This is a genomic window from Fundidesulfovibrio soli (genome assembly GCF_022808695.1).
Taxonomy (GTDB): Bacteria; Desulfobacterota; Desulfovibrionia; order Desulfovibrionales; family Desulfovibrionaceae; genus Fundidesulfovibrio; species Fundidesulfovibrio soli.
In genome coordinates this window covers 18,849-131,683 of record NZ_JAKZKW010000007.1, presented here as the reverse complement: position 1 = coordinate 131,683, position 112,835 = coordinate 18,849, and the positions used below count along the sequence as shown (strand labels likewise).

The following is a 112,835-nucleotide window of genomic DNA, read 5'->3' as shown; positions in this document are numbered from 1 at the left end:
TTGAACATCTCGATGGTGGGGGTCAGCCCGGTGAGCCACATGGCCACAGACCCGAAAGCCAGCCCGCCCAGCGCCGAGAGCGGGATCAGCCAGAGCCCGTCCGGCAGCGAGATCAGCCCGAAGCAGGCGATGACCGTGCCCATGAGCACCGTGCTGGCAACCGACTTGGTCGCCCCCCAGACGATCTCCGCCGTGATCACGTCCTCCAGGGAGAGGGGTGTGGCCAGCATGGCGTCGAAGGTCTTCTGGTAGAACATGCGCACGAAGGACGAGTAGGTGTTCTCGTAGAAGGACTGCCACATCACCGAGGCCGCGATGAGGCCCGGGGCGATGTAGGCGGTGTACGGCACGGACGCGCCGTCCACGCGCACGCTGCCCACAAGCCCGCCGATGCCCGCGCCGAAGGCCAGGATGTAGAGCACCGGCTCGGCCATGGGCGGTATGAAGTTGACCTTCCAGGTGCGCAGGTAGACCATCAGGTTGCGCGCCCAGACCCGCCACAGGCGCGACGAGATTCTCGAGAGCATCTTCATTCGCGCAGCTCCCTGCCGGTGAGGCGCAGGAAGACGTCCTCCAGGGTGGAGGGGCGCAGCACGTGCTGCCCGGGAGGCAGGGCGGCCCGCAGCGCCTCCAGTTCGGAGAAGTCCTCGGCGAAGACCAGCACGCGTCGCCCGAAGTCCTCCGTATCGAGGGAGGACGCCTCGGCGGCGGCCCGGGTGGACTCGTCGGGGTTGGTGATCTCCAGCACGGCCTTGCCCGAATGGGAGGCGATCAGCGCGGCAGGGGTACCGCGCACCAGCGCTTTCCCGTTGTCCATGATCAGCAGTTCGTCGCAGAGGATGGCGGCCTCGTCCATGTAGTGGGTGGTGATGAAGATGGTCAGGCCCTGTGCGCGCAGGTCCAGCAGCCTGTCCCAGAGCTGGTGGCGCGACTGCGGGTCCAGCCCGGTGGTGGGCTCGTCCAGGATGACCAGTTCCGGGGCGTTGACCAGGGCGCGGGCCAGCATGAGCCTGCGGGCCATGCCGCCGGAGAGGTCGCGCACGTCGTCCTTGCGGCGGGTATCCAGAGAGAAGAACTCCAGCAGTTCGGCGGAGCGCGCCCGGGCCGTGGCGGAGTCCATGGCGAAATAGCCTGCGAAGGCCAGCATGTTCTGCTCCACGGTGAGGTCGGGGTCCAGGGTGTTCTCCTGCTGGCAGACCCCGATGCGCGCCCTGATGGAGCGCCAGTGGACGTCGATGTCCTGCCCGAACACGCGCAGTTCGCCACCGGTTTTGGGGCTGAACCCGTAGACCATGCGGATGGTGGAGGTCTTGCCGGCCCCGTTGGGCCCCAGCAGGCCGTAGACGCTGCCGCGCGGCACCCGCATGTCCAGCCCGTCCACGGCGGCGAAAGTTCCGAAATGTTTGCGCAGGCCCACGGCCTCGATCACGGCGTCCATCAGTACTCCATAGCAGAGGCGGCCAGCCTGCGCCAGTGGCCGGGCTGGAACCGCCCAGGTAGGTTGTCAGTCAGGGAGGAAGGTGCTAGATTCCTAATAGGAATAATCCCGACCAGGTTGCGTTTCCGCCTGAGGGATTTTCGGCTGCGGAGGTGCGCCCTGATCTGCCCGCGAACGAATCCCCCCATGGTGCTGAGGGAGATGCAGACCCGCCATCCAGGCGCGGCCACCGAATACCTCAAGGTGGCCGAGGGCGGGCTGTACATGTCCCCGACCATCGTCCAGACCGTGCTGGGCTCCTGCCTGGCGGGGGTGTTTTATTCTCCGGCGCGCCGAGCGGGAGCCATCTTCCACGCCTTCCTTCCCTGCCGCGCAGACTACAACGAGTGGGGGCGGCACACCGTGTTCAAGTACGTGGATACGGCCATTCTCCATACGGTGGAGCAGTTCCGCCTCATGGGCGTGCGTCCGGCCGGATTGCGCGTGGCTCTGGTGGGCGGCGCCAACGGGCTGGTGTCGGACGATACCTGCGGCGTGGGACGCAAGAACGCCGATTGCGCTCTGGAGGTCTGCCGCTCCCTCGGGATCAGGCCCGAATCGATGGATCTGGGCGGCGCCAAGGGCCGCAAGGTCTTCTTCGAGACGCACACCGGTGAGCTGCATGTCCACCCCCTCAACTCGATGCCTCCGGCCTAGAGGCCTGCTCCCGCCTCCCGCCTGCGACAACCCGACAGGCTTCGACATGCACGGCGTGCGGCAGCATTTGCCGACATGCAACCGGCAACCGCGCGCGGCGGGCCCCACCGGCGAGGCCGCCGGAGCTTCACCGTCCGGGGAGTGTCAGATCTCGCCTGCGTCCATGGCCCGGGCGTCCTGCACCACGGCCGTGGCGAAGGCGCGCTTGTTGACGTAGGTCATGGCGCCGATGAAGCGCTCCGCCCCGTCCAGGTCGGACGTGGCGTGCAGGTGCACGTGTCTGCCGGTAAGGTGCTCGTTGTTCTGGTAGAGCAGGACGTAATAGATCAGGTACTGGCTCTGGGTGCGGAAGAGGGCGATGGTCTCCAGGTGGGTCTGGTTCTGGGCCGCGGGCTCCAGGCAGTCGTCAGCGGCGTGGTAGAAGGAGAGGAGCTTGCCCGTGAAGCGTATGTGCGTGTCGCCCCGTTTGAGGCAGAAAGTGCGCTGCTTGCCAAGGCTGGTGGAATTGATGTCTCGTTCCCGATGCGTAAGAAAACGTGCGAACATGGATTCTCCAACTTGGCCTGAATGAGGCCGTCGGCCTTTGTAGCCTGGGTCAGCCCGGGAGGCAAGCCCGCTTCAGGTCTTCGTCGGATGCGGATGCGGCTTGCCAATCCGGGGCCGCGTGGGCCATCATGGGGCATGAGGCCCGTCGATCCAGCAGGCGCGTCGCCGCCCCAGGGCGGCCACGAGCGCACCCACCAGCTCCGTCTTGCATCCCCGCCCTCCGGGGCGGAGGCCGCCGGGGCGCCTTCCTTGCAGCTTCCACGCTATTCTGATTTTCCCCCGCCTGCCGAACAGTCCTTCAAGGGGCGCATCATCAACGCGCAGGCCTGACCCTCCATGCGGTTCACATCACAGGCCGCGAAGCGGCTCCTTCCGCCCAACCCCCTTTTGGCCCTGGTGTTGGCCCTGGCCCTGCTGGCGGGGGCTTGCGACGGGCCGGGCGGCTCCTCCCCGGCAGTGCTGGAGTGGGGCGAGGCCGCCGTGGGCGACGTGCTGCGCGTCGTCGAGGCCCCCGGCGTGATCAAGGCCAGGCCGGAAGGCCTGGTGCGCGTGGGCAGCCGGCTCAAGGGCCAGGTGATGCAACTCACGGTGCGCACCGGGGACATCGTACGCAAGGGCCAACTGCTGGCGCAGCTCGACGATCGCGAGCTCAAGGCCCAGCGCGCCCAGGCCCAAGCCCGCCTGGACACGGCGGCCAGCGAATTCGAGCGCACCGAGGCCCTCTTTGCCGGACGGCTGGAGGAGGCCCGGGCCGCCATCGCCGCGGGGCGCGGCAGGCTGGATTACGCCGCGCGCGGCAGGGAGCGGCGCGATGCGCTGCGCAATCAGGGACACATATCACAAGACGCGATGGACGCCTCGCGGCGCGACGAGACCGTGGCCGCGCAGGGCGTGCGGGCCGGGCAGGCCGTGCTGGAGCGCATCGCGAGGGAGCGGGACGGCGAATTGGCTCGGACCCGCCGCCAGCTGGAGGCCGCCAGGGCGGCGGTGGAGTTGTGCGATGTGTACCTCTCCATGACCCGCATCGAGAGCCCCATAGACGGCATCGTGGGCCAGGTGCACACCCAGGAGGGGGAGCAGGTGGTGGCGGAGCTGGAGACGGTGAACATCGTCACCATCATCGACCCGCGCTACCTGGAGCTCTGGGTCTACATCAACGAGGCCGAAGCCGCTGGGGTCCGCAAGGGCACGCCCGTGCGCTTCTTCAGGCCCGCGCGCAAGGAGCAGGTTTTCGAAGCAAGGGTGGAGCGCGTCTCCCCCGCGCCGGAGGCCATCGCCAAGGTGCTCTATTATCCGGCCATCGTTCCGCTGGCCCCCCTGTCGTCGATGGAGCTGCGCCCGGACATGAACGTGCAGTGCCTCGTCAAGGTGGAGGAGGCCCCCGGCGTTCTGGGAGTGCCCAACGAGGCCGTGATGACGCGGGGCGGGAAGCGCCTGGTCTACATGCAGGACGGGCGCGGCGGCGTCAGGCCTGTGGAGCCAGTGTTCGGCCTCAAGGGCAATCAGCGCACCCAGGTGCTCTCCGGCCTGGAGCAGGGGCAGCGAGTGGCCCTGAAGCTGGCTCCCTGAGGCCTGTGCTGGTGTCAGGTCGGCAGCAAGCCTGCCTCGCTGGACGCGTTCGCCGTCCTGTGGCAGTATGAAGTGTCTTCCGCATGCGGTGGCAGCTTGCCGCGCAATACCGAAACAGGGGTGAACATGTTCAACGACATCGAGCAGGAAGAGAAACTGGCCAAACGCAAATTCGCCGCCATGCGCGGCAAGGAGCACATCCCGGCCCAACTGCTCGGGCTGGTGGAGGCGGTGTACCGTATCCAGAACGAAGCCCGGGCCGCCTGCGCCGCGCAGGAGATGCCCGCTGTGGAGCTCTCCAGCGTGGACCAGGTGATCCAGGGCAAGCCCCTGCTGGCCCGCGACAATTTCCCTTACGATGCGGCCCAGGCCGAGGACCTGTTCAAGCGCTTCACGGACCTCCTGGCGGAGATGGGCGGCCCCATGGCCCAGGCGGCCGACGTGATCCGCGCCGAAGGTGACGAGCTGATGCGCGCGGCCCACGCCGCCTTCCTCGCCGGCGACCTGGACTTCTTCAAGGATTTCGCCGCGCGCACGCCCCAGGCCCCGCGCGCCCTGGCCTTCCTGGCCCAGTCCAGCATGACGCCCTCCCTGATGGCGCGGGCCGCGGTGCTCGCCCTGGCCCTGCCCCAGGACAGAAACTGGGACCAGGCCACCTGCCCCGTCTGCGGCAGCCTGGCGTTCCACTCCTCGCTGCGCGGCAAGGAGGGCGTGCGCGTGCACTGCTGCTCCTTCTGCCGGGCCGAATACCGCACCTTCAGGCTGCAGTGCGCCTACTGCCAGGAGCGCGACGCGGCCAAGCTGCCCTTCTTCACCGCCGACGAGGAGCCCGGTTACCGGGTGGACGTTTGCGAGAGCTGCAAGGGCTACATCAAGACCACGGACTTCCGCGAGATGGACCGCCCCAGCCTGCCCGCCTTGGACGACCTGGAATCCCTGACCCTGGACATCCTGGCCATGCGCAAGGGCTACACCCGGCCCACGGCCTCGGCCTGGGGGTTCTAGGAGGCCGGGCCCTGGCCCGGGCGGTCATGGACAGCCTTCCGCAGCCCGTCCTTCCGGACGATCAGGCGGCCAGGGAGCATATAGTCTCCCTGTGCCGCCAGGCGGGCGTATGGGGCTGCCCCCGCTGCCGTAGCGGGAAGACATACCGGCTGGGCTCCGGGCGGCTGCGCTGCCCCGGCTGCGGCTACACCTTCCACGAGCTGACCGGTCGCTTCATGGGCGCCGGGGGGCTCAGGCCCGCGCAGTGGCTGCGCATGGCCGAGCTCTTCGCCGGGGAGACCCCGGTGAAGCAGAGCGCCGCCCTGCTCGATATCTCCTACAACACCGCCTACAAGGCCATGGACGCCCTGCGCCAGGCCATCCTCTCCCAGGCTACGGACGCGCGCCAGATCAGGCGGAGCCTGGCCGAGCGCGACGCCGAGGAAACACCGCCCGTGTTCGGAGTGATGGAGCACGGGCGATGGGTCTTCGTGGACCTTCTGCCCGACGTTGAGGCCGCGGACCTGACCCTCTACAAGAGCAACTTCCGGCTCAGGACCGCCCGGGTGGGCTCAGTGGTCTACACCGGCCCCGTGCGCGGCTACCTGGGGCTGGTGTGCTGCGGGGGGCCGCAGTGGGTCTCCACCGCGCTGCGGGGGCGCGGCGGCGGGCTGGACCTGCGGGACGCCAACCCCTTCTGGGGCTTCCTCATGGAGCGCCTGGCCCGGTTGCAGGGCGTTTCGCCTGAAAAGTTCCCGTATTATCTCAAGGAATTGGAGTTCCGCTGGAACCATCGCGGGCAGGACCTGGCCGACCTGGTGACACGCCTCGCCCTGGCCTTCATGCCCGGGCCGGAGGAGTGAACCGCGCCAGCGGTGATGGCACCAATAAAAAACGGCCCGACTCCGTGAGGAGGCGGGCCGCAAGTTGATGCTCGGTGGAGCTTTTACCAGCGTCCGGCCGGACGGCGCTCGCGGGGGCGGGCTTCGTTGACCTTCATGGTGCGGCCGCCGTAGTCGGAGCCATTGAGGGCCTCGATGGCCTGCTTGGCGCCGTCGCCATCCATTTCCACGAAGCCGAAACCGCGGGGGCGGCCTGTTTCGCGGTCGTTGATGAGTTTCACGGACGTGACCTGTCCGTAAGTCTCAAACAGCTGGCGAACCTGATCTTCGGTGGCGCTGAAAGGCAGATTCCCGACGTAGATGTTCGTCTCCATACTCGCAAATGCTCCTGCAAGAGGTTACCACAATCGGCGGGCGCCGTTGCCCGGCCGTTTCATCCCGCAAGGCACCGCATCGGATAACCTCAAACGCGCCCCGCAAGTAGGTTCGATATACCGGGCCTTACCCCCGCATGAACGAGGCCCGATATATGTGATGGCATTTAGGCGGCCGTATATGGGAATTCAGGGTGTGTCAACAGGAAAAAAGTAAGTGGTTTGGAGTCGTTCTGAAAAAAGAAAGGGTGGCATGTCATTTTTGCCCACCCTGGTTGCGGGCGCGGGGGCGGACTGGCGGGAGAAGGGGGTGCACGGCGCGGCCGGGCGGAGCCTGGCTCTCGGGCCAGAGGCGGATGCAAACCTATGGAGTAATCGGCATTTCAGGAGTTACACGAGCACGGGGCGGGTATGGCGAACAGCCCTGTGCTTCTACAGCGCCATCGCCTGCCGGGCCTGCTCGGTGGTCTCGTAGATCTGCACCAGGGCTGAGATGCCCGCGGCCTCGAACACACGGCGGAAATTCAGCGGCTTGCAGGCGATGGCCGCGCTGCAGTGGCGCAGCTTGAACGATTCCAGGATGGAGGTCAGCCCGGATATGGCCGCCCCGTTGAGCGATGCGTACTCCCCCACCGTCACCAGCAGTTTGCACAGCTGGGGGGCGTCGGCCAGTCGGGCGGCGATGTCGTCCATATCGCCTGATATGGCCCCGCTTATTTCCAGCAGGGCAAGCTCCCCCTCGATACGCAGGAAGGCCGGGGCCGCGGCGCTGGCGGTGCGGCTCAGGCGTTCGCTGGCGCGGCGCAGGGCCGTGGTCAGCGCCGATTGGGAGATGGGTTTGTCTATGAAGTCGGTGGCCCGCAGGTTGAGCGCGGCCAGTGCCAGCTCAACGTCGCCGTGGCCGGTGATGACGATGATCTCCGTCTCGGGGCGCATGGCCTTGATGCGCGAGAGCACCTCCAGCCCGTCGATGCCCGGCATCTTGATGTCCGTGAGCACGATGGGGAAGTCGCCCCGGGCGAAGATTTCCAGGCCCTGCTCGCCCGACTCGGCCACGGAGGGTTCGTAGCCCATGGCCTGGAGCAGCAGCTCGAACATGGCCAGGGTGGGTTTTTCGTCGTCGATCACCAGAACGCGCGTCATAAAACCTCACCGTTGAGCGGGGGGGCCGCCGGAGGGAAAAGCAGCCTGAACGTGGTGCCCCTGCCCACTTCGCTCTCCACCTGGATATCCCCGCCGTAGTCCTTGATGATGCCGTAGGATATCGCCAAGCCCAGGCCCATGCCCTCGCCTGCCCGCTTGGAAGTGAAGAAAGGCTCGAAAATCTTGGGGACGTCCTTGGGGGGAATGCCGCAGCCGGTGTCCGTGACGGAAACGACCAACTGGCCGTTTTCCATGAAGGATCGTATCAGGATCGTCCCGCCCCCCTGTTTCAGCGCTTGTATCGCATCGCGGGCATTGGCCACAAGGTTGAAAAACACCTGTTCCAGCCGGTTGATGTGGGCCCTCACCAGCGGAAGACCCTCCGCCAGCTCAAGCTGCACGCCGATATTCTGCAGTGCCAGCTGCTGGCCGATGATGGCGAACACGCCCTTGATGGGCTGGCGGATGTCCACTTTGTCCGGCATCAGGTCGGACTGGCGTCCGAACTCCCGCAGGTGGGAGATGATGGCAGCGGCGCGGTCCACCTGGGCGCTGATCTCGTCTGAGACCTGCTGGAATTTGGCCTTGGGCAGGTCCATGTCCATGCCCGCGGCCAGCTTGAGGAAGTCGCTGCCGAGCTTGATGGCGTTGAGCGGCTGGTTGAGCTCGTGAGCCATGCCCGCGCTCATTTCGCCCAGGGTCTTCATCTTGCTGGCCTGGATGAGCTGGGCGTCCTTTTCCACCAGGTCGGTGACGTCGGTGGCCGAGAAGATCACCACCACGCGCTCGCGGTAGGGGGCCATGGTGGCGTGGATGTTCACGTAGATGGTCTTGCCCGAGCGGGTGATGTGGCCCACCTTGGTGTAGAGCACGTGGTCGCCGGAGGTGCCCTCCGTGATGAAGCGCTGCACGCCCTGCGGGGTGCCCAGGGGCTCGATGGAGCCTATGGTCATGTCCTGGAGCTGGGCCAGGGAGTAGCCGTAGAGCTCCTGGGCGCGGGGGTTGGCGTCAAGGAAGTAGCGGGTGGCCACGTCCAACACCAGGAAGGGGTCCGGGTTGGCCTGGAACAGGGGGCGGTAGCGCTCCTCGGATTCGCGCAGCCTGTGCCGGTAAAGCCGGATGGACCAGACCATGTTGGCGAAGGCGTCTGCCAGCTGCACCACCTCGTCGCCCTTGCGCTTGCGGTAGAACTTGCAGGGGTTGCAGGTGCGGGGGGGCATGTCCTCGCCGGGGGCCATCTCGTCCAGGTGCCAGCAGGGCAGGTCCGTGTCGGCGTAGGCCGGGCAGTCGCCGGGCTGCAGGGGGGCGCCGCCGAGATCCAGGGGCTGGTCCAGCCTGCCCCGGCTGATGATCTCCGCCGCGCTGGTCAGCTTGCGCAGGGGCTCCACCACGTAGCCCGAGAGCACCAGCGCGATCAGGAAGATAATGACAACCACCAGGGAGATGAAGCCCAAAAAAGTCAGGCGCAGCTTGGCCACCAGGGCGTCGATGTGGCTCTGGCGCAGGCCCACGTGGGCCCGGCCCAGGGTGTAGATGCCCTCCTGGATGGGCACGGAGATGTCCACCGCGTCCGAGTTCTCGAAGCGAACGGGGCGCACCAGGGTCTCCTGGCTGTCGGCCGGGGCCACCACCTCCAGCAGCTCGGTGGGGAAGGGGCGCACGAAGGTGTGGGCCAGGAGCTTGCCGTCTATGTCCATGACGAAGCTGTAGGCCACCAGGGCCTTGCGGTCGCCCAGCTGGGAGACGTCGAACAGCAGCGCCACCAACTCCTCGGGGCGTTTGTCCAGGATGTAGCCGCCGCCGCGCTCCGCGATGGACTGCGCGATGGCCACGCCGCGCAGCTCCAGCTCGCGGTCCAGGGTGCCCACCAGGATGCCGCGCGCCAGCAGGGCGATGGCCCCGCTGATGAGCAGCACCACGCCCACCGTGGCCAGGAAGATCTTGTTGCGCAGGCTGAGCGTGCGCACCCTGTTGAGCATGGCCTGCGCCCGGCCGGAAGTCTGCGTGGAGGCGCTCACTTGCAGGCGCTTGGGGCGAAGGGTTTGCTCCAGTCGTTGACCAGGACGAAGCGGCCTTCTTCCAGTTTGGTGAAGTAGACGCGCTGCAGGCCCCGGTGGTCGCCAGGGCCGTAGGTCAAGGTGTTGGCCAGCCCCAGGGAGAAGTCGCGGATGTCCTCGATGGCGTCGATGAAGCGCTCGCGGGTCAGGTCCGGCCCGGCGCGGCGCAGCCCCTCCACCAGCACCTTGGCGTTGATGAAGCCCTCCAGGCCCACGGAGGTGGGGCTGTGCCCGGGATAGGAGGCGCGCAGCAGTTCGTCGTACTCCTTCACGCCGCTCAGCAGGCCGCGCGTCTCCGGCAGGTCGGGCGGCGGCATCACCTGGGAGACGAGCACCTTGGCCCGCTCGTCCGGGCCGAGCATGCGGGCGATCTCCTCCGCGCCCACGAAGGACACGGCGTAGAACACCAGGTCGGGGTTCTTCTCCCTGGCCAGCTTGATGAACTTGGCCGAGGGCGCTGCCGAGCCGATGATCACCACAGCCTGCGCGTCGCTCTCGGTGATTCTGGTCAGGCCCTCCTCCACGTCCAGGGTGCCGCGCGCGTAGGAACCCCGGGCCACCGGGGCCATGCCGTAGCTGCGCAGGGCGAACTCGGTGCCCTTGAGTCCGTCGAAACCGTAGGCGTCGAACTGGTAGAACACGCCGATGCGCTTGAGGCCCAGGTCTCCGACGATATGCTCCACGGCGGCGGCGGTCTCCTGGTAGTAGGAGGGCCGCACGTTGACCACATAGCGCTGGAAGGGGTTGCGCAGGTCGTTGGCTCCGGTGAAGGCCCCCACCAAGGGGATGCGCGCACCCACCAGCATGGGCAGGATTTTGGTCGTGGTGGGAGTGCCCACGTAGCAGCTCAGGGCGAAGACCTGGTCCTCCACGATGAGCATCTGGGTGTTGGCCACGCAGCGGGGTGGGTCGTAGCCGTCGTCGCGGGTGATGAGCGTGATCCTGCGGCCGTGCACGCCGCCCTGGGTGTTCACGTGGTTGATGTAGGCCGTGGCCCCGCGCAGGGTCTCCTGACCGAGGTGCGAGGCGTGGCCGGAGAGGGGCAGGCTGGAGCCGATGCGGATCTCGCCCGCGGTGACGCCGATGCGCCCGGTGTCGGCCTCCTTGGGAGGGGGCGGCTCGCAGGCGGCAAGCAGTGCCAGCGTGATGAGAGACGCCGCCAGGGCGGCCAGCCGGGCTTTGAGCGGACGGCTGTTCATTGCAGCTTGACCAGCTCCTCGGCCAGGGTGCCGAGATCCGGGCGGGTGTTGATGTCGTGCACGTCGATGAAGCGGATGACGCCCTTCTTGTCGATGAGGAACAGCGCCCGCTCGGACACGCCCTCGGGGCGCAGCACACCGTAAGCCGCCGACACGGCACCGTGCGGCCAGAAGTCGGAGGCCACGGGGAACCACAGCCCCCCCATCTCCTTGACCCAGGCGTGCAGGGTGGGGACGTTGTCGCAGGTGATGCCGATGAGCACCGTGTCGTGCTTTTCGAAGATCTCCCGGGCCAGGTTGTAGCCGGGCCACTGCCCCGAGCAGATGGGCGTCCAGGCCGCCGGAACGAAGGTGAGCAGCACGTTCTTCTTGCCCGCGTATTGGGACAGGCTCACACGGGAACCTGCAATGGTGGGCAGGGAGAAGTCCGGAGCCTTGTCCCCCACGGCCACGCGCAGCGTGCTGTCCACGGGTTTGAGCGTACCGGGGTTGTAGATCAGCTCGGGCGGCACCGGAGACTGGCAAAACCCAGGGGCGGGCGCAAGCAAAGCGGCCAGGAGGATGGCCAAGAGCAGGCCAGCGCGGCACATCTTTGAGGGATTCAGGGCGTTCGGGATCATTTCTTCTTCCCCTTGGCCTTGGCGTCGGGCTTGGCCTCCTGCACGGGTGAGGGCTTGGCCCCGGTCTTGGCTTGGACGGAATCCAGGAAGGCCTGGGGAGAGGTCATGCAGCCCAGCGACTCGTCCACGATGGTGAACCCGTTGGGCCCGCGCGAGAGGATGTAATAGAAGGGGGTGCCCACCTGGCCCATGGCCTTGTAGGCGGCGAAGTCCTTGTCATGGAAGAGGGGGAAGTCCACCTTGAATTTGTCCCGGTAGATGGCGACCTCGAATTCGGAATTGCCGGCCCCCAGGCCAACCATCGCCACGCTGCCCGCCAGGCCGCGCTCACGGATGAGGGTGTTTGTCTCCACCAGGGCCGGGCCCTCCTTCTGGCAGAAGGGGCAGTACATGGAGAAAACCACCAGGATCACTGTGTCGGCCTTGATGTCGGCCAGGCGGAAGCTCTTGGCGCCGGGCTTGATGCCCAGTTGTGTCGCCTCCTGGGGCGTGAACGGCCCCTGGAGCACCAGGTCGGGGAAGGCCTGGCCCACGGGCAGGGGGCGCATCTCGGGGGATTGCGAGGCGTTGGCGGCCCAGGCCGCGTCGTGGCCGGCCAGAGACGAAATAAGGGCCAGGGCCGCGAAAAGGGTCAGGGCGGCCATGGCGAGTGTGCTGCGGAAAAATTTCATGGAGTCACCGTCCCGGTGGTTTTGTTGACAATAGCGGATTGGCCTTGAAGCATCCACTGGGATTTCTCCGTGTTTTGATACAGCGGCACAGAGAAAGCGAGGCGGCGTGACCGCCTGCTGGCGCAAACCGGTTGGGAGGTCCAATCCTGCCGGAAGCCGCCGCAGGGCGGGCACGCCGCCTTCTGTAAAACAACGCCGGCATCGCCCCTGTGGGAGGGGTGAAGCCCCGGCCGCGCCCCGTCGGGCGCGGCCGGGGAAACCGGCGTTTTGTTTGCATCGCCGGGAACGAGTGGGGTGTCCCCGGCGGTCATGCCGTCATCGGCTTCCGGGCATCAGCCCTGAGCCTGGTTGCGCAGGCCCAGCACGGCGTCCAGGGCCGCGAAGCGGGTGACGGGTCCGGCGCCGTCCGCGTCGGCCATGAGCGTGGCGTGGTAGAGCCGGGGTTCGTGTTCGGTCAGGAACACAACGCGGACCTGCTCCCAATCCACAAGGACGGCCTTGGGGTTGGTCTGCTTCAGGGCCTCGAAGCGCTTCTTGCCCATGGCTAGCATCTCGTCGCGCTCACCGAAGTTCATGGCTCCGGTGGGACAGGTCTTGACGCAGGCGGGCAGCATCCCGGCCTTCACGCGGTCGTTGCACATGTCGCACTTGGACATCACCTTGCTGGCAGGGTCCTGCCGGGGGATGTCGTAGGGGCAGGCGCCGCGCACCACGTCGAAGGGCAGGCCCTTGGTCTTCTCGGTGAAGATCACGGCCCCGGTTTCCTTGTCGTGGGTGATGGCGTCCTTGATGACGGAGTCGGCGGCGTCCTTGCAGGGCGGCTCGACGCAGTGCCGGCACTGGTCCGGCAGGAAGAGCCACTTGAAGTCGTCGCGCGAGCCCACTTCCTTCATGCGCACCACTTTGAGCGTCACGAAGGACATGTCGGGCGGGTTCTGGTGGGAACCCGTGTTCTTGGTCTGCTCCGCGGGGAGCTGTTTCCACTGTTTGCAGGCGATCTGGCATCCGCGGCAGGCGGTGCAGCGGGAGAGATCGACGAAGAAGGTCTTGCCTGACATGGTCGATTACCTCCCTAAGCCTTTTTCACGTTGACCATGAAAGCCTTGGTCTCGGGTATGCCGGTGTTCGGGTCGCCCACCGAGGGGGTGAGCAGGTTGGCGGAGTCGCCGCCGTCCTTGGGGTAGACCCAACCGAAGTGCCAGGGGATGCCGACCATATGTACGGTTTGACCCATGACCTGCATGGGGCGCATGCGCTCCGTGACGATGGCGATGGCCCAGAGGCTGCCGCGCGCCGATTCCACGGTGCACTTGTCGCCGCCCTTGATGCCGCGCAGGGTGGCCAACTCGGGGCTCATCTCCACGAACATCTGGGGTTCGGCTTCCAGCAGCCAGGGGGTCCAACGGGTCATGACGCCCGTCTGCCAGTGCTCCGTGACCCGGTAGGTGGAGCAGATGAACGGGAAGCGCGGGTCGCAGGAAGCGTGGACGTCCTTGTCGCCCTTGAAGGTCAGGGCGGTGGGGTTGGTGCGCACTTTTGAGAACGGATGCTCCGCGATGGGGCACTCCATGGGCTCGTAGTGCTCGGGGAAGGGGCCGTCGTTGCGGCCGGGGCCGTAGAGCTGGGCATGGCCTTCGGTGGTCATGATGAAGGCGTACTTGCCCTTCTCGTCGGCCATCGGCGGCCAGGGGCCGTCGGGCACGTCGCCCACCCACTTGCCGTCCTTCCATTCGATGACGGGCTTGGTGGGCTGGTAGGGCTTGCCCTGCGGGTCCACGGAGGCGCGGTTGTAGATGATGCGGCGGTTCACCGGCCAGCACCAGGTCCATCCCGGATACAGGCCGATCTTCTCCTGCATGGGGGTCTGGGTCTTGTCGCGGCGGGCGGCCATGTTCTTGTCGGTGTAGGAACCGGCGTAGATCCAGTTGCCGGAGCAGGTGGAGCCGTCGTCCTGGAGCAGGGCGAAGCTGGGCACCGGGTCGCCGGCCTTGTAGGTCTTGTCGCCGATGGTCTTCTCGGACAGGAAGTAGCCGTTGATCAGCTTGGCCACCTTGTGGGGGTCGAAGACGTGATTGGTGGCGACGTCCCAGTTCAGGTTGGTGATGGGATCGGGGAAGACGGCCTTCTTGTCCTTGGCGTAGAGGCCCCTGATCTTCTCGAAGAGTTCGTAGATCAGGTCGCCGTCGGGCTTGGTGCCGCCCAGCGGAGCGGGGCCGGGGTAGCGCCACTGCATCCAGCGGCCGGAGTTGGAGATGGAGCCTTCCTTCTCGATGGAGACGCAGCAGGGCAGGAAGAAGACCTCGGTCTTGATCTTCTTGGGGTTCATGCCCGGGCCCTTCCAGAAGGAGGCGGTCTCGGTGTCGAACATGTTCACCGTGACCATCCAGTCCAGCTTGGTCATGGCCTCTCGCACCTTGCCGCAGTTGGCGGTGGAGGCGGCGGGGTTCTGGCCCCAGGCGAAGAAGCCCTTGAAGGCGCCTTTGTACATCTCGTCGAACAGGGTCAGCCAGGAGTAGTCCTTGCCGTCCTCGAGCTTGGGCAGCCACTTGTAGGCATCCTCAGGCTTCTGCTTGGGGTAGATCGCCTTGAGGTAGCTGGCCAGGTACTTGGGCCTGTTGCCCCACCAGTTGATGGACTTGGGGTCCTTGCTGACGGGGGTGTTCTTCTCGTTGTAGGTCTTGAGCTCCTGCATGGAGGCCGCGGGCGTGGGCACGTAGCCGGGCAGGATGTGGAAGAGCAGGCCCTGGTCCGTGGAGCCCTGGACGTTGGCTTCGCCGCGCAGGGCGTTGATGCCGCCGCCCGCCACGCCGATGTTGCCAAGCAGCAGCTGGACCATGGACATGGCCCGGATGTTCTGCACGCCCACGGTGTGCTGGGTCTGGCCCATGGCGTAGAGCATGGTGCCGGTCTTCTCGGGCTTGCCGGTCTCGCCGTAGAGCTTGTAGCACTGCTCCAGCTTGTCCAGGGGGCAGCCGGTGATGTCGGAGACGGTCTTGAGCGTGTAGCGCTCGTAGTGCTTCTTCATCAGCTGGAAGACGCAGCGGGGGTTCTGCAGCGAGGGGTCCTTCTTGACGATCCCCGCCTCGTCCTTGGCGAAGGCCCACTTGGACTTGTCGTAGGCCTTCTTCTCGGCGTTGTAGCCCGAGAACATGCCGTCCTTGAAGTCGTAGGCGTCGCCTACGATGAAGGAGGCGTTGGTGTAGTTGACCACATAGTCCTTGAACATGAGGTCGTTGGCCAGGATGTAGCTGATGAGGCCGCCGAAGAAGGCGATGTCCGACCCGGAACGGATCGGGGCGTAGAAGTCCGCCTTGCTGGCCGTCTTGGTGAAGCGGGGGTCGACGCAGATGAGCTTGCCGCCCGCGTCCTTGGCCCGCATGATCCACTTGAAGGAAATGGGGTGGTTTTCGGCAGGATTGGAGCCGATTACAAAAATACAATCACTGTTCTTGAGGTCGATCCAGTGGTTGGTCATCGCACCGCGTCCGAACGACTCTGCCAGAGCCGCTACAGTTGCGCTGTGTCAGATACGGGCCTGATGTTCGATGTATGTAAGGCCCAAGGCACGGAGCATCTGCTGGTAGATCCAGCACTCCTCGTTGTCCATGGCGGCCGAGCCTACGGAGGCGATGGCTTCCAGGCGGTTGACGGTCTGCCCTTTGGCATCCTTGGCGATGAAGGACGCATCGCGCACCTTCTTCACGCGCTTGGCGATCTCGCTCAGAGCCCAGTCGTAGCTCTTCACCTGCCACTTGTCCGAGTTGGGGGCGCGGTAGAGCACCTTGGTGATGCGCTTGTCGTTCTCGGTGAGCTGCCAGATGGAGGCGCCCTTGGGACACAGGGAACCTTCGTTGATGGGATGGTCCGGATCGCCTTCCACGTTCACGGAGCGGCCTTTGCCTTCCAAACCGGTGGCAACGATCAGGCCGCAGCCCACGGAGCAGTAGCAGCACACCGAGGTGGTCTGCTTGCTGCCCTTGAGCTTGGACAGATCGGCCGCCGCCTGGACCGTGGTCAGGTCCAGGCCCAGACCGCCGAAGGCGGTGAAGGCCACGGTGGCGGCGCTCAGTTTGAGAAATTCTCGCCTTTCAAGAGACATACTCTCCCTCCTGCCAAGAGGTTGCATCAGCCTGCACGGGTCTGACGGTTGAGGGTCAGCTGAAGCTCGATTCCCCAGGGACGCACGGGATCACAGACCGCAGGCGGCTTGTCCGTTGCCCGCCGCGCCCGGGAGGGCGCGAGAGCGATGCGGGCGGCACGGAACAGCGCCGCATCCACGCCGAGGCCCAGGCCGCAGAAGGCCGGAAGCGCACGGGTGGACTTGGCAGCGGTGTGCCTGTCTGAATCTGGTTTCCTCATAGTCCGGGGTGCTAGGCATAGATGGAAGAAAGAACAACCTTCCACGGGCTTGCTTACGATCTGACACCAAACGGTCACGAAGGGGGGGACGGGGCCGGAGGGACGCCTCCGGCAGGACGGATCAGGCCGTGCCGGCCTCGGCTGACTCAACGTGGTCCCTGCCGCTTGACTTGGCCTTGTAGAGCTGGCTGTCGGCCAGGGCCACGAGTTCGCGCGGGGAGCCGTCCTTCGTGCAGACGGCGGTGGCCAGCCCGATGCTGGCGGTGACGCGGTCGGCGCTGAGGGACATGCCGTGGGGGATGGCCAGGTCCCTGATGGCCTGCAGGATCTCCTCGGCGATGGCGCGGGCTCCCTGCGCTCCTGTGGCCGGCAGGATGCAGGCGAACTCCTCCCCGCCGTAGCGCGCGGCGAGGTCCCCCGCGCGGGAGGCGCAGGCCGTGAGGACCTCGCCGATGCGGCGCAGACACTCGTCCCCCTTGGGATGGCCGTATCGGTCGTTGAATTCCTTGAAGTGGTCGATGTCCAGGATGAGCAGGGAGAGAGGCGCCCCGGAGCGGATATGGCGCGCATATTCCTTGACCAGGGTCTCCTCGAAGTAGCCCCTGTTGGCGATGCCTGTGAGCCAGTCGGTCTTGTTCAAGGCCGCGAGTTTGAGGTTGGATTCCTGAAGGCGCAGCTGGGCGAGCATGAGCTCGCGGTCGCCCCTCTCGCGAGAGAGCAGCACCAGGCTGAACCCGCTGGCCAGCATCATGCAGTAGACCGCGGGTTCCACAAACATGCCCATGAAGGTTTGAAAAGTGGGATTGCCTTGTTCGTCAGGCATGGCGGCAAGCGCCGTCAGCCGGAGGAAAAGGGCCGCCAGCAGGGCGAATCCCGCGCCCAGTGTGCGGCGCAGCCCGGAGCCGGCTCGCCCAGGACGAAGCAGGGCGGCCGCTGGAATGGCGTACAGGACGGCGTGCAGCAGGAACACGGAGGCGGTCCTGACTGGCGGCGTCAGGAACCAGGTGGCGGCGCAGGCGGCGAAAATGCCCGCCATGACGGGCAGGCGCAAGCGGCGGGGAGCCTCGTAGCCGACGATGTGCAGCACGGCCCAGGCCTCGTAGGCGCAGCCCACGAGCAGGAGGCTGTTGGCTGCCATCACGGTGACGTAATCGGGGCCGGGGCCCAATTCGCCAAGCAGCAGCGATCCGGTGCCCTGCAGGAACTTCGCCGTGACCAGATACGGAATGGTCTGCGCGGGAGGCTTGCCATACTGGAAAATGACGAGCAGCAGACAAAAGACGTACGATCCAATTGCCAGGTGCGATATCATTGCGTGATCCAATAAGGGTGCCGAGTGCCTCCGTCTCAATGGCGGCGGTTCTGGGGCTTCAGTTCTTGCTGTTGCCGTCCAACAGGGTCTCGATTGCCTCCAGGCGGGTCATGAACTCGGCCAGGGCGCTCTGGGTGTCCGCGTCCTCGTCGTTGAAGCGGGCGCTCACGAAGCGGCCCTGGCCCTGGTCCTGGATGTTGACCACCTCGGTGCTCAGGCGAAGGGGGGTGAGCGAATCCAGCGAAACGTTCAGGTCAGCCTTGTCGCCTGACATGAGGTTCACGATCCTCTGTTTCTGGAACATGTCCAGCAGCAGCCTGCAGCCTCCGCGGCTCACATCCACCATGAAGGCTTGGGAATTGAAGTAGTCGTTGGCCAGGACGCCCGGGATCAGGCAGCGCACGCGTTTGTGGCTGCGCAGCTGAAGCCGTTCCGTGGAGGTGGGGTAGGAGAGCACCAGCAAAGGGGAGGGCTTGAAGATGGCCGAGATGACCTCGCAGCTGAAGCCGTAGAGCTCCCCCTCCGACTCCATGCGCAGGGTGAGCACGGCCCCGGCGGTGGCCATGCGCAGGATGCCGGGCACCATGGGCAGCTTGAGGATGAAACAGTCGTAGGGGTCCGTTCCGATGATACGGCCCCAATAGCGCTGGGGATCCGTGGGGATCTGCACCATAACGGACTGTCCCGGCTTGAAGGCCAGGAACATGCCCAGCTCGCGCTTGCTGCGCCTGGGCTGCGATGCTGTGTTGTCGGTGTCGGCCATGGCGCGCAAGGTAGCCAAACCTCCGGCGGGCGCAAGTGTTTTCAGTTGAGGTCCGAGAAAAGAATAGAGACGGCTCAGAGGCTGGCTCTCGCCCATCCAATGGCAAATCCGGTTCGGCAGCAAAAAAGCCCGGGGCTTGGGCCCCGGGCTTTGGTCGTCGGTGTCGCCGGAAGGCCTACAGGGCTTCCGAAGGGGGCACGGAGGCGATGTCGAAGGCTTCGCCCACGGCCTTGTAGGTCAGCAGGCCCTTGTGGGTGTTCAGGCCGGGCAGCAGGCTGGAATCTTCGCGCAGGGCGTCCAGGCCCTTGTTGGCCAGCTTCATGGCGTAGGGCAGGGTCTGGTTGGTCAGGGCGAAGGTGGAGGTGCGGGGCACGGCGCCGGGCATGTTGGCCACGCCGTAGTGCACCACGCCGTCGACGACGTAGGTGGGGTCGGAGTGGGTGGTGGCCTTGATGGTCTCCACGCAGCCGCCCTGGTCAACGGAGACGTCCACGATCACGGAGCCTTCCTTCATCACCTTGAGCATCTCGCGGGTGACCAGGTGCGGGGCCTTGGCGCCCACGATGAGCACCGCGCCCACCACCAGGTCGGCCTGGGCCACGGCTTCCCAGATGTTGGGCTCGGTGGAGGTGATGGTGGTCAGGCGGCCGCCGAACACGTCGTCCAGGTACTGCAGGCGCTTGTGGGACACGTCCATCATGGTCACCTTGGCGCCGAAGCCCAGGGCGATCTTGGCGGCGTTGGTGCCGACCACGCCGCCGCCCAGCACCACGACGTTGCCGGGGGCCACGCCGGGCACGCCGCCCAGCAGGATGCCGCGGCCGCCCTGGTACTTCTCAAGGCAGTGGGCGCCGACCTGGGGGGCCATGCGGCCCGCCACCTCGGACATGGGGGTCAGCAGGGGCAGGCTGCCGTCGGGCAGTTGCACGGTTTCGTAGGCGATGCCGGTGCACTTGGAGTCGAGCAGGGCGCGGGTCAGGCCCTCGGCGGCGGCCAGGTGCAGGTAGGTGAACAGCAGCAGGTCGGAGCGCAGGAAGCCGTACTCGCTGGGGATGGGCTCCTTGACCTTGACGACCATCTGGGCGCCCCAGGCCTTCTCGGCGGAGACCAGGCTGGCCCCGGCCTTGACGTATTCCTCGTTGGTCAGGCCGCTGCCGATGCCGGCGCCTTCCTCGACCAGCACGGTGTGCCCGGCGCGCACCAGGGAGGCAACTCCGCCAGGCGTCATGGCCACGCGGTTTTCCTGCGGTTTGATTTCCTTGGGGATGCCGATGATCATGGGAGTGAGTCCTTGTTGTGGGTTCCTGCCTGAAAGTTGCCCGACACGCTTCGGCGGGGATGCCCCGGCCGGGGAAAATGACATGTTTGTCGAACCGAACGAGGTGATTGATGACCGGAGGAGATGGTAATGTCAACGAACAAAACACACCGTTAAACGGTTTTTCCGTTCCGCTCACAGGATTATTCGCCATTGCGAAGAGTTGCGCGCGGAGATGTCGCGAAAAAATTTCCACCGTATTCGTGAATGGTTAGCGTTCCGCAGAGCGGAACGGGGCGCAGCTTCGCCGGGCCGAGCTCCGAGCCGGCTGCCTGAGGGAGGGACAGGCAACAGGGAAGAGGCTTTAGTGACGCGAACGAAGCGCCGTGATTTCCTCACGCAGCCTGGCGCGGAGCCGTGCAGGAATGTCCGCGCCAACGCGGGCCTGAGTATGGGCGGAAGAGCGTCACGAGGGACAGGCGTCTCGAAGCGCCATCACCTGGAATCCGGAAAAAGAAGCGCCCCCGAAATGGGGGCGCGCACTTTGGCCGGGCTGGCCCGCGAGGGAAGTCTGGCCTGAGCGTCAACCGGCGGGAACCGGGACGGGGATTCGATCCCTCCGGCGGTCGGGGCGGATCAGACCCGCGAGTACTTGATCACATCCTGCTTGAACTCTTCGATGGCCTCGTGGGTGAGCGACGGCCGGAACCTGGTGATTTCGCTCACGATGAGCTCGGTGGTGACCGCGTTGTCCTTGCGGGACTCGTACTCCTGCTCGAAGGCCCGCTGGGCGATGATCTGGTAGAGCAGCTCGATGTCGGCCGGAGTGAAATTCTGGGTCATGCCGACGATCAGGTCCATGTTGATTTCCTTGGCGTGGATGCGGCTGTTGTAATGCTGCAGGATGGTTCTCCTGCCCTCGTCGTCCAGGGTCCCCACGGGGATGATGCAGTCGAAGCGGCCCGGGCGCAGCAGCGCCTGGTCCAGCTGCCTGATGTAGTTGGTGGCGCACACCAGCAGGATCCTCTTGCCCTGCTGCTTGAGCAGGGGCACCTGCTTGAGGAGCTCGTTGGTGATGGAGCGGTCGACCCGGCTGGCGTCGTCACGGCTGGCGGCGATCTCCTCGAATTCGTCGATGAAGATCACGGCCTCGTCCAGCTTCCTGACCTTCTCCATGAGCCTGCGGAGGTTCATGCCGATTTTATCCATCCCGTCGGCCATGAGCTGGCTGGGGGATATCTCGATGTACCACCAGGCGAGGGTCCCGGCCATGGCCTTCACGAAATGCGTCTTGCCCGTGCCGGGAGGGCCGAAGAAGATGAGGGTCTTCGGCGGGATGACGCCGTGCTTGTGGGAGAGCTCAAGCTCCCGCAGCGGCAGGACGATCCTCTTGCGGATGAGCTGCTTGGGGGGCTGGGTGTCGGATATGGTCTCCCATGCCTCCTTGCCGATGAACTGCGCGCCCAGCCCCTCGAGCAGGTCCGCCTGGTTGTCCGATGCGGACAGCTTATCCAACTCGAAGGAGTCGAGCAGATCCACGCAGGCGGCCCGGAAGCCGACATCCCTGCCGAGCTTTTCCGAGAGTATCCACTTGTGGTCCATCACTTTCTGCCACAACTCTGCGGCCATCTCGTCATCGAGTTTCAAGCCGCTCGCCGTGAAGATTATGCTGCTGTAATCGTCTACAGTGACAGAACTGTTGTCAAAATTATCCATGGAGAATCTCCTGATTCGTAGTCAGCTTTATTGTAGTGAGGTGTGCTGAATTGAATATGCGCGAGAAAAATGCGCGTGTGGCTGGTGAAACGTCCAAATAATCAAGTCCTATTTAGCACGTGAAGCCATGATGTCAATCAAGATGGAGAATTGTATTGAAAAAGTAATGTTCGCTGCTGTCGTCGCTGGAGTTCTGAAATACAGGAGGGATTCGCGCCCTGGCGCGAGTAGGCGGCCCCAAAAGACGGCGGGAACGTGCGGGGAGGGTGCGGCGTGCGCCGGGCCGGACCAGGCGCTCCCGGGCGATGTCAGGCCGCAAGGTCCATCAGCCGGGCGCAAATAAAAGCGCCCCCTGGGGGGCGCGTTGAACGGCGGGATAGCCGGGATGAGGCCCTGGCGGGCGCAGACCCTAGGAGTTCCTGTGCTTGCCCTTCTGCTTCTTGGGTGCCGGAGTGGGCGCGGTTGCGGTGTCGGTGGCGGCCTTTTCGAAGCCGTAGTCCAGCAGGCGGGTGGTCTCCACCTGGCGGGCGATGGGGTTGCGCGCGCCGAGCACAACGGCGATCAGGCGCGTGTTGCCGCGCTTGGCCGTGGCGGTGATGTTGTAGCCGGAGGCGCAGACGAAGCCCGTCTTCAGGCCGTCCGCCCCATCGTAGCTGCTGAGCAGGGCGTTGGCGTTGTGGTGCGTCTGGCCGTGGTAGGTGTGGGCGGTCATGGAGTGTATGCTCAAGGATTCCGGGAAGCGGCGCAGGTAGGCTGCCGAGAGCGAGGCGATGTCTCGCGCCGTGGAGAACTGGCCCGTGGCCGGAAGGCCGTTGGGGTTCTTGAACACGCTGCGGCCCATGCCCAGGTTTCTGGCCGTGGCGTTCATCTGGGCCACGAACTTCCGGGAGTCGCCCTTGCCCATGTATTCGGCCACGGCAACGCAGGCGTTGTTGGCCGAGACCACGCTGATGCCCCGGATGATCTCGGAGAGGGGCACCTTCTCCCCTTTGTAGAGCGACATGGTGGATCCGCCCGTGCGGATGGCCAGGGCGGAGACCGGTATGGGGGTGCTCTCCTTGATGCGCCCCTGGGCCAGGGCCTCGCGGATCAGGTAGAGCGTGAGGACCTTGGTGATGGAGGCGGGCGGGATGCGCTCGTCTGGGTTCTGGGTGTAGTAGACCTTCCCATTGCTCATGTTCATGAGGTAGGCGGCCTTGACGTTCAGGTGGAAGCCCTGCGGGACGGGGGCCGCGGACGCTTTCCGTGAAGACTTGGAGCGCTTGCCCTGCTTGCCGCCGGATTTGGCCTTCGTGCGCGACGCACTCTTGGTCTCATGGGCGGCTTCGGCCTGTTTGTGCTTTGATTTCGAGGCCGCGAAGCCCTCTGAAGGGTGCCAGGCGGCGAGGAGCAAGAGGGCCAGGGCCAGGCACAAGAGTCTGGCCGTAAATGCAATGAAGTCTGTGCGCTGATGCATGGCTCGAGAGTATGGTTCAGGCCCGGTTTGGTCAATTACGGAAAGGCCGGAATGCTCTAAGGCTTCGGCGGCCCGGACACGATCATTTCGGCCAGGGTCATGTCCACCTTGGGGACCTGGTTGCGCCGGCTGCCCAGGTACTCCATCTCCAGCGCGGCCAGTTCGCGGTAAAGCGGGGTGCGGTCCATGCGCTCGTGGGCCTTGTCGCCGATGGCCTCCATGCACACCGGGCAGCCGGGAAACTGCCTGATCCCGGAGCGGGAGAGGAACATGTTGGGCACGCCGTAGAGCCTGCAGATCATCAGGCGGTGCTGGTAGATGCCGCAGCGGCCTTCGTCGTTCACGGGGCACATCACGCGCGGGACCTCCCCGGCGGCCAGCGCCTGGCTGGCCTGGAGAACGTTCTCCCGGGCGCGCTCGATGTAGAGGGCGCGTTTTTCCTCCGGCAGGGCTTCAAGGCCGTCCCAGAGGTAGCGCCACTCGATGTAGGTGTGGTGCTGGAAGTGGCTCACGCAGCAGTTCTGCGTGCAGCCCTCGCAGGTGAAGCCCTCCGGGGAGGAGGCTGCGTAGGCCTTTGCCATGTTGTCGTAGAGCGCGGCGAGGCGCTTGAGCAGCACGCGCTTGCTTGTGAATTTCATAAGTTTCAAAACCTTGCGACGGGTTGTTTCGCCGAATGGGATGTTTGCGGGCGGAAGATACAGGCATGACGCCCGGAATGGAAGGGGATTTGCGATCCGCGGCGGCCGGTAAGGCCGCGTAGGACAATTGCGGACGGTTCGGCCCGACCCCGCTCGGCCCGCTCGGCCCAGCGCCGCGCTCAATCGCGGGTCAGCAGGGCGGCCAGCTTCTCGACGCACTGCTCCACGCAGGCGTTCACGTCCAGGGCGTCGGTGCAGACGTGGAAATCGCAGGCCGCCAGATACAGCGGCTCGCGCTCGGTGTAGACGTCCGCCAGGGAGAGGCCGGCCGGGCGTACGAAGGCCCGGCCCGAGGCGTCGCGCACGCGGTCGAGGAAGGTGTCCAGCTCGATGCGCAGGTGGATCACGGGGCCAAGCGACCTGAGCCGGGCCATGGCGGCCTTGCTGTAGACCACGCTGCCGCCCGTGGAGACCACCGTGCGCTTGACCCCCAGCGTGGAGACCACGGCCTCCTCGACGGCCATGAAGCCGGGGAGGCCGCGCTCGTCCAGAATGGTCTGCAGGGGCTGGCCCCAGGTGGACTCGATGAGCCGGTCGGTGTCCAGGTGGGCCCAGTCAAGGCGTGCGGCCAGGGCCTCGCCCAGGGTGGACTTGCCGGCCCCGGCGATGCCGATCAGGCTCACGCACTGCTCGTCGGTAACGCGCCCGATGGGGGCGAATTCCGCCATGGCTCACCCGCCCAGGTAGGCTTTTTTCACCTCGGGGTTGTCGCGCAGCTCGTCGCAAGGGCCTTCGGCCACGATGCGCCCGGTGTCCAGCACGTAGCCCCTGTGGGCGAAGTCCAGGGCCAGGCGGGCGTTCTGCTCCACCAGGAGGATAGTCATGCCCTGCTGGTTGAGCCGCTTCAGCGAACGGAACATGTCGTACATCAGGAGCGGTGCCAGGCCCATGCTGGGCTCGTCCAGCAGGATGAACTCCGCGCCGCTCATGAGCGCGCGGCTCACGGCCAGCATCTGCTGCTCGCCGCCGGAGAGCGACTCGGCGCGCTGCTTGCGGCGCTCGCCCAAGCGGGGGAACAGCTCGAACACGAAGTCCAGGTCGCGCGGGAGGTTCTCCTTGTCCTTGCGGGCGTAGGTGGCAAGGGTCAGGTTGTCCATGACCGAGAGGTTCCCGAAGATGTGGCGGCCTTCGGGCACCAGGACCATGTGCAGGTTGGCCACCACCAGGTGCGCGGGCATGTTGAGCAGGCTCGCGCCGTCGAAGGTGATGTCGCCATGGATCACCTTGGGGCCTTCGGGCGGCCCCAGGCGGGCGATGGAGAGCAGCGTGGTGGTCTTGCCCGCGCCGTTGGCCCCGATGAGGGTGACGATCTCGCCCTTGTTCACGGTGAAGGAGACGCCGTGCAGGGCCTCGATGTTGCCGTATTTGACCTTCAGATTCGTGACGGAAAGCATCAGATGGCCTCGTCTCCCAGGTACGCCTTGATGACCGTGGGATTGTTGCGGATGTCCTCGGGGTTGCCCTCGGCGATGGTGGCGCCGAAGTCGATGACCTTGATCCACTGGCACAGGCTCATGACCACCGTCATCTGATGCTCGATCATCCAGATGGCCAGGTCGAACTCCTTGTGGATCCATTCGATGAGCTTGATGAGCTCCACCACGTCCGTGGAGGGCAGGCCCGCGGCAGGCTCGTCCAGCAGGAGCAGCTTGGGCTTGGTGGAGAGCGCGCGGGCTATCTCGACCTTGCGCTGGATGCCGTAGGAGAGGTTGGGCGGGAACTCGTTGGCCAGCTCCTTCATGCCCATGAACTCCAGAAGCTCCATGGCCGTGCGCTCTATGGCGGCCTCGCGGTCGGCGTAGCGCCGGGTGCGCAGCAGGGCGTCCGCCAGGGAGTAGCCCAGGCGGTAGTGCTGGCTGACGCGGATGTTGTCGAGCACGGTCATGTCGTTCCAGAGCCGGATGTTCTGGAAGGTGCGGGCCACGCCCAGGGAGGTCACCTGGTGGGGCTTCATGCCCCGGGTGTCCACCCCATTGATGGTGATGGAGCCCGTGGTGGGCTGGTAGAACCCGCTGACCAGGTTGAAAACGGTGGTTTTGCCCGCCCCGTTGGGGCCGATGAGGGCGTTGAGCTCGCGGCCTTCCATGGTCACCGAGAGGTCGTTGACCGCGATGAGCCCGCCGAAACGCTGGGTGAGATCTTTGATTTCGAGCAGGGCCATGGCTATTTGAACCTATAGAAGCGCTTGAGTTTGGGGAACACGTCGGAGAGCTCGCGGTTGCCCATGATGCCCTCGGGTCGGAACTGCATGAGCAGGATCAGCAAAAGCGGGATCGCGACCCACTTGAGCTGCTCCAGCGGCTTGAGGAACTCCAGCAGGATGGCGAACACGATGGCCGAGAGCACCGAGCCGGTGAGCGAGCCCATGCCGCCCAGGTAGACCATCACCAGGCACTCCGTGGAGCGCAGGATGGTGAAGGAGCCCGGGTTCACGAAGCTGATCAGGTAGGCGTAGAGCCCGCCCGCCAGCCCCGCCAGCCCGGAGGAGAGCATGAAGGCGATGAGCTTCATCTTGTTGGTGTTCACGCTCATGATCTCGGCGGCCACCTCGTCCTGGTGGATGGCCATGACGCCCTTGCCGTAGGTGGAGTACACGAAGCGGCGCAGGATCCAGATGGTGAAGGTGACGCCCAGGAAGATCCAGACCATCATCCAGGGGATGGAGACGACTGCGTCCATGCCCTGGACGATCTTGCCCATGCCCGCGAAGCCTCTGGGGCCGCCCACGGCCTCCACGTTCTCGATGGCGCTCTTGATGATGTAGCTGGCGGCCAGGGTGATGACGGCCAGGTAGTCGCCGCGCGTCTTGAAGGAGGGAATGGCCACCACCAGCCCGGCAAGGGCCGCCGCGATGAACCCCGCGGCCAGGATGACCGGGAAGGCGAAGGGCGTGAGCGCCATGGGCAGCCAGGGCTGGCCGAATACCTGGTCGGGCACGAAGAGGAAAACCCCCACGACGGATGAAGTGTAGGCCCCCACGGCCATGAACCCCGCGTGGCCGCAGGAGAACTCGCCCATGTAGCCGTTGACCAGGTTCAGGCTGGCCGAGAGGATGATGAAGATGCCCATGGAACACAGGAATGTGATCCCGTACTGGCCGAGCAGGCCGACGTGGGGCATGGCCACCATGAGAAAGAGCAGGGCGCAAAGCGCCGCGGGTACGGTGATGCGGTTTCCCATGGCTATATCTTCGTGGTTTTGGGTTTGCCGAAGAGGCCGGTCGGTTTCCAGGTCAGGATGCCCAGCAGGATGGTGAAGCTGATCAGGTCGCGCAGCTCCGAGCTGAACACCGCCGCAACGATGACCTCCAGGAAGGCCAGCAGGAAGCCGCCGACGAATGCGCCCCGGATGTCGCCGATGCCGCCCACCACCGCCGCCACGAAGGCCTTCCAACCCACCAGCGCGCCCATGAACGGGTCGAGCACCGGGAAGTTCATGGCGTAGAGCATGCCCGCCAGGCCGGCCATGGAGGAGCCCAGGAAGAAGGTGAACACGATCACCGCGTCCAGGGGGATGCCCATGAGCGGCACCGCGAACTTGTCGTAGGAGACGGCCCGCATGGCCATGCCCAGCTTGGTGCGGGTCACGATCCACTGCAGGAGCGCAAACATCAGGAAGCTCGCGGCGATGGCCGAGAGCTTCGTGATGGAAACCTTGGCCCCGGCCACGTCGAACACGATGCGCGGCAGAAGCGTGGGGAAGGAGAGGCGGCTCGTGCCCAGCAGCGAGAGGTTGCCGTACTCCAGGATGATGCCCATCATAAGGGCGGTAATGACCACATAGAGCCGGTTGGCGCCCTTGAGCCGAAGGGGCTTGTAGGCCACACGCTCGATGAACACGCCCACCACCGAGGTGAGGATCATGGTCAGGGGCATGGTGACAGCGAAGACGAGGATCTTGTCGGCCCCGCTTTCGAGCTTCATGCCCTGGCCCCAGTAGTAGATGGCGGCGGTGATGGTGATGAAGATGCCGCCAAGAATGGCGGGGTAGCTGTAGTTCTTCTGCCCGGCGGCCACCGGCTTCTTCTTGATGGCGAAGGAGACGGCCGCTGTGATGATGAGGGCGAAGAAACCGGCGAACACCAGCTTCACCATGATGGGCGAGTTGGGCGGGATCAGCGCATGCTGCCCCATGATGTAGGTGGCGGCGAAGAAGGCGATGTAGGCCCCCACCATGAAAATGTCGCCGTGGGCGAAGTTGATGAGCAGCAGTACGCCGTAGACCAGGCAGTAGCCCAGGGCGATGAGGGAGTAGTAGCTCCCGAGCTGCAAGGCGTTGAACGCCTGTTGGATGACGGTGTCGAACATGACCTGTCCCGAGGCTGACGGATTATGGGCCGAGGATGCAATGAACAACAAAAACGGGCGCGGAGGTTGGTTCCCCCGCGCCCGTGCCGGACGGTTACGGACAGACGGACTCGTGGAAGGTGAACTCACCCTTGTCGCTGATCTTGACGATCACGGCGCACTTGATGGGGTCGCCGGTCTTGCCGTCGAAGCTCATCTTGCCGGTGATGCCGGCGTAGTCGCGCATGGTGGCCATGGCGTTGCGCAGGGCCTCGCGGTCCTTGGCCAGGTCGCCGGAGATGGCGCCCATCTTCTGGATGGAGGCCAGAACCATGCCGGTGGCGTCCCAGGTCAGGGCGCCCACGTCGTCGGGGATCTGCTTGAACTTGGCGTTGAAGGCGTCGATGAATTCCTTGGTGGCGCCCTTGGCGCCGGCGGCGGCGTAGTGGGTGACGAAGTACTGGCCTTTGCAGTCGTCGCCGCACAGGGCCATCAGCTCGGCGGAGCCCCAGGAGTCGGAACCCAGGATGGGGCCCTTGTAGCCCAGCTCGCGGGCCTGCTTAACGATCAGGGGCACTTCGTTGTAGTACTGGGGGGTGAACAGGACGTCGGGGTTGGCCTTGATGATCTTGGTCAGCTGGGCCGAGAAGTCCACGTCCTTGGTGGTGAAGGTTTCATATGCAACCACGGAGCCGGGGCCGTTCAGCTTCTCGAAGTCCTTCTTGAAGAACTCGGAGAGGCCCTTGGGGTAGTCGGAGGCCACGTCGAAGAGCACGGCGGCCTTCTTGGCCTTCAGCTGCTCGGTGGCGAACTTGGCGGCCACGGGGCCCTGGAAGTCGTCGAGGAAGCAGGCGCGGAAAACGTAGGGGCGGTCCATGGTGGTCTTGGGGTTGGTGGACCAGCCCGAGATCATCACGGTCTTGTTGTTGTTGGCCACTTCGGCGGCGGGGATGGCGCGGCCGGAACCCTGGGGGCCGACCATGGCCAGGACCTTCTCGCCCTCGATCAGCTTCAGGGCGGCGTTCACGGCAGACTCGGCCTTAGCCTCGTTGTCCACGTAGACGAAGTCGAGCATGTACTTCTTGCCGCCAACGTCAAGTCCGCCAGCGCCGTTGACCTTCTCCTTGAGCATTTCGGCAGCGCCCTTGCTCATCTCGCCGACTTTGGGGATGTCGCCGGTGAGGGGGATGTTGAAGCCGATTTTGATGGTGTCGGCGCCAAAGGCGGCAGCCGGGAAGGCGAATGCCGCGACCAGCAAGGCAACGAGGAGTTTTTTCATTGACCGCTCCGTAGTTGAGGTTTGCGGACGTCCTCGGCGGGAGGACAACACCCCGGGCATACGCCGCCCGGTTGGCCGAATCTCAATATCCGAATCGCACAAGGAAAAAAAGTACAAAAATGCAAAAAAACCCTGATTTTCGAACGGAGGACTTTCAAAAATGCGGTAACGGCCGGCGACCGGCCAGGAAGATAAGACAAAATCCAATAGCCTGGATTGCCTGTCAAAGCAACTGGCTGTAAGCTGGTTCGACGTTGTCTTCCGCGCGCCTTTTGGTTACCACGTCATCACCCGATGAACCGAACGGCCAGGAGGTGCCACCGTGACTGCAGACGCTCTGGAACTGGTTCTGGAACACGCCCGCGAGGGGGCCGAGCTGCGGGAGCGCTTCTTCCGCGACAACGCCCAAGCCGTCGTGGACGTGGGGCGCACCCTGGCCCTGTGCCTGGCGCGCGGCGGCAAGATACTCTTCTGCGGCAACGGCGGCTCCGCCTCCGACTGCCAGCACTTGGCCGCGGAGTTCGTGAACCGCTTCCAGCTGGAGAGGCCGCCACTGCCCGCCCTGGCCCTGACCACGGACACGTCCATCCTCACGGCCATCGGCAACGACTACGGGTTCGACCTGGTCTTCGCCAAGCAGGTGCAGGCCCTGGGCCGCGCCGGCGACGTGCTGGTGGGCATATCCACCTCGGGCAACAGCCCCAACGTGCTGGCGGCCATGCGCGCCGCGCGCGAAAAGGGCCTGACCACCGTGGGCATGGCCGGGCGCAACGGCTCCATCGTGGGCCTGAGCGACCACGCCCTGCTGGTGCCGCACACGGTCACGGCGCTGATCCAGGAAGTGCACATCGCCGCGGGGCACATGCTCTGCAAGCTGGCGGACCACTATCTTTTCGAAGCTGTGGCGGAGCTCAAGCCCTGGCTGGACCAGAAGGCCTGAGCGCGCCGCCAAGGAGAACACATGCCCATCTATGAATATCGCTGCGAGGACTGCGGCTGCGACTTCGAGGAGCTCATCTTCGGCGACAAGAAGCCCCCGTGCCCCAAGTGCGGCTCCGCAAAGACCGGCAAGCTCATGAGCGCCTGCCGCCACACCGCCGGGCACAACCCCGGCGGCTACCAGGGCAACACGGTGCCTTCCTCCGTGCCTTCGGGCGGGGGCTGCGCGGGATGTTCCGGCGGGAGCTGCTCGACGTGCAAATGACCATCACCATCGCCACGCGCGGCAGCAAGCTGGCCCTCTGGCAGGCCAACCACATCAAGTCCCTGCTGGAGACCCGGCATCCCGGCCTCACGGTGGAGCTGCTCATCCTCAAGACCCAGGGCGACAAGATTCTGGACGTCCCCCTGGCCAAGGTGGGCGGCAAGGGCCTGTTCGTGAAGGAGATCGAGGAGGCCCTGGCCGACGGGCGGGCCGACCTGGCCGTGCACTCCATGAAGGACGTGCCCGTGGAGCGCCACGAGGGCCTGGTGCTGGACGCCATCCCCCGGCGCGAGGACCACGCGGACATGCTGCTCTCGGTGCGCTACGCCAGCCTCGACGCCCTGCCCCAGGGCGCCAGCGTCGGCACCTCCAGCCTGCGCAGGCAAGCCCAACTGCTGGCCCTGCGCCCCGACCTGGACATCCGCATGCTGCGCGGCAACCTGGATACGCGCGTGAACAAGCTGCTCGAAGGCCAGTACGACGCCATCGTGGTGGCGGCCGCCGGGCTCAACCGCCTGGGCATCTCCGCGCCGCACATGGTGCGCCTGGGCCCGCCCGAGTTCCTGCCCGCCGTGGCCCAGGGGGCCCTGGGCCTGGAGCGCCGCGCCGACGACGAGCGCGTGGCCGCCCTGACCGCCTTCCTGGACCACCCCGACACCCGCGACGCCGTGCTGGCCGAGCGCGCCTTCCTGGAGCGGCTCCAGGGCGGCTGCCAGGTGCCCATCGCGGGTACCGCCAGGATGGAAGGGGACAAACTGGTCCTGACTGGGCTGGTGGCGGACCCCGAGGGCGCGACGCTCATCCGCGCGGAGCGTTCCGCCGGGCGCGGCGAGGCCGAGGCCCTGGGCCGGGCCGTGGCCGAAGAAGTTCTGGCGGGAGGAGCGGACGCCATCCTGGCGCGCATGTACGAGGCCGGGGCTCCGGCAGGAAACTGAGCCGCCCCGGGGCGGACGGAACCCGCTGGCACATGCGACCCAATCCCCTGACACGCCTGCTCTGGCTGGCGGCCATGTGCGCGACCATGGCCGTGGTCTGCGCCATGAGCTTCGTCAGCGCCTTCAACGCCCACCCGGACGAGAAGGACCACGTGGGCGCGGGCCGCTACTACATGGAATACTGGGACCCCCCGAAGGTGGGCGACGAGCGCGCCAGGGGGGCCTACAGCAATTACGGCGTCTCGTATCTCAACCAGCTGGACGCCGTGTATTTCTTCGCGGGCAAGTTCGCCAGCGTGGTGAAGCCGTTGGCCGGGAAGGACTACCTGGCCCTGCGCCTGTTCAACGTCTGCCTGCTGGGCTGGCTGATGCTGCTGTTCTGGCGGCTCTCCCCGCCGTACCGCGTCAGCTTCCTGCCGCTCTTCATCTCGCCCCAGATCTGGTACATCTTCAGTTATTTCAACGGGGACGCACTGCCGCTGGCCCTGAGCTTCCTGGCGGTGTTCCTGGCCTGCCGCCTGCTGGAGCAGACCGACGCCCTCTCCGGCTTGTCCTCAGGCACCTTCGAAGACGTGGTGGCCTCCCACGCCACCATGATGAACGTCACGGGCGGCAGTCCCGGCTCGGGCGTGCGTATGGGAACGCTGGTCAAGCTGGGTCTGGTGCTCGGGCTGCTGACCGTCTCCAAGCAGAACTATTACGTGTTCCTGGCCTTTTTCCTGTGCTTCTGGGCAGTGGCCGTCTCGGTGGCCCGGCGGCCCGCACTGGGGTTGCGCCAGGCCGCGCTGGTGCTGGCGCTGCTGGCGGGGGTTCTCGGCCTGCGCCTGGGCGTGGACGCCTGGGTGGTGGGGCACCAGGCTCCGGACGCCGTGTACAAGGCCGCCGAGCAGCTCGCAGCCGAGGACTTCAAGCCCTCCAAGCAGGCCGAGGGCAAGGGCTTCTGGGGCATGAACATGCGCGCCCAGGGGCTGACCTTCCAGGAAATGTTCACCAAGTGGAACTGGCACATCTGGACGCAGCGCACCAGCTTCGGGGTGTACGGCTACATGAAGATCTACGCCCCGCTGTTGTTCTACCGCTACATCACCTGGATGCTCTACGCCCTGCTGGCCGCCGCGCTGCTGCCCGTGCTCTTGGCCAGGCCCGCCGTTCCCGAGCCGGGCAGGGCTTCCCGGGAATCCGGGCTGACGGTCATCCCCACGCCGGACGCCCTCGCGGGCCCCGCTACGGGGCGGCTCTACCGATGGGCCCTGGCCGGGATGTTCCTGCTCTTCGCCGCGCTGACCGTGGCCCAGTCCTTCTGGCACTCCTGGACGGCGGACTTCCAGGCCCAGGGGCGCTACTTCTTCCCCATCCTGGGCATGTTGGGCAGCCTGCTGGCCTGTTTCGCCATTCCCTACCGCCGCTTCCAGCCGCTGGTCTGGGTCGTGGGGGCCTGCATGTGGGGCATGTCCATCTGGAGCTTCGTGAACGTGGGGCTGGAGCGCATCGGGCGCTGAGCCTGGAGGGGCTGAGAGGCTGGGTGGGTTGAGAGGCTAGACGATCTCGTTGATCACGTGGCCCACGATGTTCTCCTGCAGGACGTGGATCACCTGGTCGGCGGGCGGGGTGGGCACGAGCACGTGCCCGGCCGGGGCGGCGAAGAATTCGCCCGCCGGATGCGCCGTGACGGCGTCCGGCGAGTGCACCAGGCCGTCGTAGGTTGCGAAGTGGACCAGACCGTCGTTCATGTCCGGGCTCCGGGGCGAATTGCGAAAGAATGAAGGGACGGTCCCCCGTGGGGAGCCGTCCCTTTTCATATAGGACCTTCGCCCGGGTTTGTCACCCTTATGATTGGGCTCCCGCTCAGGCGTCTGAGGTGCTCACCCCGGCCTGGGCGAACGTGGCCATTTCGTTGTAGATTGCCGCCCCGGCCCGCAGCACGGTCAGGGCCAGGGCCGCCCCGGTGCCTTCGCCCAGGCGCAGGCCCAGGTCCAGCAGGGGGGATGCTCCCACGAGGCGCATGATCTTCTGGTGTCCCGGCTCGGCCGAGGCGTGGCTGAAGAAGCAGTAGTCCAGCACGGCGGGGCTGATCTTCCAGGCCGCCACGAAGGCCGCGGAGGAGATGAAGCCGTCCACCAGCACGGCCATGCGGTTGGCGGCCGCGCCCAGGATCAGGCCCGCCAGGCAGGCGATCTCGCAGCCGCCCAGCGCGGCCAGGATCTCCACGGGGTCGCCCGAGGCCAGGGCCTTGGCGTTGACCTGCATGCTCCTCTCGATCACCTGGGCCTTGCGGGCCACGCCGTCCGCGCTCAGGCCGGTGCCGGGGCCCGTGACCGCCACCGGGGCCATGCCCAGGTAGGCGCAATAGAGCGCGGTGGAAGGGGTGGTGTTGGCGATGCCCATGTCCCCTGTGCCCAGCACCCGGAAGCCGTCGGAGGCGGCCGTGTCCGCCAGGGAGGCGCCCAGCATGAGCGCCTGGAGGCATTGCTCCGTGGTCATGGCCGGGCCTTGGGCCATGTTGGCGGTGCCCTGCATGACCTTGGCCTGCACCAGCATGGGGTGCTTGGGGAACTCGCCGCCCGCGCACCCGGCGTCCACCACGCGCAGCTCCGCCCCGGCCTGGCGGGCCAGCACGTTGATGCCCGCTCCGCCGCCCACGAAGTTGAGCACCATCTGGCGGGTGACCTCCTGCGGGAAGAGGCTCACGCCCTCGGCGGCCACGCCGTGGTCGCCCGCGCAGGTGAAGATCATGGCCGGGTCGGCCTTGGGGGCCTGGCCGCCCTGGATCATGTACAGGCGGCGGGCCATCTCCTCCAGGCGCCCGAGGCTGCCCTGGGGCTTGGTCAGGTTGTCCAGGTGGGCCTGGGCCTTGGCGGCCAGGGAGGCGTCCACGGGGGCGATGCGGGCGAGCAGGGCGTCGAAGTCGCTGCGGGAAGTCATGGTCTATCCTTTGGGACCGGCACGCGCCGGGTTCGGGAAAACAAAAAATCCCTTGGCCCCGGGAAGGGGTCAAGGGATCGCCGTTGCCATAGGTCCAATCCGCGAAACAAGTCCGGCCGTCCGTCTTCAGGCTTGCGGGTCGTCCTCCGCCCGCCCTTCCCATCCCCGGGGGGACAGTGGATTGCGAGCATCGTCTCCGCTTACTGCGGCGGGACCGCCACGGATTCGCACCGTGTTCCGTAACGGCCGGAGATGGCAGGGCAAGGGCTATACGCCCGGGCCAGCGCTGTCAAGCGCGGCCGCCGCCTCAGATGGGGCAGCCGCAGGCCCCGGGGGTGTTCACCACGCGGTTCTGCCCCGTGGAGTCGAGCACCTGCTGCCAGAAGTTGGATGTGAGGTCCATGCGCTTGCGCTCCACCGTGACCAGGGGCAGGGGCACGTGGGCCGGGATGTCGTGGATCTCCGTGACCATGAGCCCGGTCTTGCCCGCCATGCCCGCATGCACGGCCATGGCCCCCAGCATGTTGCAGTGGGCCCGGTCCGAGGCGCCCGCGGGCACGGAGCGGATGATGTAGCTGGGGTCGATGTATTTTACGGTCATGGGCAGGCGGTCCTTGAAGTAGCGCTTCATCTCCTTGAGGAGCAGGCCGCAGATGTCGCCCAGGATGCGGTTGCCCGAGGCGTCCGTAAGACCGGACTCGGGCAGCAGGTGCTGGCCCGCCCCCTCGGCCACCACCACCACGGCGTGGCCCCGGCGCTTGAGCCTGGCCTCCAGCGTGGGCAGGAACCCGGCGGGGCCCTCCAGCGTGAAGGTCTGCTCGGGCACCAGCACGAAGTTGACCTCCTTGATGGCCAGGGCGGCGGCCGCCGCGATGAAGCCGGACTCTCGCCCCATGAGCTTGACCATGCCCACGCCGTAGGGCGAGCCCAGGGCCTCCACATGGGCGCAGCGGATGGCCTCCACGGCCTTCTCCACGGCGGTGTCGAAGCCGAAGGTGCAGTGGACGAAGTGGATGTCGTTGTCGATGGTCTTGGGCACGCAGACCACGGCGATCTTCAGCCCGCGCTTTGTGGTGACCGCGTTCACGGCCTGGGCCGCGCGCATGGTGCCCACGCCGCCCAGCATGAAGAGCACGCCCACGTTGAGCCGCTCCAGGGCGTCCACCACGTCCTCGGGGTTCTGCGGCCCGCGCGAGGAGCCGAGCACCGTGCCTCCGAACTCGTGGATATCGGCCACGTTGGCCGGGGTCAGCTCCATGACGTCGGGGCTGGATTTGGGGGTGAACCCCGACAGGCCGTAGCGCACGCCCAGGATGGCGGAGATGTCGTAGCCGTGGTGGGCCTCCATCACGATGGAGCGGATCACGTCGTTGGCGCCGGGGCAGATGCCCCCGCACGTCACCACCGCGCACTTGGTCTTGGGCGGGTCGAAGTAGATGTTGGCGCGCGGCCCGCCCTGCTGGAACACAGGGGAGGTGGGGTTCGCGACCCCCGGCCGGTAGGCGACATCCAGCAGAACCCCGTGATCGTCGCTGACGAAAAGGGAGCTCTTGCGCGGATTGGGAATCTTCGCGGTGCCGAGGGTGGGGATACGGGTGTCGTCGGCGGAGAGGCTGGGCCACGGCTGGCCGAAACGGTCGCATTCGTGCATGGTGGGCCTCGTCGTCGTGGTTTGGTTCTGGTTCGGTCAGTCAATACCCCGGGGTAACAACAAGATGCAAGCCAAACGCTCCACCACCTTCTTCTTCATCCCCCCCGTCCGCAAACCGGCAGGAGGCGTGGCGGTGATCTACCGCATGGCGTCCTTCCTGCACGAAGCCGGGCACGATGTGCGCCTCGCCCTGCGCGAAAAGGCGGTCTGGCGGCCCGACGCGCCCGAACTGCCGGAGGTGGATGCGGCCGGCAGCGGCGTTGGCCCGGGCGACGTGTGGGTGGTGCCCGAGGGCTGGGTCAACGGCCTAGCGCCCGGCCTCCAGGCCAAGGCGCGCTGCCTGGCCTACGTGCAGAACTGGGCCTACCTGTTCACGGGCCTGCCCCCGGGGGTGGACTGGCGCAGCCTGCCCGTGGGTCTGCTGGCCGTGTCGCGCCCGGTGGCCTGGTTCATGCGCGAGGCGCTCGGCGTGGATGCCCCCATCCTGCGTCCCGGCATCGACCTGGAGCTGTTCCGCGCCCCGGAAGCCAAGCCCGGCAAGCTCACCGTGGCCTGGATGCCCCGCAAGAACAAGGCCCTGGCCGAGCAGGTCCGCGCGGTGGTCCAGGCGCGCGGCCACACGGACCTGGAGTGGCTGGAGATCGGCGGCATGGATCAGGCCGGGGTGGCCGCCGCCCTGGGCCGCAGCCACGTCTTCCTGGCTTCGGGTTTCCCCGAGGGCTGCCCGCTTCCTCCGCTGGAGGCAATGGCCTGCGGGGCAATCCCCGTGGGCTTCGCCGGCCTGGGCGGCTGGGACTACATGCGCCAGGCCGGGGAGGGCGGCTGCCCGCCCCCGTGCCCCGTGGACGAGATGCCCTGGGGCGGCAACGGCTTCTTCGCCTACGACAACGACGTGATGGGCGCGGCCCTGGGCCTGGAGAAAGCCCTGAATCTCTGGCGCGCCGGCGGTCCGAAGCTGGCCTCGGTGCTCGGGAACTGCGCCCGCACGGCCCGCGCCTACGGGCTTGGGCCGCAGCGTCAGGCGGTACTCGATTTCTGGGCCGGGCTGCGGTAAAAGCCCCTGGCCCATGCGACGCAACACCTTCACCACCGGCCTGGCGGCGGCCTTCCTGGCCGCCAACGCATCGCTTTCCGGCATCCTGCTCTGGGACATGGGGCCGCGCGTGCGCCTGGCCGGGCTCCTCTGGGCCGTGGCCTGCGCGGCCTGCCTGCGCTGGCGGAGCCTGCCCGGATATCTGACGGCGGCCCTGGGTGCGGGGCTGGTCTTCTTCGGCTTCCAGTCCTACTCGGCCCACGCCCAGGTGCTGCACTTCCTGGTGAGCTGCCTCACGCTCTCCCTGCTGGCCCAGCCCGCAACCAACGGCTCCTGGGGGCCGCTGCGCGTCTGGGCTGCGGCCTTCGTCGCCGTGATGCTCTGCGGCGTCGTGACGCTGCCGCTGGGCGAGCTGGCGGGAGCCTGGCTCGATTTCGGCCCCCGGGCCTGGGCGCGCCTGGTGTTCTACAGCGTGGCGGACAGCAGCTTCTACGCCTTCGCGGCCATGGACCGCCTGGCGCTCTACGCCCTGTTCGCCTGGGCGCTCTCCCGCCTGAACGACGCCGGGCCGCAGGCGGCCCTGCTGCGCGGCGTGGCGGCGGGCATCCCGGCCGCGCTGGTCTTCGGGCTGGCCGAGTTCTTCCTGGCCAAGGGGCGGGCCTTTGCCATGAGCGACCGGCTCACCTCGTTGTTCCTCAATCCCGGCTGGTTCGCCGAGTACGTCTGCGTGGGATTCCCGTTCCTGCTGCTCCTGGGCAGGAGGCGCGGCAGGCCCGCCCTCTACGGGCTCCTGGCCCTGGCCCTGGCCGCCATGGTGCTGACCATGGCCCGCGCCGCCTGGCTGGTCTCCGGGCTGCTGGCCGTGGCGCTCATCGTGGCCGACACGGGCCGCTTCGACCTCTTCGTCCTGCACTACCGGCGCATGCTGCGCGGCGCGCTGCTGGGCGTGGCCGTGGTGGGCGTGGTGGGGGCGGGAGTCTACGGCTTCCTGGCGGCCACCAAGATCTCGCTGCTCAACTTCCCCCTGGCCACCATGATAAGCCAGCGCCTTGAGCTCTTCCTGGACACCCCGCGCCCCACGGTGTTCCGCAGCGGCCTGCTCGTTGGCCTGGAGGCTCCCCTGGCGGGCATGGGCTACGAAACCTACGCCTGGCACTACCGCAAGCTCATGAGCGTGGAACGGAGCGCCCTGGCCCAAACCATCCCGGCGGATGCCGAGGCCTTCGAGGCCACCCACAACCTGTACATCCAGATATTCGCCGGCGGCGGCGCGCTGGGGCTGGGCCTGTGGCTGCTGCTGGCGCTCAGGGCCGGACGGCTTTGCCTGATCCGCCACCGGCGGCGGGCCGACCCGGCCAGCCTGGCCGCGCTGCTGGCCCTGGGCAGTTTCCACCTGTTCGGCTTCTTCCAGGAGATGATCTACATCCCGGCCGTATGGCTATTGTGCTTCGGCATGCTGGCCCACTGCCTGCGCCTGGAGGACGAGGAGGGCGGCTGGCTGGCGGAGTTCACCGCCCGCAGGGGCCGCGACGTGGCCGCGCTGGCGGTGTGCCTGGCGCTGCTGGCGAACCTCTTCAACGCCGGTCAGGCGGCCACGGCCGCGCGCTACGGCCTGGGGAACTACGCGCAGGCCGACCCGGCCCGGGTGCAGGGGCTTTCAGGCCCCGAACTGGTGGAGGGGCGCACGGTGCGTTGGAGTTGCGGCGCTTCGACTTGGCCCCTTGCCGGACCGGGACCCTGGACTTATCTGGTCGGGACGCCGCACCCGGACCTGGCCGCAAGCCCGGTGAGCGTTGAGCTGCTCGCAGGCGGGCGCACGGTGGCCAGGGCGGTGCTGGACGCCTCGCCCGAACGCCAGGCCACTCTGACCATCCCGGCCGAAGCGGCCAAGGAGGGCGACCTTGTGGGCGTCCGGGTTTCCAGACAATATTTCCCGCTGCAATCCGGTATCAAGGACCACCGCGCCCTGGGCGTGTGGATCCTCGGGCCGGGCCTGTGAGCGCTAGTCCTTCGGGCGCACCGCGACGTTGCGGGCGAAGACTCGGAGCTCGTTGAGCAGGCGCATTCCCGTTTCCCGGATGCCGGAGTTACGCGTGCTGGCGCTCAGGTTCTCAAGCATCTTGAGGTCGGTTTCGAGGTAGGGGCTGGTGTAGGCCTGAGATTCGGCCAGCTTCTGACGGGCCAAGGCCCTGTCCTCGGGCTGGCGCAGCTGCGCGGCCAGGTCGGCGAGCTGGGCAAGCACGTGCGCCCGCACGGCGTAGGTCATGGCCACGGCGGTGAAATAGTTGCAGGCGTTGATGTCGCTGGTGCCGTCCGCCTCGCGGGCCAGACGGGACGACCTGTCGGCCAGCTCTTCGAAGTGGCGCTGTGAGACCTGGTAATGTTTTGGCTCCGCGTGGGCCTCGGCTGCCAGCCCGATGGCGGCGAGCGTCAGGGCCGCGGCCAGGTACAATCCGGGGCGGTGCATCGTTGTTCCCCTCATCAGTGGCGACCGTGACCGTCACTTCCGGGCGGCGGCGCCACGATGGCAAATAATTTTCGATAGATAGCAAGCTGTGGCCGGTCATTGCCGGCGGCGCGACACTAACAGGTTGCTGCGGGGGGTCAAGCCGCTGCGGCTCGCACCGTCCTGGACGGCGCAAAAATGTCGTAATGTAGGCTGGTTGGCGGTCCGCATTGATTTCAGGACCATTTTGGTATATCAAACGTCCGGGGAAGACACCGCGGACGTCGCCATGCGCAGGCTCATGCCCGGTTCGGTCCGGCATTTGCATGCAAAGCGGCAATCCCGGCCTCGTCCCCGAGCACTCGGGGCCGCAGCGGGTACCGCAACGGAGTATTGGACCATGCAACGACGTAAATTCCTCGGTGCTCTCGCCGGGCTGACCGCCGCGCTCGGCACCGGCCTCGCACCCGGAGCGATCCCCGTGCCCTCCGCCGAAGCGGCGGAGCCCCGCCTGCCCAAGGGCATGATGACCTTCACCTTCGATGACGGCATCATCACCAACTACACCAAGGCCTTCCCCATCCTGCGCAGGCGCAACCAGCTGGCGACGGTGGGCATTGTGGCCAGCAGGGTGACGTCGGGCAACAACGACTACATGGACATCCCCCAGGTGCGTGAGTTGGAGCAGGCCGGCTGGGAAGTGGCCTCCCACAGCCTGACCCACACCCGCCCCATCTCCATCCCCAGGACCTACGCCCAGGAGCGCATCCCGGGGTGGCGCCTGGACGCCAAGCGGATCGACCACTACCAGGCCCAGTACGAGTACGACCTCGTCTCCGGGATCTACCAGGACGAAATGCCCCTGGTGCCGGTGGAGAGCGCCGACCAGGTGGAGGCCACCAAAGGCTCCTACTGGTACGACAGGACCATAGCGGAACTTCACGTGCACCCCTATCGCGCATTGCCGCCCCAGTCGCTCGACATCCGCGTGGGCTCCTACCAGCGCGAACTGGAGCAGTCCCGGCGCATCCTGCGCGAGGCGGGCTTCAACGTGGACACATTCATCGCCCCCTACAACTACTGGACCGACGACGTGAAGGCCATGAGCGTGGACTACTACGCCAGGGCCTGCACCGGGCGCGACTCGGACAACCGCCCGGCCACCTTCGATCCTTACGCAATCAAGCGCTTCATGGTGCACGAGCACGACACCGTGCAGTCGCTCAGCCACATCATCAGGGACCACTGCCTGCATTATGGCGGGTGGGTGGTTCTTTGCTTCCACGGCGTTGGCGATTCCCTCGGCTGGGAACCTTATTCCCCCGAGAACCTCGACGCGCTCTGCCAGTGGCTGGCCTCCGAGAACATTCCCGTGGTCACAGTGCGTGAGGGCACGCGGATCATGCAGGAGCTTCAGCGCAAGAACGGGCAACGCACAAAAACGTTGAGCAAGAAGGAATCCTAAAAGGATGCGCAAACTCAAGGTCGTAGTCGGCGGGTATGCTGTCGGGTTTCCCCTCGGCGGTCAGGTCTGGATGCTCATGCACATGCTCAAGGGGCTCACCCGCCTTGGGCACGAGGTCATCTTCCTGGAAGACACGGCCGAATGGGCGCTACCCTTCGACCCCAACAAGGGCTATGCCTCGGCCGACTCCAGCCACGGGCGCAAGGTGCTCGCCGAGGCCATGGAGGCCATCGGTCTTGGCGGGCGCTGGGCCTACAACTCCATCTTCGAGAACAAACTCTGGGGCATGGAGCGCGACGCCTTGGAGAACTACTGCGTCAACGCGGACCTGTTCCTGAACGTCTCGGGCGTCATCCCCTTGCGCGAGCCCTACATGAAGGCCAAGGTGCGGGCCATCATCGACACGGACCCCATCTTCACGCAGTCCAAGATCGCGGGCGATGATTGGACCCGGGACTACTACAAGCGCCACGACGTCTTTTTCACCGTGGGCTGCAACATCCCCACCGGCTCAACGGGCATCGACCTCGCGGGCATCGAATACATTCCCACCCGCATGCCCGTGGTGCTTGACATGTGGCCCATGCGCGAAGCCCCCGGCCAGGCCTTCACCACCATCGGCAGCTGGGACGCCCAGGGCCGCGACATCGTGCACGAGGGCAAGCGGCTCTCCTGGCGCAAGTGCGAAAAGTACGAGCGCATCATCGACCTGCCTTCCACGCTCCCCGGCGTGGTGCTCGACCTGACCATGAGCGGCATGAAGGAGGACGCCAAGCGCTTCGCCGCCCACGGCTGGAACGTGCGCGACGCCCTGCTGCTCTCCAAGGACATTTGGGCCTACCACGACTACATCCTCGACTCGAAGGGCGAATTCACCGTGGCCAAGGAGCAGAACATCCAGCTCAAGTCGGGCTGGTTCTCGGACCGCTCCGCCACCTACCTGGCCTCCGGGCGCCCCGTGATCGTGGAGGACACCGGCTTCGGCACCTATCTGCCCGTGGGCGAGGGCCTGGTGACCTTCGACGGCGTGGATAACGCCAAGGCCGCCATCGAGAACGTGCTGTCCGACTACCCGCGCCACCGCGCGGGCGCGCGGCGCATCGCCGAGGAGTTCTTCGATGCGGACAAGGTGCTCGCCGAGCTGCTTGCCGCCTGCGGTTTCTGAGCCCGGGCCTCCGATTGTCCCAAGGCCGCGACGCCCCCGGGCGTCGCGGCTTTTTTTGTGGTTTTTCAGGGGGGAGGGAGGTTGCCTCCCTGGACAGCCCGGAAATCAGGCTTATATTGAACATGAGGCCGTCAGCCTCCAACGATAAACGGAGGGGTGAGCGAAATAAACCGTTCCAACCATACCCGCGCAGAGAGGCGCAGAGGAACTGGGGAGCAATAATTCGCACTATTAAGAGCCACACCTGAAGGTAGGTGAGCATGTCGGCAATCCGACTCCGGCGCTAAAGCTCCCCGGAAATTTCCATAAGGGCGACCATTTGATGGCCGCCCTCTTTTTTATTCGTCAGAGTCGGCGTTGCTGGTCTTCTAGACTTACCCCGGTGGTATTGATCGGCCATTTTGGCGTTGGGGGGGGCTCTGTCAGTTTGGCTTCCGCCCACGCCCGGAGCAGCGTTTCGGCCTCCCGGGGGGGCCTCAGCGCCAATGGCATCGGCGGCTCAGGCGAAAACCGAAGCAGGGGATGGCCTGCAGCGGTGGCCGCGACATCCGCCGGTTTCACCGGCAGCCCCGCCTTCCCCTGAGCAGCCTCCAGCCCTGGTTTACCGCCCCACGGCGGCTCATCTTGGCCGTCCGTAGCCCCCTTCCCCCTTGCCCGGCCCGGCCGTGGCCGCGCGGCCCCTGCCCTGAATGCCCACGCCTCGTCACCGTCGGTTCATGAACGCCTGGACGCAAACCCGCCAGGGATCGGCACCGGGCACCTTCCCGAGTCGAGTGTAAAAACTGTACTCGCGTACGCCGCGAAAAGTGAAAAAAACGTACTTTTGCGTGCGGAGGCGCAAAAATACGGCCAGAATGGCCAGTTGGCGGGTTGTTTAAGTTTGGCACGGTTGATGCTTTATGCTGTGCGTTCGTGATTGCGGCTCGCAGTGAGCAGCGGCGGACACAATAACAGTCTACAATCTGGAGTTTGAGTCATGAAACGCATTCTTGCTTGCAGTGTTGCCTGTGCCATGTTGCTGAGCGCCCCTGTTGTTTTCGCCGCCAACGACGCCGCTGCGCCTGCTGATGCGTCCAAAGTGGTGAAACAGGAGACCGCCGTGGAGGCCAAGAAGACCGTTGACGTCAAGCCGGCGGCCGCTGCGGAGAAGAAGACCGCGCTTCCTGCGGAGACCAAGGCCGCCACGCCCGACACAGCTCCGGCCAAGGCCGCGCCCGCAGCGAGCGCGAAGACCGAGGCGCCCAAGGCCCTCGAGACCAAGTCCGAAGTTCCGGCAGCCAAGGTTACGGAGACCAAGACCGTCAAGGCTGAGCCTGTGAAGGCCGAGACCCCCAAGGCCGCCAAGGCCGAGGAGACCAAGGCCGTGAAGGCGGAGCCGGCGAAGGCCCCTGAAGCCAAGGCTGCCAAGGTCGAGCCGGTGAAGGCCGAGACCCCCAAGGCCGCCAAGGCCGAGGAGACCAAGACCGTGAAGGCTGAGCCGGCGAAGGCCCCTGAGGCCAAGGTTGCCAAGACGGTGAGCGCCGCTCCCGCCGACAAGACCGCCAAGACCAACTAACGCCTGTACCCCCCGCCGGGCCGGGTTCCCTGGGAACCCGCCCGGCGGCGGGAAGGCATAAAGGGAATCGCCTGGGCCTCCGATAAGGCTGGCAAGAACAATGCATGGCACGGGAAGGCATCCCGCACGCATCACCGGGCGCACGCCCGGTTTCCCGATGGAGGCAGCTATGAAAGCCGTGAAGCTGCGCAATTACCTGCAACACATCCTCAACCCCGCACACATCTATTGCAGGCTCCGCGACCTGGGACTGGGCCGCGGCAACGCCAGAAGGATGACCAGGGTCTACGCCCGCATCTACTCCCTGACCTGGCTGGCCTGAGCCCTTCTCTTCCGTCCGAGCGCGGGCATCCTCCCCGCACCCTTGACCTTCCCCCGCATTGCCTCCAGAATGCGCCCGCACCTGACGCCCCTGCCCGGGGCTTCACGGTTTTCGAGCGCCTTTTGCGATCCCGGAGGATCTTCATGTTTGCCGGCCTTAAGATGCGTAAGGATTTCAAAGTAATCAGTTCACAAACCGCCCTCTCCGAGGCAGCCAGGATGCTTGAGCGCGAGCGCATATGGGTGGTGCTCGCCATCGACGAAGGCCGCCTGGTGGGGTATCTGCGCCGAGAGGACGTGAGCGCCGCGCTCCCGGCCCAGCCAGCCGGGGGCCGCATGGTCGAGGACAGCTTCCAGGCCCATCGGCTCACCGTGGCCATGGCCATGCGCAAGAACATCATGCCCGTGCCCCCCGAAACCGAGATCGAAGCCGCCGCGCGCATCATGCACGACAGCAGCCTTGCCGCGCTCGCGGTGGTGGACGGAAACGGCGAAGTGCTGGGCTACCTCAACCACGAGGTCATGCTCGAGGTGCTCGTGGACGACATGGGCGGGGCCAGGGGCGGCTGCCGCCTCGTGTTCGAGGCCGAGGACAGGCCCGGCGTGCTGCACGAGGTCACGGGAGTGGCCTGCAGGCGCAACGTGAACATCATTTCCACCAGCGTCTTCCAGCACGGGGGGCGCAGCATGGTCGTGCTGCGCCTTGACGGCGGAGACGACGACCGGCATGTCCGCCGGGAGATCGAGTCCCTGGGCTACAGGCTGGAGAACGCCAGGGACTTCACATCCGAATGGACGCAGGAGAGCATCCAATGAGACGAGCCACCGCATCGGTCCTGGCCCTGATTCTGGCGGCCGCCCTGGCCCTGCCCGCCCAGGCCGCCATGCGCGACGAACCCAAGGATTTCCGGGGGATTCCCTTCGGCAAGCGTTTCAACCCCGGCAACACCTTCGCTTGCGAGATGGATTCCGAGGAAGGCTTGCGCTGCACCCGCGCCAGCGACGACAAGCACCTGTGCGGCGTGCCGCTCAAGTCCCTGAACTACCTGTTCATGTACCACTACCTCTTCACTGTGGACATGGAGGTGGATGGGCAGGAGAACTTCGACAAGATCGTGCAGGAGTTGACCGCCCGCCACGGCAAACCCACTCCCCAGAGCGGAGGGACCAGCCTGATAACGGGCAGGAACGTGGACATCATGCTCTATTACGACGCCACCCGGCACACCGGTGAGGTCGGCTACGTGTTCAAGAACCTTCCTTGTCCGGTGGAGTAGCCGGCCATGCTCCGGCTGCTCGCGGGTGACAGGGTGCTCTGGGCGGCCGGGGCGCTGATCGCGTTGCTCGTCGCCGGGGCCGCGATGCTCAAGCCTTCCGCCCCGACGGTCCTCGAGGGCGGCGGCCCGCTGGCGGGCAGGCAGGCCCAGGCCGCGCCCGGTCAGGACCCGGCCCTGGCGGCGGTGGTCAACGGCACCTTCCCGGCGGTGGACGCCAAAGTGACGCTGGGACAGGCCTTCGCGGCCTACCGCTGGTTCTCGGGCGAGCCCAAGTGGCTGGCGCGCGGCGCAGGGAGCAGGCTGGTGGGCGTCACGGCCGTGCTGGAGGTCCCTGCCGCGGCAGCCAGGCTGGGCGTGGGCTCCAATGCGGCGGCCGTGCTCTACGTTGCCGAGTTCGAGGTTTCGCCGGACGGGGTGTCCTTCAAGCCGGTGCTCTCCGCGGTGGAGGTGCGCGACGCCACCAACAGGCTCCTGGCGCGTGTGCCGGACACGGATTTCGTCCAGTTGCGCAGGGTGATGCGCGGAGCGGAACCCACCCTGAACCTGCCCGGCCAGCCCAGGAAGGCGCAATGAATTCGATCCTCTGCCTTGATATCGGCAGCGGCACCCAGGACGCGCTGCTCTACCGGCCCGGCATCCCCCTGGAGAACTGCCCCAAGTTCGTGCTGCCCGCCCCGGCCCGCATGGTGGCCGCCCGCATAGCGGAGCTTACCAAGCGTGGAGTCCCTCTGCACCTGCACGGGCGCAACATGGGCGGCGGCTTCTTCAAGGCCGTGAAAGCCCACCTAGCCGCCGGGCTGGCCGTGAGCGCCCACCCCCGGGCGGCCCTGGCCCTCACGGACGATCCGCCCTCCCTGGAGCGCCACGGAATCTTCCTCAGCGACCGCTGCCCGGCCGGGCACGTGGCCGTGCACCAGGCCGACTACGATCCCGGCTTCTGGCAGGGCCTGCTGGCCCAGGCCGGGCTGGAGCCGCCTGACCTGGTGCTGGCCTGCGCGCAGGACCACGGGCACCACCCCGGGCAATCCAGCCGCATCGGACGCTTCAGGCTCTGGCAGGGCGCGCTGGAGCGCACCTCCGGCAGGCTGGAGGACATGCTCTACGCCGTGCCCCCAGCCGAGTTCACCCGCCTGGCCGAGCTCCACGACGCCACCGGCGGCGGCCCCGTCATGGACACGGGCCCGGCGGCCGCCCTGGGCGCGCTCTTCGACCCCGAGGTGCGCCGCAGCTCCGAGGAGGAGGGGGCCCTGATCGTGAACATGGGCAACAGCCACATCCTGGGGCTGCTGGTGCATCGCGGCCGCCTCCACGGCGTGTTCGAGCACCACACGGGCATGCTCCCGCCGGATGAGCTGGTGCGCCATCTGGAGCGCTTCCGCGCGGGCGAGCAGACCCACGAGGAGGTGTTCTCCTCGGGCGGGCACGGCAGCGCCGTGCGCGAGCTGCCCGCCTCCTTCCGGGCCACCTACGTCATCGGGCCGCGCCGCGCGGACATCCCCGGGCTGGAGGCCGTCCATCCCGCCCCCGGCGGGGACATGATGCTCACGGGATGCTTCGGGCTGCTCAGCGCCTGGGGGCATTCCCAGGGCGAGGCACAGGCGGGCTGAACCCAAGGATCGACCACGACGCGAAACGCCCCCGGCATTCCACATGCCGGGGGCGTTTGACGTTTTGGTGTACGTTGTGCGGGCTATTGGCGGCCGGGAGCACCGGGCAGGGGCATGTCCGGGAAGCCCGGATCCGAGGCCAGGAGCTGGCTTGTGCCCGGGGGCGTGCGCTCCCAGAAGGTTCTGTTCAGGGGCAGGCGCATGATCCAGGTGCGCTGCGGATCGCCCCAGCTGCGCACCATCAGCAGAGGGGAGCCCTCGGCGGGGATTTCGGTCATGAAGGCGGCCAGGGTCCTGGCGGAGGAGGGCTTGGAGCCGGTGCGGAAGACGGAATCGTCAGGGCCGCGGGATGTGTCCAGGCCCAGGCGCTCGAACTCCTCCAGGCTGTGGCCCTTGGAGCGGGCCAGCATGGCCTGGATGCCCTCCAGGCGCGCCGAACTGCTGCGGCCCACCGAGACGTTGGCAGAGGCCAGTTCCGGGGCCAGGAAGTGGTTGGTGTGGGTGAGCGTTCCGCCGCGCATCGACTCGCCCCGGCCCGTGGGGGCGATCTCCCGCACGGCCACGGCCCCTTCCGGGGCCACCTCCACCCAGGCTGATTTGGTGGAGTCCGCCAGCATGTATATGACGGGGGCGTGCTCCACGAACCAATCCCTGTTGGCCAGGGCCTCGCCCACGGACCCGCTGCCGCTCAACAGACGGGCCGCCAGGGCTTTCACCCGGGAGGGGACCTTGCGCTGCTCTTTGGGCACGCTCCCGGCCGTGGCGCTGACGATGGCCAGTCCCGCCTCGTTCACCCCGGCCACCAGGGTCTGCCTGCCGTCAACCAGGGCGTAGAGCCCCACGTAGGCCAAGCCCCGGTCGGGACGCACCAGCACCAGGCGCGACCAGGAGCCGGGCTCGAAATCCCGGTTCTTGGCCAGCAGGGACCCGCCGCCGGAGACATCGCCCACGGCGGACCACAGCGTGCATGCTTCTGCCCGCACCGGGGCCTGGAGCAGGGCCAGCGCCGTCAGCAGGAGCGCGCAGACCCGGAGGCGACGGCAGGCCGCCTGGACATGGATGGACAACATGAAGTCACACACCGGACGCCTCCGCGGGTCTCCAGGGGAATCCCGGAGAGTGTGGTTTGGGCCGCCGGGCGGCACAGGCGCTAACCGAAGATGCAGACGTACTGCGCCAGGCCTTCCTCCACCACCATCTCGAAGGAGGTGTTGGCCGGGATGGAGAAGGACTGCCCGGGGCCGTAGGTGCCCCATTCGTCCTCCCCGTCCACCTTGGCGCGGACTTTGCCGGCGATGATCTCCATGATCTCGGGGTCGCCGGTGGTGAACGTGTAGCTGCCGGACTGGCACACGCCCAGGGAGCGGCGCACGCCGTTCGCGTCGGTGATGGAGTGGCTGACGACCTTGCCCTGGAAGAAAACGTTGGCCAGGGCCTTGGCGTCGACGTTCTTGAAGATCTCGGGGGACTGCATTGGGGGGGCGCCTCCTGTTGGTTGAGCGGACGGTCACATGCCGCAGTTGTAGCTGATGGGGCCGAGGATATCCATGAGCAGCCTGCCCACCTTGAACTCGTGGCCCTGCAGCGGGAACTCCTCCACGAGGTCGGTTCCGAAGGCCACTTTGCCCGGCGGGAAGGAAATCCGCAAGGGTACGGTCTCCTGCACGCGCTCGTCGCAGAGGCTGGGGGTGCGGTCCGGCGCGAAGGTCCGGGTGGAGCCGTCGGGCAGCGTCACCTGCACGGTGTTCATGGGCGTGGCCACGGCCTCGACCGATCCATCGGGTGCGAAACACAGGGAGTTGCAGTCCCCGTGGATGCCCAGGACGTCCGGGTCGAAAGCCTCCAGCCTGCCGATGGGCGTGGGCACGCCGAGCATCTTCTCGGGCTCGATGGAGCGCAGCTGCCCGCCGGGGTGGAAGGCGATGCCCACCCGGACGCGCTGGCGGCCCAGCGGCGTGTCGATCTCCACAACCTCGCCGGGCCAGAGCGTCACGCTGCGTAGCTGCCCGCCGGGGTGGAACTGCACGCCCACCAGGCGCGCGGTGATCGCGCCCGCAGGGGTATCGATGGTCAGGGGCTCGCACAGGGCGGCCTCCTCCTTCTCGGTCCAGTAGCCGGAGAGCTTGCCGTTGAGCGGGAACACGCGGCGGAGGCTGCCGTCGGGGTAGAAGTTGAGCATCTCGGCCATGATCTCGCCCAGCGGGGTGGCCACGGGCGTGCGGGTCTCCAGGGCGACGGAGCGCAGGGTGCCGTCGGGATAGAACAGCAGCGGCTCCACCTTCGGCCGGCGCATGTCGTCAGTGGAGTGCTGGGGCGTGAGCCTGCCCCAGGGGGTTTCCAAAGTGTTGGGGCCTTCTGGCACGCAGGAGACCACAGCCCCCTGCGCATCGGTTTCGATATGAGTCACGGAGTTTAGGACCCCGTAGCGAGTCTCGATCTTCATGGGTGTCACCTCGCGGGCATGATCGTGCAGGTTGCGGAAAATGTCAAAATAAGCCCGGATAAGGGCTTGCGCAAGACGACGCCCGCCCCGCGAAGGGGGCCACAGGATGGCGGGGTGATAAATAGTGAAAAATCAAGCCAAAAGTACACGGTACGCGTTGAAATGCGTTTGACTTGCGGATAAGACGCTTTCATGCCGGGAAAGACGATACTCTTTGTGGCCCAAGCCCACACCATCACGCCGCTCTTCGGGCATTTTAAAGATGCCGGAATGGAGGCGGGCATTGCGGACACGCTTTCCGGCGCGCTGGCCTTCATCCGAAAGTCCCGCCCCTGCATTGTTTTCAGCCAGGCCAAGATCGGCGGGGCCTACAGCGCAGCGGCGCTTCTTGCCGCAGGACGCGACGCGGACGACTTCCCCCCCGTGATCGTCTTCACTGACCGGGGCACCGCCCAGGAGGCCCAGGCCTTCATGGAGCAGGGCGCGCGCGACTACTGGCTGGAGCCGCTGCTCTGGGAGAAGATCCTGGCCGTGCTCCCCGGCGTGGAGGCCTGCGTGGACGATGCCGACGACGCGGCGGCGCAGGCCCGGTCCGCCCATGTGGCTGCGCCCCTGGCAGCCGCCGCGGCCCTGTCCCAGACGCAGCAGAGCATGGCCCAGGCCGAAACCGCAGGCCCCGAGCGCACGCAGCCAGCCGAATCGAGACAGCCCGCGCCCTCGCGGCCCGCATCCCCCGGGGTGGTGGGGGAGCGCTTCGCCATCATCGGGGGCCACCCGGCGGTGCTGCGCGTGCTGGCCCTGGCCAGGCAGGTGGCGCGCTCCAAGGCCACGGTGCTCATCTCCGGCGAGTCCGGCACCGGCAAGGAGATGTTCGCCCGCTTCCTGCACGCCCACTCCGACCGGGCGGGCAAGCCCTTCGTTGCGCTCAACTGCGCGGCCCTGCCCGAGCACCTGCTTGAGAGCGAGCTTTTCGGCCATGAGAAGGGGGCCTTCACCGGGGCCATCGCCAAGAAGCTGGGCAAGTTCGAGCTGGCCGCCGGGGGCACCATCCTGCTCGACGAGATTTCCGAGATGGAGCTGGCCTTGCAGGCCAAGCTGCTTCGCGTGCTGCAGGAGGGCGAGTTCGACCGCGTGGGCGGCACCGAGACCGTGCGCGTGGACGTGCGCGTGCTGGCCACCACCAACCGCCGCCTGGAGCAATACGTTGAGGAAGGGAAGTTCCGCCAGGACCTCTACTACCGGCTCAACGTCATCCCGCTGAAGCTGCCGCCCCTGCGCGAGCGCGGGGAGGACATCCTGTCCCTGGCGGCCTTCTTCGTGGACAAGAACTGCAAGGCCTACGGCCTTACGCGCCTCGACTTCTCCCAGGAGGCCAGGAGCTGGCTGTTGACCTACGAGTGGCCCGGCAACGTGCGAGAACTGCAGAACCTGATGGAGCGCGCGGTGCTGCTGGCGGGCGCCGGACCCATCGAGAAGGTCCACTTCCTGCTCGAAGGGGACGAGTTCCCCCTGGCCGATGAGCCGCCCGTGACCATGGAGCGCGTGACCTCCCTGATGGAGCCCCCGGAGCCTGCCTCCCCCCTGCCGGACGACGGCGGCAGGGGCTTGCCCCCCGGCATCGTGCCCCTGGACGTGCTGGAGCGGGAGATGATCCTCAAGAGCCTGGACCAGACCTCCGGCAACAGGACCCAGGCGGCCCTGCTTTTGGGCATCTCCGTGCGCACCCTGCGCAACAAGCTCTCGGAATACCGCCAGCAGGGCATGGAAGTCCGCTAGGCTCAGCCGGAACGTTCTCCCCGCCTTTCGCCCCGATCCTCCGTTTGATTGCTTTACGGCGCCCTGCCGGTCGGACCCCATGCGCCTCAGGGCAAAGCCTCGCTAGAACCCGGCGTAGCCGTGGCTCCCGCGCGAGCGGACCCGACGCACCATCTCCAGCGCCTCCTGGGCGGTGAGCGGGCGCAGCGTCCCGTCCGTGGCTCCCTGGCCCAGGGGGCCATGCGGGCCGAGCACGGCCTCCCTGCTCAGGGTGTGCTCCTGCGCCTCCAGTCCCAGGGCGTCGGCCACCTTGCGCAGGCATGCGGACTTGACCTCCTGGCTGGCCTCGGGGGCTGCGGCCTCCTCAGCGCAGGGGTCGATGCGCATGCTGTCGATGAGTTCAGGGTGCTGGCCCAGGAAGCTGAAGAAGCGCTCCCCGAAGTCCCCCACGCACAGCCTGACCCCGAACCGCTTCAGGCGCTTGAGCTGCTCCGTGAGCCGCTCGGAGGAATCGAGCAGGCTGTGCTCGGGCACCTCAAGGCGCAGGGCGCTGCCGGGCAGGCCCACGTTCTGCAACGCCTCCTCCACGGTGTCGGGCATGTCGGAGCGGGGCACAAGGGAGCGGCCCAGGTGCATGGTCAAAGCCATGCCGCCGCATCCAGACTCCTCCCGCCAGGTGGCCAATTGGGACAGCCCTTCCGAGAGGGTGCGCTCCCAGAGTTCCCACTCCAGATTGGAATGCTTGGCGAGGTTCCACAGCTGCTTGCCGTAGATGAAGCCGCCCTGGCCGTCGTCCCAGGCGGGCACGGCCTCGAACCCTGTGAGGCTCGGCCCCTGCGCCGCGAATGTTGGCACGAACAGCGCGGTGGTGCGGCCCGCGTGCAGCGCGCTGCGCAGCCGGGCCACGTGGGTGTTCCTGGAGCGCTCCAGGGCGCGAAGGGCCTTGCAGTAGACGCGGATGCGGTCCCGTCCGGCCTGCTTGGCGGCCTGCATGGCCACGTCGGCCTGCTCGATGAGCTCCTCCGGGGTGCTCATCGAACTGGGGCCGAAGGCCAGCCCGAAACTGGCGCTGATGCCCAGGGAGAAGCCTTCCAGGTCCAGCGGTTCGCTCAGGTTGGCGCGCACCCTCTTGATGACGCGCACAGCCTCGCCCGGGCTTGTCAGGTCCTCAAGGAGTATGACGAACTCGTCGCCCCCGATGCGGGCCACGGTGTCCAGCTCGCGCAGGCCTTCCTGTACGCGCCTGCCGGTCTCCACCAGGAGGGCGTCGCCCGCGGCGTGGCCCAGGTGGTCGTTGACGAGCTTGAAGCGGTCCAGGTCCATGAAGGCGACGCAGAAGGCGGCATTCTCCTGGTTGCGGGTCCGGCGCATGCCCCGGCGGATGGCCTGCATGATGCGGTCGCGGATGAGCGTGCGGTTGGGCAGGCCGGTGAGGGCGTCGTGCAGGGTCTGGTGCTTGAGCTGCTCCTCCACGGCGCGGCGGCGTTCGATCTCGCGGCGGAGGCTTCGCCGCGAGCGCTCCAGGTCGCGCACGCGGTCCTTGAGCTGGACGTTGGCGGCGCGCCACAGGCTGTAGAGCTCCACGCTCTCCAGCAGGGCGGCCGTGTTGCGCAGCACGATGGTCACCAGCTTGAGCGGGGCGTCCTGGATGGCCTTGACCTCCTGGTCCAGCAGGCCGACGAAGATGCCCCGGATGCGCGAGGGCGTGCTCAGGGTGTGCACGAACAGCTCGCCCTTGCCGGAGTGGGGCGTGGTGAACACGGGCCCGTCCCGGTGCAGGGCCCAGGGGGCTGAGCCTGTCTCGGCCAGGTGGGCCATCTCCCGCTCGAAGAACCTCCTGCGCGACGGGGGCCAGCATTTGGCCAGGTTGAAGCCGCCGCCGGGCTCGCGAATGAGGTAGAAAGCCAGGGCCTTCATGGGCACCAGGCTCCTGACGCGCTGGGCGGAATCGGCCAGGACCTGGGCCGAGCCGTGCATGGAGCGGGACTTGGCCCCGACGCCCATGGCCGTGGCGAGCTCGAGGGCCTCCATGGTCAGGCAATAGGCCTGCTCCATGGCCTCCAGGCGCTGCTTGGGGCTGGCCCTTCGGGGCTTGCTCTCGGCCTGGCTAGACATGCTCGTCGAGCAGGATGTGCCCGATGTCGTCGAGTTGGCGCTCGCCCTGGGCTGCCGCCGCGCCGAGCGCCGAAAGAGGGATGTTCATCTGCTCCCAGGCTCCTGGGATCAGCGGCGGGCCGGCCGGCGCGCCGCTTGCGCCCATGCGCAGGGTGTGGGCCATCAGGTCGGCCAGGTGGACCAGGGCGGCGTCCTGGGTGCTGGTGCGCGGGTCGTAGGCGTGGTGATCCGCCACGGCGTGCTCCAGGGCCGGGGGGAAGCGCCAGGCCTGCAACAGCCTGGAGCCGAGCAGGGCGTGGTCGAACCCCCATGCCTCGCGTTCGGCCTCGGCCAGGGCGATGTCCCGCTCCTCGGCCAGGGCGATGGTCTGCGCCACGAGGGCCGGGTGGTTCTTGAGCATGATCAGGCGGCCCACGTCGTGCAGGAGCCCGGCCACGAAGCAGCGCTCCTCGTTGGGGTGGCCGGCGGTCACCGCCAGCAGGCGGGCCAGCACCCCGCAGGAGAGGCAGTGCTTCCAGAAGGAGCGCATGTCCAGGACGTCGCGGGGTATGTCCGAGAAGTAGCTTATCATGGAGACGCCCAGGGCCAGGCTGGTCAGACGGCTGGCTCCCACCACGGTCACCGCGCGGTCGATGGTCTCCACGGGCTCGGGGAAGCTGTAGAGCGCGGAGTTGACCAGCTTGAGCAGCTTGGCGGAGAGGGCCGTGTCCTTGCTGATGATGGAGGCCACGTAGCCGTAGGAGAAGTTTGGGTTCTTGAGCGCCTCCAGGGTCTGGGTGACCACCTGGGGCAGGGTCGCCAGCTTGGTTGAACCGCCCGTGAGCTTGGCGAGGCTCGGACGCTTGCGGGGGTCGGACGGGCGGGCCGCCGCCTCGGGAGGGGTGGGCCTGGGGGCGCTGAACGAGCCTTGCGGCGCATGTCCGGACTGGATCATCTGGATCACGGCCACCCGGGCCAGTTCCGCGGCGGCCGGATGGTCCGTGCCGCTCAGGCGCAGGCGCGCGGCGGCCTCCCGGGTGTAGGCCTGGGCGCGCTCGGGGCCGATCCGCTCGAGACGGCTGCGGTCCAGCTCGGCCTGGCTCTGGCCCTGGATGGCGACTTCCGTGACGCCCCAGAACTTGAGCGTCTGGATGGAAAGCTCGTCAAGCCCGATGCCTTCGGAGAACAGGAGGCGGCCCTGGCGGCTGCGCGCATCGGACGCGAGCACCATGCCGGGTTGCAAATCCTCGATGTAGACCGTGCCCATAGTGCTCCTGCCGTCTGCGTGTTGCGGTTCTCCGTTTGTTTCCGATAGCCCACATGGGCCTTTCATGCAAGGTCGCGCCCGAAAAGCCGGGAAGACTCGCCGGGGTTTGCAGCGGCCTGGTTTTGGCGTATCCTGCCCCGCATGGCGTCTTCCACGACCTTCAATATCCTGATGTACTCCCACGACACCTACGGGCTCGGGCACATCCGCAGGACCATGGCCATAGCGAGCCACCTGCGGCGCACCGGCGTCAACGTGCTCATCCTCACCGGCTCGCCGCTGGTGGGCCGCTTCGACTTCCCCGAAGGGGTGGACTTCGTGCGCATCCCCGGGATGATCAAGAAGACCAACGACGAGTACCTGCCCCTTTCCGTGCGCATGAGCGCGGCCCAGGCCCTGAACATCCGGCGCAACATCATCGTGGCCACGGCCAAGGCCTTCCAGCCGCACCTCTTCATCGTGGACAAGGCCCCCCTGGGGCTCAAGAAGGAGGTGCTGCCCACGCTCAAGTGGCTCAAACGCAGGCTGCCGCAGTGCCGCACCATCCTGGGCCTGCGCGACATCATGGACGACGCCGAATCCACCCGCAAGGACTGGCGCGACAAGGGCATCTACGAGGTGCTGGACCGCTTCTACTCCGAGATTTGGGTCTATGGGAACCGCGACTACTACGACCCCATCGAGGAATACGAGATCCCCGAGGCCGTGGGCGCGAAGATGTTCTTCACGGGCTACATCCCCCGCGCCCTGCCCAAGCGCGGCAAGATGCTGGAGATGCGGCAGGAGGAGCACCTGCACCAGAAGGAGCGCATGGTGCTGGTGACCACGGGCGGCGGAGGCGACGGCTACCCCTTGATGGACGCCTACCTGACCATGCTCGAAAACATGGAGAGCCCTCCCTTCCGCTCCATCCTGGTGTCCGGGCCGTTCATGCCCAAGCCCATGCGGGAGGAGGTGCACCGCCGGGCCAAGAAGCTCAAGGCGCACTTCTACCACTTCCACAGGCGCATGGAGGCGCTCATGGGCCTGGCCGACGTGGTGGTCTCCATGGGCGGCTACAACACCACCTGCGAGATCCTCTCCTTGCGCAAGCCCTCCCTGGTGGTCCCCCGGGAGGAGCCCCGGCTGGAGCAGCGCATCCGGGCCGAGGTGTTCAAGAGCCACGGCCTCATCGACTTCCTGCCCTGGGCCGAGCTGACCCCGGAGAGCCTGGGCGAGAAGGTTGGCGCGCTCATCGCCAACCCCCACTCGTGCTGCCGGGGCATAGAGGGATTCAAATTCACCGGGCTGGAGGCCATATCCTCCCGGCTGGCGGAGTTCAGGGGGCAGCATCCATGAAGCGCCCCGTCCTGGGGATGATCCTCAAAGGCTATCCGCGCATTTCCGAGACGTTCATATCCAACGAGATCGAGCTGCTGGAGGCCGAGGGCTTCAACATCCGCATCCTCTCCATGCGCCACCCCCGGGAGGACTTCACGCACGAGTCGGTCAAGCGCATCAAGGCCCCCAGGCACTACCTGCCCGAAACCATCCTGGGCAACGTGGGGAGGCTCCTGGCCGCCAACCTGCTGTGCGCCCTGCGCTCGCCCGCGCGCTACGCAGGAGCCTTCGTCGAGATGCTCAGGCGCATCGCCCACACCCGCAAGGCGACCACGGCCAAGCACCTGCTCCAGGCCGGATACCTGGCCGCGCGCGTGCTGCCCGGGTCAGGGGTCACGCACCTGCACGCGCACTTCGCGCATTCGCCCACATCCGTGGCGGTGTTCACGTCGCTGCTCACCGGGCTTCCTTACAGCTTCACCGCCCACGCCAAGGACATCTACACCCAGGACCCCGCCCGCCTGGCCGAGAAGATCGCCGGGGCCCGCTTCGTGGCCACCTGCACCGGCTACAACAAGGAATACTTGGAGAAGCTCAACCCAAGCGGCACGCCCATCCATCGGGTCTATCACGGCATCGATGTGCGCCTGTTCTCGCCGGTGGCGCACAGGCACGCAAACGGCGAAACGTTCGAGATCCTCACCGTGGCCCGGCTGACGCCGAAGAAGGGGCTGCCCACTGTGCTGCGCGCCGTGGCGGAACTGGTGCGGCGCGGCCACCCTGTGCGCCACGCCATCATAGGCACCGGCGAGGAGAAAGAGGCCCTCCAGGCCCTGGCCGGGGAGCTGGGCATCTCTGACGCCGTCGAGTGGCTGGGCGTCCAGGCCCACGAGGTGGTGGTGGAGCGCATGAGCCGGGCGGACCTGTTCCTGCTGGGCTGTGAGGTCAGCGGCAACGGCGACCGCGACGGCATCCCCAACGTGCTGGTCGAGGCCATGGCCATGGGCCTGCCCGTGGCGGCCACGGCCGTCTCGGCCATCCCGGAGCTCATCGTGGACGGCGAGCACGGGCTGCTCGTCCCGCCCAGGGACCACCTGGCCCTGGCCGGCGCGGCCGAGCGCCTGCTCACCGACGAGGCGCTGCGGGCCAGGGTGATCCCCGCCGCGCTGGATCAGGTGCGCTCGAACTTCGACAACCGCAGGCTCGTGGGCGAGCTGGCCGCGATCTTCCGCGCCGCCATGTCATGAAGGTCGCCTTCTATTCCCCGTTCAAGCCCCTGGACCACCCCCGGCCCTCCGGCGACCAGACCACGGCCCTGGGCCTGACCGCGCACCTGCGCGCCAAGGGCCACGCCGTGGAGGTGGCCAGCCGCTTCCGGGCCCGCCACCTGGCGGAGAAGCCCTGGCTCTGGCCCCAAGCGCTCTGGGAGGCCTGGCGCGCCGGGAGCCCTGTTGCGGGGGCCGGGCGGGCGGACGTCTGGCTGACGCACCACGCCTATTACAAATCCCCCGACGTGATCGGGCCGTGGGCCTCGCGGCGCATGGGCGCGCCCTACGCGGTGTTCCAGGGCATCTATTCCACCAAGCGGCGCAAGAGCCTCTCCACCCGGCTGGGCTTCGAGCTCAACCGCCGCTCCCTGCTGGCGGCGGACGTGGTGTTCTCCAACCGCAGCCTGGACGTGGAGAACCTGCGCCGCCTGCTGCCCGAGGACAGAATCGTCTACGTGGCCCCGGGCATCGACCCCGACGCCTTCCGGCGCGACCCGGACGCGGGCGCGGCCCTGCGTCGGGAGCTGGGCGAGGCTCAGGGCGAGGGCCGCAGGCCCGTGATCGCCTGCGTGGCCATGATGCGCGACGACGTGAAGGCCCAGGGCCTGCGCTACCTCATCACCCGCCTGGGCCGGCTGGCCCGCCAGGAACGCGACTTCCTGCTGCTGCTCGCCGGAGACGGCGAGACCCGCCCCGAAATGGAGGCCCTGGCCCGGGAGCACCTCCCCGGCCGTTCGGCCTTCGTGGGGCAGGTGCCGCGCGGGGAGCTGGCCCGGATCTACAGCGCGGCGGACCTGTTCGTCTTTCCCGGCATCCGGGAGAGCCTGGGCATGGTCTACCTTGAAGCCCAGGCCGCAGGCTTGCCCGTGGTGGCCTTCGACAACGGAGGCATCCCCGAGGTTGTCGCCCACGGGGAGACGGGCCTGCTGACCCCGCCCTTCGATGACGAGGCCTTTCTGGGCGCGGTGGCCCGCCTGCTGGACGACGCCGCTCTGCGCCGGGGCATGGGCGCCGCCGCCGCGCTGCGCGTGCGCGAGCGTCACGACGCCCGCCGCAATTTCGACGTGGTGGAGGAGCGCCTGCGCCTGCTGGTGGAGGAGCGCCGTCACCCCCGCTATCCGGGGGGCAGGGCGTGAGCGCGCTCATCGCCCTGGTGCGCCACGGCCGCACAAGCTGGAACGAGGAGCGCCGCATCCAGGGCCGGGCCGACTCCCCCCTTACGGATGAGGGTGCTCGCGAAGTGGCAGCCTGGCCCGAGATACTCCGGGTCTACGGTTTTTCCGCGCTCTATTCGAGCCCCATCGGGCGCGCCGCGCTCACCGCCGATGCCCTCGGCCGTGGGCTTGGGTTGCCCGTGCGCACGGAGTCCGGCCTCGCGGAGCAGGAATTCGGCTCCTGGACCGGGCTCACAGTGCCCGAGCTGCGCGCGGCCGGGCTGCTCGCCCCGCAGGAGGCCGTGGGCTGGGCTTTCACCCCGCCCGGCGGGGAGGCGCGCGCCGAGGTGCTGGCCCGCTCCTGGGAGGCCCTGACGCGTCTGGCCCGGGCGCACGAGGGCCAGTCCATCCTGGCCGTGACCCACGAGGGCGTGGTTCGCGCCGTGCTGTACGCCCTGCTCGGACGGGACTACCTGCCCTCGGAGCCCAAAATCCTCGCCCCGCGCGCCCTGCATCTGCTGCGCGCCGAGGGCGGCTGCCTGGCCATCGAGGCCATGAATCTGCCGCTATGACCATTGTTTTCTACTGCCAGCACGTGCTCGGCCTGGGGCACTACATGCGCAGCCTGGCCATCGTGCGCGCCCTGGCGCCGCACCGGGTGGTGTTCGTCACGGGCGGGCCGGACGTTCCGGCCGGACTCGGCCCCCACGTTGTTCACGAGCGGCTGCCCGTGCTCAGCATGGACGAGGACTTCTCCCAGATGCTGGTCCAGGGCGATATCGAGGTCACCAAGATTACGCGCCGCGAGCGCCTGCTGGCCATCCTGGAGCGTGAGCGCCCTGACGCCTTCGTGGTTGAGCTGTATCCGTTCGGCAGGCGGGCCTTCGAGTTCGAGCTGGTCCCGGCGCTCCAAGCCATCCGGGAAGGCGCCTTCGGCAGGCCCCGAGTGCTGTGCAGCCTGCGCGACATCCTGGTGGAGAAGGCCGACCCCGAGAAATACCAGGGCCGCGTGCTCAAGCGCCTCGCGGAGTTCTTCGACGGGCTGCTGGTGCACTCCGACCCGGCGCTCTTCCCCCTGGAGGAGACCTTCCCCCGCGCCCGCGAGATCGCCGTGCCAGTGGAGTACACCGGGTTCGTGGTGGAGCGGCCCGCTCCCGGAGCCAGGGAGCGCGTACGCGCGGAAATGGGCCTGAAGGATGGGGATGCGCTCATCGTAGCCAGCGCCGGGGGCGGCAAGGTCGGCTCCGAGCTGCTGTTCGCGGCCGTGGCCGCCTACCCGCTGCTGGAGATTTCGCCGGAACCGCGCCTGGAGGTTTTCAGCGGACCGTTCCTTGACGAAACGGTCTATAAGCGGTTAGGGGCCGATGCCTGCCCGCACGCTGGCATACGGGTGTCCCGGTTCGCCGGGAACTTCCCCGACCTCCTGGCCGCAGCCGACGCCTCCCTGTCGCTGGCCGGATACAACACGACGATGAACGTCCTCGCCGCGGGTGTCCCCGCGCTGGTCTGGCCCTTCGCCCAGAACCGCGAACAATCCATGCGCGCGCTGCGGCTGCAGTCCATGGGCGCGCTGGGAGTGCTCGAGCAAGCCGACCTGGAGCCCGCCCGGCTGGCCCGGCTTGTTGAGGCCCTGGCCCGCAGGGGCCGCCCCGAAGGGGGCTGCCCGGTGCGCCTGGACGGCGCGGAGCGGGCGGCGCGGCTGATCGTCCACGGACAACGGCGGCTGTAACATTCTAACCAACGGCATTTCAGGTTTCCATGATCGTCTCCAACAACGTATCCCCCCTCTGGCTGGCCTTCCCCGACAACTACCGCACCCGGCTGATCCAGGCCGCCGAGCTGGGTCTGTCCCAGGCTCCTGGCGGCCGCGCCCAGGTGTTCTTCCGCGCCGACGACGTGGCCGTGCCCGGCAACAGTTTCACCAAGATGGTGCGCATCTTCCGCGAAGGCGGCGCGCCCCTGTGCATGGCCACGGTGCCCTCCTGGCTGACGGTGAGCCGTTGGCAGGCCCTGCTCAAGGAGGCCCGCGAGGTCGAGCTGTTCTGCTGGTGCCAGCACGGCTGGAGGCACATGAATTTCGAGCCCGCCGGGCAGAAGAAGCGCGAGTTCGGCCAGGCCCGCCCGGCCAAGGACAAGCGCCTGGACCTGACCAAGGGCTTCAAGCGCCTGGGCGAGATCATGGAGCAGCGCTTCACGCCGGTGTTCAGCCCGCCCTGGAACCGCTGCGACGGCGAATCCATGGCCGCCATGCCCGCCATCGGCTTCAGGGGGCTTTCGCGCACCGTTGGGGCCGGCCCCAATCCGCCCGAGGGCCTGCCGGACTTCCCCGTGCGCATGGACCTGCACACCCGCAAGGAGCCCGATCCCGAGGCATCCCTCGACATCATGCTGGATGAAATGCGCCAGGGCCTGGCCAGCGGCCGCCTGGGCGTCATGCTGCACCACCAGCGCATGAACGACGCCGCAGGCGTCTTCCTGGCCGCCCTCATCAAGGAGCTGGGCGCGTTGCGGGTGGAGTTCACCGATTTCAGGCGGCTGCTGGCCGCCAGCTAAGACCTCGCCGCCCGGAGCTCTGAAGGCTTCCGCCAGGAGCGCGAAGCCATGAAGGATTCCAAAGGAACGAAGTTCCTTTGGCGGGAGAGTGCGGAGAGAGCGGAGCCCTCTTTGCCCGCCGGAGGCATTGTCCCCTGGCCTGTGGTTTTACGCGCTGACAGCCTCCGGCGGCCAAGGGGCGTTCCTCCCCTTGGAACCCCAAACAGGAGCCCCTCATGCGAAACGCCTTCATCCTCGTGGCCTTCGTGGCCGGGGCCCTGGTTCCCATCCAGGCCGGGCTCAACATCCAGCTTCGCAAGGTCCTGGGCGACCCTGTCCAGGCTTCCTTCATCTCCTTCCTGGTGGGCACGCTGGCGCTTGGCGTCTACAGCCTGGCGGCCAGGCACACCTGGCCCTCGCTTACGGAGATGGCTTCCACGCCGCTGTGGCTCTGGACGGGCGGGCTGATGGGCGCGGCGTTCGTCACGGCCACCATCCTGGTCGGCCCCAAGCTGGGGGCCGCCTCCATGACGGCCTTCATGCTCATGGGCCAGCTGGTGGCCTCCGTGGTGCTGGACCACTACGCCCTGGTGGGCTACCCGGAGCACCCCGTGAGCTGGGCGCGCATGGCGGGCGTGGCATTGCTGGCCCTGGGGGCCTGGATGATCAAAGCGTTCTGACCTGGAGCACTATCAGCGCCGCTCGAACAGGGCGTCTGCCGCGGTCAGGTTCTCATCCTCGTCGAACCAGGGGCGGTAGAGCCCCCGCACCCTGAACCCCCGGGATTCCATCCAGGCGAGGAGCTCGCCCCCCAGGGGCTGGCCTTTGTACATCCCCGCGAAGGACACCTCGCACAGCACCCCACGCACCCCCCCCAGCAGGCCTTCCGCGCCGCGCAGGGCCTCCAGTTCGTAACCCTGCAGGTCAAGCTTGATGAGCTGCGGCGCCTCGCGCAGGTCCTGATCCAGGCGCACCACGTCCACCTCGATCCGCCGGGCAACGTTCATGGGCTTGTCGGGATGCTTTTGCAGGATGGCGTCCGGTTCAAGCAGGGATGAACATGTGGCGCTTTCCAGCTCGTTGATGACCAGACGGGCGGGCGCGGAGCCCAATGCGGCCTCGCGCAGGCGCACGCGGCTGTCGCCCTGGAAGCGCTTGGCCAGCTTGCGCGCCAGGCGGGGCAACGGCTCGTAGGCCACCACGGTGCTTTGCGGGAGCAACTCCAGCAAGCGGGCCACGGTGCGGCCCTTGTTGGCGCCGCCGTCAACCACCAGGGGGCGGGCGGAGCCGGCCAGGGCGGCAAGGGCGGGGAAGGGGTCCTCGACGGGAAACAGGGGCCAGGTCATGCTGTTCATGGCGGAGGAGAGTAGATGCCTCGGGGCCTCTGAGCAAGTGGAGCGGGAAAATTCGATTTCGATATTGACATTGAGAATCGTTTTCAATAAATCATGGCCAACGGGGCGCGGAATGGGAGATGTTCGCAGGCGCACGCCGGGATAGCCCTCCGCCCCAGCAGTCGAGCAGGAGTACGCCATGACCACCAGATCATCCATCGGCTCTTCGGAGCGTCCTCGGGATATGTTCTCAAGCATCCTCAGGCCCCTGGCCCAGGCCCAGACAGAGGGCTGCGGCTGCGGCGGCGGGTGCCGGGCCAAGGCCATGACCCGCCTGAACCGCGAGGGCATGGAGGCCTGCCAGGCGGGAGACTTCGCCGGTGCGGACCGGATGCTCACCCAGGCGATAGGCATGGCCCGCAAGGCCGGGGTGGCCATGTACGAGGCCAAGATGCGCAATAACCTGGGCCTGGTTCATCTGCTGGCCAGCCGCCCTGACGAGGCCCGGCGAGAGTTCGGCGCGGCGCTTGATCTGGTGGCGGGCAAGCTCGGGCGCGAGAACCAGCTCTACAAGAAGATCGAAGGCAACATGAGCCGCACCCAGGCCGCCTGAGGGCCGTAGAAAGTTCCTTCCCACCGCCTTGCCGTAGGCCGGGCCTCGCGTAAGCCGTATGCGCGGGGCCCGGCCGAACTCTTTTGGAAAAAGGGCAATTCGCCCGGATCAACCCGGCGGATTGGAGCGTTCCGGGTGGCCCCTTTGGGCGCGCTGCACGCTCATGACGAAACAGGCCACGTTGTCCTTCTGTTCGAAGGTCAGCGACCCGCCCATGGTGCGCAGCAGCCTGTGGCAGAAGGGCAGCCCGATGGTTTCGCCGCCCTCGTCGAAGGGCAGGAAGACCTTGTCCACGTCGGGCACGGGGGCGGTCTGCCCGCCGCAGACCTCCAGGTGCAGGAAACGTTCGCTCTCGAAGGTGCGCAGCCACATGCCGCCCTTGGGGGGCAGGTTGGCCAGGGTTGAGCGGATCAGGTTGATGACCACCTGGGTGAGCAGCTCCGCGTCCTCCTCCACGGTGGCCGAGGCGATGTCCTTGAGGAATCTGGGCGCGACGCCGTTGGCCTCCAGCTCGGGGGAGAGCAGCTCCAGGCATTTTCCCGCGATGGCCCCCAGGTCGCAGGCTTCGCGGTGAAGCGTCACCGGGCTCAGATAGTCCCGGATGCGGTCCAGGATGCGCTCCAGGCGCTGGGCCTCGTCCAGGATCACCTGGGCCTCGGCCGAATCGGGCAGGTTCTTGACCAACCTGCGCGCATACCCGGCGATGGAGACCAGCGGGTTGCGTATCTCGTGGGCCACCTCGGCGGAGATTGCTCCCAGCGTCTTCACCTTCTCCTTCTGCACCAGGTATTTCTCCAGCATCAGCCGGTCGGTGATGTCGAGCACGACGCCCTCCACCTGTGGGCGTTCGCACGTCGTGCCGCAGGCCGGAGACGGGATGCTCTTGATGATGCCGTGCACCACCCGGCCTGACTTGCGCAGCATCCGGCAGGTCTTGGAAAAGGCGTAGGAGCTGTCCCGCAGGCGTTGCTCCAGGCTGCCCCGCACGCGCTCGCGGTCTTCAGGGTGGATGCGCTCCAGGAACCATCCCGCCTGGCTGCGGGCCTCCTCGGGGGTGAAGCCCAGCATGCCCGTGCAGGCGCTGTTCACGAACTGCACGTCGAGCCGGTCGTCCAGGCTGAAGATCATCAGCGGGATGTTGTGCACCAGGTTGGAGTAGCGGGCCTCGGCCCTGCGCACCTGCATGGTCAGGTCCCGTCGCTCCAGCACGACGGACACGGCGTGTGCCAGCAGTTCGAAACTCTCGATGGGCTTGATGATGTAGTCCCAGGCGCCGAGGCGGAAGGCGTGGATGGCGTCCTGGATGTCGGCCCGGCCGGAGATCACGATCACCGGGGTGTCGTTGCCGAGGCGGCGCTTCTCCTCAAGGAAGGCCAAGCCGTCCATCACGGGCATGCGCAGGTCGAGCAGAACGAGATCGGGCTTGGAGGAGGTGAGCGCCACCAGGCCCTCGATGCCGCTGCCCGCTTCCACGGCCGTGTATCCCGCGTCCTCTATCCAGGCCACAAGGGTGCTGCGAACGGCGATGTCGTCGTCCACGGTGAGGATGGTCTTCCCAGGAGGCGCTTGGGTGCCCGTGCCGGGCTCAGCCTGATTCATGCATCCCATTTATTATGGATGGCGGCTTTTCGGCAAGGGAAAGCCGGTCAGCGGGGTGCGATTCCCTGTTCCCGTCGGCCGATGATCCGCGGAGGCCACCAGCACATGACATTTTCTGTAAAGCGCGGATTTGGACAGAAAAGGGGAGAGCGTTGTTTTCGGACTGTTTTTCGATGCTCGCCGTTCGTCCGGATGCTTCGTTTACAGATTTGTAATGCCAGAAGGCCGAGCGCGTCGCCGATGATCAGCGTGTCGCGTTCCGAATCAGGGCCGGACGTTGTGAGGCATTTTTCAGCTGTTTGTTTCAAGTGCCTGTTATTCAATGCTAAAATTGTCTCGGTCGGTGCTTGGTTTGATGGGGCGGGCTCGTCGCGGTCAGGTGGAGCGAATTTTGTCATTCAGTCCTAGGCGGCCAGGCCCACTCTGCGGCTGTTGACTGGAAATGGTTTCCAATGTGCAAAAATGATATATTCAAGGCGGGCGTAGGGCGCCTGGCGCTCGTTTCCCTGTGGGGCGGGCACAATGAACGTATTATCTAATTACATGATATAAATATATAAAATTTTGGGCATGGCAAGGTGCTCGGGCAAGGCGGGTGTCAGGATCGTGAGTGGCGCGGCGGTGTCGACCCTGGACAAACAATTTTGAATGAATAATTTGTGCGTGCCTCGGAATGAAAAAAACTTGCAAAAGTGTAAAAACTGCTCTAGTCATGGGGCCGTGCAGCCGACCGGGCAGAACAGGCAGGAGCGCCCGGTAGGAAAACGGCCAGCGCAGGTCCCCGGCAGGACAGCCCTGCCGGGGGGCCACCCACGAAAACAGGAGGACATCTATATGAACGCGGCGGACACTGCATTTATCCTCGTATCGGCAGCCCTGGTGTTGCTCATGACCCCGGGCCTTGGTCTGTTCTACGGCGGCATGGTCCGCTCCAAAAACGTTCTGGCCACCCTGATGCACAGCTACGTGCTCATCGGCCTGATCTCCATCGAATGGGCCATCATCGGTTACTCGATGGCCTTCGGCTCCGACATCGGCGGCCTGGTGGGCGGCCTGGACTACCTCAACCTGGCGGGCATGGATAAGCCCAACGAACTCGCCAAGACCGTACCTCATCTGGCCTTCATGGCGTTCCAGATGATGTTCGCGGTCATCACCCCGGCGCTCATCTCCGGCGCGTTCGCCGAACGCATCAAGTTCAGCGCCTTCCTGATCTTCAGCATCATCTGGGCGATCTGCATCTACAACCCCCTGGCCCACTGGGTCTGGGGCGGCGGTTGGCTGGCCGGCCTGGGCGCGCTCGACTTCGCCGGCGGCGCGGTCGTGCACATGAGCTCCGGCGCTTCCGCCCTGGCCTTCGTGCTCTTCCTCGGCAAGCGTAAGAACTACGGCCGTGAGCCCTTCATCCCCCACAACCTGCCCATGACCATCCTCGGCGCCGGCATCCTGTGGTTCGGCTGGTTCGGCTTCAACGCGGGCAGCGCCCTCTCCGCCGGCGACCTGGCCTCCTCGGCCTTCGTCACCACGCACCTGGCCGCCTCCGCCGCCTCCCTCTCCTGGATCCTGGCCGAGTGGGTGCATCGCGGCAAGCCCACCACCCTGGGCCTGGCCTCCGGCGCCGTGGCCGGCCTGGTCGCCATCACCCCGGCCGCCGGCTTCGTCACCCCCATGGCTTCCATCATCATCGGCCTGGTGGGCGGCGTGGTCTGCTACCTGGGCGTGAACCTCAAGCACATGTTCAAGTACGACGACGCCCTGGACGTGGTGGGCGTGCACGGCCTGGGCGGCACCTGGGGCGCGCTGGCCACCGGCCTGTTCGCCACCAAGGCCGTGAACGACGCCGGCAACGACGGCCTGCTCTACGGCAACGCCGAGCTGCTCTGGAGCCAGTTCGTCTCCGTGGTCGCCACCTGGGGCTTCTGCTTCCTCGGCACCCTGGTCATCCTGTTCGTGGTCAACATGATCGTGAAGGTGCGCGTCGACGAGCAGGACGAGGACAAGGGCCTGGACGTGAGCCAGCACGGCGAAACCGGCTATCAGAACTAAGGAGCGACCCCCATGCGCAAGATCGAAATCATCACCCGGCCCTACAAGCTGGAAGACATCAAGAAGGCACTCACCGACGCGGGCGTGAAAGGCATGACCGTCTCCGAGGTCAAGGGCTTCGGCCGCCAGCGCGGGCACAAGGAAATCTACCGCGGCGCCGAGTACCAGGTGGACTTCGTACCCAAGATCAAGATAGAGTTGGTCATCGACCAGGCCATCGTCCCCGCGGTGCTCAAGGCCGTGGAAGGCGCCGCCCGCACGGGCGAGGTGGGAGACGGCAAGATCTTCATCAGCCCCGTTGAAGAAGTTGTGCGCATCCGCACCGGCGAAACGGGCAAAGACGCCATCTAACCGAACCAACGCAAGAAAGGGGCCGGACAACCGGCCCCTTTTTTTATTTATATGGCAATAAGCACACCCAGCGCCTTCGACACGCTCAAGCGCGACCGCCAGGACATCCTGGCCCAGCCCGACGCCACCCTCAGCCGCAGGCTCAGCGAAGCCTTCGACGCCTATTTCAGGGCCCGCGTGGGGGAGGTCCCCCCCCAGCGCACACCTTACGCGGTCATGGCCGTGGGCGGGTACGGGCGCTCGGAGCTTTGCCCCCGCTCGGACATCGACGTGCTCATCCTCTATAAGAAGTCCGTCCCCGGCGAGGCCAAGGAGCTCTCCCAGGGTGTCTTCTTTCCCCTGTGGGACCTGGGGCTGGAGCTTGGCCACGGGGTGCGCTCCATATCGGACTGCATCGACCTCTCCCGCAAGGACTGGCAGGTCTTCGCATCCCTTTTGGATGTGCGCCTCCTGGCCGGTGACGCTGGCGTGTTCGAGGAGTTCGTGGCCCGGCGCGACAAGAAGCTGCTCCCCGGTGCGGGCAGGAATTTCAAGCTGTGGCTTGAAAGGCAGAACGCAAGCCGGTCATCCACCTACGGCGACGCCTCCGGCATGCTGGAGCCGAACCTGAAGGAGGGCATGGGCGGCCTGCGCGACGTGCATCAGGTGCGCTGGCTGGACTTTCTCTCCCGGCGCGAGGGCGAAGGCCTGCCCCAGGACGACCTGGACGTGCTGAACGCCCATATGCGTTTCCTGCTCACGGTGCGCAACCACCTGCACCTGCTCGAGAGCCACAAGACCGACCGCCTGGGCCTGGACGCCCAGCGCGAGCTGGCGGGGCGTCTCGGCTTCGAGGCCTCCGGCGAGATCCTGGCCGTGGAGGCCTTCATGGCCGAGCTGCACAGGGTCATGGCCGAGATTCGCACCCTGCACCGGGCCTCCTGGCCGCTCCTGGCCATGGAGCCCGGCCGCAAACGCGCGGCCCAGGTGTCCCTGGGCGGCTGCGCCGTGCTGGGCCAGGAGGGCCTGGGCTTCGACCTCCCCCCGGGCAGACATGTGAGCCCCGAGCAGATCGTGGAGCTCTTCGGCTACGCCCTGAGGCACGGCAAGGCCATGTCCCTGGCGGCGAGGCGGGCCATCGAGGCCGGGCTGCCCGACCTCGCCAGCTTCGCGGCCACGGCCGAGGGCGCGGCCCACGCCCGCGACCTGCTGACCCGGGCCATGCTCCATCCCGGCAGCGAGGCCGCCCTGACCGACATGGTGGAGACGGGCGTGCTCGGGGCGCTGCTGCCCGAGTTCGCCCGCGTGCGCGACATGGTGCAGTACGACGTGTTCCACATCCATCCAGTGGGGCGCCACACCCTGGAGACCATCTTCGAGATCAAGCGCCTGGCCGACCCCGACAGCCCCTACCACGCCCACTACGCGGCCCTGCCGCACCCCGAGCGGCTCTACTGGGGTGCGCTCTGCCACGACATAGGCAAGGGCCTGGGCGGGGCCCACTCCGAGAAGGGCGCGGACATCGTGCGCGAGCTGCTCGACCGGCTGGGCATGGGGGACGAGGCCCTCTCGGATGTATGCTTCCTGGTGCTCAGGCACCTGATGCTCGCCGACACGGCCTTCCGGCGCGACATCTCGGACCGCGACATCCTGGCCGAGTGCGCCCAGCGCACGGGCACGGTGCAACGTCTGGACATGCTCCTGCTGCTCACCGTGGCCGACTCCCGGGCCACCGGCCCCTCGGCCTGGAACGACTGGAAGGCCAGCCTGCTGGGCGAGCTGTACGGCAAGGTGCGAGCGGTGCTCACGGGCGGGAAGCTCTTCGATCCGTCCGACGCCCAGCACATGATGGTCCTGCGCGACCACCTGCACGACAAGGCCCGGGGCCTCTTCAATTCAGAGCGCCTGGAGGCCTGCCTGGACGCCATGCCCCCGCGCTACCTGCTCAGCCGCAAGCCGGAGAACATACTGGGCGACCTGGCCCTGGTGTCCCAGCTCGAAGCCGACCTGGAGGAGGATTTCAGGCAGCGGCCCTCCAGCGTGGCCGGGCGCGGCGTGGCCGCGGTGGAGACGATACCCTATCCCGGCGGCGACGGCTGGAAAGTGACCCTGGCCGCACGGCACCAACCCTCGCTCTTCGCCACGGTGGCGGGCGTGCTGGCCCTGCACGACGTGAACATCCGCTCCGCCGAGTTCTTCCTCTGGAGCGACTCCACGGAGCTGCACGCCTACCAGACCTCCAATCCGCCGGACACGCTCTATCCCGACGAACTCTGGGCCAGGGTGCGCCGGGCGGTCCGCTACGCACTCACGGGCAAGCTCTCGCTTGATTACCGCATCCAACAGAAGCGGGCCTCGCCCCTGACCCCCCGCCAGCCGGATATGGGCATCACCCCCGGTGTGGTGGTGGACAACGAAGGCTCGGACTACTTCACCATCATCCAGGTGCGCGCGGGAGACCGCATCGGCCTGCTCTACGACATCGCCGTGGTTCTGGATTCGCTCGGCCTGGACGTGCGCATGGCCAAGATCGACACCCAGGGCCTGGACGTGTTCGACGTGTTCTTCGTGCGCGGGGAGAAGGGCCGCAAGGTCACGGAAGGGTCCCGGCTGGAGGAGATCCGGCTGGCGCTATTAGCAGCGGTCGCGTAAGGGCGGTCTCGCCGGAGCGGACGGCTCCGGGGGAAGGCGGTTCGGCCCGGGGAGGGTGCATGCCCAAAGCCCCGTTCCCAAGCGCCTGAACAAGCAGGGCCGCCCCTTGCGGAGCGGCCCTGGCAATATGACGTTGGGCCGCCCGCGGGCGGCCCATGGCAGTGGTCGCCTTACGCGGCCTGTTTCTTTTCCCAGTCGCGCAGGGCGATCTTGAGAGCGCCAACCACAAAGGTGTCGCAGTCGTACTTGGGGTTGACCTTTTCAAGGTTGCTGCAAAGTTCCTCGTTGGTGATGGGGTAGGCGTCGTAGATCGACTTGCCCTTGACCATCTTGACCAGGGTGGTCAGGCAGGCGCGGCTGTAGCGGCAGCCGTCGACCTGGCCGCCGGCGTCGACAATGATTTCATCGACGATCAGAAGCTGCATGCGGATGGACTTCTTGCAAGTCGTGCAGCCGTGTACGCCTTCGCAATTGTAGTTATCGAGCAAACGAAGTTCGCTGGAACAGGAGTTCCCGTGGACAGTGTCCATAGAAGACCTCATAGTATGTGGAAAATAGTTCTGAATATGCCGCCGTCGCGCTGATCGCATGAACAGCGGCACGACAACGCATGCCCGGAGGGGATGGGGTAAATGATCCGGTGCGGAATGCGTCGCCGTCGCCTCAACCACTGCCGAGGCCGAAATACGACCGAGCGGCGCAGATCGTCAACAAAAAAAGTGGTTACTGTGCGATTATTTTCACAAGCCACGTGCGGGCCGATATCGGCAAAAGCCGGATAACCTGCCGAAAAGGCGCAGATTCCTCCTGTCCGGGTATGGCAAGATAGCTAAGGGCGGGTTGGGTGCGCGGATGGCCGCCGCCGGGGCCGGCGGGGGCAGGGGGGCGGCAACAGGGCGTTATTCCGGGGTATTCCGGTTTCAGGGCTGGGGGGCGTCCCTCTCGCAGGCAGGCCTCCGGCAAGTTGGGGCATTGTTAAGGGTTGCCATACCGCTCCCTCGGTCATAATGGCAGTCAGACGCCAAGGCAACGAATGTGACATCCTCCCCCGATACATACGTCTGCGCGCAATGCGCCAGCCTCGGACCCACCTGCTGCAGGCTCGAACCCGGCCAGGAGGATCTGTGCTTCCCCGTCTCCGAGCTTGAGCGCCAGCGCATCGTGGACGCCGCCCCCCAGATGGGGGGGCTCACCGGAGCGCCCAACACGGCGCCCTTCCTGGCGCACATGATGCGGCTCTTTCCACGGGACAGGGCCCATATGGCCTCCCTGTTTCCATCGCACGGGGGGCACCTGCGCCTGGCCACCAGGCCCGACGGCGGCTGCTCCTTCCTTGCGGCTGAGGGCTGCATCCTGCCGCGGGAGGTGCGTCCTTATTATTGCCGTCTGTTCCCGTTTTGGGTATCGGCAGGGGCCGTCGCCGCCTTCGACGCCTCGGGCTGCCTGGCCTGCAAGCGCAGCAAGGGCGTGCGAGAGCTCCTGGCCCAACTGGGCATGAGCCATGCCATGGTCCTTGACTTGCATGGGCGGATGCGCCTGGCCTGGGGAATGACCCCCTTCGAAGACGGCGAACTGCTCGCAAGGCTGAAGGATAGAGTGGGGAAAAATGCGTAAAGCACTGTTGATATTTGCGATTCTTATCGTTCTTGGCATCCTTGGCGCTGGCCTGGGGCTTGTCGGCGTCTACTTCTGGGCCGCAAGCGACCTGCCGGGATTTAAGAACCTCACGGAATACAAACCTCCGGTGGTCTCCACCGTGTACACCCACGACGGCAAGGTCCTGGGCAACCTCTTCGCGGAGAAGCGGTTCCTTTCCTCCCTGTCGGAGATGCCCGCCTTCCTGCCCAAAGCCTTCCTGGCCGCCGAGGACGCCTCCTTCTATCAGCACGAAGGCGTGGACCCGCTGGCCATCTTCCGGGCCTTCCTCAAGAACGTGCAGCACGGCGGGATGCGTCAGGGCGGCTCCACCATCACGCAGCAGTTGGTCAAACGGCTGCTTCTCTCCCCGGAAAAGAGCCTCAAGCGCAAGATCAAGGAAGCCATCCTGGCCTACCGCCTGGAGCGCTACCTCACCAAGGACGAGATCCTCACCATCTATCTCAACCAGATCTATCTGGGCTCCCGCGCCTACGGCGTGGAGGCCGCGTCGCGCACCTACTTCGGCGTGCACGTGGGCCAGTTGACCATCGCCCAAGCGGCCATCCTGGCGGGCCTGCCCCAGGCGCCCAGCCGCTACAGCCCCCTGCGCGACTTCGAGGCCGCAAAGGGCCGCCAGCGCTATGTGCTGGGCCGCATGCTGGAGAACAACTGGATCACCCAGCAGGAGCATGACGCCGCCCTCAAGGAGCAACTGGTCTTCAAGAGCATGGACGACCAGCCCAGCTGGGGCGTGGGCGCCTACTACCTTGAAGAGGTGCGCCGCTGGCTGCTGGATAAGTTCGGCGAGGACATGGTCTACACGGGCGGGCTCAAGGTGGTCACCGGCTGCGACCTGGTCCACCAGGAGGCGGCCGAGAAGGCCCTGCGCAAGGCCCTGGTGGATTCCTCCAAGCGCCGAGGCTGGAAGGGCACCCTGGACACCCTCACCCCGGACAAGTGGGGCGAGTTCCTGGCCCAGGACGTGAACCCCGAGCTTCTCAAGACCGGGCACTGGGTCAAGGCGCTGGTCACCGAGGCCTCGGCCAAGGGGCTCACCGTCAAGTACGGCAAGAGCGTGGGGTTCGTGGACGCCAAGTTCCTGGGCTGGACCAGGGGCAAGGGCCCCAAGGCGGGCGAGGTGGTCTTCGTCTCCCTGGCCCCGCCGGAACCCAAGGCCAAAACACCCAACCCCAAGGCCCCCAAGGCCGGGGAAGACCTGATCCTGCAGCAGGAGCCGGACGTGCAGGGGGCCTTCGTCTCCCTCGACCCGCGCGACGGCGTGGTGCTGGCCTGCGTGGGCGGCTTCTCCTTCGAGAAGAGCCAGTTCAACCGCGCCACCCAGGCCCTGCGCCAGTGCGGCTCGGCCTTCAAGCCCATCGTCTACTCCGCGGCCATCGACGAGGGTATGACCCCGGCCACCGTGGTCATGGACAGCCCCTTCGTCTATGAGGACCCGGTCACCCACAAGATCTGGAAACCGGAAAACTACGAGGGCGGCTTCCAGGGGCCCATGTCCCTGCGCGCGGCCTTGGCGAAGTCACGAAATCTCGTGACCATCCGGGTTGCACAGCAGATCGGCATCCAGAAGGTCATCAAGCGCGCCAAGGAAATGGGCATCGACACCGACCTGCCGCCCTATCTGCCCATCAGCCTGGGCGCGGCCTCCGTGCACCTGATCAACCTCTGCCAGGCCTATACCTCCTTCCCCAACGGCGGGCAGCAGGTGAAGCCGCGCTTCGTGCTCTCCGTGCAGGGGCCCGACGGGCAGGAGCTGTACCGCTCCGAGCCGGAGCTGCACGAGGCCATGTCGCCCCAGACGGCCTTCATCATGACCTCCATGCTGCGCGAGGTGGTGCGCGCGGGCACGGCCGGCAAGGCCATGGCCATCGGCAAGCCCATTGCGGGTAAGACCGGCACCACCAACGACGAGCAGGACGTCTGGTTCATCGGCTTCACCCCGTATCTGCTCTCCGGCGTGTACCTGGGCTTCGACCAGCCTCAGTCCATGGGCAAGGGCGAGGCGGGCGGCTCGGCGGCCCTGCCCGCCTTCGTGGACTACCGCATGGCCGTGGAGCCGTACTACCCCACGGTGGACTTCGCGGCGCCGCCGGGAATCGTCTGGGCCAGCGTGGACGGCGTCTCCATGCCGTTCAAGGAAGGGCAGGACAAATCAGCCTTCGCGGGCATCATCGGCGGGGAGGGCAACGTGAACTTCTCCGACCCCAACGCGCCGTTGGCCACCGGCGAGCAGCTCCTCAAACAGATGTACTAGCCCGGATAGGGCCACGCAGAAGGCGACAGACATGACGCACAGCATTGGGATGACCAAGGCCCTGAAACTGCTGGGGGACGCCGCCGCCGATATCAGGCGGCTGGAGGCCGAGGCCGCCGAGGCCCTGCACGGGCGCGGCGACAAGACCGCCCACCGCGAAATGATGCTCGAAAAGTGCGAGCTGCTGGCCGACCTGCCCGAGAACGCCCTGGACGCCCTCGGCGCGGAGGCCGCCACGCCGGAGGGCCGCCGCCTGTTGACCGGTGCCGAGGGCTTTGCCCGCCGCGCCAACCAGGCCCTGGACCTGGAGAGCATCTTCTACATGTCCGCGCTGCTCTATCCCGACGACTACCAGGACGGCGACCCCAACGACCTGGAACGCTTCATCGCCAACTTCGGCGGCTAGCGCCGGACACGCGGCTGCTTCTATCGAACGCAAAACGGGCGCCCCATGGTATAATGGGGCGCCCGCTTTCAATTTCGGCGAGCGTCCTACTTCTTTCTTGCGAGCAAGAGCAGGGCCACTCCTCCAACGAGCGCAAGACCGCCCGCGATCAACGGCATGGGGACCGTGCGCGTGGTCTCCGTCGTCACCTTCAACGGGCCGAGGTCAATGACATTCTCTTTGGTCGTATAGGTGATCCCTTGATACCCCAAGACCGCCCCCCCGGCGAGCATGAGCAGAACTGCGACAATCGTGATGGTTCTCATTGTGTCCTTCCTTGAGTCGGCATGATGTGAAACAGGCGGCCTCTCCCCATTGTCTGCGATGCCTGGCCAGGATTCGGCCCATACGCCGGGGCAGCGGGGTCGCCCCCTGGATCCCGGCGACGCCAAATCAGCAGTTTGGGCCGGTGCGTGAGACGGAACTCTTTCAAGCATACCACGAACACGGGAACATGCCATGCATATTGTCCGCCGAGTCAATTTGCGGGGACATAATGAAAAAGGACTTCCGGCCCAGGCCGGGAGTCCTTGTTATGAATCGTCCTGACGGAGCGGTTCCGCACGCGGCGCGGGCGGCTGTCTTGGTGGAGCGGTCTCCGACAGCCCGATATCACAGCCGAACACGCGATCGCGATCTTTCCGGCCCAGACATTTGGGCATGCAAGGCGGGAGCCGCCGGTTCGGGGCGTCACCGGCAGGTTTAGTCTCCGCCGCCCCCGCCGTCGCATCCCCCGCCGCAGTCTCCCCCGAAGTCCCCGCCGCAGCCGGAACAATCGCCGCCGCCGGACGCCATGCGGCGGGGGCGAGGCGGGTGAACGCCCGGCGGCGAGAGGGACTGGACCGTCCGAAGCCGTGTGCCAGGACATGGGCGCTAAGCAGGGACGGCTGGGCCACGGACAGCCCGGATGCTCCATCATGCCGGGGAACGTTCCGCAGGGTTGCTTGCAGCATGCGCGCTCCATATCGCTATTACATATTGAATGCGCATGGCAAGTATGCGCTATTGTCTATGAAGACGCAACGAATCTTTCAGCCCCCGTTGCAGGGTTGTGGGACGAGCGCCAAGAGGGAGGCCCCCCTGCTGAGAACTGATAGGGGAGGGGATGTTCAATAAGCGGAAAGAGGTCGCCGCTGATGCCCAGGGCTACAAGCCGGAGTTGGCGCACCGGGGAGGGCGGCCGTACGGCGGTGAGAACCATGGGTCACCGACCGCAAAATATTTGCAATAAGAAAGCCATGGTGATAATAATTTTGTTTAGGCAATAATATGTTTTGTTGGCTTCAACATGCAAACAGGATGGCTGTGCCGGTAACAGACGTGCTCCGCTGTTGCACAAATGAAATCAGAGGTGCGGAATGGATCATGTTTGTAGTGAAATTAAAGAATCATGTGACATCAAGAAGCTGTGCGCGTCTTTGGCCAAGGCGGGGACGCCCCAGGATGTGCGCTGGAAGTCGTTGTTCCTGTTCGTGTCATTCATAAAAGAAATTCAATTCTTGTCGTCCGCACAAAAGGAAGACATCCAGCTTATCGCCCTGGAAGCACTCAAGTCTTTGAAGTTCGACAACGATTCATTCGCGGATGTCTCAAATAGGATAGGCGCGCGTGTGACTTCGGAGTCGATTGACAGCGTCAACAAGATGTTCGACGAGATCGTCCAGGCCATCAATGCCTCGAAAGAAGTCATCAAAAAACGGTGCAATAATCTCGTCGACTTCAACAATGAACTGTCGAACGACATGCGGAAGTTCAGTTCGATTGAAGAGGCCGTGCAGTTCGTCAACAGAAACGTGTCCGAGTTCGCGGACCTGCTGGCTCAGGATGCGGAAAGCCTGGACGCCATCTGCAATCTGGACCCTCTGACCGGGTTGCGGAACCGCAGGTGCTTCGAACTGACCGTCGAGCAGCTCGTCAAGAGCACGTTCGAGGGGAGCAGGCCCGCGTATGTCGCCATGCTGGACGTGGATAATTTCAAGAAATTCAACGATAGTTACGGCCACCTTGTAGGCGATCAGGTGCTGCGGGAGGTCGGCAATCTCCTGAATGAAGTGGAGAGCAAGGCCAACTCCCCCCAGAGCGGGTTCCTTGCCGGGAGGTATGGCGGCGAGGAGTTCGTGGTGTACCTGGATGGCGTCGATGACGAGAAGGCGTTCATGGTTGCCGAACACATCAGGCGCTCTCTGGAGTCTAAGGTGTTCAAGGCGCGCGACGTGGACGGGGCGCTGCTCTATGGCGGACTCAAGATAACGTGCAGCATCGGCCTGGCCAAGCTCCACAACGATGGCGGCAAGCAGTGTTATCTGTCCGCGCTCAAGCGCGCGGACGAGGCGCTGTATTTTTCCAAGAAGTCCGGCAAGAACAGGACCAGCGTGCAATAGGCGGGCACATTCCTGCGACCGTAAGGCGGCGGGACGGACGCCGTCCAGAGATAAAAAAAGGGCTCACACCGTGAGCCCTTTTCTGTATTCAATTGGCCCGGTTTCAGCAAACCAGCCCAGGCCGAGGCGCTTCTACAGCACCCCGATGTCCCAGTTGAACACGCAACCCCTTTCCTTGCGCTCCATGCCCTTGGGCAGGGGCTCGCGCATGTGGATCATCTGCATGAACCCGGCCTTGCAGAGGCTGTCCTCCTTCTCGGTCAGGTCCAGCTCCCAGTTGGGGTAGATCCAGAAGTTCTGGCCGTAGCGGGTGGAGAAGCAGACTTCGCCCTTGGGGCTGGTCAGGGGCTCGCAGGACTTGATGTCCTGGCTGAGCGTGCGGCTGATGCCCAAGGGCCACAGCCCGTAGGTGACCACGCCCAGGGGCAGGGGGCTGCGCTTGGGCAGGGACATGACCTCCTCGCCGGACAGCTCCGGGGAGATGATCGCGCCGTCGAAGCCCATGTCCTTCAGCGTGGAGAGGGCCAGGGGGTTGCTCACGTTGCAGAACGGCCCGGCCCACAGCTCCATCTCGCGGCGCTTGCGCAGGAGCCCGGTCTGCCAGGGGGCGTTGAGCACGAAGCGCTTGCCGCCGCGCTTGAGGATGACCTCGAGGATGTCCGCGAAATCCTTCTCCTCGTTGGGCCAGATGACCGGGGGCAGCCACCACCAGGTGGAGGAGGCGCGCCCCAGCGGCAGGTGCTGCGTCTTGGTGGCCGAGACCCACACGCCCGCCGCGCCCTTGGCCGGGCCTTTGGGAGGCTGGCGCCAGATGTGCACGGATTCGCAGCGCTCGCCCCGCGCGGGCTTGTAGGGCTTGGGCATCACCGGCGCGTATTTCGACTCCACGGAGTCCAGCTCGGGGATCTTGTTCAGCTGCGCCTCCAGCAATTCGATGCGGCGCATCAGCTCGGGCTCGCGGCGGTCGATCAGGAACACGCTCATGCCGGCGCGCGGGCGTCCGGCCCCGGGGGCGATGGAGAAGTCGAAACGGCCGCCCTTGGGCACGGAGCGCGTCACACGCGCCACCTGGTGGCCGAGCTCGTCCTCGTAGCCCAGGCGCAGCAGGTCGCCCGCCAACAGCGGCTGGCGCGGGTTGACGAAATACTTGCGGCCCTCGCGCAGGTTCACGCGGCCCACCAGCAGGCCGGAGCCGGTCTGGCTCATGGCGTCCACGGGGTTGCGGGCCTTCTGGGGCAGGAAGCTGTAGTGGGTGGAGGGGCGGCCCAGGGCCTGCTCGATGTAGGAGAGGGCGGCCTTCTTGGCGCTCGGGTCGTCCGGGGCGTCACGCAGCATGCGGTAGGCCGTGGTGGTGTAGAACACGTAGTGCGGGCCTTTCTTGCGGCCTTCGATCTTCCAGGCCTTCACCTGGGGGATGGTCAGCAGGGCTTTGGCCAGCACGTCCAGGGAGAGGTCCTGGCAGGAGAAGTAGCGCCCGGGATGCCCCTTGCGGTTGAACACCCGGCGGCAGGGCTGCACGCAGCGCCCGCGCAGGCCGCTCTTGCCGCCCAGGAAGCTCGACCACCAGCAGCGGCCGGAAATGTTGTGGCAGAGCGCGCCGTGCACGAAGGTCTCCAGCTCGACGCCCTCGGGGCAGGCGGCGGCCATGAGGCGCATCTCGTCCACGTTCAGCTCGCGCGGCAGCACCACGCGGCTGATGCCCAGCTGGGGCATCACGGAGAGGGCCGAGGGGGAGGAGACGTTGGCCAGGGTGGAGAGGTGCAGCTCGCCCTTGTATCCGGCCTGGCGGGCCACCACGGCCGAGCCCAGGTCCTGGATGATGAGCGCGTCGGGGTGGACCACGCGGGCCAGGCGGTCGGCCAGGCGGCCCGCCTTGCCTTCCTCGCCGGGTTTGACCAGGGTGTTCATGGCCACATAGACCTTGCGGCCCATGTCGTGGGCCAGGGTGGTCAGGCGGGCGAGCTCCTGGATGGAGAAGTTCTCGGCCTGCATGCGGGCGGAGAAATGCTTGAGCCCGCAGTATACTGCGTCGGCTCCGGCGGAGAGGGCGGCCAGGAAGGATTGGGCGTCACCGGCTGGAGCGAGGATTTCGGGGGTGTGGTTCATATTGGAACGGTACTCTGCTGCAAGAGTTGGAGAAATAATCCGCCGCTGGCGACGGAAGCCGGTGCGCATGATGTACGCCCGCCGGAAGCCCGGGGGCGGTTTTCAATGAAGGCGAAAGGCATGTAATGCTTCGGGGCGGGCTTGGCAAGCTTGAAGTATGGGCGCTTGGAGGGTAGAAGCAGGCTCCCCCGCGTTGGCGGGCAATACTCACCGGGAGCGGATCATGAGTTTGTTGTCGAGCGAGATTTCCGAGGCCTTGAGCAAAGGGTCCTGGATCAGGCGCATCTTCGAGCAGGGCGCGGAGATGAAGAAGATATACGGCGAGGACAATGTGTACGACTTCAGCCTGGGCAACCCGGACCTGCCCTCGCCCGGAGTGGTGGGCGAATGCCTGGCCGAGCTGGCCGCCCGCGCCACCGAGCCCTTCGCTTTCGGCTACATGCCCAACGCCGGGCACCCCCACGTGCGCGAGGCTCTGGCCGCACAGGTTGCGCAGGAGCAGGAAGCCCCCGTCACCGGCTCGGACCTGCTGCTCAGCTGCGGCGCGGCCGGCGGCATCAACGCCTTCTTCCGGGCCGTGCTCACCCCGGGCGACGAGGTCATCTGCCCGCGCCCCTTCTTCGTGGAGTACGGGTTCTACGTGGGCAACCATGGGGGCAGGCTGGTCACCGTGCCGACCCTGCCGGACTTCGACCTGGACGTCCCGGCCCTGCTGGCGGCGATCACTCCCAAGACCCGCGTGGTGCTGCTCAACTCGCCCAACAACCCCACGGGCGTGGTCTACTCCGAGAAGACCATCAAGGCCCTGGCCGACGGGCTCACGGCCGAGAACGCCAAGCGGGAGAAGCCCATCCTGCTGCTGGCCGACGAGCCGTACCGCTTCCTGACCTACGACGGCGCGCACGTGCCTTCGATCATGAACATCTACCCCTACACGGTGGTGGTCAGCTCCTTCTCCAAGAACCTCTCCCTGGCGGGCGAGCGCATCGGCTACGTGGCCCTGGCCCCGCAGATGCCCGGCAAGGAGGAGCTCATGGCGGGCGTGGTGTTCGCCAACCGCATCCTGGGCTACGTCAACGCTCCGGCCATCGGGCAGGCCATCCTGCTCAAGGCCCTGGGCCAGCAGGTGGACGTGTCCGTGTACGCCGAGCGCCGCGACGCCATGGCCAAGGTGCTGGGGGACGCGGGCTACGAGTTCGTGATGCCCAAGGGCGCGTTCTACTTCTTCCCCAAGGCCCCGGGCGGCGACGACGTGGCCTTCGTGGAGAAGCTCTGCAAGGAGCGGGTGCTGGCCGTGCCCGGCTCGGGCTTCGGCATGCCCGGATACTTCCGGCTGACCTTCTGCGTGGGCACCAAGGTGATTTTGGGCGCCGCGGAGGGGTTCAAGAAGGCCATCGCGGGCTGAAAGGCCCGGAAGAGCGCGCAATTCTTCCTTGACAGGCCCCCTTGCCTGCGGTAGGCGAGAGGGCTTTAATTTTACCGGCACAAGAAGGGACCATGTTCGAGAGCCTGCAAGACCGCTTAGAGTCCGTATTCAAGAAGATACGCGGCCACGCGCGTCTGGACGAGACCAACGTCCAGGACGCCCTGCGCGAGGTGCGCCTTGCGCTCCTCGAAGCCGACGTCAACTTCAAGGTGGTCAAGGCCTTCATCGAGCGCGTGCGCGAGCGCGCCCTCGGCCAGGACGTGATGAAATCCCTCACGCCCGGGCAGATGGTGGTCAAGATCGTCCACGACGAGATCCTCTCGCTGCTCGGCGGCGAGGCCCAGACCGTGGACTTCCGCGCCAAGCCGCTCATCATCATGATGACCGGCCTGCAGGGCTCGGGCAAGACCACCACCACCTCCAAGCTGGCCCTGTGGCTGCGCCGCCAGCACAAGCGCAAGCCCTACCTGGTCCCGGCGGACGTCTACCGCCCCGCGGCCATCGAGCAGCTGCACAAGCTGGCCTCCCAGCTGGATCTGCCGGCCTACCCCTCCACGCCGGGCATGAACCCCGTGGACATCTGCCGCGACGCGGTGGAAGAGGCCGTGCGCCAGGGCCACGACGTCATCATCCTGGACACCGCGGGCCGCCTGCACATCGACGAGCCCCTCATGGCGGAGCTGGCGGCCATCAAGGCGGCCGTCAACCCCAACGAGATCCTCTTCGTCGCCGACGCCATGACCGGCCAGGACGCCGTGACCGTGGCCGAGAGCTTCAACGAACGCCTGGACATCACCGGCGTCGTGCTCACCAAGATGGACGGCGACGCCCGCGGCGGCGCGGCCCTCTCCATCAAGGAAGTCACGGGCAAGCCCATCAAGTTCGTGGGCATGGGCGAGAAGGCCTCCGACCTGGAGATCTTCCACCCGGACCGCATCGCCTCGCGCATCCTGGGCATGGGCGACATCCTCTCGCTCATCGAGAAGGCCCAGGAGGAGTTCGACACCTCCGAAGCCCAGGAGATGGAGCGCAAGCTCCGCCAGGCCCAGTTCACCCTGGACGACTTCCGCACCCAGATGCGCCGGGTGAAGAAGCTCGGCTCCCTGGAGTCCATCCTCAAGATGATCCCGGGCATGGGCAAGCTCACCAAGCAGCTTGGCGACATCCAGATGCCCGAGAAGGAGATGGCCCGGCTGGAGGCCATCATCAGCTCCATGACCAAGCGCGAGCGCGTGGAGCCCAAGATCATCAACCAGAGCCGCAAGGAGCGCATCGCCAAGGGCTCCGGCGTGCAGGTGGGCGACGTCACCGCGCTCTTGAAGAATTTCGAGCAGATGCGCATGATGATGCAGCGCATGATGGGCGGCGGCAAGATGCCCGCGATGCCCGCCGGGCGTATGCCCATGGGCGGGATGCCAGGCATGGCGGGCATGGCCCAGGCCATGTCGGGCAAGGGCAGCCCCACCAAGAAGAAAAAGAACAAGGACAAGCGCAAGAAGAAAAAGCGCTAGGCGGCCTGCCCGCGCGCCGGATCGTCGCCGTGGCGGGCTTGCCAGAACCGTAAAACACGTTACATATCCTCATCGGGGGTGAATGAACCATGGCCATGAAAATCAGACTGACCAGAATGGGCAGCAAGAAACGTCCCTTCTACCGCATCGTCGCAATGGACAGCGCCACCCGCCGGGACGGTCGCGCCCTTGACTACGTGGGGCACTACAACCCCATGGTGGAGCCCGCCGAAGTGGTGGTCGACGCCGAGAAGCTGAAGTACTGGGTCGATCGCGGCGCACAGCCCACCGACACCGTCAGGGCGCTGCTGCGCAAGGCCGGCTCGAACAACTAGTCCCAGCGGGCGATGCGGCGCCGGGACGCGTGCCCAACACGCGGAGGTGCCACGATTATGCTGAAGGATCTCATAGAGTACGTCGCCAAGTCGCTGGTGGATAACCCGGAACAGGTCCAGGTGAACGAGGTCGAGGGCGAACAGACGTCCGTCATCGAGCTCAAGGTAGCCAAGGAGGACCTGGGAAAGGTCATCGGCAAGCAGGGCCGCACGGCCCGTGCCATGCGCACCATCCTCGGCGCGGCTTCCACCAAGGCGCGCAAGCGCTCAGTGCTGGAAATCCTGGAATAGGCGGAGCCCCTCCTCACGGAGGGGCTCGCTTTCCCTTTTCTTTCTGGAGGCTCCCGAATTGGCCGCGAAAGACATGGTGGTCATCGGCGAGGTCGTCAAGCCACACGGAATCCGGGGGGAGTTCAGCGTGGAGAACCACGCTGACTCCCCTTCGCTCTACGCGCCCGGCGGCAAGGTGTGGTTGCGCCCCGCCAAGGGCGCGGACCGCGTCGTGGAGATTCTCACGAGCAGGCCGCATCAGGGCAGGATGCTGCTCACGATCAAGGGCGTCGCCGACCGCGACGCCGCCGAGGCCCTGCGCGGCTGCCAGGTGCTGGTGCGCCCGGAGGACCTGCCCGAACTCGACGACGACGAGATTTATCTGCACGAGATCGTCGGCTTCGACGTGGTGCTGCCCGGCGGTGAGCCCGTGGGCGTGCTGGAGGGCTTCATGGACCTGCCCGGGCAGGACGTCTGGCTGATCCGGGGCGAGGGCGGGCGCGAGATCCTGCTGCCCGCCACCGAGGAGACCGTGCCCGAGATCGACGCCGGGGAGCGGCGGATCGTCATCGACCCGCCGCAGGGGCTCCTGGAGCTTTCGCAGCCGGGGGAGTGATTCCGCTGGGGTGTTGTATTTGTAGTAAAGTGTTTATCTGGTTTCCATAATCGATTGTGTTGTTGTCTCAACTTCTTATGGCGTGGGTAAGTCATGATAGACTTCAAGGAAATTACATCGCCTGAGATTTGGGAGCTTTTTGCTAGAGATTTCCTTGCAGATGTTGGTTTCAAAATCGTCTCATCACCAGATCGCGGGGCTGATGAAGGAAAGGATTTTATTGTTTCTGAGACAATTTCCGGCTTAGCGTCTGACCACAAATTATTGAGCATGGTCAGCTGTAAGCATAATGCTGTGTCTGACAAATCCGTAAATGAATCCGACGAGTCAAATATTCTGGAGAGAATGAAGGCTTTTGGAGCAGACTGCTTTATTGGCGTGTATTCTACGCTCCCAAGTGCTGGCTTAAATACTCGTCTTAACCGCTTGGTTGAGAGGGGTGAGATAATATCGTACAAAATATACGACAAAAAATTGATTGAAAAGCGGCTTTTGTTTGACTTCCATAGTATGCTTTTACAGAGATACTTTCCTCAGTCTTACGATAATATTAAACCAATACATTGTGTTGTTGATGAGTATGTACCCTTGCCGTGCGAAGTGTGTGGCGCGGACTTGCTCAAAAAATCTATAACGAAAGAATGTTCTGGTAATGTGGTGAGTGTAGAAGATAGAGATGGAGTTGGTATAATTAAGGTGTATTGTGCTTGTAAGGACGAGAAGTGCGATTCATTGTTGGAAGCAAGATATAATAAGGCTAAACTTCTCACTGGATGGTGTGATCTACAAGATTTGTTAATCCCCGGACGGTTTCTGCAGCATGTTCTAGGTGTTGCGAATAGTATTCGCTCGGGGCAAAGGGTCTACTCGGATGCCGCGTGGGAAGAACAGAAAAACATTCTGATATCAATTTCGCAGCGTGTCCTAAGGCTAACAACAAAAAGGGAACGTGAAAGGTTTTTAGACTTGTTGCGAAGTGATTATTAGAAAATGCGCTTCAACATCCTCACCTTGTTCCCGGAATTCTACGATTCCCCCCTCTCCTGCGCCCTGCTGGGCAAGGCGGTGGAGCAGGGCATCGTGGACTTCAACCTGGTGAACCCGCGCGACTTCGCCACAAACAAGCACCGCACCGTGGACGACCGCCCCTACGGCGGCGGCCCCGGCATGGTCATGATGCTCGACCCCCTGGCCGGCGCCCTGCGCTCCCTGGAGGCCCCGGGCCGCATCCTCATGCTCTCGCCGCGCGGCAAGCCCATGAGCCAGGCCCTGGCCCGCGAACTGGCGGCCGAACCGGCGCTGACCGTGCTCTGCGGCCGCTACGAGGGCATCGACGAGCGCCTGCTGGAGCTTTACCCCATCGAGCTGGTCTCCGTGGGGGATTTCGTGCTCTCCGGCGGGGAGTCCGCCTCCTTGTGCCTGATCGAGGCCGTCTCGCGCCTGCTGCCCGGCTTCATGGGCAAGGAGGAGTCCGGCGACGAGGAGAGCTTCTCTCACGGGGTGCTGGAATATCCGCACTACACCCGCCCCGAGGTCTACGAGGGCCTGGGCGTCCCCCCCGTGCTCCTGGGCGGCGACCACGCCAAGGTGGCCCGCTGGCGCAGGGAGCAGTCCCTGGAGCAGACCATGGCGCGGCGCCCCGAACTGCTGGCCGAGGCCCGGCTGGACCCGCGCGACAGGGCGCATCTTGCCGCCCTGCGCAGGACGCTGCCCGGGCGAAACCTTCACGTGGCCCTGGTGCATGGCCCCGTGATGAACAAAATGGGCCACACCGTCACTGTTTCCTTGACCAACCTCGACCTCCACGATATAGCCCGCATTTCCCGAACGTATGGTCTTGCGGGATTTTTTGCGGTCACTCCCCTGGAGGATCAGCAGGCTCTGGCGGCCACTCTGCTCGGTCACTGGACCGGCGGGGCGGGCGGCAAGGGCAACCCCGACAGGGCCGAGGCTTTCGGGATGGTCAGGGTGGTTTCCACCCTGGAAGACGCGGTTGCAGGCGTGACGGAGTCATGCGGCCAGGAACCGCTGGTGCTGGCCACCAGCGCCCGGCCGGACGGCGCGCTGACCCCGGGCGGCGTGCGCCAGGCCCTAGAGGAGCGCCCCGTGCTCCTGGTGCTGGGCACCGGATCGGGGCTGGCCCCCGAGGCCCTGGCCCTCACCCACGGGCTGCTGGCCCCGGTGAGGCCCTACGGCGGTTACAACCACCTGCCTGTGCGGGCCGCCTGCGCCATCCTGCTGGACCGTATTTTGGGCGACATTTTTTGAGCTTCCCCGTGAAGCCAGTCATAAGGAGACAGGCCATGAGCAACATCATCCGTCAGATCGAATCCGAGCATATCCGCCTGGATATGCCTTCGTTCAAGCCCGGCGACACGGTGAAGGTGCATTTCCGCATCCTCGAGGGCGAAAAGGAGCGCATCCAGGTGTTCCAGGGCGCCGTACTGCGCCTGCGCAAGGGCACCACCAACTGCACCTTCACGGTGCGCAAGGTGTCCGACGGCGTCGGCGTGGAGCGCGTGTTCCCCATGTACTCGCCCTTCATCGAGCGCGTCGAGGTGGTGAACGAGGGCAAGGTCCGCCGTTCCCGCCTGTACTACCTGCGCAAGCTCAAGGGCAAGGCCTCGCGCATCAAGTCCAAGAACGACTGGAACAACTAGGCCTTCGGCCCCACAGGGCACGGCCTCCTTTGACTGCACGGCGGCCCGGGCCGCCTTCCAGCTTCGAAGCCGACAGGGCAGGATCCCGCAAGGGGGTCTTGCCCTGTTTCCATTGCCTGGGAATGACTCTTTAAAAGCGATTTCCCTTGCGCCCGCGCCACGTTTTCAGGCACATTTCAGCAAGAAAACGGGGGGAGACGTGAAGAGCGGACGGATCAGAGCGGTGCTGTTCGGCGCGAGGTTCGTGCTCTTTATCGCTGCCTTCGCGCTGGCGCTAGTCGCGCCGCAGGCTGCCCCGCCGGTTCATTCCGCCCAGCCGGGGCCGCCGGCCCAGGCGCGGCCCGCCTCCATCACCGTCGTCATGGACGACAACTACCCCCCGTACATCTTCCGCACCCAGAGCGGCGATCTTCAGGGCGTCCTGGTGGATCAGTGGAAGCAGTGGTCCGCGGCCACGGGCGTGGCGGTGAACCTGGTTGCCACCGACTGGGACAAGGCCCAGCAGATCATGGCCGAGGGCAGGGCGGACGTCATCGACACCATGTTCGAGAACGAAGCCCGGTCCAGGGTCTACGACTTCACTCCGGCCTACGCCCAGTTGGACGTCCCCGTCTTCTACCACAAGAATCTGAGCGGCATCACCAACCTCGATTCCCTCCATGGGTTCACCATAGGCGTCAAGGCAGGGGACGCCTGCATCGACGTGCTTCGCGGACGCGGCATCGCCACGGTCATGGAGTTCAGCAGCTACGAGGAGGTGATCAAGGCCGCCCGGGACGGCGTGGTCAAGGTCTTCTGCGTGGATAAGCCCCCGGCCCTGTACTACCTCTACAAGTACGGCCTGGACGACGACTACCTCTTCGGCTTCACCCTGTACTCGGGGGAGTTCCACCGCGCCGTGAAAAAAGGCCGCCAGGATCTGCTACTCCTGGTGGAGAACGGTTTCGACAGGATTCCCCGCTCGGAGCTGGAGGCCATCAACAACAAATGGCTGGGCGTCCCGCTCTATAATTCCCAAGTGCTCAGCGCCATCCGCTACGCCATTGCCGGGGTGGCCATCTGCCTCGCGGCGCTGGGCGGTTTCAACATCGTGTTGCGGCGCCGGGTGCGCATAAAAACAAGAGAGCTCTCCGAACTGCTGGCGGCCCTGCGCGAAAGCGACGAGCGCTGGCAGTTCGCATTGGAAGGGGCAGGCGCGGGCGTGTGGGACTGGAACGTGGCCACCGGCAAGGTCTTCTTCTCCGACCGCTGGAAATCCATGCTCGGCTTCGCGCCGGACGAACTGCTGGATAACTTCGAGCAGTGGCGGGAGTTGCTGCACCCGGACGACCGGGAGGCCGCCATCAGGACCGTGCAGCGCTATCTTTCCGGCGAGAGCTCAAGCTACGTGCTGGAGCACCGTCTGCGCTGCAAGGACGGCCGCTACCGCTGGATCCTGGCGGTGGGCAAGGTGGTGGCGCGCGACGCCTCCGGGGCGCCCCTGCGCGTGATCGGCACCCATACGGACATTTCCGCCCGCATGGACGCTGAGGAATCCCTGCGCCGGGCGTTCGCCTTCAACGAAATGATCCTGGACCACTCTCCGGTGGGGGTGCTGCTCTACGACTGCTCGGGCGGCGCCTGCGTCATGGCCAGCCGCGCGGCCGCCGAGCTTCTGGGCATGGACAAGGCGGAACTGCTCGGCCACACTCTGCATTCCCTGGACATCTGGAACACGGCGGACCCCTCCTCCCCCGCGCGCAAGGCCCTGGCGGGCGAGGGCCCGCAGCGTGCGGACCTGCGCCTGCGCCGGGCGGAGGAAGGCAAGGGCTTGGCGGAGTGCACCTTCTGCCGGATAGAGACGGCAGGTGCGGCCTACCTGCTGATCATCGCCGTGGACATCGACGAGCGTGCCCGGATGTACGCCATCATGGCCGAGACGGAAAAGATGATGTCCGTGGGCGGACTCGCCGCGGGCATGGCCCATGAGATCAACAATCCCCTGGCGGGCATCCTGCAGAGCGTACAGAACCTGCGCCGCCGCCTGGATGCCGGAATCCCGGCCAATGCGAGCGCGGCGGCGGAGGTGGGCTGCGGGCTTGACGCCATCAGGGACTATTGCGCCCGGCGGCAGGTTTTTGAGCTGCTGGACGCCGTGCGTGAGGCCGGTCAAAAGGCCGCCAGCATCGTGGCCAACATGCTCGAATTCAGCCGCAAGCCCGGGACTGGCCACGTGCCCGTGGAGATCAGCGTCCTGCTGGACAAGGCCCTGGAGCTGTGCGCCAACGACTACGACATGAAAAAGAAGTACGATTTCCGCAAGGTGGAGATTGTGCGCGAATACGGCACGGACTTGCCGCACGTGCATTGCTCACCCACGCAGATCGAACAGGTGGCCATGAACATCCTGCGCAACGCGGCCCAGGCCTTGAGCAAGGGCAGTGACGCCATGGGGTCGCGGCCGCCCCGGATCGTGCTGCGCACCTGCGTGGAGGCGGGCATGGCCCGTATCGACATCGCGGACAACGGCCCGGGCATGGACGAGGCGCTGCTGGGAAAGGTGTTCGAGCCGTTCTTCACCACCAAGGAAGTGGGCGAGGGCACGGGGCTGGGCCTTTCCGTGAGCTACTTCATCGTCACCAGCAGCCACGGCGGCTCGATCCAGGCCAACTCCGCACCCGGCGAGGGCACCACCTTCACCATCCGGCTGCCCCTTGGCCCGGCCGTGCAGGAGGCCGCAGCGTGATCGTGGGCATCGACGAGGCGGGGCGCGGCTGCCTGGCGGGGCCGGTGGTGGCCGGGGCCGTGATCTTGCCGGAAACGTTCGACCTGCCGGGCCTTACGGACTCCAAGAAGCTCACCGAACGCGGGCGGCTGGCGCTGGAACCGTCCATCAAGGCCCAGGCCGTGGCCTGGGGCCTCGGCGTGGCCTGGGCGCCGGAGATCGACCGCGTCAACATCCTGCAGGCCACCTTCGCGGCCATGTCCAGGGCGCTGGCCCTGCTGGGGGCGCGGCCCACCCTCGTCCTGGTGGACGGAGACAAGATCATCCCCAGCCGCCTCCTGCACCTGCACTCCCTGCGCCAGCGGGCCGAGGTGGAGGGGGACGCGCGCATCCCGGCCATCTCGGCCGCGTCCATCCTGGCCAAGACCTTCCGCGACCGCATCATGACCAAGCTGGAGAAACGCTTCCCCGGCTACGGCTTCGGCGAGCACAAGGGCTACGGCACCAAGGTTCACCGCGAGGCCATCATCCGGCTGGGGCCATGCGCCCAGCACCGCATGACCTTCCGGGGCGTGCGGCCGGAGCCGAAGGCCGTGCTCCAGGAGCGCCCGTGCCTGCCGGGCATCTGACCCTGGGGCGCGAAGGCGAGGAGGCCGCCGAGCGCCTGCTGCGCCGGGCCGGGATGCGGGTGCTGGAGCGCAACTTCCGCTGCCGCACCGGCGAGCTGGACCTGGTGTGCCAGCACGGGGACACCGTTGTTTTCGTGGAGGTCAAGACGCGCGGCCTGGGCAGCCTGGGCAGCGGGGCCGAGGCCGTGGACGGGCGCAAGCGGGGCAAGCTGATCCGCGCGGCGAGCGAGTTCCTCTCCTCCAGGGGCTGGTGGGAGCGGCCCTGCCGTTTCGACGTGGTGAGCGTAGTGTCCGACGGGGAGCGGCTGACGGCCGAGCATGTGCCGGACGCCTTCCAGGCGGATTTCGCGGCGGACGGGAAGGGAAGGGGGCGGGGCGGCGGCTGGCAGCCCTGGTAACCCGGAAGAAAGCTGGGCTTGTACCGGCCAGCCGGGCGTTGCGTGCGTCCGCCGCCGCGATCAAGCTGCCGGGGCTGCGCCCCTCTGCCGAAGCGGCAGCGCGAGATCGCGCCGTCAGCCGCGCGCAACGCCCGGCCGCCCGCGAAGCGGCTCAATGCGAAAAGTTTTTAAGAATGAAGTCAGTCCGCTCAGTGAATGGGGCGCTTAGGAATGAAAAAAGCCGCAACGGTGCGGCTTTGCGAGGCGGGGAGTCCCTTGCGGTCAGATGACCACGTTGCCGATGATGCGCCCTTTCTCGGTCTGCTCGAAGGCGTGGCTCCAGGCGTTGACCGAGACGGGCGAGGGCGGCAGCGGGGCGCGCTCGAACTTTGCCACGGCGGCCTGCTGGGGGTCGCCCTGAACAAGGCCCCCGGCATTGGCCATGGAAATATAGCCCGTGGAGTATGCCGCGTCGCGCACGTTTTCGGTAGACATGCTTCACGCCTATCCCCCGGGCCAATTGGAGTCAAGCGCACTTGCAATCGGAGTGCGCGCATGTGATAAATAGCCCATGAACGCTTCCTCCGGGACACTCTGGATCGTGGCCACGCCCCTGGGGAACCCTCAGGACTTCTCCCCCCGCGCCAGGCAGATTCTGGAGCAGGCGGGCATGATCCTCTGCGAGGACACCCGCCGCGCCGCGCGCCTGTTCGCCACCCAAGGCATGGAGCCGCGCCGCTTCCTCTCCCTCTTCGACCACAACGAGCAGGGCCGCGTGCCCCAGGTGCTCAGCCACCTGGAGCAGGGCGGCGACGCCGCCCTTATCTCCGACGCGGGCACCCCCGTGCTCTCCGACCCGGGCTTCCTGCTGGTGCGCGCCTGCCGGGAGGCCGGGCACCCCGTGCGCCCCGTGCCCGGGCCGTCGGCCGTCATGGCCGCCCTGTGCGCATCGGGCCTGGCCCCGCAGCCTTTCACCTTCCTGGGCTTCCTGCCGCGCAAGGCCGGGGACGTGCGCCAGGCCTTCGCCCGCTTCGCCTCCGCCGGGTGCACCCTGGTCTTCTTCGAGCGCAAGGACAGGCTGGCCAAGTCCCTGGCCGCCGCTCTGGAAGCCCTGGGCGAACGCGAGTGCGTCATTGCGCGCGAGCTGACCAAGACCCACGAGGAGTTCATCACGGGCAGGCTTTCCGAATTGGCGGACAAGGAGCTCGACCTGCTGGGCGAGCTGACCGTGGTGCTGGGGCCGGAACTCGAGAAGGCCCAGCCCGGCGAGGACGACGTGGAGAGCGTGCTGGCCGCCGAGGTCGCCGCTGGGGGCAAGCCCAAGGAGATGGCCCGCAGGGCCGCGGCCCGGCTCAAGGGCCTCACGGTGAAGGAACTTTACGAACGGGTGCTGGCCGCACAGGGGAGGGCTGGCGATGGGTGATCGGCTGCCCGACGGCTACTGCCTGTGGGAAATGGACGATGTGGGCTTCACTGTGGGCCTCATCGGCACGGGGCCGGGCTTCCGGGCCATCCTGGACATCGTCTGCGGCCAGACGGCGGCGGAGTTCCTGCCGCCCATGACCCTCGTCGGGCTCTCGGAGCCGGGAACCGAGACCGAGAAGATGCGCGACCGCCGGGTGGCGGGCCTGCCCGTGTACAACACCTGGCGGGAGATGATGGCCGCCCACCCGGACATCAACCTGCTCATCGAACTGGCGGGCAAGCGGCACAAGGTCAAGCAGATCATGGCCGAGCTGCCCGACGGCGTGGCCTTCATCGACCACACCGCCACATTCTTCCTCTGCGCGCTGGAGAAATTCGCCGAGGTCAACGCCCGCTGCCAGGCCAGCCTGGACAGCCAGCGCGTGCTCCTGCAGGCCATCGTCAACGAGGTGCCTGAAGACATCCTCCTGCTGGACCGCCAGGGTCGTGTGGTGGACGCCAACCGCAACGTGGAGGCCCGCCTCGGCCAACCCAAGGAGTCCTTCCTGGGCAAGCCCTGCTACGAAGTGCAGGCCGTGCGCGACGACATGCCCTTCTGCGAACCCGATAAGCGCTCCTGCCCCTTCTACACCGCCCTCAGCACCGGGCAGAAGGCGGAGTCCCTGGAGACGCGGGTCAGCAAGGACGGACGCATGCTCTACTTCAGGGAGTACGCCTACCCCATATACGACGCCTCGCGCTCCATAGGCCACGTCATGGTCATGCGCCGCGACATCACCTCGCGCACGGAGTACGAGAAGCGGCTCCAGCAGAGCGAGAAGATCGGCGTGGTTGAGCGCCTCTCCGCCTATCTGGCCCATGAGATCAGGAACCCGCTCTTCGCCATCGGAGGGTTCACCAACTCGCTGCTCAAGTCGCCCAACATCTCGGAGCGGGAGCGCGAGAAGGTGAAGATCATCCTGGAGGAGACCGCCCGGCTGGACGCGATCCTCAAGGACATCATCGGGTTCGCCCGGCCTGGGGCCGACGTTCCCGGCGAGGTGGACGTCTGCGCAGTGGTGCGCGAGGCCCTGGGAGTGTTGCGCCAGGGCTTCATACCCAAAGGCGTCGCCCTGGAGTCGGAGGACCATTGCCGCGTGCCCAGGGCCGTGGCCCACGAGGACGTCCTTCGCCGCGCCGTGATGCACCTTGTGGCCAACGCCGTGGAGTCCATCGAGGGCGAAGGCAGGGTCGTGGTGCGCGTGGGCATGGACGCCGGCTTCGTGCGCATAGCCGTTTCGGACACGGGCAAAGGCATGCCCCAGGGAGTGCTGGAGCACGTGTTCAGCCCCTTCTTCGGCACCAAGCACAAGGGATACGGCCTGGGCCTGGCCATGATCCGCAAGGCCGTGGAGGATTGGGGCGGCCAGGTGGAGATCGCCAGCCGCGAGGGCCACGGCACGGACGTGGTGCTGCGCCTGACGCCGGTGCCCGCGCTCGTCCAGGACGCGCCTGAAAAGGGTTGATGCCTCTGCCGGGTTCAATATAGGGGATACCCATGTCGCACGCTGATCTTCTCAATTTGCCCAAACTGATGGAACGTCTGGAGGACGACAGGGAACTGCTGATGGAGATCTTCGACGTCTTCATCGAAGAGACCCCGGCCCGGCTGGAGAGGATCGACGAGGCCGTGCGGACGCACGACCTGACCGCCGTGGTCCAGTGGGCCCACGCGCTCAAAGGCACCAGCGGCACACTCCAGGCTGCTCCCCTCAATGATATCTGCTACAAGCTCGAAATGGCCGCCCGCGCGGGCGACGCACCCCTCGCGCATTCGCTCGTCCCCGCCGCCGTGGACCTGCTGGACCGCACCGCCGCCTACATCGCGGAGCTGCGTTCCGATATGACCTCCTGACCCCCCCGCATTCCCGCCCGTTTCGGGCCGATTACCTTGAATCACGTCAAGGGAAATTATCGTAACCGGTTCGTGCGCAATTTTCGTAACCGGCCCTTCATCCCCGATTCGTCATCCGCTTAGGGCGCGGCTTCCCGGGCCTGCCGGGGCGTGGCATGGTCATTGCTTTAGGCGTCTGCGCGCAAACGCGCGCCCCTGCCGGGCAAATGGGGGAAACCCCCTCCAGGGCAGGCACAACTACGCGATATCCCGGCGAAAAGATGCCGGAAAAGGTGAGGAAGCCATGTTTCAGCTAGAAGGCGGAGCAGCCGGTCAGGGCATTCTGGAGCGTCCCCGCGTTCACGGGCGTTTCCTGTTCCTCGGCGACAAGAAGTTCTTCATCAAGGGCGTCACCTACGGCCCGTTCCCCGAGAACGAGAACGGCGAGCCCCTGCCCGAGCCGGAGCGCGTGGCCGAGGACTTCCGCCTGATGCGCACCATCGGCGTGAACACCATCCGCGTGTACTACGTGCCGCCCAAGTGGTTCCTGGACACCGCCGCGCGCCTGGGCATCCACGTGATGGTCGGCATTCCCTGGCCCCAGCACCTCTGCTTCCTTGACCAGTGGGAAGTGAAGGAGTCCATCAAGGACACCATGCGCGAGGCCGCCCGCGCCTGCGCCGGGCACCCCGCCGTGCTTGCCTACCTGATCGGCAACGAGATCCCCAGCCACATCGTGCGCTGGAGCGGCGCCAAGAAGGTGGAGAAGTTCCTGGGCAAGCTGGCCGCCATCGTCCGCGAGGAAGACCCCTCCGGCCTGGTGACCTACGCCAACTACCCCTCCACGGAGTACCTGAAGCTGCCCTTCCTGGACTTCCTGTGCTTCAACGTCTACCTGCACAACGAGAAGAGCTTCCGCGCCTACGTGAAGCGCCTGCAGAACGTTGCCTGCGACATGCCCCTGGTGCTCTCCGAGTTCGGCATGGACTCCCTGCGCCACGGCGAGGCCGCCCAGGCCGAGTTCCTCGACTGGCAGGTCATGGCCGCCTTCGAGGAAGGCGTCTCCGGCACCATGGTCTTCGCCTGGACCGACGAGTGGTACACCGGCGGGCACCTCATCGAGGACTGGAAGTTCGGCATCGTTGACGCCGACCGCAAGCCCAAGGCCGCCTTCGAGGCCGTGGCCAAGGCCTACGCCAACCCGCTGCCCCCGCTGCCGCCCAAGCAGCCCATGATCTCCGTGGTGGTCTGCGCCTACAACGCCGACTCCACCATGGAAGGCTGCCTGGCCAGCTTCCAGCACGTGGAGTACCCCAATTTCGAAGTGATCGTGGTGGACGACGGCTCCACGGACAAGACCGGCGAGATCTCCGACAAGTACGCCGCCAAGTTCCCCTTCATCCACGTGATCCACCAGCCCAACCTGGGCCTGTCGGCCGCCCGCAACGTGGGCATGTACGCCGCCAAGGGCGACATCGTGGCCTACACCGACTCCGACTGCTACGTGGACCCCCACTGGCTGACCTACATGGCCTGGGCCTTCCAGGACGAGCGCTTCGCCGTGGTGGGCGGCCCCAACCTGCCCCCCATGGAGGACAACCGCACCGCCGCCTGCGTGGCCGTCTCCCCCGGCGCGCCCACGCACGTGCTGGTCACCGACGAGATCGCCGAGCACGTCCCGGGCTGCAACATGGCCTACCGCAAGGAAAACCTGATGGAGATCGGCGGCTTCGACGCGACCTACCGCGCCGCCGGCGACGACGTGGACGTGTGCTGGCGCCTGATGGACATGGGCCACCTGATCGGCTTCCACGCAGGCATGATGGTCTGGCACCACCGCCGCAACACCATCAAGGCCTACATGAAGCAGCAGAAGGGCTACGGCCGCGCCGAGGCGCTGCTCATGCCCAAGCACCCGCACCGCTTCAACGTGCTGGGCAACTCCCGCTGGGCCGGGCGCATCTACGGCGACATCTCCGGCGCGCTGCTCTCCACCCGCCCGGTGATCTACCACGGCGTGTTCGGGTCCGGCCTGTTCCAGACGCTCTACGAGCCCAAGGGCAGCCTGACCGCCTACCTGCCGCTCTCCTTCGAGTGGATGATGGCCGCCTTCGTGATCCTGGCCTCGGGCTTCCTGTTCGCCCCCATGTTCGCCCTGGGCGCGCTGATGCTCGGCACCACCATGGCCTTCGTGTGCCACCGCGCCGCCCAGGCCAAGCTGCCCAAGCGCCACGACACCTTCTTCTCCCGCGTGATCATCGCCCTCTTGACCCTGGCCCAGCCCTGGGTGCGCGGCAAGGCGCGCTACCAGACCCTGATGGACCTGCGCCGCGCCGGCCGCAAGGGCGCCGCCACCGGCAACATGGCCGTGCTCGGCTTGCCCGAGGAGGCCGCCCTGCCCAAGTACACCTTCTGGCAGAAGATCAAGGACACCTGCTCCATCTTCCGCCGGGGCCTGCGCTTCCACCGCTTCTTCTGGAACATCAAGTCCCTGGAGCGTGAGGACGTGCTGGAGCACCTGCTGCGTGTGATGCGCACCCTGAACGTGAACCACACCACCGACTCGGGCTACGCCTCCTCCAACGCCGCCCCCTGGGACCTGCGCGTGGAGCCGGGCCTGATGGCCTCCATGAAGCTGCGCGTCACGGTGGAGAACCACGGCGGCGAGAAGCGGTTCGTGCGCCTGGCCGGGTCCATCGCCCCCACCTCCTTCGCCGTGGCCCTCACCGGCCTGACCCTGGCCGCCGCCGCGGGCTGCCTGGCCTTCGGGGCGCTTATCCCGGCCGCGGGCTGCGCGGGCGCCTCCCTGCTGTCCATCCTCTGGACCGCCAAGGGCATGTCCCACGGGGCCTCCATGGTCACCAAGCTGACCCAGCACCTGATGACCTGCAAGGCCGGCTGCTCCATGAACGAGCCTGAGCACGCCAAGCCCGAGGCCGCCGAGGCCTCCAAGGCCGAATCCGAGGCCGTGGCCGTGAAGCCCGCCCGCGAGCAGGCCGAAGCCCCCGAGGCAGTCGAGGCCGCCCTTGTCCGCGAGGAGGCCGAGCCCGCCGCCGCCCGGACCACCGTTGACGCTCCGCTTCAGTAGATGACATCCTAGACGCTTGCGCGTATGACCCGAACCGGGCCGGAGGGGGATGCCCCCTCCGGCCCGCATGCGGTCAACCCCAACCTCCCGACATACATATATGGCCGTTTTCCTGAAACTTCTGGGATATCTCGGGCCCTACAAGCTCCTGTTTCTGTTCTGCCTGGCCCTGGTGGGCGTGCAGAGCGCCCTGGAGCTGCTCAAGCCCTGGCCCCTGAAAATCTGCGTGGACCAGATCATCGCGCACCAGCCGCTCGAATTCTGGGGCTACACCCTCTCGCCGGACGTGGTCTCCAGCAGCGCGCAGCTTGCCATCGTGGCCTTGTCCCTGGTGGGCATCCACTTCCTGGTGGGCTTCGTGCAGCTGGCCAACAACTACCTGACCATCCGCATGGGCCAGGACATGGTGCAGGACTTCCGCTGCGAGCTGTTCGACCACCTGCAGCGCCAGTCCCTGCTGTTCCACCAGACCCGCCCCACGGGCGACCTGCTCTACAGGCTCATGGGCGACACCTACTCGGTGCAGACCCTGCTCATGAACGGGGTGTTCACCACCCTGACCAGCCTGGTGCTGCTGGGCGGCATGTTCTTCGTGCTCCTGGGCATCGACTGGGAGCTGACGCTCTACGCCATGGCCGTGGTGCCGCTGTTGATCCTGGCCATCGCCTCGGTGACCAAGAAGATCGGCAACCTGACCTACGAGACCCACATGAAGGAGTCTCAGGTCTATTCCACGGTGGAGAACATCTTCAACTCCATCTCCCTGGTGCAGGCCTTCGCCCGCGAGGACGAGGAGCGCAGGCGCTTCGTGGCCGAGTCGCGCCACAGCTTCGACCGCAAGCTCTCGCTCTATTCCCTCCAGACCGCCTACGGCTGGATCATCGGGGCAATCACCGCCGCCGGAACGTCCTACGTGCTCTACGTGGGCGCGCGCCACGTGCTGGAAGGCACGCTCACCACGGGCGAGCTGCTCATCTTCCTGGGCTACCTGGCCTCGCTCTACACGCCGCTCAACTCCATCGCCAACACCATGGGCGCCATCCGTGGCTCCCTGGCCCAGGCCCGGCGCGTGCTGGACGTGCTGGAAGAGGACAAGTCCGTGCCCGAGGCCCCCGACGCCAAGCCCCTGGAGATCACCTCCGGCCGGGTGGAGTTCTCGGACGTGACCTTCGGCTACGACCCGGCACGCCCGGTGCTGGGCGACGTTTCCTTCTCCTGCCCGGGCGGCTCCACCGTGGCCGTGGTGGGGCAGACCGGCGCGGGCAAGACCTCGCTCATCAGCCTGCTGCTGCGCTTCTACGACCCGCAGAAGGGCGCCATCACAATCGACGGGCAGGATCTCAGGTCCGTCACGCTCAAGAGCCTGCGCCAGCAGATCGCCATCGTGCTGCAGGACACGCACCTCTTCCCCATGAGCGTCCACGACAACATCGCCTACGGCAAGCGCACCGCCACCCGTGAGGAGGTGGTCCGCGCCGCCACGCTGGCCAACGCCCACGAGTTCATCGAGTCCATGCCTGAAGGCTACGACACCAAGCTCGACGAGCGCGGCTCCAACCTGTCGGGCGGCCAGCGCCAGCGCATCTCCATCGCCAGGGCCCTGCTCAAGAACGCGCCCCTGCTCATCCTGGACGAGCCCACCTCCGCCCTGGACGCCGGCACCGAGGCGCTCATCATGGAAAGCCTGGACCGGCTGATGGAAAACCGCACCACCTTCGTCATCGCCCACCGCCTCTCCATGATGCGCCGGGCTGACCTGATCCTGGTCATCAAGGACAAGAAGGTCTGGGAGATGGGCACCTTCCAGGAGCTGCTGGACAAAGGCGGGGAGTTCGCCCGCCTGCACAGCCTGCAGTTCGCCCCCCTCAAGGAACGCGGCAAGCCCGCCCAGCCGGCGGAAGACGCCTTCTAGGCTCGCCCATGCCCCCGGAACCCCGAGCCTTCCGACGCATCCTCGCGCCGCTCGCAGCCGTGCTGTGCGCGGCGCTGCTGGCGGGCTGCGGCTCCTCGAAGTACACCATGCGCCTGGAGGCCAACGCCGAGCGCGTGGAGTACGGCAGGAGTTACGTGATCCTGCCGGGCATCATGGAGACCAGGGCCGAGGACCCGAAATTCAGGCTCGTCGCCGCCGCGCTGGACAGCCTGCTCCTGGCCAGGGGCTACACCAAGGCTTCCGGCGTGGACACGGCCGACCTGGGCATCTACGTGGAGTTCGGCGTGAAGGAGATTATCCTGAGCCCGCCCATCCCGATGGGCGGCTTCCAGGGCGCGCCGCAGTTGGGGTTCTTTCTCTCGCCGAACCGTTTCGGCGCGGGGGAGAGCATGGAGCGCGTGTTCAGCCGCTGGATCTCCCTGGAGGCGGTGGACTACGCCCGCTACAAGGCCAACGACCCCAAGCACGTGGTCTGGAGCGTTCGCGTGTTCAGCAAGGGCGGGTCCTCCAGCCTGGAGAAGGCCATGCCCTTCTTCGCCGCCGCCATGGACGCCTACATCGGGCGCAAGGCCGACGTGATGCTGGAAGTGGACGACAAGGCCAACGTCACGGAAATCCACTCATCCCCAAAACACCATCGGAGCCGCTTCGCACCATGAAAAAACGCACCGTCATCGTCTCCGGCCTGGCATGCACCTATCCGCTGGGCGGCGTCGCGTGGGACTACATCCAGTACCTGCACGGCTTCCACAAGCTCGGGCACGACGTCTACTACCTGGAGGACACCGGAGGCTGGGCCTACGACCCGTTCAACGTGACCTTCACTGAAGACTACTCCTATCATATCAAGTACCTCACGGACTATATGGCCGCCCTTGACCCGGACTTGGCCAAGCGCTTCTGCGTGCGCGACCCCGGCGACAACTTCCACGGCCTGAGCCGCGAGCAGCTGGCCGACGTGGTCAAGCGGGCGGACGTGGTGTTCAACATCTCCACCACGCTGTGGATGCGCGAGGAGTACCAGACCATCCCGGTGAAGGTGCTCATCGACTCCGACCCCATGTACACCCAGGCGGGCATCCCGGATTATCTGGCGGGCACCGCTTCGGAGAAGGACCGCAAGAACATCGACCACATGAAGATGCACGACCGTTTCTTCAGCTTCGCCGAGAACTTCGGCGGGGCGGACTGCATCATCCCCAAGGGCGTGTTCGACTGGCGTCCCACGCGCCAGCCCATCGTGATGGACTGCTGGACGCCCCCGCGCAAGCCCGCGGGCGAGGCCTTCACCACGGTGCTCTCCTGGCAGCCCACGGAGTCCGGCCCGGTGATCGGCGGCGTGAAGTACGGGGGCAAGAACATGGAGTTCTCCCGCTTCATCGACCTGCCGCGGAAGACCTCCGCCACCCTGGAGCTGGCCCTGGGGCAGGGCAGGCCCCCGCGCGAGATGCTCATGGAGAAGGGCTGGAAGCTGGAGGACGGCTTCGCCAAGTCCACCACGCCGTGGCTCTACCGCGACTACATCTGGGACAGCTTCGCCGAGTTCAGCATGGCCAAGAACGCCTACGTGGCTTCGCGCAGCGGCTGGTTCAGCTGCCGCAGCGCCTGCTACCTGGCCGCCGGGCGGCCCTGCGTGGTGCAGGACACGGGCTTCAGCTCGTTCATGCCCACGGGCGAGGGCGTGCTGGCCTTCTCCACCGAGGAGGAGGCCCTGGCCGGGATCGAAGACGTCCGGTCGGACTGGGACAAGCACTCGGCCGCCGCCCGCACGTTCGCGGAGGACTGGTTCGATTCGGACAAGGTGCTGGCCAAGCTGCTGGCCGAGGCGACTGAGTAGGCCCGCCCCCGGGGAGTGCGCAGGGACCGACCTTGCCGAAGGGTGGGCCTGTCGCGCGGCCTGGGCGGGGCGCTCGCCTGCCGGCCGCCAGTGCGGACGAGGCGGCCCTGGGCCTGATCGCCCTGATTGGCACCGTGCGCCGCGTCTTGGGTGCATCCATCGTTCCCTGGCAGGTAGGCTACCGGGTGCGGCTGGGGGTCACTCTGGCGTAGCTTTTCTCACCCAAATCATACTGAACACGAAATCATGACTCCATACGCTCGATACAATTCCGTCCAAATTGCGGGGTCCAGGGGGATCATCCCCTCGGCGGGAGAGTTCAGAGAGGGCAGCGCCCTCTCTGGCCGCCGGAGGCCTCTGTGCCTCCTGCCTCTGCTCTTCATTCTTCTCCTTGTCCCGTCCCTCTCCCACGCCCGGGGCTGGTCCACCACCACCGACGCAAACGGCGTCAAATGGCTGCTCACTCCCGAGCGCGCCCAGTTCTTCTCCCTGGGCGTGAACACCATCCACCCCGGCTCAAACGACGCAAAGGCCCAGGCGAACCAGGCCTACTACTTCGCCCATACCTATCCCGACAAAAAATCCTGGGCCGCGGCCGCGCAGTCGCGCCTGACCTCCTGGGGCTTCAACACCGCCGGGGGCTGGTCCGACCCGACCCTGGACATGAGCTTGCCGATCATCCCGGAGATCGACCTGGGCCGGAACTCCAAGCTGCACTGGTACGACATCTTCGACCCGGCCATGCAGCCCACCGCCGACGAGGTGGCCGTCGAGATCTCCGCCCCCTACAAGGACAATCCCCGCGTGCTGGGCTACTTCACGGACAACGAGGTGGGCTGGTGGAACGCGCCCCTGTTCCTGTGGCACCTGGAGCGGGGCTGGGCCTTCTCCTCCAAGCGGGAGCTGTGGCGGCTGCTTTACGATCGCTACGAGGGCAAGTGGGAGAAGCTGCTGGCGGACTTCGTGCCCGCGCCCGGCTTCGACAGCTTCGAGCAGCTCAAGGAGAGCGGGGCGGCCCTCAAGCTGCGCCCGGGGGGCGGCGGCATCAAGATCATCGGGGAGTTCACCTACCAGATCGCCCGGCGCTATTACGAGCTTGCCTTCCTGGCCATGCGCAAGGCCGACCCCAAGGCCCTGGTGGTGGGCGACAGGCTGCCGCTCTACTACAACCAGGACGCGGTGCTGGCGCAGCGCGGCTTCGTGGACGTGCTCTCCACCAACTACAACGTGGACTGCGAGGACGGCTGGGTGGCCCCGTATTACTTCGAGGGCCTGCGCGAGCTGAGCCCCGCGCCGGTGCTCATCTCGGAGTTCTTCTTCGCCGCTGAGGAGAACCGCAGCGGCAACGTGAACAACGGCCACCTCATGCACGTGAAGACGCAGGCCCAGCGCGCCGCAGGAGCCTCGGCGGCCATGCGCAACTTCGCATCCTTTCCCAACGTGGCGGCCGTGCACTGGTTCCAGTTCTCGGACGAGCCCACGGGCGGGCGCAGCGACGGCGAGGACTTCAACATGGGCCTGGTGGACATCCACGACAAGCCCTACGAGTTGCTCACCGAAGCCTTCACCAGGACCAACGCGGCCGTTCCGGCCATCCACGCGGCCAGCCGCTGGGAGCGCGCGCCGGACAAGGGGCTGGAGACTGTGGTCCTGCGTACGCCCGCGCCCAAGAGCGTCACGGACGGCTCCCTGCTGGACTGGCCGGACAAGCGCGGCACCCGCCTGCTCGGCTTCGCCGCGCCCAAGCCCTACGTGCCCTTCGGGGACTTCCACCTGGCCTGGGGGCCGGAGGGCCTGTATTTCGTGAACATCGCGGGCAACTACGTGGACCTCACCCTGCTGGACTATCAGGGCGAGTTCCCCTTGAGCGAAACCTACCAAATCATTATAAGTGCCGATGCGGGCGCCGGGCTGCGCAGCTTCGGGGTGCACCTGGCGCCCAGGCCGCACAGCGTCTGGCCGGGCCGCTACGAGATCACGGCCCAGCTCTGGCGCTACGAGGACGGCAAGCCCGTGGAGCGCCTCGGCCCGGAGCAGGGCAAGGAGTTGGTCCAGGCGCTGGACAAGCCCCTGCCGCACATCCAGGTGGAGGGGCTCCTGCCCGCGAAGCTGCTGGGCGTGGAGAAGCTGGAGCCGGGCCAAAAGGTGGCCCTCTCCATCCGGGCGACGAATTTCTACCGGGAACTGACCATGACCTGGACCGGGCGCGAGGTCGTGCTCGGCCAGGCCGAGGATAACGCGGGAGCCACGCAATGAAAGGCAACATCCTGGTGACGGGCGGCGCGGGCTACATCGGCTCGCACACGTGCAAGGCCCTCAAGCTGGCCGGGTACGAGCCCGTCACGTACGACAACATGGTCTACGGCCACGAGTGGGCCGTGAAGTGGGGGCCGCTGATCAAGGGCGACATCCTGGACGGCGAGAAGCTCGACCAGGTGTTCAAGCAGTACGAGCCGCTGGCCGTGCTGCACTTCGCGGCCTTCGCCTACGTGGGCGAGTCCGTTTCCGACCCCGAGAAGTACTACCGCAACAACGTGGCGGGCACGCTCTCGCTGCTCTCTGCCATGCGCCGCGCGGGCTGCAAGAACATCGTGTTCTCCAGCACCTGCGCCACCTACGGCGTGCCCACGGAGCTGCCCCTGCGCGAGGACCATCCCCAGAAGCCCATCAACCCCTACGGCTGGACCAAGCTGATGATGGAGCAGACCCTGCGGGACTTTGACCACGCCTACGGCATCCGCCACGCCTGCCTACGCTACTTCAACGCCGCCGGGGCCGACCCGGACTGCGAGATCGGCGAAGAGCACGACCCGGAGACCCACCTGATCCCCCTGGTGATCCAGGCCACCCAGGGCCGCAGGGGCCATGTGGAGATCTACGGCACGGACTACGACACCCCGGACGGCACCTGCATCCGCGACTACATCCACGTCACGGACCTGGCCGTGGCCCACATCCAGGCCCTGGAATACCTCCAGGACAAGGACGAGAGCCTCATCGTGAACCTGGGCACCGGCAACGGCCAGACCGTGCGCCAGGTCATCCGCGCGGTGGAGAAGGTCTCGGGCAAGGTCACGCCCGTGAAGGAAGGCCCGCGCCGCCCCGGCGACCCGCCGGGCCTCTACGCCTACGCGGACAAGGCATACAAGCTGCTGGGCTGGAAGCCGCAGTACGGCGACATCGAGACCATCGTGGGCACGGCCTGGAACTGGCACGAGAAGAAGCGCTGAGCCGTCCGGCCTGCGCCGTGAAGCACTGAAGTTGGGGAGGGGCCTTGCGGCTCCTCCCTTTTTTCGTCCGCATGAAGGCGCGCGACGGCGGAGCGGCTGCCAGGGAACGCGCGAAGGAAGGTTGGGGAAAACGCTTGGGTTTGCCCTGGGTCTGCCGTATATTCCCCTAAAGAGCGCGAACATATCCGGTACGGAGGCGTAAGGGATGTCGAAGCCCGAATTGACCGTGTGCGGCGTGGATGTGAGCAAGATCCGCAACAAGAACGAGGCGCGGGTCGCCAAGCTGCTGGCGAAGGTGCTCTCCGAGACGCCCGGCTACCAGCCGGACCCGCTGGACGTGCAGGACATCTACGCCCTGACCCTGAACCTGCTACCCTCGCGCTACAAGCAGTTCGGCACCATCGTGCTCTCCGAGCCCGTGAAGGACTCCCACATCGAATCCGCCATCAGGCGCTCCTTGCGCACCGTGCAGGAGCGGCCGAGATATTAGTTGCCTGTTGCAAATTTCGATTCTTGCGGCCTGCCCGGCATCGCGCCCGGAGGTTGACCCCGGGGCCGATGCGCACTATGCCCCGGCCTCTTGATAACGGAGGTGCAACCATGCGCGGCGACGATTTCAGGCGCGGCTCCTCGGGCTGCGAAGACGCTTCCGGCAACGACGACGCCAGCGAGGCCACCCGGCCGGAGCTCATCCCGCAGACGGGGCGCGACAACATCCAGATGTTCTGGGAGTCCATCGGCATGAAGCCGGGGGACGACTGGAAGAACGAAGCCAGCGACGGCGAGGACGAAGCGGGGAAGTGATCCCGGGGCCAACGGATTCCGGGGGTTGACCCCGGATCAGCGGCCCGCGATGGTCCCCTGAACCCGCCGGGGCTGGATATTCGCGCAGCGTTGTGGAACAGTCCTCAAGCCGCCGGACACATGGTGGAGTGCGGCCGTTCCCTATGAGCATCCAACAATCCGACATCTCTCCCGCTGGCGGCGTGACCCGCGCCGTCCTGAGGGCGACCATCAGTTCCCGCCGCGTGCGCAGGATCATCCTGTTCCTGGCCGTTGGCGCGGTGGCCGGGCTGTTGGCCGCTGGCTATTCCCATTCACTTGACTGGCTCACCGGGCAGTTGCAGGGCGGGCTGGCTGGCATGCGAGGTACCGGCCACCCGGGCGAGTCCACTCTGCTGCGTCCCTGGGTGCTGCCCCTGATGACCACTTTCGTGGGTGCGCTCACAGGCTGGCTCGTGAGCCGGTTCGCGCCGGAAGCGGCCAACGCCGGGACCGACGGAACGGACGCCATGATCCGGGCCTTCCACCAGGGCCGGGGGCGCATCCGCCCGCTGACCGCCGTGCTGCGCACGCTCACCTCCATCCTGACCATGGCTTCGGGCGGAAGCGCCGGCAAGGAAGGCCCCGTGGCCTTCATGGGCGCGGGCTTCGGGGCCTGGGTGGCCGAGCGCATGTCCCTCACGGACAAGGAGCGCCGCATCCTGCTGCTGGCCGGAGCGGCCGCCGGGCTCGGGGCCATTTTCCACGCCCCTCTGGGCGGCGCCCTGACGGCCGTGGAGGTGCTCTACTCGGAGGATTTCGAGGGCGAGGCCCTGCTGCCAGCAATCGTCAGCTCCGTCACGGCCTACACGATCAGCTCCCTGTTCCTGGGCACCGCCCCTTTCCTTGAGGATATGGATCTGGTGCCCATGTCCCTGATGGACGCGCCCTTCTACCTGTTGCTGGCCCTGGCTTGCGCGGGCAGCGCCTGGCTGTATGTCAGGAGTTTCTTCCTGATCAAATACAAGGTGTTCCGCAAGATTTCCGGCCGGTTGGGGCTGCCCCTGTGTACGGCGCTGGGTGGGCTGCTCATGGGCTGCGTGGGCATGGCCTTTCCCGAACTGCTGGGGGCGAGCCACTCCAGCCTGGAACTGGCCGTGCTGGGCAAGCTGCCCGCCGCCGCCCTGCTGGCCCTGCTGCTGGGCAAGGTGCTGGCCACCTCGATGACAATCGGTTCGGGGTTCTCCGGCGGCATGTTCGCGCCGGGCCTCTTCGTTGGCGGCATGACCGGGGGCCTGGCGGCCAAGGCCTGCGAAGCCCTGGGACGTGGAGGGCCGGAGCTTTCCGGCTCCTTCGTGCTGGTGGGCATGAGCGCCTTTTTCGGCTGCGCGGCCAAGGCCCCCATCGGGCCGATCATCATGGTCTGCGAGATTACCCAGGGTTACGTGCTGCTTGCCCCGTTGATGCTCTGCACGGCGGTCTCGCTGATGCTCTCAGGGTCGTTCTGCCTCTATGAGAACCAGGTGCGCAGCAAGTTCGACTCCCCGGCGCACCGCGACGGGGCGGTCAGCGCGGCGCTCCAACAGCTGACCGTGGGCGACGTCTTCATGCGCTGCAAGGCCGTTGTCCTCGAGGAATCCACCACCCTGGCGGCCCTGTCGGACATCGTCTCCAACACGGAGGACGTGGCCTTCCCCGTGCGCGGCGCCGACGGCTCCATTACCGGCCTGCTGGACGTGCGCGACGTCCGGCCCGTGATCTTCGAGAAATCGCTCTATCCCCTGCTCGTAGTGCGCGACCTGGCGCGCCCGCCGGTGCTGCTCGTGCCCGAGCAGGACCTCCACCAGGCCCTGATGTCCTTTGTCGAGTCCCGCACGGACCAGTTGCCCGTGGTTGATCCCGATGACCGTTCGACCATCCTGGGCTTCCTGACCATGCGCGCTCTGTTGGCCGCCCCCAGGGAAGAGACGGGCTGAAGGCCCCGGAGCCTCCTGTTCGCCTGGTTTGGCCGTCTACAGCCAATATTCCGGGTAGCGCCTGTTTTTGGCCAGATTGTTCACCAGCAAGGCTACCGCCAGCAGGACGAGCGCGCCCGCTCCCGCCGGGATGAAGGCGTAGTTGAAGCCCAAGGCCGTGATCTTCGGCCCTCCCGCCACGGCGATGAAGGCGGTGGCCCCGCCGGGCGGGTGCAGGGTGCCGGTCAGTTGCATCAGGGCTATGGCGCAGGCCACGGCCAGGGCGCAGGCCAGCCAAGCTGGGCCGGGCAGCCAAAGCCTGACTGCCACGCCGACCAACGCCGAGAGCACATGCCCGCCCAGCAGGTTGCGGGGCTGCGCCAGCGGGCTGCGCGGGGCCGCGTACAGCAGCACCGAAGAGGCCCCGAAGGAACCGATGAGCAGCGAGAGGTCTGTGCCTTCCACCAGCAGCGAGTCCATCCAGCCCAGCGCCCCCATGCCCAGGAAGGCCCCGAGCCAGGACCAGGCGGCCTCCTTCAGCGGCGGCGGCGGAGGGCCCTTGCCGTTGCCTTTCATCCTGGCGAAATAGGGCCTCATTCGGCTTCCTCCAAAAGACCGCCGAGTGCCCGGACGAGGTCCGAGCGGGTCACGATGCCGACGAGTTGCTCGCCGTCGAGCACAGGCAGCCTGCGGAAACCGCTCTCAGTCATGATGCGCGCGGCGTCGGCTGCGGAAGCGCCGATGGGGACCGTCCTCGCGGGAGAGGCCATGACGTCCCTCACCCGCACTTCCTCCGGCACGCCGGGGCAGGCCTTCCCGGCCAAGACCCAGGCGACCAGGGCGGGAAGGGGAGTGCCCTTGTCCAGGCCGATCAGGGGCAGGAGGTCCTTGACGGAGAGCACTCCCAGCACCCTCCCCTCCTGGACCACAGGTCCGCCCGAGATTCCCGCTTCCGACAGGATGGCCGCAGCCCGGAGCACGCCGGTATCTGGTGAGAGGCCGATAACCTCGCGGGTCATCACCTGGGCCACGCTCGCGGATGCCCGAATGCGCTCGCGGGCTTGGCGGCGGGCCATGGCGAAGAGTTCGCGCGCATCTGAAGGCGTTATGTCCAGGAAGGAGCCCATTTCCCTCATGGCCAGATAGAAATCGTCCGATTGAGGGTCGTCCGGTTGTTTGCTCATGAAGCCTCCAATTGCTCGGGCCACGTTCCCACGCGTTGCGGCCGGGTGCATCTTGGCGGATTTCTATACGAGCCGGAGCATTGCGGCAACGTCGGAAGAGCCGGACCGCAGGCCGGGTGGGGGGATGTGGCGGACGTCGGAAGGGTTGTTCGCTTACACTTTTGGAATGGAACATCCCGGAAATGCCGCAAGCGCCCCCTTCCCGTTTGCCGGGGATCGGGATATATTGTTGTTCCTTACGAAGAACATTGTGATCCGCCGCGTTGGCCCCAAGTCTTGATGAAACCGGGAGTTCGATGAGCCGCCTCGTTCCGAACCTGCCATTCCGCGCCGCAGCATGGCTGCTGATTGCGCTGCTGGGCTGCCTTCCCTTGGCGGCTCTGGCGGCCGAGGCCGGAAAGGGACAGCGGCCCTCCAAGGTGCTCGTGCTGCACAGCTACAGCCACGGCGTGTTCCGCACGGACGGCCTCTCCCGGGGCATAACGGAGCAGTTCGGCAAAAGCGTCCGTCCCGTCCAGGAAATCGTCGAATACCTCGACGTGTCCATCATGGGCAAATCCCCTGGTTACGCGGCTTACCTCGAAGGCAAGCGCGAATCCATCAAGGCCCTGATTCAATCCGAGCCGCCTGATGCTGTGCTCCTGACGGACTGGAAAGCCATGGAGTTCTGGGTGGACAACAGCCAGACCTTCGGGCCGGACCTGCCCGTGGTATACTGCGGCGTGGGGGACAGCCTCCCCGAGGAGCTGCGCGTTCTGAAACGGGTGACCGGCGTGCTGGAGCGCCCCGGCTTCGGCGACGCCATGCTTGAGGCCTCCCGTTTGTTCCCCGAGGCCCGGAAGGTGCTGGTCGTAGGGGAGAAGGGCCTTCATTTCCATGCTGTCCGCGAAATGCTCCACAAGGACCTGGCGAATCTTTCGCCGCGCCTTGCCATTGAATATATGGAGAGTATGGAAATCTCGGCCATCGAGGAGCGTCTGTCGCAGCTTGGCCCCGACTGGATCGTGTACGTTGTCGGCAGGCCCGAGCTGAACGGAAAGGTCATGCTCCAGTCCGACGCTTCGCCCCGCATATCGGCGGCCAGCCCGGCCCCGGTGTTCATCACCTGGGCCTCCTGGATGGGCTTCGGCCCTGTGGGCGGCAAGATCATCGTGCCGGACGAGCAAGGCAAGGGGGCGGCAAAGCTCGTGCTGGCAATGCTCGGCGCCGGAACCCCCGGGGCGGTGCCGCCCAGGATGGAAGCCAACGGGCGTTTCATGTTCGACTACAATGCGCTCGTCCGGTTCAACCTCGAGGAGAGCAGGCTCCCTTCCGGCAGCCTGGTCATCAACAAGCCGCCATCCATCCTCGACTCCTACCGGCACGTGGTGTGGACCTACATCGCAATCATGGTGCTGCTGGCCGCGACCTGCGGCATCCTGGCGCAGCACGTCGCCAGCAGACGCAGGCTGCAGGGCCAGCTGGCCGCACAGGTGAACTTTGTGGGCTCCCTCATGGAGGCCATGCCCACGCCCGTTTTCTTCAAGGGGGTGGACGGCAGATACCTTGGCTGCAATCCCGCCTTCGAGGAATTCATGGGCATGACCAGGGAGCAGCTCATAGGCCGCTCCGTGCACGATCTCTACCCCGAGTCCGAGGCGGACATCTACAAGGCCAAGGACGACGCCCTGTTCGCCGCCGGCCCCGTGCAAATCTACGAGTACGAGAAGATGACACCCGCGGGTCCCCGGCAGATACGCTTCCATAAGGCAATCTACCGCGACGCCGCTGGCAAGACGGCGGGGCTGGTGGGCGTCATCGCCGACATTACAGACCTGCGCCGCGCCGAACGCGAGGTGGAGAACACCCGCAACTACCTGCAAGCAATTATCGACTCATCCCCCTCGGCCATGCTCTGCATGGACGCCGAAGGCAGGATCACCCACGCCAACGCCAAAGCCCGCGCCTCCTGCGTGTTGGATTCCCGGAGGGATTCGGCGTTCAGCCTTCCCTGCGTGGGCGACCTCTCCGAGCAGGTCAGTGCCTCCATCACGGAGGGCAAACTGGTGAGCCTGCCCCGGCGCATCAGTCAGGAAGGGGGCCGCACCAAGGTGGAGGACGTGATCATCTACCCGCTGGCCTCCCTGGGCATGAGCGAGGCTGTGGTCCGCATCGACGACGTCACCGAACAGCATCGCCTGCAGGAGGTGTTGATCCAGTCCGAGAAGATGATGTCCGTGGGCGGCCTGGCGGCGGGCATGGCCCACGAGATCAACAACCCCCTGGGCGGCGTGATGCAAAGCGCCCAGGTGATCGCCAACAGGCTCCGGCCCGAGCTGGAGGTCAACCGCCGCGCCGCCGAGTTGGCGGGCTGCAGCATGGACAGCGTGGCCGGCTACCTGCGGCTGCGCGAGATTTACCCCCTGCTGGATAACCTACGCGAGAGCGCGAAGCGGGCGGCGGGCATCGTCTCCAACATGCTGGAGTTCAGCAGGCGCAGCACCTCGGCCTGGCTTCCCGCCGACTTGAACGACATAGTCGAAAGAGCCCTGGCGCTGTGCCAGCAGGACTACAATTTCTCGAAACACTACGATTTCAAGAAGATCAACATCGTCAAGGAGTTCGATCCCGCCAACCCCTTCGTGCCCTGTTCCCCCTCCCAGATACAGCAGGTGCTCTTCAACCTGATGCGCAACGCCGCCCAGGCCATGAGCCAGGGGCAGACGGCTGAACCTGTCCTGACGTTGCGCACCCGCATCGAGGGTGACTGGGCCGTGATCGAGGTGGAGGACAACGGTCCCGGCATGGAGGAATCCGTGCGCCGCAAGGTGTTCGAGCCCTTCTTCACCACCAAGAGCCCCGGCAGCGGAACGGGCCTCGGGCTTTCGGTGTCCTACTTCATCGTCCGTGAAAACCACGGAGGTGAATTCGACGTCATCTCCGCCCCGGGCAAGGGTGCGCGCTTCATCCTGCGCCTGCCGCTGCATCCCAAGAAGGAAAGGCGCTGATCCGAAGGGGCAGCGCAACCCAGGCATAGTCTCGCCATGATACTCGACCTCTTCAAGAAGAAGACCCCCAAGCTGGACAAGGCTTCCGCCGAAATCCTCGATCAGGCGCTCGTTCAGCGCGCCAGGATGGATATGGATTTCGAGGATGGCGTCACCACCATCAAGGGCTTGAGCTGCGCGCTCAACTCCATAGGGGCGAATTCGCTGCTGCTGGACGTCTACGGGCTCAAGGCCCCGGGCAAATTCACGGGTTCGTCCTTCACCTGCCATTTCCGCATCCGGGAGGGCAAATCCGGGGTGGGGTTCTATGGCTTCCGCTCCCAGGTGGAGTCCGTGCGCCAGGCCAAGTCAGGCGGCATCGTGTTCATCGTGTCCGTGCCCGCGCGCGTGGAGCGTTCGCAACGGCGCAGGAGCGTGCGGGTGCGCCCGGCCCTCTCCTGGTTCGAAGAGCTGCTCATCTGGCGTGGAGACAAGCTCGTCCAGGCCGAACAGACCGGAATCCTGGCCGGACTCAGGGAGTTCAACCAGGGGAAGGTCTGCCGCCTGGAGAACATGTCCGCCGGAGGGCTCGGCCTGCACCTGACCCATGAGTTCTGCAAGCAATCGGAATTCCAGCCGAACATGCACGAGCAGTTCACGCTCTACATGCGTTTCGCACACGATGTGCGCAACCAGCCGCGCGAGCTGTGGCTCTCCGGCCGGGCCGTGCGCGTGCTGCTGGACCAGGTGACCCACAACGTGGACCTGGGCCTCATGTTCGACAGCGTGGGCCGCAGGCACCCCGAGAACGGAGAGATGGTCTGGCTGCCCATCGAGGAGAACGTAGCCGAGGATCTGCTCACCAGGGTGTTCGAATGGCACGCCGAGTTGTGCCGCACACGCTCCGTTCAGGATTGAGAACCCGGACTTCCACGTAATTTTTCCGCCACATTGCGCCCCGACACAAGATGGTCTACTAGGGAGGGTAGAAACTCCCAGGAGGCTCGAACGCCATGAACATGAAAGAAGTCAGGGACAAGGCCAGGGAACTGGGCGTGAAGGTGGCCGTTGGCTGGACCAAGACGACCGCCATCCGCGAGGTGCAGATCGCCGAGGGCTTCGATCCCTGTTACGGGCGGGGACTCTACGACGTGTGCGGGCAGCCTCACTGCTGTTTCCGTTCGGACTGCGAGAAGATCCCCGCCAAGAACTAGCGGCCCTCCGGCCGCATTCTCCAGACCGCCCTCCGACCTGGGCAGCCCCTGACGGGGCGCTGCCCGTTCCGGGGCTGCCCATGCGCCCCTTGCAAGCGGGGCTTCAAATCTGTATGGCTGCCGGGGCCACCGAAGCCCAATCCCCCGCCAAGAGGACCGCATGGAGCTCATTTCCCAGTTCATATGGATGCTCGGCCACGTCGACGAGGCCCTGCGCATGATCATAGGCAGCTACGGCACCTGGACCTATCTGGTGCTGTTCCTTGTCATTTTCTGCGAGACCGGCCTGGTGGTCACGCCCTTCCTGCCGGGCGACTCCCTGCTGTTCACCGTCGGCGCCTTGTGCGGCGCGGGCTACCTCGACCCGGTGCTCACCGCCGGGCTGATGACGGCCGGGGCCATCCTGGGCGACAACACCAACTACTGGATCGGCCGCGTGGTGGGCCCGGCGGTCTTCAGCCGCGAGGACAGCTGGCTGCTCAACAAGAAGCACCTGAACAAGACGCACGCTTTCTACGAGAAGCACGGCGGCAAGACCGTGGTCATCGCCCGCTTCATGCCCATCGTGCGCACCTTCGCCCCCTTCGTGGCGGGCATCGGCAAGATGAGCTACGCCCGCTTCCTGACCTTCTCCGTCTCCGGCGGCGTGTTCTGGATCTGCTTCTTCGTCGGCCTTGGTTTCTTCATCGGCAACATGCCCTGGGTGAAGCGCTACTTCAGCGTGGTGATCTACGGCATCATCCTGCTCTCCATCATGCCCGGGGTGATCGAGTTCATGCGCGCCAGACGCGCGGCCGCCCGGGAAGCCGCCCAGTAGAGGGGAGAGATAAGGGGAGGGGGGAAGCGCCTCCGGCGGCCAAAGGGACGAGTCCCTTTGGAATCCCACACGGCTTCGCGTTGTGATTGGAAGATTTGGTCGGTTCTGGCGCGCCTGTTCGGTTCGTGCTGGAACCGATCTTTTTTTGAAACGGACGCTCCAGGCAATGCCGGAACCGTACGCAGCCTGAGCTGACCTGGATCGGCGGTTCTCTCCGTTCAGCGTGTCCTGCGTGGGCGCAGGTGTATTTACTGTTTCAAGTATGGATATGGCGCGGCCGACGCCATGATGATTCTGAACCAGTTCTTCTCAACAGCCAGAGATGAAATGCCAGGCTTCACTTCGTTCCAGCCGTTCCGGAGTTGTCCGAATCCGTCCAGGAGGATCAGCAAGCCCTCGAAGTTCACGCGGCTGCCATTCGGATCGTATTTCCACGTTCCGCTGACCGTGACTTCTTTTTGGCCATTGACCGCGACAGTCTGAATGAATTCTCCTGACGGCTGCAATATGATGGTTTCAGTGCCAAAAGGGTATGATGTTTTGTAGGTGCCGTAGATCTTGTCAACGGGCACATTGTTCGAACAACCGACAAGCATGACTGTAGCCAGGGCAATCACTATGGCAGTGATTTTCGTATTCATCTTTCCACTCGCAGCGATTTGAACCGGTTGGATCCGTCCGCTGAAAGTCCTGGCAAATGCGGCTCATTGCGCCATTTGGGCTACTTCGGTCAATGACACTGTAATAACAATTGAATCAGCCTGATGCGTTCGTCCTTCGCGCCCAGGCCGCCGCTCGGGCGCGGTACACCATATCCGGCAGCGTCCGGTAGCGCATGACCAGGGCCGGGTCGTCCAGGGCCAGTTCCGGCTGGCGGGCCACCAGCTCCGGGTTCTCCAGCAGCAGTTCGTAGGCCTCCTCATAGTGGAGCACCATGCGCTCCTCCCGCCAGTGGCGCTCCACCCACGCTCGGGCCCGTATTCCGGCATCCTCCACGAGCGAGGGGCCAGCCAGCAGCTCCTCCAGCGCCCGTTGCGCGTCTTCCAGGCGCACGTTGAGGAAAGGGTGCTCCTCCGAACCCGAAAAACGCCGCAGCAGCATCAGCGAACGCTCGTCCAGGAAGGAGAGCACGCACTTGCCCTGAGCCGCGCCCTCCAGGCCCGTCAGGTGGTAGCTGCCCGTGACCAGATCATCCACCACGATGCGGCTTAGGCGTTTGAGATCCAGCGCTTCGGCCAGGGGCAGGCCCGTGACCACTTTTGCGCGGCAGCCGCTGTGCTCTGCCGCGCGTGCGATGGCCTCCGAGGCCTCTGGCATGGCCTTGGTGCTCCAGCGGTCCTCCCAGGCGCTCATGGTCTTTGTTGGGCTGAAGAACACGTCCCACTGCGGCGGTTCGCCGGAGGGGAGATAGGCCGGGTCGTGCTCGGGCACGAAGTTGGGCACCACGCGCGCTCGGGGGAAGAGGCGCTCGGGATACTGGGCGATGGCCAGGGCGGGCAGGGGCTGCTCCAAAAGTTCGCGGACCCCGATGCCCATGACCCCCGCGATCAGCTCCGGGCTGGAGTGGAACTGGCGGACCACGGCCTTGCCAGCGCGGGCAAGGGCCCGGAAGTCAACGCCCGTGAATTGCTGCGAGTCCAGGTCCAGGTAGTTGTGCAGGTGGATGACGTCGGCGCTCCAGGCCAGCTCGCGGACATCATCCGGCGACTCGGCGTGCACGAGGTCATGGTCGTAGAGCCCGAAGCGCTGCAGGTCGGCCAGCCGGGCGTCGATGCCGGTGTGGCGGCGCAGGGCTTGCACCAGGCGGATGGGCATCCCGGCCAGGGGCGTGATGGAGAAATGGATGACGCGCATGGTTTACCCCCCGGAAGGGATTCCAAAGGGAGGAACTCCCTTTGGCCGCCGGAGGCTTCTTGGGGCTGCAAGC

At 66.2% G+C, this 112,835-nt stretch carries 103 protein-coding genes and 1 riboswitch (1 of these 104 only partly in view); of the genes, 61 read left to right on the top strand and 42 right to left on the bottom strand.

The window, feature by feature from the left end:
• Together MLE18_RS08925 and MLE18_RS08920 are read right to left on the bottom strand one after the other, a co-directional pair.
• On the bottom strand, positions 1–533 hold the 5' portion of the coding sequence (locus MLE18_RS08925; RefSeq protein WP_243438445.1) for an ABC transporter permease. Its footprint begins 253 nt before the window's first position; the window shows 533 of its 786 coding nt (coding positions 1–533); its start codon is at positions 531–533; the stop codon falls past the left edge of the window.
• A complete protein-coding gene (locus tag MLE18_RS08920) occupies positions 530–1,438 on the bottom strand; it encodes an ABC transporter ATP-binding protein (protein WP_243438444.1) in 909 nt (302 codons plus the stop codon). Before MLE18_RS08920 ends, MLE18_RS08925 begins: the two co-directional genes overlap by 4 nt.
• 186 nt (positions 1,439–1,624) lie before the next feature.
• On the opposite strand from MLE18_RS08920, the gene MLE18_RS08915 reads away from it, so the two are divergent.
• Positions 1,625–2,134 carry a chemotaxis protein CheD gene (locus MLE18_RS08915; RefSeq protein ID WP_243438443.1) on the top strand — a complete coding sequence of 170 codons (510 nt, stop codon included), beginning with the start codon at positions 1,625–1,627 and terminating at the stop codon, positions 2,132–2,134.
• Positions 2,135–2,278: 144 nt separating this feature from the next.
• On the opposite strand, the gene MLE18_RS08910 is transcribed toward MLE18_RS08915, so the two are convergent.
• Positions 2,279–2,680, bottom strand: coding sequence for a hypothetical protein (locus MLE18_RS08910; RefSeq protein WP_243438442.1), 402 nt, complete (start codon positions 2,678–2,680; stop codon positions 2,279–2,281).
• 336 nt (positions 2,681–3,016) lie between these two features.
• Here MLE18_RS08910 and MLE18_RS08905 point away from each other — a divergent pair, with 336 nt between their 5' ends.
• The 3 genes from MLE18_RS08905 to MLE18_RS08895 all read left to right on the top strand — a co-directional run bounded on the left by MLE18_RS08905 (position 3,017) and on the right by MLE18_RS08895 (position 6,096).
• Positions 3,017–4,249 carry an efflux RND transporter periplasmic adaptor subunit gene (locus MLE18_RS08905; protein ID WP_243438441.1) on the top strand — a complete coding sequence of 411 codons (1,233 nt, stop codon included), beginning with the start codon at positions 3,017–3,019 and terminating at the stop codon, positions 4,247–4,249.
• 126 nt (positions 4,250–4,375) lie between these two features.
• Positions 4,376–5,254, top strand: coding sequence for a formate dehydrogenase accessory protein FdhE (locus tag MLE18_RS08900; RefSeq protein ID WP_243438440.1), 879 nt, complete (start codon positions 4,376–4,378; stop codon positions 5,252–5,254).
• Between the two features lie 26 nt (positions 5,255–5,280).
• Positions 5,281–6,096, top strand: a complete 816-nt coding sequence (locus MLE18_RS08895; protein WP_243438439.1) for a transposase — start codon at positions 5,281–5,283, stop codon at positions 6,094–6,096.
• A gap of 83 nt (positions 6,097–6,179) precedes the next feature.
• Here the strand turns inward: MLE18_RS08895 and MLE18_RS08890 are convergent, their stop codons facing one another.
• From MLE18_RS08890 to MLE18_RS08795, 20 genes are all read right to left on the bottom strand, one after another.
• Positions 6,180–6,449 (bottom strand): RNA recognition motif domain-containing protein, encoded by a 270-nt coding sequence (locus MLE18_RS08890; protein WP_243310693.1) that lies wholly within the window; start codon positions 6,447–6,449, stop codon positions 6,180–6,182.
• Between the two features lie 432 nt (positions 6,450–6,881).
• Entirely contained in the window at positions 6,882–7,592 is a 711-nt protein-coding gene (locus MLE18_RS08885) for a response regulator (protein WP_243438438.1), read from the bottom strand.
• Complete coding sequence (locus MLE18_RS08880) at positions 7,589–9,610, bottom strand: ATP-binding protein (protein WP_336605569.1); 2,022 nt, start codon at positions 9,608–9,610, stop codon at positions 7,589–7,591. Before MLE18_RS08880 ends, MLE18_RS08885 begins: the two co-directional genes overlap by 4 nt.
• The gene (locus tag MLE18_RS08875; protein ID WP_243438437.1) at positions 9,607–10,848 is read right to left on the bottom strand and encodes an ABC transporter substrate-binding protein; all 1,242 of its coding nucleotides are present in this window, start codon (positions 10,846–10,848) and stop codon (positions 9,607–9,609) included. Before MLE18_RS08875 ends, MLE18_RS08880 begins: the two co-directional genes overlap by 4 nt.
• Positions 10,845–11,468: a peroxiredoxin gene (locus MLE18_RS08870; RefSeq protein ID WP_243438436.1), complete on the bottom strand. Its 624-nt coding sequence runs from the start codon at positions 11,466–11,468 to the stop codon at positions 10,845–10,847. Before MLE18_RS08870 ends, MLE18_RS08875 begins: the two co-directional genes overlap by 4 nt.
• Complete coding sequence (locus tag MLE18_RS08865) at positions 11,465–12,139, bottom strand: peroxiredoxin family protein (RefSeq protein WP_243438435.1); 675 nt, start codon at positions 12,137–12,139, stop codon at positions 11,465–11,467. Before MLE18_RS08865 ends, MLE18_RS08870 begins: the two co-directional genes overlap by 4 nt.
• Positions 12,140–12,471: 332 nt before the next feature.
• Positions 12,472–13,197: a 4Fe-4S dicluster domain-containing protein gene (locus tag MLE18_RS08860; RefSeq protein ID WP_243438434.1), complete on the bottom strand. Its 726-nt coding sequence runs from the start codon at positions 13,195–13,197 to the stop codon at positions 12,472–12,474.
• Positions 13,198–13,211: 14 nt separating this feature from the next.
• On the bottom strand, positions 13,212–16,238 hold the full coding sequence (gene fdnG, locus MLE18_RS08855) for a formate dehydrogenase-N subunit alpha (protein ID WP_243438433.1): 3,027 nt from the start codon (positions 16,236–16,238) through the stop codon (positions 13,212–13,214).
• Positions 16,239–16,619: 381 nt separating this feature from the next.
• On the bottom strand, positions 16,620–17,810 hold the full coding sequence (locus MLE18_RS08850) for a GGDEF domain-containing protein (protein ID WP_243438432.1): 1,191 nt from the start codon (positions 17,808–17,810) through the stop codon (positions 16,620–16,622).
• Between the two features lie 58 nt (positions 17,811–17,868).
• Positions 17,869–18,591, bottom strand: coding sequence for a flagellar brake protein (locus tag MLE18_RS08845; RefSeq protein ID WP_243438431.1), 723 nt, complete (start codon positions 18,589–18,591; stop codon positions 17,869–17,871).
• Between the two features lie 157 nt (positions 18,592–18,748).
• Positions 18,749–19,852 (bottom strand): alanine dehydrogenase, encoded by a 1,104-nt coding sequence (gene ald, locus MLE18_RS08840; protein ID WP_243438430.1) that lies wholly within the window; start codon positions 19,850–19,852, stop codon positions 18,749–18,751.
• A 615-nt stretch (positions 19,853–20,467) separates the two neighbouring features.
• Entirely contained in the window at positions 20,468–21,547 is a 1,080-nt protein-coding gene (locus MLE18_RS08835) for an AAA family ATPase (protein WP_243438429.1), read from the bottom strand.
• Positions 21,548–21,956: 409 nt separating this feature from the next.
• Complete coding sequence (locus tag MLE18_RS08830) at positions 21,957–23,003, bottom strand: D-alanyl-D-alanine carboxypeptidase family protein (protein WP_243438428.1); 1,047 nt, start codon at positions 23,001–23,003, stop codon at positions 21,957–21,959.
• A 56-nt stretch (positions 23,004–23,059) separates the two neighbouring features.
• Positions 23,060–23,641 carry a hypothetical protein gene (locus MLE18_RS08825; protein ID WP_243438427.1) on the bottom strand — a complete coding sequence of 194 codons (582 nt, stop codon included), beginning with the start codon at positions 23,639–23,641 and terminating at the stop codon, positions 23,060–23,062.
• A gap of 179 nt (positions 23,642–23,820) precedes the next feature.
• The gene (gene thrB / locus MLE18_RS08820; protein WP_243438426.1) at positions 23,821–24,369 is read right to left on the bottom strand and encodes a homoserine kinase; all 549 of its coding nucleotides are present in this window, start codon (positions 24,367–24,369) and stop codon (positions 23,821–23,823) included.
• A gap of 3 nt (positions 24,370–24,372) precedes the next feature.
• Positions 24,373–25,098, bottom strand: coding sequence for an ABC transporter ATP-binding protein (locus tag MLE18_RS08815; RefSeq protein WP_243438459.1), 726 nt, complete (start codon positions 25,096–25,098; stop codon positions 24,373–24,375).
• A complete protein-coding gene (locus MLE18_RS08810) occupies positions 25,095–25,862 on the bottom strand; it encodes an ABC transporter ATP-binding protein (RefSeq protein ID WP_243438425.1) in 768 nt (255 codons plus the stop codon). Before MLE18_RS08810 ends, MLE18_RS08815 begins: the two co-directional genes overlap by 4 nt.
• A 2-nt stretch (positions 25,863–25,864) precedes the next feature.
• Positions 25,865–26,881, bottom strand: a complete 1,017-nt coding sequence (locus MLE18_RS08805; protein WP_243438424.1) for a branched-chain amino acid ABC transporter permease — start codon at positions 26,879–26,881, stop codon at positions 25,865–25,867.
• 2 nt (positions 26,882–26,883) lie between these two features.
• Positions 26,884–28,008, bottom strand: coding sequence for a branched-chain amino acid ABC transporter permease (locus MLE18_RS08800; protein ID WP_243438423.1), 1,125 nt, complete (start codon positions 28,006–28,008; stop codon positions 26,884–26,886).
• A 94-nt stretch (positions 28,009–28,102) separates the two neighbouring features.
• The gene (locus MLE18_RS08795; RefSeq protein WP_243438422.1) at positions 28,103–29,266 is read right to left on the bottom strand and encodes an ABC transporter substrate-binding protein; all 1,164 of its coding nucleotides are present in this window, start codon (positions 29,264–29,266) and stop codon (positions 28,103–28,105) included.
• Positions 29,267–29,588: 322 nt separating this feature from the next.
• Here MLE18_RS08795 and MLE18_RS08790 point away from each other — a divergent pair, with 322 nt between their 5' ends.
• The 4 genes from MLE18_RS08790 to MLE18_RS08775 are packed head-to-tail and all read left to right on the top strand — an operon-like array spanning position 29,589 to position 32,904.
• Positions 29,589–30,206, top strand: a complete 618-nt coding sequence (locus MLE18_RS08790; RefSeq protein ID WP_243438421.1) for a D-sedoheptulose 7-phosphate isomerase — start codon at positions 29,589–29,591, stop codon at positions 30,204–30,206.
• Positions 30,207–30,227: 21 nt separating this feature from the next.
• Entirely contained in the window at positions 30,228–30,470 is a 243-nt protein-coding gene (locus MLE18_RS08785; RefSeq protein ID WP_243438420.1) for an FmdB family zinc ribbon protein, read from the top strand.
• Positions 30,467–31,405, top strand: a complete 939-nt coding sequence (hemC, locus tag MLE18_RS08780) for a hydroxymethylbilane synthase (RefSeq protein ID WP_272881567.1) — start codon at positions 30,467–30,469, stop codon at positions 31,403–31,405. Before MLE18_RS08785 ends, hemC begins: the two co-directional genes overlap by 4 nt.
• Before the next feature lie 32 nt (positions 31,406–31,437).
• Positions 31,438–32,904, top strand: coding sequence for a hypothetical protein (locus tag MLE18_RS08775; RefSeq protein WP_243438418.1), 1,467 nt, complete (start codon positions 31,438–31,440; stop codon positions 32,902–32,904).
• Between the two features lie 36 nt (positions 32,905–32,940).
• Here the strand turns inward: MLE18_RS08775 and MLE18_RS08770 are convergent, their stop codons facing one another.
• The 3 genes from MLE18_RS08770 to MLE18_RS08760 all read right to left on the bottom strand — a co-directional run bounded on the left by MLE18_RS08770 (position 32,941) and on the right by MLE18_RS08760 (position 35,978).
• A complete protein-coding gene (locus MLE18_RS08770) occupies positions 32,941–33,135 on the bottom strand; it encodes a hypothetical protein (RefSeq protein ID WP_243438417.1) in 195 nt (64 codons plus the stop codon).
• A 115-nt stretch (positions 33,136–33,250) separates the two neighbouring features.
• Entirely contained in the window at positions 33,251–34,327 is a 1,077-nt protein-coding gene (gene cobT, locus MLE18_RS08765; protein ID WP_243438416.1) for a nicotinate-nucleotide--dimethylbenzimidazole phosphoribosyltransferase, read from the bottom strand.
• A 100-nt stretch (positions 34,328–34,427) separates the two neighbouring features.
• Positions 34,428–34,590: riboswitch (cobalamin riboswitch) on the bottom strand.
• 44 nt (positions 34,591–34,634) lie between these two features.
• Complete coding sequence (locus MLE18_RS08760) at positions 34,635–35,978, bottom strand: ATP-dependent 6-phosphofructokinase (protein WP_243438415.1); 1,344 nt, start codon at positions 35,976–35,978, stop codon at positions 34,635–34,637.
• 64 nt (positions 35,979–36,042) lie between these two features.
• Here MLE18_RS08760 and MLE18_RS08755 point away from each other — a divergent pair, with 64 nt between their 5' ends.
• The gene (locus MLE18_RS08755) at positions 36,043–37,032 is read left to right on the top strand and encodes a glycosyltransferase family protein (RefSeq protein WP_243438414.1); all 990 of its coding nucleotides are present in this window, start codon (positions 36,043–36,045) and stop codon (positions 37,030–37,032) included.
• Between the two features lie 13 nt (positions 37,033–37,045).
• Positions 37,046–39,010: an O-antigen ligase family protein gene (locus MLE18_RS08750; protein WP_243438413.1), complete on the top strand. Its 1,965-nt coding sequence runs from the start codon at positions 37,046–37,048 to the stop codon at positions 39,008–39,010.
• 3 nt (positions 39,011–39,013) lie between these two features.
• Here the strand turns inward: MLE18_RS08750 and MLE18_RS08745 are convergent, their stop codons facing one another.
• Positions 39,014–39,478, bottom strand: coding sequence for a hypothetical protein (locus MLE18_RS08745; protein ID WP_243438412.1), 465 nt, complete (start codon positions 39,476–39,478; stop codon positions 39,014–39,016).
• Positions 39,479–39,857: 379 nt separating this feature from the next.
• On the opposite strand from MLE18_RS08745, the gene MLE18_RS08740 reads away from it, so the two are divergent.
• The 8 genes from MLE18_RS08740 to MLE18_RS08705 all read left to right on the top strand — a co-directional run bounded on the left by MLE18_RS08740 (position 39,858) and on the right by MLE18_RS08705 (position 46,847).
• The gene (locus tag MLE18_RS08740) at positions 39,858–40,922 is read left to right on the top strand and encodes a polysaccharide deacetylase family protein (protein WP_243438411.1); all 1,065 of its coding nucleotides are present in this window, start codon (positions 39,858–39,860) and stop codon (positions 40,920–40,922) included.
• A gap of 4 nt (positions 40,923–40,926) precedes the next feature.
• On the top strand, positions 40,927–42,087 hold the full coding sequence (locus MLE18_RS08735) for a glycosyltransferase (RefSeq protein ID WP_243438410.1): 1,161 nt from the start codon (positions 40,927–40,929) through the stop codon (positions 42,085–42,087).
• 1,081 nt (positions 42,088–43,168) lie between these two features.
• A complete protein-coding gene (locus tag MLE18_RS08730; protein ID WP_243438409.1) occupies positions 43,169–43,642 on the top strand; it encodes a hypothetical protein in 474 nt (157 codons plus the stop codon).
• Between the two features lie 169 nt (positions 43,643–43,811).
• Complete coding sequence (locus MLE18_RS08725; RefSeq protein ID WP_243438408.1) at positions 43,812–43,964, top strand: hypothetical protein; 153 nt, start codon at positions 43,812–43,814, stop codon at positions 43,962–43,964.
• 143 nt (positions 43,965–44,107) lie between these two features.
• The gene (locus tag MLE18_RS08720) at positions 44,108–44,779 is read left to right on the top strand and encodes a CBS domain-containing protein (protein ID WP_243438407.1); all 672 of its coding nucleotides are present in this window, start codon (positions 44,108–44,110) and stop codon (positions 44,777–44,779) included.
• Complete coding sequence (locus MLE18_RS08715; RefSeq protein ID WP_243438406.1) at positions 44,776–45,240, top strand: hypothetical protein; 465 nt, start codon at positions 44,776–44,778, stop codon at positions 45,238–45,240. Before MLE18_RS08720 ends, MLE18_RS08715 begins: the two co-directional genes overlap by 4 nt.
• 6 nt (positions 45,241–45,246) lie before the next feature.
• The gene (locus tag MLE18_RS08710; protein WP_243438405.1) at positions 45,247–45,813 is read left to right on the top strand and encodes a hypothetical protein; all 567 of its coding nucleotides are present in this window, start codon (positions 45,247–45,249) and stop codon (positions 45,811–45,813) included.
• Positions 45,810–46,847, top strand: coding sequence for a DUF1786 domain-containing protein (locus MLE18_RS08705; RefSeq protein ID WP_243438404.1), 1,038 nt, complete (start codon positions 45,810–45,812; stop codon positions 46,845–46,847). Before MLE18_RS08710 ends, MLE18_RS08705 begins: the two co-directional genes overlap by 4 nt.
• Positions 46,848–46,930: 83 nt before the next feature.
• Here MLE18_RS08705 and MLE18_RS08700 read toward each other — a convergent pair whose 3' ends face one another.
• The 3 genes from MLE18_RS08700 to MLE18_RS08690 all read right to left on the bottom strand — a co-directional run bounded on the left by MLE18_RS08700 (position 46,931) and on the right by MLE18_RS08690 (position 49,290).
• Positions 46,931–47,917, bottom strand: a complete 987-nt coding sequence (locus tag MLE18_RS08700) for a carcinine hydrolase/isopenicillin-N N-acyltransferase family protein (protein WP_243438403.1) — start codon at positions 47,915–47,917, stop codon at positions 46,931–46,933.
• A gap of 80 nt (positions 47,918–47,997) precedes the next feature.
• Positions 47,998–48,321, bottom strand: coding sequence for a pyrimidine/purine nucleoside phosphorylase (ppnP, locus tag MLE18_RS08695; protein WP_243438402.1), 324 nt, complete (start codon positions 48,319–48,321; stop codon positions 47,998–48,000).
• A 33-nt stretch (positions 48,322–48,354) separates the two neighbouring features.
• On the bottom strand, positions 48,355–49,290 hold the full coding sequence (locus tag MLE18_RS08690) for a hypothetical protein (protein ID WP_243438401.1): 936 nt from the start codon (positions 49,288–49,290) through the stop codon (positions 48,355–48,357).
• A gap of 192 nt (positions 49,291–49,482) precedes the next feature.
• Between MLE18_RS08690 and MLE18_RS08685 the strand changes: the two genes are divergently transcribed.
• Complete coding sequence (locus MLE18_RS08685; RefSeq protein WP_243438400.1) at positions 49,483–51,066, top strand: sigma-54 interaction domain-containing protein; 1,584 nt, start codon at positions 49,483–49,485, stop codon at positions 51,064–51,066.
• Positions 51,067–51,168: 102 nt separating this feature from the next.
• Here MLE18_RS08685 and MLE18_RS08680 read toward each other — a convergent pair whose 3' ends face one another.
• Together MLE18_RS08680 and MLE18_RS08675 are read right to left on the bottom strand one after the other, a co-directional pair.
• Complete coding sequence (locus tag MLE18_RS08680; RefSeq protein ID WP_243438399.1) at positions 51,169–53,160, bottom strand: sensor domain-containing diguanylate cyclase; 1,992 nt, start codon at positions 53,158–53,160, stop codon at positions 51,169–51,171.
• Positions 53,153–54,406 carry an HDOD domain-containing protein gene (locus MLE18_RS08675; protein ID WP_243438398.1) on the bottom strand — a complete coding sequence of 418 codons (1,254 nt, stop codon included), beginning with the start codon at positions 54,404–54,406 and terminating at the stop codon, positions 53,153–53,155. Before MLE18_RS08675 ends, MLE18_RS08680 begins: the two co-directional genes overlap by 8 nt.
• A 141-nt stretch (positions 54,407–54,547) precedes the next feature.
• Here MLE18_RS08675 and MLE18_RS08670 point away from each other — a divergent pair, with 141 nt between their 5' ends.
• From MLE18_RS08670 to MLE18_RS08640, 7 genes are all read left to right on the top strand, one after another.
• A complete protein-coding gene (locus MLE18_RS08670) occupies positions 54,548–55,744 on the top strand; it encodes a glycosyltransferase family protein (RefSeq protein WP_243438397.1) in 1,197 nt (398 codons plus the stop codon).
• A complete protein-coding gene (locus MLE18_RS08665; RefSeq protein WP_243438396.1) occupies positions 55,741–56,973 on the top strand; it encodes a glycosyltransferase in 1,233 nt (410 codons plus the stop codon). Before MLE18_RS08670 ends, MLE18_RS08665 begins: the two co-directional genes overlap by 4 nt.
• Positions 56,970–58,130 (top strand): glycosyltransferase family 4 protein, encoded by a 1,161-nt coding sequence (locus MLE18_RS08660; protein ID WP_243438395.1) that lies wholly within the window; start codon positions 56,970–56,972, stop codon positions 58,128–58,130. The genes MLE18_RS08665 and MLE18_RS08660 overlap by 4 nt, the downstream gene beginning before the upstream one ends.
• Entirely contained in the window at positions 58,127–58,720 is a 594-nt protein-coding gene (locus MLE18_RS08655; protein WP_243438394.1) for a histidine phosphatase family protein, read from the top strand. The genes MLE18_RS08660 and MLE18_RS08655 overlap by 4 nt, the downstream gene beginning before the upstream one ends.
• Positions 58,717–59,877, top strand: coding sequence for a glycosyltransferase family protein (locus MLE18_RS08650; protein ID WP_243438393.1), 1,161 nt, complete (start codon positions 58,717–58,719; stop codon positions 59,875–59,877). Before MLE18_RS08655 ends, MLE18_RS08650 begins: the two co-directional genes overlap by 4 nt.
• A 29-nt stretch (positions 59,878–59,906) precedes the next feature.
• Positions 59,907–60,701, top strand: a complete 795-nt coding sequence (locus MLE18_RS08645) for a polysaccharide deacetylase family protein (protein ID WP_243438392.1) — start codon at positions 59,907–59,909, stop codon at positions 60,699–60,701.
• A gap of 215 nt (positions 60,702–60,916) precedes the next feature.
• Entirely contained in the window at positions 60,917–61,360 is a 444-nt protein-coding gene (locus MLE18_RS08640; protein ID WP_243438391.1) for a DMT family transporter, read from the top strand.
• Between the two features lie 12 nt (positions 61,361–61,372).
• On the opposite strand, the gene MLE18_RS08635 is transcribed toward MLE18_RS08640, so the two are convergent.
• Entirely contained in the window at positions 61,373–62,026 is a 654-nt protein-coding gene (locus MLE18_RS08635) for an FkbM family methyltransferase (RefSeq protein WP_243438390.1), read from the bottom strand.
• Between the two features lie 187 nt (positions 62,027–62,213).
• Between MLE18_RS08635 and MLE18_RS08630 the strand changes: the two genes are divergently transcribed.
• A complete protein-coding gene (locus MLE18_RS08630) occupies positions 62,214–62,627 on the top strand; it encodes a tetratricopeptide repeat protein (RefSeq protein WP_243438389.1) in 414 nt (137 codons plus the stop codon).
• Between the two features lie 108 nt (positions 62,628–62,735).
• Here MLE18_RS08630 and MLE18_RS08625 read toward each other — a convergent pair whose 3' ends face one another.
• A complete protein-coding gene (locus tag MLE18_RS08625) occupies positions 62,736–64,226 on the bottom strand; it encodes a response regulator (RefSeq protein WP_243438388.1) in 1,491 nt (496 codons plus the stop codon).
• An 834-nt stretch (positions 64,227–65,060) separates the two neighbouring features.
• Between MLE18_RS08625 and MLE18_RS08620 the strand changes: the two genes are divergently transcribed.
• The 3 genes from MLE18_RS08620 to glnD are packed head-to-tail and all read left to right on the top strand — an operon-like array spanning position 65,061 to position 69,254.
• On the top strand, positions 65,061–66,272 hold the full coding sequence (locus MLE18_RS08620) for an ammonium transporter (protein WP_243438387.1): 1,212 nt from the start codon (positions 65,061–65,063) through the stop codon (positions 66,270–66,272).
• Between the two features lie 12 nt (positions 66,273–66,284).
• Entirely contained in the window at positions 66,285–66,623 is a 339-nt protein-coding gene (locus tag MLE18_RS08615) for a P-II family nitrogen regulator (RefSeq protein WP_243438386.1), read from the top strand.
• A gap of 51 nt (positions 66,624–66,674) precedes the next feature.
• Positions 66,675–69,254 (top strand): [protein-PII] uridylyltransferase, encoded by a 2,580-nt coding sequence (gene glnD, locus MLE18_RS08610; RefSeq protein ID WP_243438385.1) that lies wholly within the window; start codon positions 66,675–66,677, stop codon positions 69,252–69,254.
• 170 nt (positions 69,255–69,424) lie between these two features.
• Here glnD and MLE18_RS08605 read toward each other — a convergent pair whose 3' ends face one another.
• Entirely contained in the window at positions 69,425–69,784 is a 360-nt protein-coding gene (locus tag MLE18_RS08605) for an iron-sulfur cluster assembly scaffold protein (protein ID WP_272881560.1), read from the bottom strand.
• A 505-nt stretch (positions 69,785–70,289) separates the two neighbouring features.
• Between MLE18_RS08605 and MLE18_RS08600 the strand changes: the two genes are divergently transcribed.
• The 3 genes from MLE18_RS08600 to MLE18_RS08590 are packed head-to-tail and all read left to right on the top strand — an operon-like array spanning position 70,290 to position 73,570.
• On the top strand, positions 70,290–70,868 hold the full coding sequence (locus MLE18_RS08600; protein WP_243438383.1) for a YkgJ family cysteine cluster protein: 579 nt from the start codon (positions 70,290–70,292) through the stop codon (positions 70,866–70,868).
• Entirely contained in the window at positions 70,861–73,164 is a 2,304-nt protein-coding gene (locus MLE18_RS08595) for a penicillin-binding protein 1A (protein ID WP_243438382.1), read from the top strand. The genes MLE18_RS08600 and MLE18_RS08595 overlap by 8 nt, the downstream gene beginning before the upstream one ends.
• A 31-nt stretch (positions 73,165–73,195) precedes the next feature.
• The gene (locus MLE18_RS08590) at positions 73,196–73,570 is read left to right on the top strand and encodes a hypothetical protein (RefSeq protein ID WP_243438381.1); all 375 of its coding nucleotides are present in this window, start codon (positions 73,196–73,198) and stop codon (positions 73,568–73,570) included.
• A gap of 86 nt (positions 73,571–73,656) precedes the next feature.
• Here MLE18_RS08590 and MLE18_RS08585 read toward each other — a convergent pair whose 3' ends face one another.
• Positions 73,657–73,875, bottom strand: coding sequence for a DUF3185 domain-containing protein (locus MLE18_RS08585; RefSeq protein WP_243438380.1), 219 nt, complete (start codon positions 73,873–73,875; stop codon positions 73,657–73,659).
• 1,092 nt (positions 73,876–74,967) lie between these two features.
• On the opposite strand from MLE18_RS08585, the gene MLE18_RS08580 reads away from it, so the two are divergent.
• Entirely contained in the window at positions 74,968–75,990 is a 1,023-nt protein-coding gene (locus MLE18_RS08580; protein WP_243438379.1) for a GGDEF domain-containing protein, read from the top strand.
• 132 nt (positions 75,991–76,122) lie between these two features.
• Here the strand turns inward: MLE18_RS08580 and MLE18_RS08575 are convergent, their stop codons facing one another.
• Positions 76,123–78,096: a peptidase U32 family protein gene (locus tag MLE18_RS08575; RefSeq protein WP_243438378.1), complete on the bottom strand. Its 1,974-nt coding sequence runs from the start codon at positions 78,094–78,096 to the stop codon at positions 76,123–76,125.
• A 223-nt stretch (positions 78,097–78,319) separates the two neighbouring features.
• Here MLE18_RS08575 and MLE18_RS08570 point away from each other — a divergent pair, with 223 nt between their 5' ends.
• From MLE18_RS08570 to MLE18_RS08520, 11 genes are all read left to right on the top strand, one after another.
• Positions 78,320–79,501, top strand: a complete 1,182-nt coding sequence (locus tag MLE18_RS08570; RefSeq protein ID WP_243438377.1) for a pyridoxal phosphate-dependent aminotransferase — start codon at positions 78,320–78,322, stop codon at positions 79,499–79,501.
• A gap of 92 nt (positions 79,502–79,593) precedes the next feature.
• Positions 79,594–81,033 carry a signal recognition particle protein gene (ffh, locus tag MLE18_RS08565; protein ID WP_243438376.1) on the top strand — a complete coding sequence of 480 codons (1,440 nt, stop codon included), beginning with the start codon at positions 79,594–79,596 and terminating at the stop codon, positions 81,031–81,033.
• An 89-nt stretch (positions 81,034–81,122) separates the two neighbouring features.
• Positions 81,123–81,368, top strand: a complete 246-nt coding sequence (gene rpsP, locus MLE18_RS08560; protein ID WP_243438375.1) for a 30S ribosomal protein S16 — start codon at positions 81,123–81,125, stop codon at positions 81,366–81,368.
• Between the two features lie 57 nt (positions 81,369–81,425).
• A complete protein-coding gene (locus tag MLE18_RS08555) occupies positions 81,426–81,659 on the top strand; it encodes a KH domain-containing protein (RefSeq protein WP_243310759.1) in 234 nt (77 codons plus the stop codon).
• Between the two features lie 58 nt (positions 81,660–81,717).
• Positions 81,718–82,254, top strand: coding sequence for a ribosome maturation factor RimM (gene rimM, locus MLE18_RS08550; protein ID WP_243438374.1), 537 nt, complete (start codon positions 81,718–81,720; stop codon positions 82,252–82,254).
• A gap of 93 nt (positions 82,255–82,347) precedes the next feature.
• A complete protein-coding gene (locus MLE18_RS08545; RefSeq protein WP_243438373.1) occupies positions 82,348–83,241 on the top strand; it encodes a hypothetical protein in 894 nt (297 codons plus the stop codon).
• A gap of 3 nt (positions 83,242–83,244) precedes the next feature.
• Positions 83,245–84,522, top strand: a complete 1,278-nt coding sequence (trmD, locus tag MLE18_RS08540) for a tRNA (guanosine(37)-N1)-methyltransferase TrmD (protein WP_243438372.1) — start codon at positions 83,245–83,247, stop codon at positions 84,520–84,522.
• Positions 84,523–84,557: 35 nt separating this feature from the next.
• Positions 84,558–84,914: a 50S ribosomal protein L19 gene (rplS, locus tag MLE18_RS08535; RefSeq protein WP_243438371.1), complete on the top strand. Its 357-nt coding sequence runs from the start codon at positions 84,558–84,560 to the stop codon at positions 84,912–84,914.
• 199 nt (positions 84,915–85,113) lie between these two features.
• Positions 85,114–87,639 carry a PAS domain-containing protein gene (locus MLE18_RS08530; RefSeq protein ID WP_243438370.1) on the top strand — a complete coding sequence of 842 codons (2,526 nt, stop codon included), beginning with the start codon at positions 85,114–85,116 and terminating at the stop codon, positions 87,637–87,639.
• Complete coding sequence (locus MLE18_RS08525; protein ID WP_243438369.1) at positions 87,636–88,247, top strand: ribonuclease HII; 612 nt, start codon at positions 87,636–87,638, stop codon at positions 88,245–88,247. The genes MLE18_RS08530 and MLE18_RS08525 overlap by 4 nt, the downstream gene beginning before the upstream one ends.
• On the top strand, positions 88,229–88,645 hold the full coding sequence (locus tag MLE18_RS08520) for a YraN family protein (protein WP_243438368.1): 417 nt from the start codon (positions 88,229–88,231) through the stop codon (positions 88,643–88,645). The genes MLE18_RS08525 and MLE18_RS08520 overlap by 19 nt, the downstream gene beginning before the upstream one ends.
• Before the next feature lie 261 nt (positions 88,646–88,906).
• On the opposite strand, the gene MLE18_RS08515 is transcribed toward MLE18_RS08520, so the two are convergent.
• The gene (locus tag MLE18_RS08515; RefSeq protein ID WP_243438367.1) at positions 88,907–89,119 is read right to left on the bottom strand and encodes a hypothetical protein; all 213 of its coding nucleotides are present in this window, start codon (positions 89,117–89,119) and stop codon (positions 88,907–88,909) included.
• Between the two features lie 76 nt (positions 89,120–89,195).
• Between MLE18_RS08515 and rsmI the strand changes: the two genes are divergently transcribed.
• From rsmI to MLE18_RS08455, 12 genes are all read left to right on the top strand, one after another.
• Positions 89,196–90,047 carry a 16S rRNA (cytidine(1402)-2'-O)-methyltransferase gene (gene rsmI / locus MLE18_RS08510; RefSeq protein WP_243438366.1) on the top strand — a complete coding sequence of 284 codons (852 nt, stop codon included), beginning with the start codon at positions 89,196–89,198 and terminating at the stop codon, positions 90,045–90,047.
• Positions 90,040–91,554 carry a two-component system sensor histidine kinase NtrB gene (locus MLE18_RS08505; protein ID WP_243438365.1) on the top strand — a complete coding sequence of 505 codons (1,515 nt, stop codon included), beginning with the start codon at positions 90,040–90,042 and terminating at the stop codon, positions 91,552–91,554. Before rsmI ends, MLE18_RS08505 begins: the two co-directional genes overlap by 8 nt.
• A gap of 32 nt (positions 91,555–91,586) precedes the next feature.
• Positions 91,587–91,943: an Hpt domain-containing protein gene (locus MLE18_RS08500; protein ID WP_243438364.1), complete on the top strand. Its 357-nt coding sequence runs from the start codon at positions 91,587–91,589 to the stop codon at positions 91,941–91,943.
• Positions 91,944–92,226: 283 nt separating this feature from the next.
• A complete protein-coding gene (locus MLE18_RS08495) occupies positions 92,227–95,010 on the top strand; it encodes a glycosyltransferase (RefSeq protein ID WP_243438363.1) in 2,784 nt (927 codons plus the stop codon).
• 100 nt (positions 95,011–95,110) lie between these two features.
• The gene (locus MLE18_RS08490; protein WP_243438362.1) at positions 95,111–96,922 is read left to right on the top strand and encodes an ABC transporter ATP-binding protein; all 1,812 of its coding nucleotides are present in this window, start codon (positions 95,111–95,113) and stop codon (positions 96,920–96,922) included.
• Between the two features lie 8 nt (positions 96,923–96,930).
• Positions 96,931–97,602: a hypothetical protein gene (locus tag MLE18_RS08485; RefSeq protein WP_243438361.1), complete on the top strand. Its 672-nt coding sequence runs from the start codon at positions 96,931–96,933 to the stop codon at positions 97,600–97,602.
• Positions 97,599–98,780, top strand: coding sequence for a glycosyltransferase (locus tag MLE18_RS08480; RefSeq protein ID WP_243438360.1), 1,182 nt, complete (start codon positions 97,599–97,601; stop codon positions 98,778–98,780). Before MLE18_RS08485 ends, MLE18_RS08480 begins: the two co-directional genes overlap by 4 nt.
• Before the next feature lie 246 nt (positions 98,781–99,026).
• Positions 99,027–101,036 carry a hypothetical protein gene (locus MLE18_RS08475; protein WP_243438359.1) on the top strand — a complete coding sequence of 670 codons (2,010 nt, stop codon included), beginning with the start codon at positions 99,027–99,029 and terminating at the stop codon, positions 101,034–101,036.
• Positions 101,033–102,010, top strand: a complete 978-nt coding sequence (gene galE / locus MLE18_RS08470) for a UDP-glucose 4-epimerase GalE (protein WP_243438358.1) — start codon at positions 101,033–101,035, stop codon at positions 102,008–102,010. Before MLE18_RS08475 ends, galE begins: the two co-directional genes overlap by 4 nt.
• 205 nt (positions 102,011–102,215) lie before the next feature.
• On the top strand, positions 102,216–102,500 hold the full coding sequence (locus MLE18_RS08465) for a late competence development ComFB family protein (protein WP_243438357.1): 285 nt from the start codon (positions 102,216–102,218) through the stop codon (positions 102,498–102,500).
• 110 nt (positions 102,501–102,610) lie between these two features.
• Positions 102,611–102,814 carry a hypothetical protein gene (locus tag MLE18_RS08460; RefSeq protein ID WP_243438356.1) on the top strand — a complete coding sequence of 68 codons (204 nt, stop codon included), beginning with the start codon at positions 102,611–102,613 and terminating at the stop codon, positions 102,812–102,814.
• Between the two features lie 143 nt (positions 102,815–102,957).
• Entirely contained in the window at positions 102,958–104,748 is a 1,791-nt protein-coding gene (locus MLE18_RS08455) for a chloride channel protein (protein WP_243438355.1), read from the top strand.
• 36 nt (positions 104,749–104,784) lie between these two features.
• Here the strand turns inward: MLE18_RS08455 and MLE18_RS08450 are convergent, their stop codons facing one another.
• Entirely contained in the window at positions 104,785–105,324 is a 540-nt protein-coding gene (locus tag MLE18_RS08450; RefSeq protein ID WP_243438354.1) for an HPP family protein, read from the bottom strand.
• A complete protein-coding gene (locus MLE18_RS08445; RefSeq protein WP_243438353.1) occupies positions 105,321–105,911 on the bottom strand; it encodes a CBS domain-containing protein in 591 nt (196 codons plus the stop codon). Before MLE18_RS08445 ends, MLE18_RS08450 begins: the two co-directional genes overlap by 4 nt.
• A 296-nt stretch (positions 105,912–106,207) precedes the next feature.
• Here MLE18_RS08445 and MLE18_RS08440 point away from each other — a divergent pair, with 296 nt between their 5' ends.
• From MLE18_RS08440 to MLE18_RS08425, 4 genes are all read left to right on the top strand, one after another.
• Positions 106,208–108,898: an ATP-binding protein gene (locus tag MLE18_RS08440; RefSeq protein WP_243438352.1), complete on the top strand. Its 2,691-nt coding sequence runs from the start codon at positions 106,208–106,210 to the stop codon at positions 108,896–108,898.
• 36 nt (positions 108,899–108,934) lie between these two features.
• Positions 108,935–109,795, top strand: coding sequence for a hypothetical protein (locus tag MLE18_RS08435; RefSeq protein ID WP_243438351.1), 861 nt, complete (start codon positions 108,935–108,937; stop codon positions 109,793–109,795).
• A gap of 95 nt (positions 109,796–109,890) precedes the next feature.
• Positions 109,891–110,091: a hypothetical protein gene (locus tag MLE18_RS08430; protein WP_243438350.1), complete on the top strand. Its 201-nt coding sequence runs from the start codon at positions 109,891–109,893 to the stop codon at positions 110,089–110,091.
• 160 nt (positions 110,092–110,251) lie between these two features.
• Positions 110,252–110,908, top strand: a complete 657-nt coding sequence (locus tag MLE18_RS08425) for a DedA family protein (RefSeq protein ID WP_243438349.1) — start codon at positions 110,252–110,254, stop codon at positions 110,906–110,908.
• A 248-nt stretch (positions 110,909–111,156) separates the two neighbouring features.
• On the opposite strand, the gene MLE18_RS08420 is transcribed toward MLE18_RS08425, so the two are convergent.
• Both MLE18_RS08420 and MLE18_RS08415 read right to left on the bottom strand, forming a co-directional pair.
• Complete coding sequence (locus tag MLE18_RS08420; protein WP_243438348.1) at positions 111,157–111,549, bottom strand: hypothetical protein; 393 nt, start codon at positions 111,547–111,549, stop codon at positions 111,157–111,159.
• A gap of 115 nt (positions 111,550–111,664) precedes the next feature.
• Entirely contained in the window at positions 111,665–112,762 is a 1,098-nt protein-coding gene (locus tag MLE18_RS08415; protein ID WP_243438347.1) for a glycosyltransferase, read from the bottom strand.
• Positions 112,763–112,835 lie beyond the last annotated feature (73 nt).

Bases quoted from the DNA above. Each gene is read 5' to 3' on its own strand.
- MLE18_RS08920 (WP_243438444.1), bottom strand. From the start codon at position 1,438: ATGGACGCCGTGATCGAGGCCGTGGGCCTGCGCAAACATTTCGGAACT.
- MLE18_RS08915 (WP_243438443.1), top strand. From the start codon at position 1,625: ATGGTGCTGAGGGAGATGCAGACCCGCCATCCAGGCGCGGCCACCGAA.
- MLE18_RS08910 (WP_243438442.1), bottom strand. From the start codon at position 2,680: ATGTTCGCACGTTTTCTTACGCATCGGGAACGAGACATCAATTCCACC.
- MLE18_RS08905 (WP_243438441.1), top strand. From the start codon at position 3,017: ATGCGGTTCACATCACAGGCCGCGAAGCGGCTCCTTCCGCCCAACCCC.
- MLE18_RS08900 (WP_243438440.1), top strand. From the start codon at position 4,376: ATGTTCAACGACATCGAGCAGGAAGAGAAACTGGCCAAACGCAAATTC.
- MLE18_RS08895 (WP_243438439.1), top strand. From the start codon at position 5,281: ATGGACAGCCTTCCGCAGCCCGTCCTTCCGGACGATCAGGCGGCCAGG.
- MLE18_RS08890 (WP_243310693.1), bottom strand. From the start codon at position 6,449: ATGGAGACGAACATCTACGTCGGGAATCTGCCTTTCAGCGCCACCGAA.
- MLE18_RS08885 (WP_243438438.1), bottom strand. From the start codon at position 7,592: ATGACGCGCGTTCTGGTGATCGACGACGAAAAACCCACCCTGGCCATG.
- MLE18_RS08875 (WP_243438437.1), bottom strand. From the start codon at position 10,848: ATGAACAGCCGTCCGCTCAAAGCCCGGCTGGCCGCCCTGGCGGCGTCT.
- MLE18_RS08870 (WP_243438436.1), bottom strand. From the start codon at position 11,468: ATGATCCCGAACGCCCTGAATCCCTCAAAGATGTGCCGCGCTGGCCTG.
- MLE18_RS08865 (WP_243438435.1), bottom strand. From the start codon at position 12,139: ATGAAATTTTTCCGCAGCACACTCGCCATGGCCGCCCTGACCCTTTTC.
- MLE18_RS08860 (WP_243438434.1), bottom strand. From the start codon at position 13,197: ATGTCAGGCAAGACCTTCTTCGTCGATCTCTCCCGCTGCACCGCCTGC.
- MLE18_RS08850 (WP_243438432.1), bottom strand. From the start codon at position 17,810: ATGATATCGCACCTGGCAATTGGATCGTACGTCTTTTGTCTGCTGCTC.
- ald (WP_243438430.1), bottom strand. From the start codon at position 19,852: ATGATCATCGGCATCCCCAAGGAAATCAAACCGCAGGAAAACCGCGTG.
- MLE18_RS08835 (WP_243438429.1), bottom strand. From the start codon at position 21,547: ATGGATAATTTTGACAACAGTTCTGTCACTGTAGACGATTACAGCAGC.
- MLE18_RS08830 (WP_243438428.1), bottom strand. From the start codon at position 23,003: ATGCATCAGCGCACAGACTTCATTGCATTTACGGCCAGACTCTTGTGC.
- MLE18_RS08825 (WP_243438427.1), bottom strand. From the start codon at position 23,641: ATGAAATTCACAAGCAAGCGCGTGCTGCTCAAGCGCCTCGCCGCGCTC.
- thrB (WP_243438426.1), bottom strand. From the start codon at position 24,369: ATGGCGGAATTCGCCCCCATCGGGCGCGTTACCGACGAGCAGTGCGTG.
- MLE18_RS08810 (WP_243438425.1), bottom strand. From the start codon at position 25,862: ATGGCCCTGCTCGAAATCAAAGATCTCACCCAGCGTTTCGGCGGGCTC.
- MLE18_RS08805 (WP_243438424.1), bottom strand. From the start codon at position 26,881: ATGGGAAACCGCATCACCGTACCCGCGGCGCTTTGCGCCCTGCTCTTT.
- MLE18_RS08800 (WP_243438423.1), bottom strand. From the start codon at position 28,008: ATGTTCGACACCGTCATCCAACAGGCGTTCAACGCCTTGCAGCTCGGG.
- MLE18_RS08795 (WP_243438422.1), bottom strand. From the start codon at position 29,266: ATGAAAAAACTCCTCGTTGCCTTGCTGGTCGCGGCATTCGCCTTCCCG.
- MLE18_RS08785 (WP_243438420.1), top strand. From the start codon at position 30,228: ATGCCCATCTATGAATATCGCTGCGAGGACTGCGGCTGCGACTTCGAG.
- hemC (WP_272881567.1), top strand. From the start codon at position 30,467: ATGACCATCACCATCGCCACGCGCGGCAGCAAGCTGGCCCTCTGGCAG.
- MLE18_RS08775 (WP_243438418.1), top strand. From the start codon at position 31,438: ATGCGACCCAATCCCCTGACACGCCTGCTCTGGCTGGCGGCCATGTGC.
- MLE18_RS08770 (WP_243438417.1), bottom strand. From the start codon at position 33,135: ATGAACGACGGTCTGGTCCACTTCGCAACCTACGACGGCCTGGTGCAC.
- cobT (WP_243438416.1), bottom strand. From the start codon at position 34,327: ATGACTTCCCGCAGCGACTTCGACGCCCTGCTCGCCCGCATCGCCCCC.
- MLE18_RS08760 (WP_243438415.1), bottom strand. From the start codon at position 35,978: ATGCACGAATGCGACCGTTTCGGCCAGCCGTGGCCCAGCCTCTCCGCC.
- MLE18_RS08755 (WP_243438414.1), top strand. From the start codon at position 36,043: ATGCAAGCCAAACGCTCCACCACCTTCTTCTTCATCCCCCCCGTCCGC.
- MLE18_RS08750 (WP_243438413.1), top strand. From the start codon at position 37,046: ATGCGACGCAACACCTTCACCACCGGCCTGGCGGCGGCCTTCCTGGCC.
- MLE18_RS08745 (WP_243438412.1), bottom strand. From the start codon at position 39,478: ATGCACCGCCCCGGATTGTACCTGGCCGCGGCCCTGACGCTCGCCGCC.
- MLE18_RS08740 (WP_243438411.1), top strand. From the start codon at position 39,858: ATGCAACGACGTAAATTCCTCGGTGCTCTCGCCGGGCTGACCGCCGCG.
- MLE18_RS08735 (WP_243438410.1), top strand. From the start codon at position 40,927: ATGCGCAAACTCAAGGTCGTAGTCGGCGGGTATGCTGTCGGGTTTCCC.
- MLE18_RS08725 (WP_243438408.1), top strand. From the start codon at position 43,812: ATGAAAGCCGTGAAGCTGCGCAATTACCTGCAACACATCCTCAACCCC.
- MLE18_RS08720 (WP_243438407.1), top strand. From the start codon at position 44,108: ATGTTTGCCGGCCTTAAGATGCGTAAGGATTTCAAAGTAATCAGTTCA.
- MLE18_RS08715 (WP_243438406.1), top strand. From the start codon at position 44,776: ATGAGACGAGCCACCGCATCGGTCCTGGCCCTGATTCTGGCGGCCGCC.
- MLE18_RS08710 (WP_243438405.1), top strand. From the start codon at position 45,247: ATGCTCCGGCTGCTCGCGGGTGACAGGGTGCTCTGGGCGGCCGGGGCG.
- MLE18_RS08705 (WP_243438404.1), top strand. From the start codon at position 45,810: ATGAATTCGATCCTCTGCCTTGATATCGGCAGCGGCACCCAGGACGCG.
- MLE18_RS08700 (WP_243438403.1), bottom strand. From the start codon at position 47,917: ATGTTGTCCATCCATGTCCAGGCGGCCTGCCGTCGCCTCCGGGTCTGC.
- ppnP (WP_243438402.1), bottom strand. From the start codon at position 48,321: ATGCAGTCCCCCGAGATCTTCAAGAACGTCGACGCCAAGGCCCTGGCC.
- MLE18_RS08690 (WP_243438401.1), bottom strand. From the start codon at position 49,290: ATGAAGATCGAGACTCGCTACGGGGTCCTAAACTCCGTGACTCATATC.
- MLE18_RS08685 (WP_243438400.1), top strand. From the start codon at position 49,483: ATGCCGGGAAAGACGATACTCTTTGTGGCCCAAGCCCACACCATCACG.
- MLE18_RS08680 (WP_243438399.1), bottom strand. From the start codon at position 53,160: ATGTCTAGCCAGGCCGAGAGCAAGCCCCGAAGGGCCAGCCCCAAGCAG.
- MLE18_RS08675 (WP_243438398.1), bottom strand. From the start codon at position 54,406: ATGGGCACGGTCTACATCGAGGATTTGCAACCCGGCATGGTGCTCGCG.
- MLE18_RS08670 (WP_243438397.1), top strand. From the start codon at position 54,548: ATGGCGTCTTCCACGACCTTCAATATCCTGATGTACTCCCACGACACC.
- MLE18_RS08665 (WP_243438396.1), top strand. From the start codon at position 55,741: ATGAAGCGCCCCGTCCTGGGGATGATCCTCAAAGGCTATCCGCGCATT.
- MLE18_RS08660 (WP_243438395.1), top strand. From the start codon at position 56,970: ATGAAGGTCGCCTTCTATTCCCCGTTCAAGCCCCTGGACCACCCCCGG.
- MLE18_RS08650 (WP_243438393.1), top strand. From the start codon at position 58,717: ATGACCATTGTTTTCTACTGCCAGCACGTGCTCGGCCTGGGGCACTAC.
- MLE18_RS08645 (WP_243438392.1), top strand. From the start codon at position 59,907: ATGATCGTCTCCAACAACGTATCCCCCCTCTGGCTGGCCTTCCCCGAC.
- MLE18_RS08640 (WP_243438391.1), top strand. From the start codon at position 60,917: ATGCGAAACGCCTTCATCCTCGTGGCCTTCGTGGCCGGGGCCCTGGTT.
- MLE18_RS08635 (WP_243438390.1), bottom strand. From the start codon at position 62,026: ATGACCTGGCCCCTGTTTCCCGTCGAGGACCCCTTCCCCGCCCTTGCC.
- MLE18_RS08630 (WP_243438389.1), top strand. From the start codon at position 62,214: ATGACCACCAGATCATCCATCGGCTCTTCGGAGCGTCCTCGGGATATG.
- MLE18_RS08625 (WP_243438388.1), bottom strand. From the start codon at position 64,226: ATGAATCAGGCTGAGCCCGGCACGGGCACCCAAGCGCCTCCTGGGAAG.
- MLE18_RS08620 (WP_243438387.1), top strand. From the start codon at position 65,061: ATGAACGCGGCGGACACTGCATTTATCCTCGTATCGGCAGCCCTGGTG.
- MLE18_RS08615 (WP_243438386.1), top strand. From the start codon at position 66,285: ATGCGCAAGATCGAAATCATCACCCGGCCCTACAAGCTGGAAGACATC.
- glnD (WP_243438385.1), top strand. From the start codon at position 66,675: ATGGCAATAAGCACACCCAGCGCCTTCGACACGCTCAAGCGCGACCGC.
- MLE18_RS08605 (WP_272881560.1), bottom strand. From the start codon at position 69,784: ATGGACACTGTCCACGGGAACTCCTGTTCCAGCGAACTTCGTTTGCTC.
- MLE18_RS08595 (WP_243438382.1), top strand. From the start codon at position 70,861: ATGCGTAAAGCACTGTTGATATTTGCGATTCTTATCGTTCTTGGCATC.
- MLE18_RS08590 (WP_243438381.1), top strand. From the start codon at position 73,196: ATGACGCACAGCATTGGGATGACCAAGGCCCTGAAACTGCTGGGGGAC.
- MLE18_RS08585 (WP_243438380.1), bottom strand. From the start codon at position 73,875: ATGAGAACCATCACGATTGTCGCAGTTCTGCTCATGCTCGCCGGGGGG.
- MLE18_RS08580 (WP_243438379.1), top strand. From the start codon at position 74,968: ATGGATCATGTTTGTAGTGAAATTAAAGAATCATGTGACATCAAGAAG.
- MLE18_RS08575 (WP_243438378.1), bottom strand. From the start codon at position 78,096: ATGAACCACACCCCCGAAATCCTCGCTCCAGCCGGTGACGCCCAATCC.
- MLE18_RS08570 (WP_243438377.1), top strand. From the start codon at position 78,320: ATGAGTTTGTTGTCGAGCGAGATTTCCGAGGCCTTGAGCAAAGGGTCC.
- ffh (WP_243438376.1), top strand. From the start codon at position 79,594: ATGTTCGAGAGCCTGCAAGACCGCTTAGAGTCCGTATTCAAGAAGATA.
- rpsP (WP_243438375.1), top strand. From the start codon at position 81,123: ATGGCCATGAAAATCAGACTGACCAGAATGGGCAGCAAGAAACGTCCC.
- MLE18_RS08555 (WP_243310759.1), top strand. From the start codon at position 81,426: ATGCTGAAGGATCTCATAGAGTACGTCGCCAAGTCGCTGGTGGATAAC.
- MLE18_RS08545 (WP_243438373.1), top strand. From the start codon at position 82,348: ATGATAGACTTCAAGGAAATTACATCGCCTGAGATTTGGGAGCTTTTT.
- trmD (WP_243438372.1), top strand. From the start codon at position 83,245: ATGCGCTTCAACATCCTCACCTTGTTCCCGGAATTCTACGATTCCCCC.
- rplS (WP_243438371.1), top strand. From the start codon at position 84,558: ATGAGCAACATCATCCGTCAGATCGAATCCGAGCATATCCGCCTGGAT.
- MLE18_RS08515 (WP_243438367.1), bottom strand. From the start codon at position 89,119: ATGTCTACCGAAAACGTGCGCGACGCGGCATACTCCACGGGCTATATT.
- rsmI (WP_243438366.1), top strand. From the start codon at position 89,196: ATGAACGCTTCCTCCGGGACACTCTGGATCGTGGCCACGCCCCTGGGG.
- MLE18_RS08505 (WP_243438365.1), top strand. From the start codon at position 90,040: ATGGGTGATCGGCTGCCCGACGGCTACTGCCTGTGGGAAATGGACGAT.
- MLE18_RS08500 (WP_243438364.1), top strand. From the start codon at position 91,587: ATGTCGCACGCTGATCTTCTCAATTTGCCCAAACTGATGGAACGTCTG.
- MLE18_RS08495 (WP_243438363.1), top strand. From the start codon at position 92,227: ATGTTTCAGCTAGAAGGCGGAGCAGCCGGTCAGGGCATTCTGGAGCGT.
- MLE18_RS08490 (WP_243438362.1), top strand. From the start codon at position 95,111: ATGGCCGTTTTCCTGAAACTTCTGGGATATCTCGGGCCCTACAAGCTC.
- MLE18_RS08485 (WP_243438361.1), top strand. From the start codon at position 96,931: ATGCCCCCGGAACCCCGAGCCTTCCGACGCATCCTCGCGCCGCTCGCA.
- MLE18_RS08480 (WP_243438360.1), top strand. From the start codon at position 97,599: ATGAAAAAACGCACCGTCATCGTCTCCGGCCTGGCATGCACCTATCCG.
- MLE18_RS08475 (WP_243438359.1), top strand. From the start codon at position 99,027: ATGACTCCATACGCTCGATACAATTCCGTCCAAATTGCGGGGTCCAGG.
- galE (WP_243438358.1), top strand. From the start codon at position 101,033: ATGAAAGGCAACATCCTGGTGACGGGCGGCGCGGGCTACATCGGCTCG.
- MLE18_RS08465 (WP_243438357.1), top strand. From the start codon at position 102,216: ATGTCGAAGCCCGAATTGACCGTGTGCGGCGTGGATGTGAGCAAGATC.
- MLE18_RS08460 (WP_243438356.1), top strand. From the start codon at position 102,611: ATGCGCGGCGACGATTTCAGGCGCGGCTCCTCGGGCTGCGAAGACGCT.
- MLE18_RS08455 (WP_243438355.1), top strand. From the start codon at position 102,958: ATGAGCATCCAACAATCCGACATCTCTCCCGCTGGCGGCGTGACCCGC.
- MLE18_RS08450 (WP_243438354.1), bottom strand. From the start codon at position 105,324: ATGAGGCCCTATTTCGCCAGGATGAAAGGCAACGGCAAGGGCCCTCCG.
- MLE18_RS08445 (WP_243438353.1), bottom strand. From the start codon at position 105,911: ATGAGCAAACAACCGGACGACCCTCAATCGGACGATTTCTATCTGGCC.
- MLE18_RS08440 (WP_243438352.1), top strand. From the start codon at position 106,208: ATGAGCCGCCTCGTTCCGAACCTGCCATTCCGCGCCGCAGCATGGCTG.
- MLE18_RS08435 (WP_243438351.1), top strand. From the start codon at position 108,935: ATGATACTCGACCTCTTCAAGAAGAAGACCCCCAAGCTGGACAAGGCT.
- MLE18_RS08430 (WP_243438350.1), top strand. From the start codon at position 109,891: ATGAACATGAAAGAAGTCAGGGACAAGGCCAGGGAACTGGGCGTGAAG.
- MLE18_RS08425 (WP_243438349.1), top strand. From the start codon at position 110,252: ATGGAGCTCATTTCCCAGTTCATATGGATGCTCGGCCACGTCGACGAG.
- MLE18_RS08420 (WP_243438348.1), bottom strand. From the start codon at position 111,549: ATGAATACGAAAATCACTGCCATAGTGATTGCCCTGGCTACAGTCATG.
- MLE18_RS08415 (WP_243438347.1), bottom strand. From the start codon at position 112,762: ATGCGCGTCATCCATTTCTCCATCACGCCCCTGGCCGGGATGCCCATC.